The following is a 115,343-nucleotide window of genomic DNA, read 5'->3' as shown; positions in this document are numbered from 1 at the left end:
GCCGCTTGATCCGGCTTGCTTCATAGGCTTTCAGTTCAGTCTTCTTAATCTGGCCCTGCCTAGTTGTCGTCACGACGGAAATCTCCTCACTATAGCCTTCAATGACAAAAGCCGCTACAGGTATTTCCTTCGCTCCCAGTCTGAAGCGGTTTGAAAGATGCTGGCCATTATCCTTCCAGCGTATATCCGGCAATTCATGAACGGGAATAATCATGTAGTTACCCTGGTTTGTAAAGACAAGCATATGCTCAAGTGTATGTGCTCGGCTGGCGAGCAGTACCTGATCGTCCTCTTTCATCCCGATTTCTTCGGGTGTACTGGCATTATAGCTTCTCTGGCTCGTCCGTTTCACATAGCCTTCTCGAGTTAATGAAACGACTACTTCTTCTTTTGCAATTAACACTTCTTTTTCAAGTTCGATATTCTGTATTTCTTCCTCTACACTGCTTTTGCGTGATGTGGCATACTTTTTCCGTATATCCCTGAGTTCCTTCTTAATTACTTTAAGCAGCTGTTTCTCGTTGGATAGGATCTCACGCAACTGATTAATAGTGTAATCAAGCTCGTTATGCTCAGTTTCAAGTTCAACAATATCCGTGTTCGTCAGACGATACAGCTGGAGCATGACGATGGCTTCAGCTTGGGCTTCTGTAAAACTGAATGATTCAACTAAGTTCTCCTTGGCGTTGCGCTTATTATCAGACTCTCTGATGACACGAATGACTTCATCCAGAATGGATAGAGCCTTCATCAGCCCTTCGATGATGTGCATCCGGCGCTCCGCTTCCGATAGCTCATGATTGGAACGGTTGAGGATGACGGTTTTCTGGTGGTCAATATAGCTTGCCAGTATCTCTTTTAGTCCCAGCTGCTTGGGTGCACGATCACTGATGGCTACCATATTGAAATTGTATGAAACCTGCAGGTCGGTCTTCTTATAGAAGTAGTTGATGATACCATCGACATTTACTTCCTTCTTCACTTCGACGACGATGCGAAGTCCTTCGCGATCGGTCTCATCTCGGACTTCCAGTATGCCATCGACGTTACGATCGGCGCGGATTTCATCCATCTTTTTGACAAGGTTCGCCTTATTCACTTCAAACGGCAACTCTTCAATAACGATCAGAGTTTTGCCACCCCGCGTATCTTCAGTTCGCACCCTACTGCGCACGATGATCTTACCGCGACCGGTCTCATAGGCTTTTTTGATTTGATCGACACCCTGGATAATACCGCCAGTCGGAAAGTCAGGACCTTTTACAACTGACATCAGCTCTTCGACAGTCGTACTCGGTTTATCAATCACCTTCAGTGTGGCATCGATGACCTCACCGAGATTGTGCGGCGGAATATCTGTAGCGTAACCTGCAGAAATACCCGTCGAGCCATTGACCAGCAAGTTCGGGAATTTCGACGGCAGTACTGTCGGCTCCATTTCAGTATCATCGAAGTTGTTAATGAACTGAACTGTACCTTTATTGATATCTCTGAGCATCTCATTTGAGATTTCAGACAATCTCGCTTCTGTGTAACGCATTGCAGCAGGTGGATCCCCATCGACACTACCTTTGTTGCCGTGAATATCAATGAGTCCTTCACGCATCTTCCACTCTTGGGATAGACGCACCATTGCTTCATATACACTGGAATCCCCGTGCGGGTGGTAGTTACCGATAACATTCCCGACTGTTTTGGCACTTTTTCTGAAGCTCTTCTCGTATGTGTTGCCTTCTTTGTACATCGCGTATAGTATACGTCGTTGCACTGGCTTCAAACCATCTCTGACGTCGGGAATAGCCCGATCTTGGATGACATATTTACTATAGCGGCCGAAACGGTCGCCGATGACGTCTTCAAGCTGCATCAGCTGTACTTGTTCAGTCATTCATTTCACCACTTTCTCCTGATTTTGTGACATCGTCCTTACCGAGTATGCTATCGGCTTCCTCGAGTGTGAAGCTGACGTTGGATTCGATCCATTTTCTGCGCATCTGCACATTATCGCCCATCAGTGTTGTCACACGTTTTAGTGACAGTGCCTCGTCTTCCACCTGCACCCGAATCAGTGTCCGTGTTTCAGGATCCATCGTCGTTTCCCACAACTGGTCCGGCATCATCTCACCCAATCCCTTGTAACGCTGCAGATCGATATTTTTACCCATTTCATTTTGTGCCTGTATCAATTCGTCTTCTGTCCACACATATCTCACATCGGCCTTCTTTTTGCCGCGTGACTTCAACTGGAAAAGTGGTGGCATTGCAATATAGATCTTGCCAGCATCAAACAGTGGACGCATATAATTGAAAAAGAATGTCAGGAGTAGCACTTGAATATGTGCACCATCCGTATCAGCATCAGTCATAATGACAATCTTATCGTAGTTTGAATCTTCTACATTGAATTCATTACCGACCCCGGCACCGATGGTATGAATGATGGTATTGATTTCTTCATTTTTGAAAATATCCTCAAACCTTGCCTTCTCCGTGTTGATTACCTTACCGCGCAGTGGCAAAATCGCCTGAAATCTTCTGTCACGCCCTTGCTTCGCCGACCCCCCTGCTGAGTCGCCCTCGACCAGGTACAATTCATTCTTTTTGGAATTGCGGCTCTGAGCAGGTGTCAGTTTGCCGGATAGCAGTGTATCTTTACGACGTTTTTTGCCGTTTCTCGCTTCTTCACGCGCTTTCCTTGCTGTCTCTCTGACGTTCCTTGCTTTGAGTGCTTTTTTGACGAGTTGAGTACTGAGCGGACCGTTTTCTTCAAGAAAATACGGAAGATGCTCGCTCATCAGCGACTCCATAACATTACGCGCTTCACTGGTACCCAGTTTACTCTTTGTCTGCCCCTCGAACTGCAGCAGATTCTCAGGGATCTTTACTGAAATGACTGCCGTCAGACCTTCACGAATATCATTACCTTCAAGATTCTTGTCCTTTTCTTTCAATTCGTTGATCTTACGTGCATACTCGTTGAAAACTCGAGTGAAACCAGTCTTGAAGCCGACTTCATGGGTACCACCGTCCCTCGTACGCACATTATTGACAAAGGAAATCAGTGTCTCAGTATACTGATCGTTATACTGGAAGCTTACTTCCGCCTGAATATCATTATATTCACCGGAGAACATGACAACATCGCCGATCGCATCCTTACCTTCATTGAGGAAATTGATAAAAGCTTTTAGTCCATCGTCATACTTGAAATTTTCTTCAAGTGGTTCTTCCGGACGTTTATCAATAATGGATATTTTTAACCCTTTCTGGAGAAAAGCCGATTCTCGCATACGCTCCATAATAGTCTCGAAGTTGAAGACTGTACCGGATTTGAAAATTTCGCCGTCCGGTCGGAAGGTCACTTCGGTGCCTGTTTCCTTTGTCTTACCCGTCACTTCAAGTGGACGATCAAGTTTACCGCCTTCTTTGAAAGACATTTCATGTATTTTTCCGTCCCGGAAAATCCGGATCTTCACCCATTCACTCAGAGCGTTGACTACGGATGCACCTACACCGTGCAGTCCACCGGAAGTTTTATATCCACCAGCACCGAATTTACCCCCTGCATGCAGCACAGTAAATATCACTTCGGGTGTCGGTTTTCCAGAAGTATGCATACCAACTGGCATGCCCCGTCCATTGTCTCGGACTGTGACGCTTTCGTCCGCATTGATTGTGATACTAATCTCATCCCCATAGCCATTGATGACTTCATCCACCGAGTTGTCGGTAATTTCGTATACCAGATGATGGAGCCCCCTATGATCGGTTGAACCGATGTACATCCCTGGTCTCTTCCTTACGGCATCCAGACCTTCCAGTATTTGAATTGAATCATCATTATAAGTATTCTGTCCTGCCAAATCTGACATCCTCCCACAAACATATGTTCGTTATTTTTATCTCATGTTCTATTTTTATACAAAACCTCGCTTATTGCAACCATTAATCGCTCTGCACAATAATTAGTTTACTATAACTTTATTATGTAAACTAATTATTGTTATACCTTATTCGACGTTTATGGTAAACTGTTAGTACCTGATAATAAAGGAGTTTTAAAATGGAAATGATCATAATACTCCTGGTGTTGAGCTATCTTTTAGGATCCGTGCCTTTTAGTCTGCTTATTGGTAAATGGTTTTATAAAATTGATATACGGCAGCATGGCAGCGGCAACATCGGAACTACCAATACTTTCAGGATTCTTGGGAAGAAGGCGGGTATTGTCGTTCTGATTTGTGACATGCTCAAAGGTGCAATTCCAGTAGTTGCTGCAATGTTATTGGATCCGAACATGCATATTTTCATTCCTGGACTAGTCGCCGCTCTTGGTCATGTATATTCGATCTTCCTAAAGTTCAAAGGTGGAAAAGCCGTTGCAACAAGTGGTGGTGCAGTACTCGCCTATAATCCGATTCTCTTCATCTTGCTACTTTCAGCGTTTCTAGTCACATTAAAGTTCAGTAAGTATGTCTCTCTTTCCAGCATAGTCAGTGCGGTTCTTTTTTTCATATTATCGCTGGTCTTCAGAGATCCCCTGCTCATTGCCTTTTCATTCATAATCGCTGTAGTAATAGTTGTTAGACATATATCTAACATTAGACGTATAATGGACGGTACAGAAAGCAAGATTACTTTCATGTAGCAGAAGGGATGATCAAAATGCTGGAAATTACAGATCGTGCACTCGATTGGATGAAAAAAGAACTGGAACCAAATGAAGACCAAGGCGTGAATATCTATGTAAGATATGGTGGAGAAACGCAACTAAAACAAGGATTTTCCCCAGCAATGACCGTAGAACGCATCCCCTCCGACAGTAAAGTCTACGACTTTGAGGGACTTCAGGTTTTCATCAAAGAATCCGATCTTTGGTATTTTGAAGACACCGAGCTAGTGATAGATTCGGAAAAAGACGAGATTATATTCGATAGCAAATAGCAAACAGCCCACCTCCATTAAAATGGAGATGGGCTGTTTTTAAATTTCTATGATTTAAGCTTCTTTCTGAGAACGAGTTGCAGGATACCACCATTACGGTAGTAGTCTACTTCAACTTCCGAATCAAAGCGTGCTTTGACTTTGAATTCTGTCTTTTCTCCAGCATCATTCGTCGCAACAGCATCCAGAATGTGACCTGGCATAACATTTTCATCAACTTTGATATCAAATGTTTCACTGCCATCGAACCCTAGAGCATCTGCGTCTTCACCATCAACGAACTGCAATGGTAATACACCCATCATGACAAGGTTCGAGCGGTGGATACGCTCATAGCTTGCTGCAATAACTGCTTTGACACCAAGAAGGTTTGTACCCTTGGCAGCCCAGTCACGGCTTGATCCCATGCCGTAGTCGTCACCTGCAAGAACAACGAGACCTGTACCATCCTGCTGGTATTTCATAGCAGCATCATAGATACTCATAACTTCACCAGTCGGCCAGTATGTTGTAAATCCGCCTTCTTTGCCATCTGCAATCTTGTTACGAATGCGGATGTTAGCGAATGTGCCGCGCAGCATGACTTCGTGGTTACCACGTCGTGAACCGTAGGAGTTAAAATCTCTCGGTGATACACCTTGTTCAATTAGCCACTTACCAGCGGGCGTATCTTTACCAATTGCACCGGCTGGAGAGATGTGGTCAGTTGTAACTGAGTCGCCAAACTTACCGAGCACACGCAGTCCATTTAATGATTCGACTGTACCTGCTTCAGCAGACAGGTTCTGGAAGAATGATGGGTTCTGGATATACGTGGAATCCGGATCAAAGTCGTAAAGTGGTGCATCTGTTGTTTCGATATTATTCCAGATTTCATTGGCATCGAATACTTGCTCGTACTCTTTTCTAAAGAGTTCCGGATTGACGTTACCCATAACAGCATCTTTGACTTCCTGGGTAGTTGGCCAAATATCTTTCATGAAGACATCATTGCCTTCTTTGTCTTTACCAAGTGGCTCATTGCGCAGATCGATATCCACTGTACCTGCCAACGCATATGCTACAACAAGCGGTGGAGATGCTAGATAGTTTGCTTTGACAAGCGGGTGGATTCTACCTTCAAAGTTACGGTTACCAGAAAGAACAGAACTTACAAGTAGGTCGCTCTCCGTAATTGCCTCCGTGATTTCAGGTAGTAGTGGACCGGAGTTTCCGATACATGTTGTACAGCCGTAACCGACAAGGTTGAAGCCGAGCTGATCAAGATATTCTTGCAGTCCAGATTCATCTAGGTAACCGGTAACGACTTTCGAACCTGGTGCGAGTGAAGTCTTTACATAAGCCGGTACTTCAAGTCCTTTTTCTACTGCTTTCTTAGCGACAAGACCCGCTCCAAGCATAACGTATGGATTGGACGTGTTGGTACATGATGTAATGGCTGCAATGACAAGGTCACCTGTTTTCATCTCGACTTCTTTTCCGTCATTGAAATTGACTGTCGTCGTCTTATCAAATTCGGATGCGTCAAGCCCATGTCCATGATTACCACTTTCAGCTGTAACGGACTTTCTATATTCTTCTTTCATATCTGAGAGCGTGATCAAATCCTGCGGACGCTTTGGTCCAGCCAAGGATGGTTCTACAGTAGAGAGATCAAGATCAACAACTTCACTGTATACCGGTTCATTTTCTGGGTCGAAATACATGTCGTTTTCTTTGAGGTATGTCTTCACAACATCACAATGCTCAGCACTGCGGCCTGTCAGTTTCATGTATTCGAGTGTTTCATCATCAACAGGGAAGAAACCACATGTTGCACCATACTCAGGCGCCATATTGGCAATTGTCGCACGGTCTGCAAGTGGAAGTTCCGTTACACCCTGACCGAAGAATTCAACAAATTTACCGACAACGCCTTGTTTTCTGAGCAGTTCCGTCACACGAAGTGCGAGATCTGTTGCTGTTGCGCCTTCAGGAAGCGCATTGGTCATACGCACACCGACAACCTTAGGAATTGGGAAATAGGAAGGTTGGCCAAGCATTCCGGCTTCGGCTTCAATACCACCTACACCCCACCCAAGTACGCCAAGACCATTGATCATTGTCGTATGGGAATCCGTTCCAACAAGCGTATCAGGGAATGTAACAAGTGCATCGCCATCTTCTTTTACATGGACCACGTTAGCCAGGTACTCGAGGTTGACTTGGTGCACGATACCTGTTGCCGGTGGTACGGCCTTATAATTGTCGAATGCTTTTGTTGCCCAGTGCAGAAACTCGTAACGCTCTTGGTTTCTTTCGAACTCAAGCTCCATATTCTGTCTAAGTGCATCATCACTTCCGTAGGCATCGACCTGAACAGAGTGATCGATGACGAGATCTACAGGTACTTCAGGGTTAATCTTCTGTACATCTCCCCCTACATCGTCCATTGCTTTCCTTAAAGAAGCTAGATCGACAACTGCTGGAACTCCAGTGAAATCCTGAAGAATAACACGTGATGGTTTGAATGGTACTTCTTTTCCATCGTTATTACCCTGATCCCACGTTGCCAAGGACTCAATATGATCATCATTGATGACCTTACCATCGTACTGGCGCAATACGGATTCGAGAAGAACCCTTACAGAGTATGGCAACTTGTGCGTTTCGGACATGCCACGTTCGGTCAAAGTCTTCAAACTATAGTAGTCATAGTCTTTACCATTCAGATTGAACGACTTTCTGGCCGCTTCACTAACATTCTGACTCATTTAATAGCCCCCTATTAATATTCCAGTCAATATGACCGTTCTTATTAATTGTATATCTTTACAATAGGTATGTAAACGAAACGCGCCATAATTCAGTCACATATGCGATACAAAAAAATGACCTATAGCAATAAGTAAAACTTATGCCTACAGGTCATTTTCATAACTATATATTAATCTTTGTTTTCTGCTTCTAACTTTTCTTGCTCTTTCTCGTGCTCTTCCATCAGTTCTTCATACTCTGTACCTTCATAATCTGGTTCGAGTAGTAAGTTCAATGATCGCTGTTCCTTAGCAACATCTTTGTAAGTAGCGAACATCATAAGAATTAGAATGACAGAGAACGGGAAGGCAGAAATAATTGCCGCAGCTTGGAGTGCATCCAAGCCACCACCCATCAGGAGTACAACCGCAATTAGAACTTGCGCGGCACCCCATATCAATTTTACTTTAGTCGTTGGCGTCAGAGAGCCGTTTGTCGTCTGCATAGCAAGAACGAAGGTCGCCGAGTCAGCAGAAGTAATGAAGAAAGTGGCAACCAACAGAACAGCTACGATTGAGATGATTAGACTGAACGGCAGATTATTCAATACTTCAAATAATACTGTTTCCGTAGCAAGATCTCCAAACCCACCAATTGTTCTTTCCATGTTAATTGCTGTTACACCAAATATACTGAACCATACAAAACTTACAGCAGCTGGCGCAATCATAACTGCGAGAACAAATTCACGGATGGTACGACCACGGGAGACGCGGGCGATAAAGATTCCGACGAATGGGCTCCAAGACATCCACCAGCCCCAGTAGTAGATTGTCCAGCTTCCGAGCCAATCGTTTTTGTCCTGGTTAAGTGGTGCTACATCGTAGCTCATCTGTACGAATGTGCCGATCATGCCACCGAATGTATCTGTCCACATATTCAGTATGAGTACAGTTGGTCCAGCGACGAGTGTGAAAATCATTACGAGCCCAGCCAATGCCATATTGGCGTTACTGAGATACTGGATACCTTTTGATAATCCAGTCCATGAGCTGTACATGAATAATACGGTAATGATAGAAATGATGATCAATTGGATATAAATATTGTTAGGTACGTTAAACAGATAGCTCAGTCCACCGTTGATTTGCATAACACCGAGTCCGAGTGATGTAGCGACACCAGCAACAGTAGCAAATACTGCGAGTACATCGATGGCTGTACCGAGCGGTCCTTCGACACGTTTACCGAGAATCGGTTTTAAGGTACTTGAAATAAGACCTGGTTCGTTACGTCTGAACTGTGTAAAGGCAAGTGCCAGTCCTACAACAGCATATATTGCCCAAGCATGGAAGCCCCAGTGGAAGAAAGATCTTCTAAGAGATTCTTTCATTGCTTCGTCAGTACCAGGTTCAGCAGTCGGCGGTGTAAAGAAGTGACTGAGTGGCTCAGCGGCACCCCAGAATACAAGACCGATACCCATACCGGCACTAAATAGCATGGCAAACCATGACAAAGTGCTAAATTCAGGTTTTTCCGTCGGTTTACCTAGACGAATTTGCCCCATTGGTGTAAGTACAAAAATCAAACAGAATGCAATGAACAGGGTTGTGAGTGACACATAGTACCAACTGAAGTTGTTCGTTATGAAATTCTGTAGAAGACCGGTCACCTCTTCAAAATTGCTGGAAAAGAAAACCCCGTACAACACGAGAGCAGATACAAGTGCAAGTGCAATCCAAAAAACAGGTGTTAATTTAGACTTGTTGTTTTCGTTCACAATATTCCTCCTTAATTTTTAATTACTCTACATTTACTTTTTGTAATAGACCCTACAAAACAATTACTCATGTTAGCATATTACACCTGGTCTGGCAAATCCACCAAGAACTCTAGAGGCTTTATAATAAGTCAATTTCACAATTAAATAGTATTATTACAACGAAGATAAGAATTGTATCGTACGAGACGATAGTATGATATTCTGATTGATATCCATTACATAACTATAGGAGGAACGGAAAAATGTGGCAGGAATTCAAAAGCTTTATACTGAGAGGTAATGTAATTGATTTGGCTGTTGCAGTTGTAATTGGCGCAGCATTCAGTAAAATTGTGACGGCACTCGTTGAAAATATCATCATGCCATCTATCGCCCTTATTTTTGGCAATACCGACTTTACTTCACAATGGGCTTATAGAGGCATTACATATGGTGTATTCATCCAAGCAGTCATCGACTTCATCATTATCGGCGCTGCTGTGTTCGTATTCGTCAAAGTAATCAATGTGCTGACCCGAAACAGGTTAGTCAAAGAAGAAGAGGAAGTCGTAGATGAACAAGTTGTTCTTCTACGGGAAATCAGAGACGCTTTAAAAGAAAATAAAAACGATGTCTCGTATAAATAGAAAGTCGGACCTTACATGGTCCGACTTTTTTTATGAAATACCAATGACTGTCGCAACAACTAGTGCAACTGCGGCAATCAACAGCCACAAGAGTGTTACTTTCCAGACAAACTGGACCCACTTAATATAAGGAATGCCGGATACAGCCAGTACACCCATCAGTGAGGCAGATGTTGGAATGATTGTATTGGTGATACCATCTCCATACTGGTAAGCGAGTACCGCAACCTGCCTCGGTATATTCTGAAGGTCTGCAATCGGTGTCATGATCGGCATGGTTGTCATGGCCTGTCCTGACCCGGATGGGACGAAGAAATTAATGACAACCTGGATGACCAGCATGCCAAGAGCTGTTATGGAAGCTGGAAGAAAATCCAGTACACTACTCATTCCATTGATAACCGAATCTATAATAAGGCCAGATTCCAGCACAACAACGATAGCGCGAGCAAAACCAACGATGATGGCACCGTAGACGACAAGCTTCATGCCATCGATGAATGCATCAAATATATCATTAATCTTCATTCTCCCTATCAACCCTGCAACGAGACCAACCAGGAAGAAATTGGCCGACAGTTCTGTAAGATACCACTCATATCTGAAAATGCCATAAACGTTAACGATGATACCGATGGCGAATGTCACAAGAATCAGTACATGACGCTTCTTAAGCTTTTCAAAATCCATGACGTCTTCGGTAAAGTTGATCATTCCTTTTTTAGATTCTTCGTATACAAGACTCGATTTCGGATCTTTCTGTACCTTTTTAGCATAGCGCATAACATAAACAATGCCCGTCCCAAGCACAACCAGATACACTATACTTCTAAATCCCCAACCGGAAAATAACCTCAGTTCTGCAATTTGTTGAGCAATACCTACTGTGAAAGGATTAAGCATGCCTCCAATGAAACCAGCAGCTGCACCTAAGGTCACCATTGCTGTCCCTACAATTGCATCGTAACCCAGTGCTGTTGCCAATACGATGCCTATCGGAACGAATATGATTGCTTCTTCAGACATTCCTGTAGTGAAGCCAAGAATTGAGAAAACGAGCATAATAACCGGAATCATCAACTTTTCTCTGCCCTTGACCGATATCATCACCTGCTGAATTACAGCTTCAATAGCACCCGTTGCTCTAATGATACCGAACGCGCCCCCTACTAAGAAGATGTAAAAAATAATATTCGCACCAGCTATCAGCCCTGTTGGAATTGACTTGAAGAGCTCAAAGAATGACACAGGATTCTGCTCGACATTTGTATAGCTGCCTGGTACAACCTCAGTCCTATTTTCAATCTCCACTCTCTCAAATTCTCCAGCCGGAATGACATAACTCAGCGCTGCAGCGATAATGACAACCGCCAATAGAATTGCATAAGTATGTGGGAATCTGAAACGTGATTCAGTTTCTTCGTTCGTTTCTCCTCTATCCATTTATATCTCTCCTAAAGATTTGATATTTTTATTATACAGATATTTCGGAACATGAAAAGACTATATTATTTTAAGTTTTCCAATTATTTGGTTAATCGCGGTTGTTATCAACGATGACTGAAGTATAATTGAATAGACATATCATGAAAGGAGATTTGAAATGAAGTACATAAAAATACCTCATGCATTTGTACTGATATATGCCATCGTCATCCTGGCGATGATTATGAGCTATATCATTCCTGCGGGAGAATATGAAAGGTACGAGAATGAAAACGGCACCCTTGTTGTTGATGAAACTTCATTCCAGTACACGGAACAAACGCCTGTCCATTGGACTGAAATTTTCCGCAGTGTTCCTGAAGGTATGACGGATGCCGCGGGCATCATCTTCCTCATTTTCATCATCGGTGGTGCATTCGGCATGATCAACGGCACAGGTGCCATCGAGGCCGGTATCAACAAGGTCGTCTCTCTTCTAAGAAACCGAGAAATCATATTGATTCCCCTCACCATGTTAATTTTTTCATTTGGCGGCGCCACTTTCGGCATGGCCGAATCGACACTTATCTTCATTCCGATGGGTATCATGCTCGCACGCTCCCTCGGCATGGATGCCATGACTGGCATGGCTATGGTGGCCCTAGGTGCAGCTGCCGGCTTTGCAGGTGGTTTCATGAACATCTTCACTGTCGGTGTAGCACAAGAAATTGCCGGGTTGCCACTATTCTCCGGTATGTTTTATAGAATCATCGTACAGCTAGTATTCGTCGCCATTGCATCATTCTTTGTTTACCGGTACGGGCGACGGGTTCAACAAGATATCAATAACAGCTATGTCTATGCACTTGAGAAAAATGCACAAGATGAAAAGTACGAATTCAAAAAGCTGACCAAAAAACACATACTTGTCCTGCTGATTATCTTCAGCGGATTCGGCCTGATTATTTATGGTGTCGTCCAAGGATGGTCAACAGGAACCGATCTTGCAGCAATCTTTTTGGCCATGGGTATCGCCTCCGGCCTCATCGGTGGCAATACACCAAACGGAATTGCCGAAGATTTTATCAAAGGTGCAAAAGAAGTAACATTCGGTGCCCTGATCGTCGGACTTGCGCGATGCATCTTGCTCATCCTTGAAGACGGCAGCATCATCGATACAATTATCTTCTCGATCAGCGTAGTACTCGAAGGAATGCCTGCTTCAGTTGCCGCAATCGGAATGTTCATTACGCAGTTTATCATCAATTTCTTTATCCCTTCTGGTTCTGGTCAGGCTGCAACCACAATACCACTACTTGCACCGATCGGTGATATTGTTGGTGTGCCCCGTCAATCAGTCGTACTGGCTTTCCAGATGGGAGACGGACTTGCAAACTATCTGTTCCCAACATCCGCCATCCTTATGGCTGGACTAAGTATCGCGAATATACCTTACGAGAAATGGCTACGTTTCGTGTGGCCGGTCATGCTCGTGTGGATGGTTGCAGGCGGTGCGTTTATGGTGATCAGCCTATGGATTGGATACGGTCCCTTCTAAAACAAAAAAGATACTGAGTCCTGAAAATCAGGATTCAGTATCTTTTTTGTTGTAGTATTGCTTTATTTCGCTAATAAAATAGAGGCTGCCAGTCACAAGTAACAGATCTCCTTCGAACGCCTCAATGAATGAAAGGTAGTCGGTCACCATAGATTTCTCAGGATGATCGACCTTGTCGAATATTTCCGCTTTCGGCAATGCTTTAGGGAATTCAAAATCAGTCACATTAAATGACACAGCAATTTCACCGAGTATTTGCATCATATCCGAAAGCGGCTTGCCTTCGATTGCTGAAAAGAGTACTGTTATCTCCTTATCGCCGTACTGCCTTTTCATTGTATCTACAAGCGCCGCCATAGACTCTCTATTATGCGCTCCGTCAAGGATGACAAGCGGATCAGTGCTTACAGTCTCGATCCGCCCAGGCCAAGACGTTTCTTCTATACCATGGATCACCTTATTACAGTCAAGTACAGCCTTCCCCTGCTCATGCAGTTCGAGGAGCGCAGCGATGGCTAGAGCTGCATTCTCCTTTTGATGTCTGCCGACCATGCTGAGCTTGATATCTTGGAAGTCATATTGATCATATTGGAACTGAAACTCTCCATTGCGCGGTATGAGAATAATATCTCGATCAAGCTCTATTCCTTTTGCTTGCTGATCCTCAAGTACTTTGTAGATATACTCACGCGATGTCTGGTCCTTGACGCTGAAGACGAGAGGCACACCCGGTTTGATGACTCCGCTCTTATCCCTCGTAATATCAAGTAGTGTATCCCCGAGAATGCTCGTGTGGTCAAGTCCAATACTTGTCAAAACCGTCATAGCCGGCATGAATACATTGGTCGAGTCATATCTGGCACCAAGACCCGCCTCAACAATGACATAGTCTACAGGCTTCAACGCCCCAAAGTAAACGAACATCATCATGGTGATGATTTCAAATTCTGTTGCGGTGCCAAGGTCCGTTTCGAGTTCCATTGCTTCACTTGTCGGTTTGACGATTTCAATCAGTTCAATCAGCGTATTATCCGATATTGGCTTACCGTCCACTGAAATCCGTTCATTGAATGTCTCAATATACGGAGAAGTGAAGGTACCGACCGTATAATCGTTGCGGTTCAATGCATTTCTCATGTAGGACACTGTAGAACCTTTGCCATTCGTCCCAACGACATGGATACCGTTAATGTTGCGCTCAGGATTACCAAGGCGTTCAAGCATCCATTCCATCCGTTTGACACCGGGCTTGATGCCGAACTTGATTCTTTCGTGAATCCAATTCAATCCTTCTTGGTAGTTCATACTTATCCCTTTCTTTTCAGACTATCAAGTCGTTCCTTGACTTCATTGTACTGAGCCTGATAGCCAAGCTGCTTCTCTTTTTCCTTTGCCACTACATCAGCCGGTGCATTTGCAACAAAACGCTCATTACCAAGCTTTCCAGCAACACGCTTCAATTCACCATCCAGACGTTTTTGTTCATTTTCAAGACGGGCAATCTCTTCTTGCATGTCAATCAGCCCAGATAATGGCAGAATAACAGTTGCACCGTTTACTACGTCTGCCTTAACATCCTCTTCGGTCGAGATTTCAGAAGCGATTTCAAGTGTACTCGGGTTACAGAAACGATCGATATAGTGACGATTTTTTTCTATAATTTCACGCCGCGTTGCATCTTTTACCTCGATGAATATATCTATCGGTTTCGATAGTGGTGCATTTACTTCATTTCTTGTCTGACGGACAGATTTGATGATGTCAACGAGCAGTGCCATACCATCTTTAGAAGTCGGATTGCTAAGATGTGTATGCGCTTTTGCCCACTCACTTGTAACGATTGAACGATCCGCTTCAATTGATTGATAAATTTCTTCAGTGACAAATGGCATGAATGGATGCAACATCTTTAGAATATTATCCAGTGTATGCAAGAGCACAGAACGTGTCATCGCCTTCTCCGCTTCAGTACCTTCAGTCATCGGTACTTTAGCCATTTCAATATACCAGTCACAGAAATCATCCCATATGAAATTGTAGAGCAGACGACCCACTTCACCAAACTCGTAGTGCTCAGATAACTGTGTCACATTACCGATTGTTTCGTTCAAGCGCGTCAGGATCCACTCGTCGGCGAGTGATTTCTCACCTTCAAGGTCAATGTCCGACATGTGGAAGTTCTCTCCAATGTTCATCATGCTGAACCTTGATGCATTCCAGATCTTATTGATGAAGTTCCAGATGGATTCCACTTTTTCATCTGAGTATCTGAGGTCTTGCCCAGGTGTTGAGCCTGTGGCGAGGAAATACCTCAGTGCATCTGCACCATATTTCTCGATGACCTCCATTGGATCGACGCCATTACCAAGAGATTTAGACATCTTACGGTTCTGCTCATCCCTGACCAGACCGTGGAGCAGCACATCATCGAATGGTTTCTCACCCGTATGCTCAAGAGATGAGAAAATCATTCTGGCAACCCAGAAGAAGATGATATCGTACCCTGTGACCAGAACGTTTGTCGGGAAGAACTTTTTCAAGTCTTCTGTTTCGTCCGGCCAGCCCATTGTAGAGAACGGCCACAGTGCACTCGAGAACCATGTATCAAGAACATCTTCGTCCTGGACCCAATCCGAAGCATCGCTCGGCGCTTCCATCCCAACGTAGATTTCACCGGATTCCTTATGATACCATGCTGGAATCTGGTGTCCCCACCAGAGCTGGCGAGAGATGACCCAGTCGCGGATATCTCCCATCCAGCGACGGAAAGTCGAATCAAACCGTTCCGGTACGAAATTGACTGCATTGTCTGAGTCCTGATTATCAAGACTCTTCTTCGCTAATTCATCCATCTTTACAAACCACTGTGTCGATAGGTAAGGTTCGACCACTGCACCACTACGTTCGGAGTGTCCGACTGAGTGGACGTGTGGCTCCACTTTAATCAGATATCCGCCTGACTCAAGATCTTTGACCAGTGCCTTACGACACTCAAAACGATCCATACCAGCATACTTGCCAGCCAAGTCGTTCATCGAACCATCTTCATTCATTACATTGATACGCTCAAGGTCATGGCGTTCACCGAGAACAAAGTCATTCGGGTCGTGTGCTGGTGTGACTTTCATAACACCTGTACCAAATGTCATATCAACGTACGGATCGGAAATGATCGGTAACTCACGCTCCATAATCGGGAGTGTAACGGTTTTACCGATGTACTGCTTGTAGCGTTCATCATCAGGATGAACAACAATCGCAGTATCTCCGAGCATCGTCTCAGGGCGTGTTGTCGCGACTTCCAGATGATTGCCGTCTGCCAATGGGTATCTGACATGATAAAAATTGCCCTCAATCTCTTTATGGATAACTTCTATATCGCTCAAAGCAGTCCGCGTTTCAGGATCCCAGTTGATGATATACTCACCGCGGTATATCAGGTCTTTGTTGTACATGTCGACAAAGACTTTTCTCACCGCTTTCGATAGACCTTCATCGAGTGTAAAGCGTTCCTTATCGTAATCCAGACCGAGACCAATCTGCTTCCACTGGCTACGGATGAAATCAGCATACTCCTCTTTCCAATCCCATGCCTGCTCAAGAAACTTTTCGCGTCCAATGTCATGACGGGAGAGACCTTCTTTGCGCATACGCGCTTCTACTTTAGCCTGCGTGGCAATGCCTGCATGATCCATACCCGGCAGATAAAGTACTTCGTATCCTTGCATACGTTTCATACGCGTGATGATATCTTGTAATGTTGTATCCCATGCATGACCGAGGTGTAGTTTACCGGTCACATTCGGTGGTGGAATGACAACGGAGAATGGCGGCTTTTCCGACGATGCATCGGATTTGAAATAACCTGCACTCACCCATTCTTCATATTTACCTTTTTCTACCGATTTTGGATCGTACTTTTTGGACATCTCCATGATATCTTCTCCTTTTTAAACAAAATAAAAAGCTTCAGTCCTTAAAAACATAGGACGGAAGCTCCGCGGTACCACCTAAATTCAGCACGAATGCTGCACTTGGAATGATTAACGCTCATCAAACGTCGGTTCCTACTCAAGTGTTCAGAACCGATTTCTGCAGACTACGTTCATAATATGCTTCGGCATGTTCACACCACCCACATGCTCTCTGTCTCCCGCATAAAACTACTCTTCTGCCATTCATCTATAACCTTGCTTTCATATTATTCCAACACCCGCATACTGTCAAGACCCATCCTATGCATGGCGGCGCTTCCTATTTCTTTTAAGCAAAAGATTGATAAGCGGCGCTACAACCAACAGAATGAAAAAGATGCGAAATATATGATAGCTCGAAATCATAGCGATATTAGCACCCGTTTCAACAGCCACAATGATAATCTGTCCAATGCCGCCTGGTGCGGCGCTCAAGAACAGATTGGTAAAATTATGCTCTGATATTAGCAGAAACGCCATGACAAGCCCAAGAGTACCAATGATAAGCAGCATGTTCTGAATCATCATCGAGAGGATGAGACGGCCATTCAGCTGATTGACGAGGGTTGAGATCTGGATGCCGATCCGAATACCGAATAGCAGCTGGGCGGCATACATGAACGAAATATTGACCGAAAATGTATAGTCAGTCACCACATTCCAGATGAGCACGACAAGCATTGGTCCAATCATATAGGGAACCGGAAACTTCATTCGCATCATGATATAGATAACCAGTAAAACAGTCGGAAGCATCCAGAGCATACTTGGCGTTGCAGCAGAGGTAAGTGACGGTACCATTTCATTAGTACTTATCCCATCACTGTTTGCTGTGAAACTCGCAATGAATGGAACGAAGATAACAACAAGTACAATTCTCGACATTTGTGTCAAAGTTACAAGAAGCAAATCTGCACGCTCTTCCTCTTCAGCCATGACAATCATTTGCGAAAGAGCACCGGGGATTGAGGCAAGTACCGCGGTTTCCAGTGTGCATCCTGTCATTTTCATGAAAAGTCTCGCAAGAAGCAGACTCAGACCGATGATGAGAAGCGACAGCATGATGATTGTGATATAGTCTTCAGCCATATCTGCGAGCGTTTCGAGTGTAAATGTCGATCCGATTTCAGCACCGATAATGACGAGCCCAAGGTTACCAAACCATTTGGGATAATGAAAATCAGTCGTCACCACCCTGTAGAATATGACTGTTGCAATCATGGCACCAAACAGCCATGGCATGACCATACCCGTCCACTGAAGGAAAATAGACAAAGCGATTGCTGAGAGGAAGAGTAGCATCAGATTAATATATTTCATTATTGGGCTCCTTTCATCGTACTTATTTCGATATCCTAAATAATTTTGCAGCATAGAAGAACCCCGCTGAGCAGTTGACTGCAGCGGGGTTGTAGGAGGTACTAGTTATCGCTTTCTTCTTCAGTGGATTCTTCCTCATTATCGGAGTCAGACCCTTCTTCTGAGCCTTCCTCTTCAGTCTCTTCGCCATCCGGTCCATCCGGTTGAGCATCGTCACTACCTGAGTTTATATCCGCTTCTTCTTGATCCACTTCATTCTCGTCAGTCGATTCTTCTTCAGATGATTCGCTTTCGTCTTCTTCGACCAGCTCACCATCTGTTGGCTCTGTTTCTTCTTCGGATCCATCAGTGGAGGTTGTATTTCCCTCTTCATCGTGGCCATCACTAATCTGTTGGAAGATGAGTGGGAAGATCAACAAAACGATGATGATAGGCATAATCCAGACAAGCGGATTTTTCTTGCTTACCTTCTTCTGCTGAATCATTTCCCTGTTCTGACCTTCGATGTAGACTTTATCTTCTTCTCTTTTACCTTTGATGTTACTGTCGTTGTGTGTCAATCGCTTATCTTTATCATTGGCCATCCAAACTACCTCCAATTATCTATTCTCTTTAATTATACACTTTATTTTCTACAGGTAAACTGTATTTAGCAAGCTACTTTTGAATGACACGATCGAGTGCTTTCTCAAAAGCATCCAGCGTCTTTTGTATATCTGATTCAGTGTGGCTGGTCGACAGGAACATACCTTCGAACTGGGAAGGAGGTAGATAGACGCCTTCTTTCAACAGTTCTTGATATAGATATTTGAAGCGCTCTAGATCGCTCGTATTCGCGCTGTCGAAGTCGACGACAGGACCTTCTGTCAGGAAGAACCCGATCATTGAACCGGCTCGGTTCACAGTAATTGGCTGGCCCCTTTTGCTGAAGATATCCTTCAGCCCAACTTCGAGCATATCGCCAAGCTTATTGAAATGATCATAGCTTTCAGGCGTCAGTTGTTTGAGCGTCTCAAGACCTGCCGTCATTGCCAATGGATTACCGGATAGTGTCCCTGCCTGATAGATGTCTCCAACTGGTGCGATGTATTCCATGATGTCTCGTCTGCCACCGTAGGCACCGACAGGCAGACCACCGCCAATCACTTTGCCGAGACATGTAAGGTCTGGTGTGACACCATAATACCCTTGAGCACTGTTGTAGCCGACACGGAAGCCAGTCATGACCTCATCAAATATGAGCAATGTACCGCTTTTCTCGGTAATGTCACGGACAAATTCAAGGTATTCTTCACGCGGCGGTACGACACCCATGTTACCAGCGACAGGTTCCATGATTACCGCTGCGATATCATCTCCAAACTTATCAAAGGCTTCAGTCAGACTCTCTTCATCATTGTAAGGCACTGTAATAGTATTTGCTGCCGTACCTTCTGGTACCCCTGGGGAATCTGGCAGACCGAGTGTAGCGACACCACTGCCCGCTTTGATGAGCAGCGAATCGCTATGACCATGGTAGCATCCTTCAAACTTGAGGATTTTGTTGCGTCCGGTAAAACCGCGAGCCAGTCGCAATGCAGCCAATGTTGCCTCTGTTCCGGAAGAGACCATGCGAATCATTTCGACAGATGGTACACGGTCTATAACGAGTTCAGCGAGTTCATTCTCAAGTTCTGTTGGCGCGCCAAAACTTGTACCTTTCTGTGCTGCTGCAGTCAGTGCATTGACCACTCTGTCATCGCTGTGGCCGAGAATCAAAGGGCCGAAGCTGAGTACGTAGTCGATATAAGAATTGCCATCCACATCATAGGTCTTCGAGCCTTTGGCACGATCGATGAACACCGGATCCATACCTACAGAGTTGAATGCTCTAACCGGGCTGTTTACACCACCCGGCATAAGATCCTTTGCTTTTTTGTAAAGTGCTTCTGATTTTTTAAACATCTCATTACATCCCTTCATCAAGCATTCTGCATATATCTTTTGCAAAATAGGTGATTATCATATTTGCGCCCGCACGTTTCATAGAAATCATTTGCTCCATGATGACTGCTTCATCGAGCAGTCCCATATCAATTGCCGTCCGTGTCATCGCATATTCCCCACTGACATTGTATGCCACAACAGGAATATCGGTCTTGTTTCTTACGTCGCGGATAATATCTAGGTAGGATAGTGCCGGCTTGACAATCATCATATCACAGCCCTCTTCAAGGTCGCTTGCCAGTTCACGTTGTGCTTCTAGACGGTTTGCCGGATCCATTTGATACGTCCTACGGTCTCCGAAAGATGGCGTCGAATCCGCGGCATCACGGAATGGTCCATAGAACTTCGAAGCATACTTGATGCCGTAACTCATGATCGGAATATGGCTATAACCATTATCGTCGAGCCCTTTTCTGATTTCCGTCACGAAGCCATCCATCATATTACTCGGTGCAATGATATCCGCACCCGCTCTAGCTTGAGAAACTGCCGTTTTGACAAGCAGTGGTAATGAGCTGTCGTTGTCAACGTCCTGTGTTTCTGGATCAATGAGGCCACAATGGCCATGGTCTGTATACTCACACAGACACGTATCCAGTATCACTAATATTTCAGGATATAGTTTCTTCGATATCCGGCACGCCTCCTGAACGACACCGTGGTCGTGGTACGCACCATGGCCTTCTGGATCTTTCTCGTCCGGTATGCCAAAGAAAATGACTGATTTAATACCTCTGGCCTTTACCTCTTCCAGTTCTTCATGCAGACGATTCAAAGAGATCTGAAATACACCTTTCATCGATGGTACTTCTTTTTTTATATCGTCGGACTCAACGACAAAGATTGGGTAGATGAGATCATCCTTCGAAATTTTTGTCTCCCTGACCATATCCCTCATAAACTCTGTTCTTCTAAGACGCCGATGTCTATCGAAATTCATATTAAATGCCTCCATCTATTCTGCTTTCAAGTTGTTTCACCATGTCCTCAACGGTTTCTTTATCAGGCTGTATGGCGTGGACGCCATGCGCCTTTAATGCATCCGCAGTCACTTGTCCGATTGCTGACACAGTAATATTCCCAAGATCTTCTGGACTGAACCATTTCATGAAGGCCCTCACCCCGGAAGGACTTGAGAATGTAATTGCATCAGGTGATTGACTAAGCAGCTTACTGATTTTCTCTTTCGACTCCCTATTGGCGACAGGCTGATACAAAGCAAACTTCTCTACATCGCATCCTTTTGCCACAAGGTGATCATACAGCAACGGTCGGGCTTGTGCACTTGCAGGGTAAAGAATCCGCATACCTTCTTCTACAGGGAAATCTGAAAGAAAACCCTCCTGTGAGTAGTCCCGAGGTTCAAAGTGGATCTGGAGCCCCTCTTGCTCAAGCCGTTCACTTGTCTTTCTGCCGATGGTCGCCAATTTGTTGAACTGTACTGTTTCTATATAAGGCAGGAAATGTTCCACTGCATTGCGACTTGTAAGAATGAGCCAGTCATAACGGTATCCGAGCACCTCCCTGTCAAAGGGGAGCTTCTCCGTAGCAATCAGTGGTGCATGGACAAGCGACAGCACATCAGAATCGCTTTCAATCGGCCTACTCTGGGTCATGATAACGACAGGTTTAGAGTGTCTCATTGATGCGATCGATGATTTCTTTGGCGCCAATACGCTCCATCTCATCTGCGACCAAATTACCGAGCGTTTTGGGATCCTGATGGGATTTCTTCACAACATACTGTTCGCTACCATCTTCAGGCATGATCAGGCCGGTGAGGTAGAGTTCGCCATCTTCATAGGTTGCATACCCTCCGATTGGTACTTGGCAACTGCCGTCCATGCGTCTCAGGAAAGTACGCTCGGCAGTCGTGCAGGCAGCATCGTCATCCGAATGAACGGCGCCGAGCATTTCGATTAGTTCTCTGTCATCAGAGCGGCATTCTATACCAAGCGCACCTTGTGCAATAGCAGGTATGAAAGATTCAGGATCGAAATATTCTGCAACGATATCATCAGACCAACCCATACGTTTAAGTCCTGCTGCAGCCAGTACGATCGCGTCATATTCCTCGGACTCCATCTTCTTGATACGCGTATCTATATTACCGCGCACCCATTTCACTTCCACATCGTCACGCATCGCAAGTAGCTGGGCACTACGCCTCAAGCTACTGGTTCCGATAACGCTACCAGCAGGCAAATCCTTGAAAGCTACGTTGCCATTTGAAAGAAAAGCATCTCGCTTGTCTTCGCGTTCGGGGACGCATGCAATGGTGAATTCCGGCTCCAATACGCTTGGCACATCCTTGAGACTGTGGATGGCCATGTCAATTTCCTTATTAGCTAGTGCCTGTTCAATTTCCTTTACAAACAGTCCTTTACCACCGACTTTGGAAAGCTGTACATCGACGATTCGATCCCCTTTAGTGACAATCTCCTTAATATCAATTTCCATGTCTGGAAACTGCGCTTTCAGACTGTTGATGAACTGCTTGGATTGGGTCATCGCTAGATCACTGCGTCTGGAACCCACAATAAATTTTCTCATAATACTTCTCCTTTAGTAGCTCCAGAAATGAAAACTGGAAAGTTGTGTAATAAATAGATAGTTCAACATGCAGATAATGAAAATTATGATGTTGAACCAAGCAAAACGGTAAGTGCTACGTTTTGTTTTCAAATAGACGAATAGTCCGGCATAAAGTAGTATGACGAACAACGTACCGAGCACCTTGAAGTCTTTGAATATCTCGACTCCATATATATAAAGTCCCCATTGGATACCGAGGAAAATGCTGATCAGCATAGATAATACACCAAGGATTAAGGTACGAACCATCGTCTTATTGGCAGTTTCAATGCTGAATAGTGAAAAGAAAAGACGATTGAAACGCTTCTTTTTCAGATTATCATACTGGATGATATATATCACGGCATGGAGTACTGAAATAAAATATAGTACGTATGCAATCAGGGCAAGCGCAATATGAATGATTAATAACTCGTTCATAATTGCGGAAACTTCAGTCACCCTGTTGTAGGATACCGGGCCAAATGTATAGATTGAAAAAAGTACGAATGCGCAAAATACATAGAGCGCAAAAGCAATCTCAGAGTCACTCCAGCGGTAATGAATGAGCCCGGTAATGATGATCAGGGTTGAAAACACATAGATACCTTCAAAAGTTGTTTGTATCGGTATCCGCCCCAGTGCCACCCCAATATACACTAGCGTGACGACCTGAAGTACGGCTGCGGTGACGACAAGATAAAAGGAAACCTTTCTGGCAAGCCGATTCCTGAAAAACAGATCGTAGCTTAGCACAGAAAGGCCCAAAAAGTATAATAATAGAATAAATTCATGACTGCGGAACATCATATCCATATGGTTTCCACCTTATTCGATTGCCAGCTCCTGCTTTCGTGCCGACAGTTTTTCCTGTTGTTTTGCTTTCTCCTGCTGTATGACTGCCTCAACTTCTTCCTCTATGCCAAAGAGCTGCTTGATTTCATCGAGTTTTTCACCGGCTTTTCTGTCTCCGGAAATTTCCTTCGTATAGATGATCGGATCTTTAAGCATTTGGTTAATAATGCTCTTCATATGCTTAGAGATGATTGTACGTTCGCGCTCAGTCATCTCCGGCATCTTTCTTTCAACGCTCTGGAAAGTCTCTTCATGAATCGACAGCGCCTTAGAACGTAGCGCCTGAATAACAGGAACGACCCCAAGCATGTTAACCCATTCTGCAAAGTTATCCATACTTTCAGCGATCATGCCTTCGATTTTGGCTGCTTCTTCTTGGCGTGTAGATAGATTGGCATCGACTAGTCCTTGAAGGTCATCAACATTGTACATATATACATTATCCAACCCACCGATTGATGGGTCAATGTCACGTGGTAGAGCGATATCCATCATGATGAGTGGCTTGCTATTGCGTTTAGACATGGCTTTGTCCATCACGTCTTCTGTAATGACATAGTTACGTGAAGACGTACTAGATATAACGATATCCGACTTCGCAATTTCTGCTTCCAGCTGGTCAATCGATGCACTTTTTCCACTAAACTGATTGGCCAGTCGTGCTGCATTCTCTTCAGAGCGGTTGACGACCGTCACGTTTTTGATACCATTTGATGTCAAATTCAAAAGCGACTGCTCCGCCATTTCACCGGCACCGATGACCAATACTTTACGATTATCGACACGTGAAAATATCTTCTTTGCCAGTTCCACTGCAGCATAGGAAATAGATATCGCGTTTTTCGAGATATCTGTCTCACTATGACCACGTTTGGCCACAGTAATAACTTCCTTGAAAAGTTTATTGAAGATTGTTCCTGTCGTATGTTCAGTCTGCGCGGTAAAGAATGCTTCTCTGATTTGACCAAGAATCTGTGTCTCTCCGAGAACCATCGATTCTAGTCCGGAAGCGACGCGGTAGAGATGCTCCACTGCTTCATCGGCAACCTTGATATCCGTAATCCTCTTCACGGATGACAACTCTAGGCCAAACCACTCTGCTAGAAACATCTGAGAGTAGTATTTTCCTGTATGAACCTGGTCACTGACTACATAGACCTCTGTTCTGTTGCAAGTAGACAAAAGTACAGCTTCAAGTATGCTCTTTTGCTCTCTCAGCCTGTGTAGCGCCGGAATAATTTCATCATCTCGGAACGCTACTTTCTCTCTTTCTTCCACACTTGCCTTTCTATAATTCAGACTTAATGCAATGACATGCATCCGAATTGCCCCCCACTATCCTATTATGCCTCGTCTCTGGACACTTTCAATACTCTTATTTTAACAGATTATAAAGTCATAATCCATGTTACACCCTTATTTATAGTAATTATTATTAAGAACTTTTTGTGAACAAAATTACACAAACTTGGAGATGGCGTCCATCACTTTGGCCATGTTGTTCTTATCTAGGGAAGAGAAAGGAATCATGACGTCGTCTTGCTCGAAATCAATTGCCTCACGTACAATCTTGAGGTGCTTCTCGATTTTACTCCTTGGTATCTTGTCCATCTTTGTACATATAATGATGACCGGTATTTCAAAATGCTTCAAGTAATTATACATAAGAACATCATCTTCTGTCGGCTTATGTCTTAGATCAATGAGCTGTATGACGGCAGAGAGCGCTTCTCTTTCGGCTAGATAGCTCTCAATCATCTTACCCCACTGCTCTCGTGATTTCTTCGACTGTTTCGCGTATCCGTACCCTGGTACATCTACAAAGATGAACTGGTCGTCCATATTATAGAAATTCAGAGTCTGTGTTTTACCGGGTTTTGAAGATGTACGGGCCATATTCTTGCGACTTGCCACAGCGTTGATGAACGAGGACTTACCCACATTGGAGCGACCACTCAGAGCAATTTCAGACATTCCCGTGTTGGGATATTGATCGCTACCGACTGCTGAAATGATAATATCTATATTGTTTGGATTTATTTTCATCGCTATCTTCCTTTCAGTAAAAAGAGCTGTCCAAAAATCAGACAGCTCTCTCGTATATTATGCACTTTTGCGGTTGAGGTGTATCTCTTCGCCATCTTCGTTGAAGAGCAATGGATCTGCTTCTTCTTCGATTGTTGCTCTTGTGATTTCAACTTTGCGGATTTCATCGTTCGATGGCACGTTGAACATAATGTCCACCATACGTTCTTCAATGATGGAGCGTAAACCACGCGCTCCAGTCTTTCTTTCGATCGCGAGTTCACTGATAGCGTTCAGTGCATCTGGATCGAATTCAAGTTCCACATTGTCGATTTCAAGCATTTTCTGATACTGTTTGACGAGCGCATTCTTCGGCTCTGTCAGAATGGAGTTGAGCGCTGTTACGTCAAGCTCCTCAAGATAGCTGATGATTGGCACACGACCAATGAACTCAGGAATGAGACCATAGCTTTGGAGATCATCCGGGCGCACTTTAGCCATCAGTTCATCTTTGTCGTTCGCACCTGAAGCACCACCGAAACCAATGACTTTTTCGCCAATACGTCGCTTGATGATTTCGTCCATACCGTCAAATGCGCCCCCAAGAACGAAAAGGATGTTCTTCGTGTCGATTTGGATAGATTCCTGGTTTGGATGCTTTCTGCCGCCTTGCGGTGGCACACTTGCTGTTGTACCTTCAAGTATTTTCAGGAGTGCCTGCTGAACACCTTCACCGGAAACGTCTCTTGTGATGGAAGTATTTTCACTTTTTCTGGCAATCTTGTCGATTTCATCGACATATATGATGCCTTGCTCTGCACGCTCTACATCGAAATCTGCTGCCTGAATCAGACGGAGCAGAATGTTCTCGACATCATCACCAACGTAGCCTGCTTCGGTCAGACTTGTTGCGTCCGCAATCGCGAAAGGTACGTTGAGTGTTCTTGCCAATGTCTGCGCAAGAAGTGTTTTACCACTACCTGTTGGACCAATCAAAGCAATGTTACTTTTAGAGATTTCCACGCCATCCTCTTGGTTCTGGTTGATACGCTTGTAGTGGTTGTAAACTGCCACACTAAGCGCACGCTTGGCATTTTCTTGACCGATGACATAGTCATCCAGCGCACTCAGAATCTCCTGCGGTTTTGGTATCTCAGTAAAGACCTGTGTCTTCTCAGTTTTCAGTTCTTCTTCGATGATTTCATGACAGAGTTCAATACACTCATTACAAATGTATACCCCACTACCAGCGATCAATTTCTTCACTTGTTCCTGATCCTTACCACAGAAGGAACAAGTTAGATTTGTGTCGTCTTCATTAAATTTAAACATATTCAACACCTCTTTTTTCAGTCCAATAAAATATACTAGATATTTTAATTAAAATCAAATATCTAGTTTGTAATTGTTATAAACGAGGAGCCCTGTAGCATATCGCTACAGAGCTCCTCGATATTGGAGTCCAAACTATTTCTGTTTTCTGTTGTCTACAAGTACATCGATTGCCTTTTGTACTTTAAGATCTTCTTGCAGCATGGAAAGGTCTCCGAGTGTAGATTTGATATCTTCCACACTGATGCCGAATTGTCCACTCATCTTTTCAAGTTCCTTGTCGACATCTTCGTCTGCTACTTCAATGTTTTCGTCGATTGCAATCTGCTTAAGAACAAGGTTTGTACGTACGCGCTTAGACGCATCGTCTTTCATCTGTTCACGTAGTGCATTTTCATCTTGACCAGACAGTTGCTGGTACATTTCCATGTTGATGCCCTGCTGAGATAGACGCTGCTCGAATTCTTGGAGCATTCTGTCTGTTTCAGTTTTGATCATTGCATCGGGAACGTCGATTTCCGCATTTTCTGAAGCTTGCTCAATGAGCTGCTCCTTCATCGTAGTATCTGCTTCGTTCTCTTTTGATTCTTTGAGATCTTTTTCAAGTTTTTCTTTCAGTGCATCTACAGAATCAACATCTTGGTCAAGTTCTTTTACGAGATCTTCATCAAGCTCAGGGACCTCTTTAGATTTGATGCTGTTGATTTTGACTTTGAAAGTCGCTTCTTTACCAGCGAGTTCTTCAGCATGATATTCCTCTGGGAAAGTGACATTGATGTCTTTTTCCTCTTCGATGTTCATGCCGACAAGCTGCTCTTCAAAGCCTGGAATGAAGTTGCCAGAGCCGATTTCGAGCTCATAACCTTCAGCCTGGCCGCCTTCGAACTGCTCATCACCAAGATAACCATCGAAATCGAGGTTAACGAGATCGCCTTCTTCAACGCTGCCTTCTTCCTTCACTACCATATCAGCGTGGGATTCAAGTAGGCTGTCGATTTCCTTTTGAACATCTTCTTCAGTAACTTCTGTTTCAAGCTCTTCTACTTCAAGACCTTTGTATTCGCCGAGTTTAACTTCAGGCTCTACAGTTACTTTTGCAGTGAAGATAAGGTCTTTGCCTTTTTCCATCTGCTCAATGTCAACTTCCGGTTGATCAACTGGGTTGATGTCAGCTTCTGTCACTGCTTCTGTGTATGCTTTAGGAAGCAAGATATCGAGTGCATCCTGATAAAGTGATTCTACACCGAAACGCTTTTCAAACATTTGGCGCGGTACTTTACCTTTTCTGAATCCAGGAATGCTGACTTCTTTAGATACTTTCTTGAATGCTTCGTTTAGGGCACCGTCAACTTCCTTAGCAGGTACTGTTATTGTCAGTACGCCTTCGTTGCCCTCTTGTTTTTCCCACTTTTGAGACATAATCTAATTCCTCCGTAAATACGTAATTTCAATTAACCAATATAGTATAACATATCACTTTTTTATATCCAACATTTGATTTCGCACGTGGTTTCAAGCCATCGATTGTTCAACTTGCCGGATCCAATCAATTACTGCCTCATCTGTTTCTAAATCATGGTCCAGATTAAGCATGTCGTACAGCTCACTCATATATCCACGGTAGAGTGCTTCATCGTCGAATGACGGGAATACTGGATAGCAGTGAACCGCATGGGACATCAGCATGCCTTCTGCCGCGTCTCTGAACTCAGGTATGCGGTTCTCCACTTCTTCCATTACAAGTTGGCGCACGTTGTTGAAAAGTGGACTCTCTTCAAGTTCCGGTAATTCCGCTGGCACAACTTCAATTTCCTGCCCTATCTTCAACACATTAATCGGCTCTTGATCTTCTATTGCCCTCAGATAAAGCAACATGAAGGTCAGACATGTATAGTTGTGCTCAGCCGGTACTGCCTTCCGTATCATATCCTTATTGTAGACATCTAGGCTTTCAATGAGCCCTCTTAAAAATTCCATCTTTTCAAAGTCAGGCATCTGCTCGAATTCTGAAATGGATACAACACGTGCCTCAGTCTCAGGTTCATTGACCTGCGCCATTTTTTTATCCATTGCTCGCTTCGCCTCATGTCTGAATGCCGCAACATCAATACGGAAGCGCTGAGGAATATCTTCTTCCATAAGATGATCGGAGAACTCAATCACTTCGAAATAGCGCTCTTGCTTCAGTAATGATTTCAAGAGGTGATGCATATGGACGTCATAATTGCCAACACCTTCATTCATCTGCAGCAGTGCATATTCCATCACTTCATCGTGCCGATCTTCATTTGATAGCGATTCATAGAATTTTTCCATAAAAGAAATATCCGGTACCTGTTGCTCGGCATACATCTTGAATTTGGAAATGAAGGTGGAGTACTCACCGTTGCTGAAGTCGTGATCCAGATCCCGCTCCATCTTTTGGAGAAACCTGCGGTGGGAGACGATCTTATCTTTCATAGGCATCTCTGATGATCAGTTCACTCCACGATTCATAAGGTGACCTTTCAGACAGTTTAGCATCGTGCTCCCATATCAGTTCGAGTGTGTCTTCTTCATGCGAAGCGACATCCGCTTCTTCCACTGTCACCTTGAATACTACCCCGATATGCACACGACCGACCGCGTTGTCATCGTCGTTGATCAGACCGACGATTTCAATATCCTCAAGCTGCTCTTGGGACAGTCCAACTTCCTCAGAGAGTTCCCTTGCTGCATTGATGTAGAGCTTCTCTTCAATTCCTGACGCATCCGGTACATCGTTCATATGCCCGCCGACACCAATCGACAGCATTCCATGTAAGCGTGCTTCGCCACCACCGGATAAACGCTTGTATACAAGTGTTTTGCCATTATCGGAAGATATGATAACATAGCCGACCAGCTGCTTATACGCTGGATCTTCTTCCATGTCCCCACGGCGCTTAATCTCGAACTTAGGGAAAGTTGAAAGTATATTATTGTACCTTCTATCATTCATGCCGATAAAACCATTGAAGGCATTCGCCTCATTATTAAAAAGAACATCCCTCGGTACTACGAGAATAGGTTCGTCAAATTTGCTCATGCGTATTCTCCTTTTCATAAATTCATTACAAGTTTATAGAAGGGAGCGGGGTTTGTAAAATGAAAGATGAAGGATTTAAGCCATCTAAGAAGTGTCTTCCTCGATTTTTTGATAAAAAGAAAGTTTTAATAGGTTGATGGATTGCAAACTCAATATTATTAAATTCAGTGATTATGGCTAAACGTTGTATGCACTCGATTGCAGACAACGCTAATCTTTATAAAAAATCCCCCCTATTTAACTAGAGAGGATCACTACTAATGTATTCTATTCACATGCCCAACCATCTTTATCTCTATCCATTTTAGGTTGATAAGCAGGATGACCTTGTGGAACACCATCCGGATAGGTTCCTTTCAGGTGTGTGCAATTATCGAATATTTCAGGTGTTTGAGCTGGTTCACTTGTTGCCGGCTCAGATGTCGCTGGTTCACTCGTAGCCGGTTCGCTTGTTGGTTCTGCTTCGGGCTCCTCACTATTGAAGCCTTCTCCGCCAACGTTTACATAACCTGGTATGGACCATACACCAATCTGCTGATCTTTCGCTTTCTGCTCCGCCGCGCGGAATTCAGATAAATACCTTTGTTGCTCGTAGATGTATCCGACGCGTGCTAGCCCTTCTTCGAGAAGTACTTCATGTACACTGACATCGTCAGCATATAGATATACAAGTTGTCTGTCATAGCGATCCGTTTTCGCTCCATCATCATATTCGATATATAGCTGATCTGCAGCATTCAATAGATCCGTTAATCGTGCAGAAGCATCTTTGCCGAATGGCTCGACTGGTTTATTCGGATGTACCGTTTCAGGTGTATCAATCAGAAGTAGTCTGAGTTTCATTTCATTACCCTCATCGTCAAGTACGTTGACTGTATCTCCGTCAACAACCCTGTATAGATTGACAGGAATCAATCCTTCTTTAGGTGCTACTTCTTTTTTGGCCGCTTTCTCAGCTTTCGCTTCCGCCGCCTTTTCTTCTTCGATTGACTTCTCTTCTTCAGCTTTTGCTTTTTCTACCGATTCTTCCTTGGCTTTATCAGCCTCGATGGACTCTTCTTTCTCTTTTTTCTCCTTAGCTGCCTCTTTTTCTTGCTCTTCTGCTTCTTTAGCGGCTCTTTCTTCTTCAGCTTCTTTCTCTGCAGCAACCTTCTCTTCCTCTGTTTTCGTTTCTTCAGTTGACTCTTCTGTGACTTTTTCAGTCGCTTCCTCTGTCAGTTCTTCACTTTCTTCGTCCGCTGACGCAGTCTGGTCTACAGGATCCGTTACTTCATTTGCTACCATAAAAGCCATGAAGAATAGTGCAAAACCGGTTACAAATGTAATTCCAACTCTCTTGAAGTGTCTCTGGGAGTTTTCGTTTCTATACTTGGCTCTCAATCCGAGAGCAATAAACACAAACATTGCGACAGAGACAAAAACCCATAGCAGCGCAGCAACGTTTGCCAAGCTAAAACCACTGCTCACGACCCCGAGAATGATGACGAGAAAACACGTTGTTATGAAAGAATAAAGCGATGCTTTCCACATACCATAATGCGACCCACCTTTATTTTCCCGTATTAAACCAAGCACGAACAGAGCGACGGTTGTGACCACACCTAAAAATATCAAGAATCCTACAAAGGTTCCCATTGCTTCCCCTCCAGTATATGCGATTTACATCATTTTATACTATTTAGAGAGGATTTTGTGTATTATTTCAGAATTATTCCAGATCTATACAAAAATCTAGTATAAGGATTGAAGTTGGGGGATGACATTTCTTTATATTGGTGTTTAATGATCTATTTCCATATTTTAATTACGGAAAAAAATTAACGAGCATCAATGAATAGACTATTTAAATATTTTACTAGACCGATATAAAAGAAGTAGATTTCGTCAAACGTCTAGAAACGATAAGTATAATACATACTATTTTTCCTTTTATTTCTATATAATAGTAAGATAGACTGCATATTTAGATGCAGGTAGAAAATCCATTAGTATTAGCTGGATCTGTAAGGAGGTTAATTATGTCCAAAAATTGGCTGATAATAGTGCTTTTTTTCTGCATCCTAATTTCGGTTGGTGTAGGTACTATCTTAATGAAATTAGACCGATCAGCGGATACGACCAGCAAAACACTTAATGACCAGATAGAAGAAATAGTTGCTGAACATGGACTAGATTATTCCATTATAGCCACTAGCAACAGTATTAACACTAGCAACAGTATTAATCTAAATGAAACAGATCACCCAAGTGAAAAGAAAGATTTAAAGGCACTCGAGGAACTCGTGGAAAAAGCAAATCTTCTAGGAAGTTTGGATACAACAGAAGATATGCAACCCTTTGAAGAAACTGTGCCTAAAAATAAAAGGTTTGAAGAGGCGGATATAAAAGGGACTACTTCACACAGCTATCCAATCGATACTTCAGAATATGAGCAAGAATGGGTTGATGAGGACGGGTCGTTTACTTTAGAAAAAAGTATCACTTTCGCTTATTCTGCTCAATCAAGCGACATCAGAGAAGCGCTACCGACATTCGTCTCGATTTCACAGATTAATTCGGTTGTCACAGGAACGACACGAGGCGTTGGCTTTGAGCAGCGTGCGGCCAACTATAGTTTGACTCAGAATGGCACATTGATAAAGTTTTCATTTACTGGACAATGGCATGCAACGATAGAATTTAAGGAATTTGACGTTAAACTCTCGAAGCCCGATATTTGGTTGTTTGAGTACAGTTCCAGAAACTTAATAGATTAAAATACTAATTTGAAAGCTTCTTTGCACATTGACCTCAATACTTTCGGATTCTATTTTTCAACCATTTCTTACTAAGGTTTGCTCTCGGCTAAACAGAAATAAAGAAAAATACTTATATGAGAGGTGTGATAGAAGAATGCAGAATTTGTTTACGGTAATTTGGTTATTGATTGGGCTGACCTCTGTAGCTATGCTTTTAAGTTTTATCTATAGGAGGGAAAGTTTGAATTCTAAGCTTTCGGTGCTTTTTGTTTCACTATGTTTATTATATATAACTATGTATTTTGTGCTAAGATAATTGTCTAGGACTTTAAGTATTAAAGATTTGGCCTTCGATCTTCTAGATACCTTAAATATTAAATGACTTCTACTTTTATTCAATAGACACCTAGAGTTCTTTAATAATAACGTAACCAAATACTACAAAATAAAACTCTACAACAATAAAGTTGCAGAGTTTCAAAGTCATGCCATTTAACGTCCCAGGAGGGAGTCGAACCCCCGACCTACAGCTTAGGAGGCTGTCGCTCTATCCTGCTGAGCTACTGGGACACGGATATCATTATGATGATAAAAAAATGAACCCCATATATGGGGTTCTTTATGAACGTCCTGGGAGGGATTCGAACCCCCGACCGATAGCTTAGAAGGCTATTGCTCTATCCAGCTGAGCTACCAGGACCAATCGAACAAATACAATTATAATCAATTTCCGGGTCAAAAGTCAAACGTCTATGAGAAATTAATAATGTTTTATTACACCTAAAGGGCTTGGAATTCTAAAACCTTGCTTCTTCGTATTCTTTTTTGAGTTGCCGGTACATGATGCAGTCATGAAAGTGATCATATAGGAACTCATAATCCGCGAGCACACCTTCTTCAACAAATCCCATTGCTTCTGGTAATGCTCGACTTCTATAGTTGTGGACACCACATATAATTTCAATACGGTTCAGTTTGAGTGTATCGAAACCGTAGGATACAAGGCGGCTAATGGAACGACTGGCAATGCCCCTACCCTGAGCATTCTTAGTGAGCCAGTACCCGATCTGGCCCCGGCTACTCAGTGAAACGATTTCGTTGTAGCCGCACATGCCCATGAACTCACCTCTATAAAATATGCCAAGTTGCAAGCCTGTACCGTTATCGATGATCTCCTGCCATGCTTCGATGATTTCAATATAATCATCTGCACGCTTCATATAGTCGACCCACGGAAGCCATCTTCTAAGATGACTTCGGTTCTGATCGACTGTATCATATACCATTTTATAATCTTTCTGTTGTACTGCTCTGAGTTCTATTTCTTCGTCGACTTTGATGATCATCATAACACATTCCTTCTATAATGATTATTGTTGGATTCGGATACTCATGATGGACTGTCGGAACTGATGATTTTCTTTCTGACTTCATGGTCAATGGTGCATTCCATTTTCGTATTAAGCCGATAGCGGTTATTGGCAATGAAACGGTACAGTGCATTGCGCCAGCATACCGGTATAATCTTTAACCCACGTATGGCTCCAATTCGTGTCGTATCAGCAAACACTTCGATTATGGCATCGGAATGAAGATACAGATCATCTGAATAGTAAACCACGGAATCAATATGCTTCGGGATAATACCATCCAGTGCTTTTATCGATGCGAAGCGCAAGATATCCTTGCGGTCGAGTCGAGTAATGATTTTGGCGAATCGATTGCAGATAATGCAATCGTCATCGAAATAAAGTATATTCACAATAGACCCTCCTGGATTAAGGATTAAGAGAAAGGAAAAGTATACATATGAAAAACACTGTCAGACTGTCTTTGGCAACCTATTTTATTATTCTCTCCATCCTATATTTGAGTGTACAATATACGAACTTCGAAATGCGATCTGCTATATTTATCATTGCGTCTCTAGTACTGATCATCATGACGTCTTTCACCATTAAATTCCGTAAAGACAGCGATACGATGGAATGGATCATTCTGCTTCTTACGATCATCATGATGGTATCATTTCTACTAAAATAGACCAGGTGGCCCTGGTCTACAGCGTGTCCAAATCGACTTCACGCAACATCTGATGCACCCTATTCAGGAAAGTGACGATGTTGCTCGTAGTATCGAGTACTGCGTATGATTCTTCCAATTCGCCCTTTGAGTTCGAAATGCTACCCGGATTGATACAGTAGATGTCTCCGACTTTCTCAGCTTTGGCCACATGAGAATGACCATAAAATGCGTACTTGGCATCGTACTCACGTGCACGGTCCGCAAGTATTTCGCGGTTCTCTTTGATATCGTAGAAATGTCCATGTGTATAAAAAGCTTGCGCCTCTTCATTATAGCCTTCGACTGGATAACGACTGTCGTTATCGACATTGCCCGCTACACGTTCAAAATGTGCCATTTCCGTATCGTCATAGCTGAACTCGCTGTCTCCAAGATGAATGTTCAACTCTCCCGCATTTCTGCCAAATGCTTCATATCCTATACCGTGCTCACCATGGTTGTCACTTACAATCAGTATCTTCATTTCCGTCACCCCTCATTGAATCGTATGAGTAAATTAAAGACCTGCTTATCCTCCATCAGACGATTGAGTGCATTTCTTCTATGACTTATTTCCCCTTTTTCTTCAGTACTAATCATGCCCAAGAACCTGCCGTCTGCTGTTTTGAACAGAGGGTCGTAACCAAAACCATGCACCCCTTGCGGCGATTTCAATACTTCTCCGTGCAACTCACCTGTATATGTTCTGGTCTCCATGCCCGGAATCGCTAAAGCGATCGCACTTGTGAAATGGGCCTTGCGGTCCACCTGGCCTTCAAGTGCTGATAGAAGTTTTCGATTATTCTCTTCATCGGTCGCTTCTGGTCCTGCATATCGTGCTGAGTAGACACCTGGTGCGCCATTCAGTATATCAACCGACAACCCAGAATCGTCACTGATTACGGGCATACCCAATGCCTCTGCAGCCGCTTCAGCCTTCAGTACAGCATTACCGATAAATGTGTCTTCTGTCTCTTCAACTGAAAAATCAGGCAGAATTTCCTTAATGCCCACAATGTTATGATTCGGAAAAATTGCCTTAAAATCATTGATTTTCCCTTTGTTGCCACTAGCCACTACTATCTTCACCATAGCGTTCCTCCTCCAACTCCACTTGTTCAAGCCTGTATTCTATAAAAGGCATCCAGTCTTTCAATATATATTCAAAGCGTTCAGTTTTGCCATTGACGATCATCAAATGTTCGGGATTTGATCTTGGGGAGGCGTGCCCTTTCAACAATGTAAGCATTGCACTGACTTCACGTGCTGTCTCATAGCCAGAATCAATCACTTTTTTTCTGCCATAGAAATAATCTCTGATTTCATCAGCCAACAAAGGATAGTGTGTACAGCCGAGAATGACAGTATCCGCCCGTGTATCCGCAAGGTGCTTTAACGTTTGATGAAGTACGATGCGCACGACCACCTTATCCTTGTACCTCAGTTCTTCAACAAGTGGAACAAATTTCGGACAGGCGGTACTCTGTATCTTAAAACGATGATTGATCTGATGGATTGCTTTCGGATAAGCTTCTGAGGTGACAGTACCTTCCGTAGCCAACACGATGACATCTTGGTTCGCGCTACTTTGTATCGCACTCCGTGCACCTGGATTAATCACACCGATGACAGGGATATCGTACCGTTTCTCTAAAATGTGCAGTGCCGCTGCGGTTGCGGTATTACAAGCCACAACTAGCATTTTGATACCCCGGCTCACGAGATGATCGGCTACCTGCAGTGTAAAACGTCTAACTTCCGCCATGGAGCGGCTACCGTAGGGACATCGGTCGAGATCTCCGAAATAAACGATTGATTCGTCCGGCAGCTGTCTCATAATCTCCTTGGCGACGGTCAGTCCGCCAACACCTGAGTCCATCACGCCGATTGGATTATTCATCGCTCTTCTTTTCACTTTCATGCAGTATCGACTCCAGAATGCCAGGTAGCATATCACGTTCTTTTGCAGAAAGATGATCCGTTATTTCAGATATGTATGACACACGCTTCGCAATGACTGCCTTGATAATTTCAAGACCTTTATCCTTCATAAGAACCAGTACAATGCGTTTGTCCTTCTCATATTTCTGTCTTTCTACAAATCCGCCATTTTCTAGCTTATCGACGATATCGGTCGTTGTTGAATGTGCAAGATCCAGCCTGCTCGATAGTTCACCGATTGTGATTCCGACCTTATCGTCCACCCATTGCAATGCTACAAACTGCAATGGAGACAGTTCGTACTCCTTAAGGATTTCCCGGCCATGACTCTTTACATGCGCCGATATATATCGTATTGATTTTTCTATCGATATTATGGATTCTCTATCGCTCATTGTCCCCAGTCCTTCTTGATTATTTCTTTTATTATAACGTAATTGAAAATAAAAAAATAGGAAGAGCAGCGCTCTTCCTATTACAGCTTATTCGACTTCGTGGTCGCTTCCGAAGAAGGACTTGAACATGTGGAAACTTGTTTCTCTTTGCATCGCAGCAATTGAAGTCGTCAAAGGAATACCTTTCGGACATGCTTTGACACAGTTCTGAGCCATACCACATTCCGCAACGCCGCCTTCACCCATCAATGCATCAAGGCGTTCGTTTTTGTTCATGCTCCCCGTCGGGTGCAAATTGAACAGTCTGACCTGACTGATTGGTGCGGCACCAATGAACTTGGAGCTATCGTTGACGTTCGGACATACTTCAAGACAAACACCACACGTCATGCATTTTGACAACTCGTAGGCTGTCTGGCGCTTCTTCTCAGGCATTCTTGGTCCAGGACCAAGATCGTACGTACCATCGATCGGCACCCATGCTTTGACACGTTTTAGGCTATCGAACATGAATGTACGATCTACCTGAAGGTCTTTAACAATCGGGAAAGTAGACATTGGTTCGAGCTTTACTGGTTGCTCCAGTTGATCAATCAGTGCAGTACATGATTGTCTCGCGCTACCGTTGATCACCATGGAGCAGGCGCCACAGACTTCCTCGAGACAGTTCATATCCCATGTGACAGGGGTCGTTCTCTCACCTTTTGTATTCACTGGATTCCTCTGAATCTCCATCAATGCACTGATAACGTTCATGTTCTCACGATAAGGCACTTCAAATTCTTCCCAGTAAGGTTTTGAATCTGTATTTTCCTGACGCTTTATATTAAATCTGATCATTTTCTCACTCATTTATTTCTTAGCGCTCCCTTCAGCCTTTTTCGAGTAATCTCTTTTACGAGGCGGGATGAGGCTTGTATCGACATCTTCGTATTCGAAACGGGGTGCTTCAAGTGGCCCTTCGAAGTATGCTTTTGTTGTTTTGAGCCATTCTTCATCATTCCGTTCAGGGAAATCAGGTTTGAAGTGCGCGCCTCGCGATTCGTTCCTGTTATAGGCACCAATCGTGATGACACGTGCAAGCACAAGCATATTCCACAACTGGCGCGTAAAGAATGCAGCCTGGTTGCTCCACTTTTTAGTATCATTGATGTTTATCCGCTTGTAGCGGTCCATCAGTTCGACAATACGCTTATCTGCTTCAAGTAGCTTGTCGTTGTGGCGGACAACAGTCACATTATCCGTCATTAATTCGCCAAGCTCCTTGTGGATGACGTAAGCGTTCTCATCTCCATCCATATTCATTATACCATCAAACTTCTCTTGTTCAGCCTTGACATGCTTATCAAAGATGGAATCGTCAAGATCGTCGTAGCTGGAATCGAGCCCTCTGACGTACTTTATCGCGTTCGGCCCAGCGACCATGCCGCCGTAGATGGCTGAAAGCAACGAGTTTGCTCCGAGTCTATTACCACCGTGTTGGGAATAATCGCACTCCCCTGCTGCGAACAAGCCAGGAATGTTAGTCATCTGGTCAAAGTCTACGTATAGTCCACCCATTGAATAGTGAACGGCCGGGAAGATTTTCATCGGTACTTTGCGTGGGTCATCACCAGTGAACTTCTCATATATTTCGATGATGCCGCCAAGTTTTACATCAAGCTCGTGCGGGTCTTTATGAGAAAGGTCCAGATACACCATGTTCTCGCCGTTGATACCGAGCTTCTGATTGACACAGACATCAAAGATCTCCCGTGTAGCGATGTCACGCGGTACAAGGTTTCCGTAGTCCGGATACTTCTCTTCAAGGAAGTACCACGGTTTACCATCCTTGTAAGTCCAAATGCGACCGCCTTCTCCACGTGCTGATTCACTCATTAATCTCAGCTTGTCGTCACCTGGAATCGCCGTTGGGTGAATTTGGATGAATTCGCCATTAGCGTAGATTGCACCCTGCTGATATACAACAGATGCTGCAGATCCAGTATTGATCATAGAGTTCGTCGATTTTCCGAAGATAATGCCCGGGCCACCTGTGGCCATAATGACTGCATCCGACTTGAATGTCTGGATCTCGGCACTCGTCACCTGCTGAGCGGTGATTCCGCGCGCACGTCCTTCGTCATCAAGCACTACACCAAGAAATTCCCAACCTTCGAACTTTCTTACAAGACCATCGACTTCATAGCTTCTGACCTGCTCGTCCAATGCATATAGAAGTTGTTGCCCTGTCGTTGCGCCGGCAAATGCCGTTCTGTGGTGCAACGTACCACCAAACCTTCTGAAGTCGAGAAGACCTTCAGCCGTACGGTTAAACATGACGCCCATGCGGTCGAGCAGGTGGATGATTTCTGGTGCCGCATCGGTCATTGCTTTGACCGGCGGCTGGTTCGCCAAAAAGTCTCCGCCGTATACTGTGTCATCAAAATGGATCGCCGGCGAGTCGCCTTCACCTTTGGTGTTGACCGCTCCATTGATTCCACCTTGCGCACATACGGAGTGAGACCGTTTTACCGGCACAATCGAGAACAGGTCTACTTCAGCACCTGCCTCAGCTGCTTTTATCGTTGCCATCAGTCCGGCAAGTCCGCCACCGACAACGATGATTTTATCATTAGCCATTCTGTCCACTCCTTATTAGATAAATGCCAAAATTGCCTGTATACCGATGAAGCTGACCACTACGAAAATGACAGCAGATACATACGTCATTACACGCTGTGATCTATCCGACTGGGTAAAGCCCCAAGTCACCATGAACGACCATAGTCCGTTAGCAAAGTGATATACTGTCGCGACTACACCGATAATGTAGAATACTAACCACGCCGGATTTGAGACGATCTGGTGAACCATATCATAGTCCACTTCCGCGCCTAGGAGCACCTGGAATCTCGTCTGATAGACGTGTATAGCGATGAATATGAAGGCGATTACACCACTGACCCTCTGGAATAAAAACATCCAGTTTCTGAATGTGCTATATGTACCCACATTGTATTTCGCAGTGAATGCAATATAAATTCCATAAATACCGTGAAACAGAATCGGAATATATATTACAAAAACCTCAAGAAACAGTACAAAAGGTAGGCTGCCCATGAATTCCGAAGCTGTATTGAACGCCTCTTCACTGCGTGTCGCAGTATGGTTGACCAATAGGTGTTGAATCAGAAAGACACCCAGTGGCAGAACTCCCAACAAAGAATGAAGACGTCTGATCGCAAAGCTTGAATCTTGTTTCGACACTCGAATTCCCCCCTAACTCTCCAATGAAATAAGTTTACACAAGAACCATTTTACTCCCAAGGTATACATAAATCAAGGCGACCTGGACGGTTACTAGAAAAATATTAAGAAAATTCAAGACGCCTGAAATCAGGCGTTAAGCGCTTCCAGTATTCGCTCGGCAATTGGGGCAGGAATACCTATTTCAGTAAAATCAGCAACTTGCTTCTCACTCATTCTTTTTATCGAACCGAAATGGCTCAGCAGCTTCTGTTTGCGTTTTGGTCCCACACCTTCTATATTGTCGAGTTTAGAAGTAACAGATGTCTTCCGTCGTGTGTTCCTATGGAAACTGATGGCGAACCGGTGGACTTCATCCTGTATACGCTGCAAAAGATAGAATTCCTGGGAGTTCTTCTTAAGTGGTACGATTGCCGGCGGGTCGCCATAGAGCAGTTCAGCTGTCTTGTGTTTATCGTTTTTCGCGAGCCCTGCCACGGGGATATCGAGTGACAATTCATCCATCAGAACGGATTTGACCGTATTCATATGGCCAACCCCGCCATCCACAATAATCATATCGGGCAGAGGCAATCCCTCTTTCCGTACCCGTGCATATCTGCGCCGGACGGCTTCCGCCATTGAAGCATAGTCATCTGGCTGGGTAACAGTTCTGATTTTATACTTCCGGTAGTCCTTCTTGCTTGGCTTGCCATCTACAAAGGACACCATGACGCTGACCGGGTCAACGCCCTGAATATTCGAGTTATCGAATGCCTCTATGCGGATTGGTGTTTCGATGCTGAGCGCTTCCCCAAGGCGTTCTATGGCGCCGATGGTTCGAGCCTCGTCCTTCTCGATCATTTCGAACTTGTTTCCTATTGCGATCTCAGCATTTTTTGTCGCTAGGTCAACCATCTCCCGCTTCTGGCCTCTTTTTGGCTGGAGGACGGTAACGGGCAGGTACTGGTCGATGATTTCCTGATCAAGTCCATTGGCAATGTGCACTTCTTTAGGCAGTAGATTCGACTTCAGATCATAGAACTGAGCAATGTATCTGAAGAACTCTTCCTGCACATCATCATTGATTGGGAACATGTCCGCCTTCTTCTCGATTAGATTACCATTTCTAATCAGTAGCACGGAAACAGCCATCCAGCCTTTGGACACACTGAACCCGAAACAATCCCTTGCGGTGACGTCCTTTGTCATCATCTTTTGCTTATTCATCGTTGCTTCAATGTGACCGAGCAAGTCCCTGTATTCCTTAGCCTTTTCAAACTCTAGGTTTTCCGATGCCACTGCCATCTTATCCTTAAGTTCATCGACGATCTGCTTTGTTTCTCCATTCAAGAACCGAGTGATGCCATCGATCATCTCTTTGTACTGTTGTTGTTGCACATCGTAGACACATGGGCCAAGACACTGGCCGATGTGATAGTACAGGCACAGCTTGTCCGGCATCGTATTGCATTTGCGGAGCGGATAGATGCGATCGAGCAGTTTTTTTGTCTCATGGGCACTGTAAGCATTCGGGTAAGGTCCGAAGTATGTACCAGTCGACGGTTTGACCGTTCTCGTAACGATCAGTTTCGGATGCTTCTCTTTCGTAATCTTGATGAAAGGATAGCTTTTATCATCCTTTAACAAAATGTTGTATCTTGGGTAGTGCTTCTTGATCAGATTCAGCTCAAGCAGCAGTGATTCGACCTCGGAATTGGTCACTATGAAATCGAAATCGACAATCTCTTTTACGAGCCGCATCGTCTTTTCATCGTGTGCACCCGTAAAATATGATCTGACACGGTTTCTTAAGTTTTTGGCCTTGCCGACGTAGATGACGATGCCGTGCCGGTCCTTCATGAGATAGCAGCCCGGTTCAGTCGGTAGCACCGATAGTTTAAGTTTAAGTTCTTCCATAATAATCCCTCTGCATATATATTATAAAAAAGCCGCCCGAAGGCGGCTATCTTTAAATTATGAGTGCTTTTCAATCAGTGAAACAAGCTGTTCTTTTGGCTGGAAGCCAACAACTTTGTCAACAGGCTCGCCATCTTTGAAGAGGATCAGTGTAGGAATACTCATTACTTCGTATTCACTCGCTGTTGCCTGGTTATCATCGACATTCAGTTTAGCAATGTCAGCTTTACCTTCAACATCCTGTGCAACTTCTTCAAGTACAGGAGCGATCATCTTACAAGGCCCACACCATGGTGCCCAGAAGTCCACCAATTTAAGTCCGCTTTCCACTTCTTGTTTGAAATTTTGATCATTCACTTCTATAATTGCCATTTGAAATTACCTCCATTATGTTGATTATGCATCAATTATAGCATGTAGATGCATGTATTCTCAATCTAACTGCCTATGCGAAAAACATCAGATAGATCACGCCGCTTACAAACATCAGGATTGCGACCGCAATCAGTACTTTCGCAAGCTTATACATATCAAAGTTATCCATAGAACCCCCTACTTCATTTCGACGACTGTCACCCCGAAGCCACCTTCACTCGGCATGCCGCCCCTGAAAGATTTCACTTTAGGATGCGTCCTCAAAAACTGTTGGACGCCCTTTTGAAGGGCACCGGTACCCTTACCGTGTATGATTTCCACTTCACTGTAATTGGAGAGCATCACTTGGTCGAGATACTGGTCGAGTCTGCGGAGCGCCTCCTCGTAGCGCTCCCCCCGGAGGTCGAGTTCTCTTTTGATGGAGGTCTTGTTGATCCTTCTCGAAACAGTCCGTTTCGGCTGCTCTTTCTTGCGCTTTTTTACTTCATCCATGCCGACCTTCATCTTTATAATACCCATTTGAACCGTTACCGAATCGTCCTTTACTTCCAGCACTTCGCCCTTTTGACCGTACGATAGAACATCCACTTCGTCCCCTTGGGAGATCTTCTCTTTCTTCGTGGCCCGTTCCTTTTTCCTAATGTCTTCTTGGTGATAGCTATCTGTCAGAGCTTTCTTCTGATCGATGAGTTCATGTTCTTGGATATCTGCACCGAGCTTCTTCATATCTTCAAGAGTACGGATAACCTCATCCGCCCGTGCTTCCGCCTCTTTAATGATACGGTTGGCATCCGCCCGTGCTTCCTTACGCAGCTTCTCCTTGTAGGCTTCGTAATCGGCCACTTGACTGTCGAGGCTCGTGTGAAGCTTTTCTGCATCTTTCAACAGCTTTTGCGTTTCCGCTTCATTATCTTGTGCTTTCCTTGTATGACGCTCGAGCGCTGTGATCATTTCATTGACATCTTCGTTATCCCTACCAGAAAGGTTGCGTGCCCGTTCAATAACGTCCCGATTCAGCCCGAGCTTGTTCGAGATTTCAAATGCATTGGACTTACCCGGAATACCCATGAGCAAGCGATATGTTGGAGATAAGGTTTCCACGTCGAACTCAACACTCGCATTCAATGTATCTTCCCGTGTGTAGCTGAATGATTTCAATTGCGGGTAATGGGTCGTCGCAACGATGGTTGAACGTTTGGCAAGCAAGTATTCCAAAATGCTGATGGCAAGTGCGGCACCCTCTTCAGGATCAGTGCCGGCCCCTAGCTCATCGAGAAGTACCAAGCTGTTTTCATCTACTTCATCCAAGATACCTGTAATATTTGTCATATGGCTTGAGAAGGTAGAAAGGGATTGTTCAATCGACTGTTCATCCCCAATATCGCTATAGACCCGTTCAAAAAGACGCAGGCGGCTACCGTCACGCGCCGGCACAGGGATTCCGGACTGTGCCATCAGTACGCTGAGGCCGATTGTCTTGATGGTGACCGTCTTTCCGCCGGTGTTCGGACCAGTGATGATGACAGCACGCGTCTCCTCATCCATTGCGATATCGTTCTTGACTACCTCATCACCCGGTATGAGTGGATGGAATGCAGCCGGAAGGTGGATTCCCCCGGATGCTGACATTTCAGGCTTCGATCCACTGATTTTTGCACCGTATTTGGCTTTTGAGAAGACCATATCCAAATGGTGCAAAGCATCATCCGTCATCGACAGCTCAGCACCGACTTCCGCCACTTCTGCTGAAAGCTGGTAGAGGATGCGTTCTACTTCAGTCTGTTCCTCATCCCGCAGTCTTTGTATCTGGTTGGTCATTTGAACGACTGCCATTGGTTCCATGTAGACCGTTTGTCCACTTGAAGATATATCGTGCACAATACCACTGAACTCCCCTTGGTGCTCCACTTTGACAGGGACAACATAGCGATTGTTGCGCATTGTGATAATGCTGTCTGACAACTTCTTCTGGTTCGACCCACGAATAATTTCGTTCAATCGATCCCGTATCTTGCCCTCTTCAGAACGGATCTTCCTTCTGATTCTTAGCAGCGCTTCCGATGCATGGTCGAGTACTTGGCTATCGTCGACAGTTTCCGTGATCCTTCTATATAGAAAATGGATATCCGGCAGACCATTGATATAGATTGGCAGATTGTCGAGTACGATTTCATCATCTTCGAAGTCGTTGAAGACCCCTTGCAACATATGCTTTCGGTTCAATACGGATCTGATTTCATTCAGTTCCTGTACGCCAAGCATGCTGCCAATTTCCGCACGTCTGGCATGTCGCTTAATATCAGTGATACCGCCAAGCTCGACTGCTTTGTACCGAAGCATGGTAGAGGCATCATCGACTTCATTGATCATCTGCAATATTTCATCTAAATCGGTAGACACAATATCGCTGTCAATCATCTTTCGCGTCTTTTCGCTTTCAGCAAAAGCGGAAAGTTGTGCGAGTATCTTATCGAATTCCAATGTATTGATTGTTCTCTGATTCATTTTCAACCCTCTATTTCCCTTTTTTGACCCACTCTCTGAAGTCTTCTCTCGAGAATGTATTGATCACTTGATGCTTTTCGATTAGACCCTTTTGCAATGTTGCCGTACCATACTCCATGAACTCAAGATGTTGCGTATGGTGGGCGTCGGTATTGACTGTCAGCATCAGTCCCGAATTCCTTATGACAGAAGACGACAAGTCGAGACGTCTTGGATTGGCATTCACTTCCATTACAGTACGCGTATCTTTGGACATCTGGATCAACTTTTCGAAGTCTACCGCATAGCCTGCCCTTCCGCCAATCAATCTGCCTGTAGGATGGGCAATATGACGGACATATGGATTTTCACATGCCGATCTAAGCCGGTGCATAATCTCGTCCTCCGTCTGCTGGAAACTCGAGTGGATGGCTGCGATAACATAGTCCAGTTCCTTGAGCATATCTTCCGAAAAATCCAGACTACCATCTTTTAGTATATCCATTTCTGTTCCTGTATAGATATCTATCCCAGGGTATTCCGGTCTTATTTTTTTGATTTCCTCAATCTGTTGCCACAGTCGATCTTCATCGAGTCCGTTTGCGACACGTAGGCTCTTTGAGTGGTCCGTGATAATCATATAGTCGTATCCTTTATCGATGCAGGCTTCTACCATTTCGCGTACTGAATGCGCACCGTCACTATATACTGTATGCATATGGAGATCCCCCCTGATATCATCCAGTGTAACGATGTCGGAGACTTCGATATCCGTTTCTTCACCAGTTTCACGCATGGTAGGAGCGATATAGGGCAAGTCGAAGTGAGAAAAGAAATCGGATTCCGACTCGAATGTCAAAAGCTCGCCTTCTTTCTCTACACCATACTCACTAACTTTCTCCCCTCTCGATTTCGCAATCTGGCGCATCTTTACATTATGTTCTTTCGAGCCTGTAAAATGGTGCAGCGTCGTGTGATAGGCTTCAGCTGTAACAAAACGTATATCAACACCGATCTGATCTAGGTCATGCGCAATCACTACGGACAGCTTACGCTCCCCGCGTGCAACGACATCCTTTACAAACGGTAGATTGACTAATGCTTCTGCGACACTATGGGCATCAGTCGTCTGCACAATGAAATCGAGGTCTTTACTCATCTCTTTATAGCGCCTTGCGCTGCCAGCAATGTCGTACCTGTCGATGCCTGTGATTTCATCAAGTGAGGCTTCGATGATTTTCCTGAAAGTCTGGATCTTCTCGATCGGGTATGTTTCTGGGCGCGTAAGAAGTTCATCGATCGCTTTACTGATATTATCCTCAGTCTTCTTACCAAATCCACTCAGTTCACTCACATTACCCGCAACGCATTCTGCCTTCAATCCTTCAAGTGTCACGACCCCAAGTTCCTTATGCAGCTTCGCAATTTTCTTCGGACCAAGTGTCGGTAACTTGAGCATCTGGACCAGTGACACAGGGACCGTTTCCTTCAGGTCATCAAGTATTGAAGAGCGCCCTGTTTCCACATATTCTGTAATGACATCGTTGACACCTTTGCCGATTCCCTTCATTTCTGAAAAATCTTCGATTTCTGAGAGTGCCCTTGGATCTCTTTCAATGGCCGCGGCCGCCTTACGGTATGCCGAAACCTTGAATGGATTCTCAAGAGATAATTCCATGTATGTTGCGATTGTCTCAAGTAGATTGATAATATCTTTTTTTGTCATATTGACCTCCAAAAAAAGAGCCATATTTCTATGACTCAGTCTGTAACCATTCTATGAACTTGTCGGAAATAATGAAAGTATTGTCCATCAGGAATCGTGCAAGCCCTGAGTTCCCTATTGTTTCCTGTAAAAAATCGAGTGGGACCAGACTTGCCATGACGAGGATGACTACCAACAAGTAGACCATTTCAATCAAGCCGAGTACTGTTCCGATTACGTCGCCCGTACGTCCGAATGCATTGACTTGCTGAAGGTAGTCAAAAGCACTAACGATGAGCTGTATCACAATTTTGGCAACCACGAATATCATGAAGAATGCACCCATTCTGTAGAAGCCGAACTCTGCATCTGCTATTTCAGGCAGAAGCGAGCTTGAGACCGTTTGGGACATCGACGGATAAGGCAGGATCATGTCCAGGCGCTCAGCGAGCCTTTCATAGTTCATGGCAGAGATGATGATGGCGGAAATCGTACCGATTAGATGAAGGAGTTGCAGTATAATACCCCTGCGGTATCCGATGACCATTCCTATGATGAGCAGAATCAATATGAGCAGTGTCATGATATCACTTTCCTTGTTGTTCCATTTCTTCCAGCAGCGCCTCGTGCTTCTCAGTCAGTTTTACGTATTCATCCATGACGTTTACCGCTGTAAGCACTGCCTTCCTGGTGGTATCAAGTCCTGCATTCTTCATACCGATTTCTCTAATTTTATTATCTACCAGTCCTGCAACATACCGTATATGTTCAGGGTTGTCTTCTCCGACCAGTGTATACTGCTGGTCATTTATTACGACAGCAATGCGGTTTTTATATTCTGCCATCTGACATTGCCTCCCTATCCAAAGTTTCAGCTCTTATATGTTATCATTAATTTATTATACTTATCCACTACAGGTTACACAAGTATATGCACGCGAAAAAACACAAAGGACAGAATAATTATGAACTATGATATGTTGAATACAATTGGTAGCGATGAGGCCGGTGTTGGTGACTATTTCGGACCGATGACGGTATGTGCTGTACACGTACCAAAAGAAAAAGTCGCTTTGTTGCGCGAACTCGGTGTAAAGGATTCTAAGAACTTGTCGAATGGCACAGTCCACAAGCTCGCCGCTGATATTATCCACATCGTCCACTACTCCCTTGTTATACTGGACAACCCCTCTTACAACAAAAAGATCGATGAAGGCTGGAACATCGTCAAATTGAAAGCTGTACTGCATGACCACTGCATCAGAAATGTTCACGGTAAGCTTGAGTCTAGTGCACAGGATGCGCTCGAAGCGATCGTCATCGACCAGTTCACGACGGAGAATGCCTATAAAAAATATGTGCCGGAACCTTTCCAGCTCAATCTCATTCACCAGGAGACGAAAGCTGAGTCGAAATCTATAGCAGTGGCGTGCGCCAGTATACTCGCCCGTAGCAAGTATCTAGAACAGATGGACAACCTGAACCAGCACTTGAAAAAGGATGTGCCGAGAGGTGCCAGCCAGAAGACGGATCAGTTCGCGGCCCAACTTGCCAGCAAACATGGCATGGATTATGTCGACAACCTGACGAAGAAGCATTTCAAATCGAGGCAGAAGGTTCTGGATTTACTTGAGCAGAAAAAGCGCAATAAATGAAACCATCATTGAGATGCCAATGATTTTCATTTATTATTACATTAATCATTGATTAAAAGGAGAATAGATATGCCAAAAATGAATGTTGAAAGTTTTAACCTGGATCACACGAAAGTAGACGCTCCCTATATACGCCTTGCCGGAAAAAGTGAAGGTGAGCACGGAGATGTCATCTACAAATACGATATCCGCTTCTGCCAACCAAACAAAGAACACATGGAAATGCCGGGTCTGCACTCTCTCGAACACCTAATGGCTGAAAATATCAGAAACCATCATGAAAAGGTCGTGGACTTGAGTCCGATGGGTTGTCAGACAGGATTTTATCTTTCAGTTCTAAACGACGATAACTTCGACCATATCAGTGCCGTCATCGAGCGTACACTGAATGATGTGCTTGAGGCCTCCGAAGTGCCTGCCTGTAATGAAGTCCAGTGCGGCTGGGCAGCGAGTCACAGTCTCGAAGGTGCCAAGGAAATTGCTAAAGGCATGCTTGACAAAAAAGATGGCTGGGATGTTGTTTTTGCAAAATAGATAAAAAAAGGCGATCACATTGTGATCGCCTTTTTTTATCTGATTTGTGCACCATTTGACTCCAGCGCTTCCAAGACTGGTGTATGCTGCTTTTCTATTTCTTCATCCGTTAGTGTATCTTCCTTGTTCAAGTAAGTGAGTCTAAGCCCGATGGATTTCTTCCCTGCTTCCATGTTATCGCCCTCGTAGACATCAAAGACAAATACATCAACTAGGTACTTTTTAGCTGCTGCCTCAACTGTGCGTACCAGTGTATCGGCGGCCATCGTGTCATCAACCACAAGCGCAATATCTCGTGTGATAGAAGGGTATTTCGAGAGCTGGTCATAGATGATGTTCCCCTGCTTGACCGACAGCAGTCGATTCAGATCGACTTCGAACACTGCTGTTCTATCAAGGTCATTTTGTTGGGCGAACTTAGGATGCAATTCCCCGATGAACCCGATGCGTTCATTGTTGAGCAGAACATCTGCAGATCTGCCAGGATGCAGTGCATCAAATCTCGCAGATCGTTCGTAGCGCACGTTACCCGTAAGGCCGAGCTTTTCAAGTACGCTTTCAACGACGCCTTTAGCTGCAAAGAAATCTGCCGGTACTTTCGTTCCGAGCCAATCGGTACGGTTCATCTCACCAGTAAGAATACCAGCAAGCATTTCCCGCTCCTCAGGCAGTGCACCGTGTCCGTTAGACTTGAATATCCTGCCGATTTCATAGAATTGGATATCCTTCTGCTGACGGTTTTTGTTATAGACGACGTTGTCGATCAGGTGTGGGATCATGCTTTTTCTGAGCACTGCATGATCTTCACTCATCGGCATCAACAGTTCGACAGTGCCTTCCAGCTCGTTGAACTGCTCCGCTTGCACGCGGCTGGTCAGAGCATAGTTGATTGTCTGGGAAAGACCGAGAGATTCGAGCTGGTGGCGAACGATGCGCGTCTTCTTCTGTTCGTCCGTCAGTTTGCCTGAAGTTGTGCTTGCTGCAGGCATAGATGAAGGAAGTGCGTCATATCCATATATTCTTGCCACTTCTTCGGTGATGTCTTGTTTAATTTTCAAATCATCGCGGCGCGATGGAATGGAGACGAGGAGTGTCTCATCAGAAACTTCCACTTCAAGCCCAAGTTTAAAGAGTGTATCTTGAATTTCCTCCGTCGTCAGTGTCATGCCAAGGTGGGCATTGATGAATGCCTCCGTTATGCTGATTTCCGTATCTTCGACACTAAGTGTCCCGTCAGATATGATTGACGACGCAACAGTGCCGCCAGCATACTGTTCCAGCAACAATGCAGCACGATCCAGTGCCTGCACGACGAATTCATGTGAGACACCTTTTTCAAATCTCGCCGAGGCCTCACTTCTCAAGTTTAACCGGCCGCTTGTCTTACGGATAGAGACTGGATTAAAGACCGCAGACTCTATGACGACATTTGTCGTCTGGTCCGTTACCTCGGAAAATTCGCCACCCATTACACCTGCCAGCGCAATCGGTTCCTTGCCGTTAGTGATTACGATATCTTCACTCTGAAGGGTTCTCTCCTTGCCATCCAGTGTCGTCATCTTCTCCGCATCATGCGCGTAACGTGTAACAATTTCATCCGAGCCGATCTGATCGCGGTCGAACATATGGAGCGGTTGGCCAAATTCAAGCAGTACATAGTTGGATATATCAACAACATTGTTGATCGGACGAATGCCCGCTTTGATTAGCCGCATCTGCATCCATGTTGGTGCAGGGGCTATTTTTACATTTTCTACAACACGTGCACCATAGTACGGCACAGCGTCAACGTCCGCATTCCTTACTTCAAGAGAAGTTGTTTCGGATCCTTCAGTCACTTCATGGGTTGGCACTTTAACTTCTCCACCGAAAAGTGCGCGGGCCTCATATGCTGCACCCGCCATGCTGAGTGCATCCTTGCGGTTTGGCGTGAGATCAAATTCCATTACTTGGTCGTCTAGTAGTAATGCACTCAGTGCATCTTCACCAGGTTTCCGCGCCTCTTGGAAAATGAAGATGCCGTTCTGATATTCAGTCGGGACATGATCTTCTTTGATTCCAAGCTCTTCGAGTGAACAGATCATGCCTTCTGATACTTCACCACGCAGCTTGGCGCGTTTAATCTTGATACCGCCCGGCAGTCTACCACCAACTTTGCAGACAACTACGTAGGCACCAGCTTCGACATTCGGTGCCCCACAGATGATCTGATGTGTTTCGTCACCTGTATCTACCTGGCATATTCTCAAGCGATCCGCTTCTGGATGCTGCGATACCGTCTTCACGTAGCCGACCACAAGATTTTTCACTTCGGAGGCGTAATCGATGATTTCATCGACCTCAATGCCACCACGTGTAATTTTTTCTGCCAACGTACCCACCGGCACTTCATTTGGAATCCATTCATTGAGCCATTCTCTAGATACTTTCATTAGTCGCACCACCATCTTCTGTTGCTTTGAATTGATTGATGAATCTTACGTCGTTCGTATAGAAGTGTCTAATGTCCTCGATACCGTATTTCAGCATCGCAATCCTATCAGGTCCCATGCCAAAAGCGAATCCTGAGTAGACTTCTGGATCGAAACCAGCCATTTCCAATACATTTGGATGCACCATACCCGCACCAAGTATTTCTATCCAGCCGGTACCTTTGCATACATTACACCCTGCACCTTTACATTTGAAGCATGATATATCTACTTCGACACTTGGTTCTGTGAACGGGAAGTAGCTTGGACGCAGACGAATTTCCCGCTCTGCCCCGAAGATCTCTCTCGCGAAAAGCTCAAGTGTCCCTTTAAGGTCGCTCATACGGATGTGCTTATCGACTACAAGCCCTTCGATTTGGGTGAATTGGTGGCTGTGTGTCGCATCATCGCTGTCTCTTCTGTAAACTTTACCCGGGCAAATTATTTTTACTGGTCCTTGCCCTTTCTTCGACTCCATAGTTCGGGCCTGTACAGGTGATGTATGAGTTCTCATCAGTGTTTCCTCTGAGATGTAGAAAGTATCCTGCATGTCGCGGGCCGGGTGAGACTTCGGCAGATTGAGTGCTTCAAAGTTATAGTAGTCCGTTTCGACCTCATATCCTTCTACAATCTCGTAACCAAGTCCTAAGAAAAAGTCTTCGATATCTTCGACAGTGCGACTCAAAGGATGTGGACTGCCAAGGTTGAAGGTTCTACCTGGCAGTGTTACGTCAATAGCATCTTCTTGCAATTTTGCTTCAAGCGCGGCGGCTTCCATAATTTCGCTTCTGCTTTCAATTGCTTCTGTGATATATGTGCGTACCTCATTCACCTTCGCACCATATTCAGGTCGCTCTTCCTTTGAGAGAGCCTTCATGCCTTTCATTAGCTCGGTCACTTTGCCCTTTTTGCCTAGAAAAGCCACTTTAAGCTGCTGGAGTTCCTCTATGTTGCTGACTTTCGATATATCATCATCGAATGATTTTCTAACATCCGTAATTCCTGCTGTATCCATTGTCTCACTCCTTCAATATAAATAAAAACTCCGTCCTTATATACAAGGACGGAGTTTCCGCGGTACCACCTGGTTTTCTGCATAGTAAAATACAGACACTTCTAAAAAGATAAGGGATCATCCCATTGCTCCATCTGCCAGGTGAACCCTGATTCTATCCGTGCGCAGCATTCCAGTCTATGTACTGCGCTCCCTGTGTCGGATTCCTGAATCATTTATGTCCGGCTTCTTTTGAAGCTTTGTATTCATCTATAGAATTATTATAAATCAAAGTTTGTAAAAATCAAGCTTTGAAATGGTGCATGATGATACCACCAGCGATTGCCACATTTAAGCTTTCACTTGCGCCCGGCATTTCTATCTTTATTTTCCGCTCCACCTGGGCGAGCACCATTTCAGACACACCTCTACCCTCGTTGCCGAGGATGACCATCAGAGGGGCTTGTGCTTCAACTGCGTCAAGTGGGGTGGCACCTTCGAGATCCGTTGCGAAGACAGCGCCATCGAACTGCTGCACCGCCTCGGCTGCATCCATCGTCGTAATATCGATATGGAATGTACTGCCCTGGGCACTACGGAGCACCTTATCACTAAAAGCATCGACTGTATCCCGAGATAAAATGACACGATCGAATCCAAAAGCATCCGCCGTGCGCAGCAGTGTACCTAAGTTACCGGGATCCTGAATGCCATCGAGCAGCAAGACACGGCGACCGGCCGTTTCTGGTGGCACATAAGAAACGACCGCCATGATACCCGGTGGGGTCTCAAGTGAGGACAGGGTTTTCATTACCCCTTCATTCACTATAAATGTTTCAATTCCATGTGCATCATACTCCCCATGGTCATAATCTTCCAAAAATACGAGCGACTGGACCTTCTGACCATGCGCAATCGCCTCTTCGATAAGATGTGCCCCTTCGATTAGAAACTGATCCAGTTTCCTACGATATTTTTTTGACTGGAGCTTTTTCATCTCCTTGACGCGTGGATTGTCTTTTGACGTGATGTATTTCGGTTCTACCAAATGATCTCTTCCACCTTACTGTCGTCAAGTGACCGGACAATTTCAGTCACGAGGCGGACAGCATTGTTGTAGTCTTCTTTATTTAGGATGGATACATTGGAGTGCATGTATCTGAGCGGTACACCGATAGAGATTGATGGTACCCCTTCATTGGATACATGGAATGCACCGGAGTCTGTTCCCCCACCTGTAATCGCAGACCATTGTACAGGGATATCTTTTTCTTTAGCGAGCTTCTCCACATGTCTTCTGAAGCCGACGTGTCCAATATTTGATCCATCAAGCAGCAGAACGAGTGGTCCGTCGCCCATCTTGCCGGTACCGTCCTTCTCACTCATACCCGGTGTATCCCAGGAGATGCCGACATCTACAGCGATTGCCAAATCCGGCTTCACTTTATTGGCTGCAACCTTAGCGCCTCGTAAGCCAACCTCTTCTTGAACAGTCGCTCCACTAACCAGATTGATGTTGATGTCCTCATCTTTAACAGATTCCAAGACTTCAATCGCCAGTGCACAGCCAAACCTGTTATCCCAAGCTTTGGCCAGGAGGTAGTCTTTGTTGGTCATTTCTGTAAAGTCACAATGCGGCGTAATCATATCTCCGACCTTAACACCGGCATTCTCTGCTTCCTCTTTCGAAGAAACACCAATATCGATAAACATATCTTTCATATCAACCGGCTTTTTACGCGCTTCAGGTGATAGGACATGCGGTGGTTTGGAACCGATGACACCGGTCAGAACACCTGAGTCTGTTACCACATTCATACGCTGTGACAGCATGACCTGGTTCCACCATCCACCGATTGGGGTAAAACGAATGAATCCATTGTCGTCGATTCTTGTAATCATAAAACCGATCTCATCAAGGTGTCCGCCGATAAGCAATGTGCGTGAACCGTTCTTCGCACTACGCTTGCCGAAGATGCCCCCAAGATTGTCTTGTACGAGCTCATCGCTAACGGGCTCTAGGTATGATTGCATCACCTTTTTTACATCGTATTCGAAGCCTGAAATACCATGTGCATCTGTCAGGCTTTTCATCATTTCCAGTTGTCTATCCATAATCAGTCTCCTTGTCTCACTAAGATACTTCTATTCTATCATAAACTATTTCAGTTTTCGTAATATGGACCATATTGATACACATATCCAAGATAAGTTGATATCATCGTTATAGATGGAGACAGAAATACCCTAGGAGGCGTTACCTTTATGAATATAAAAATATCTAAAGTTGAAGAGTCCGGCCAAGAAGTACTTGTGAAAAGCACCACTTATAAAGAAGAGAACGAAGCGGTAGCATTATACAGCAGATTGACAGATGAATATGCAGATCAAACATTACCTTTCTTCGACGAAGGCGAGAAACTTATCAGGCTTGACATTGTGCCCGATGATGATGCATCCGACGAAAATAATGAGCAGAAGGAATGCTACTTCGAATATTCCGATGCACTACTTGATGAAATATCTGCCCACATCCAATAAAAAAACCACTCATTCTGAGGAATGAGTGGTTTTTAAGTAGGATTACTTATTTAGTGCATTTTTAGCTTGGTTAACAATCTCAGTGAATGCTTTTTCGTCTGAAATCGCGATTTCAGAAAGCATTTTTCTGTTGATGTCGATACCAGCAGTTTTCAGTCCGTTCATAAGACGGCTGTAGCTGATGCCATTCTGACGAGCGCCTGCATTGATACGCGCGATCCAAAGCTTGCGGAATTCGCGTTTTGTCTGACGGCGGTCACGATATGCATACTGACCGGATTTGATGACTTGCTGTTTAGCTGTTCTATAGAGTGTGCGTTTTGCACCAAAATATCCTTTTGCTTGCTTCAATACTTTTTTACGTCTTTTACGGGACGTCAAACCATTCTTAACACGTGCCATTTTTGCTCCTCCTTAATCGATCGATTATTTTACGTATGATAGTAGTTTTTGGATACGTTTGTGGTCGCCTTTGGAAACCAGTTTTGATTTTCTCAAGTGACGCTTCTGTTTAGTGGATTTGTTTGCAAACAGGTGGGAAGTGAACGCACTGTTGCGTTTGAATTTACCTGTTCCAGTACGCTTGACGCGTTTAGCATAACCTTTGTGAGTTTTCATTTTTGGCATGGGATCTTAACCTCCGGATTATTGGTTTTTGTCGACGATGGGTGCAACCACCAGAAACATTGAACGACCTTCCATCTTAGGTCTTTGTTCAACTGTTGCAACTTCAGACAATTCGCTAGCAAATCGTTCTAAAACTTTGCGGCCGATATCCTTGTGGGTGATTGCACGTCCACGGAATCGGATTGAAACTTTTACCTTGTCTTCTTTCGCAAGGAATTTCTTTGCGTTTTTCAACTTGGTATTGAAGTCGTGATCTTCGATTGTCGGAGAAAGTCTGATCTCCTTGACATTGATCACTTTCTGCTTTTTACGCGCTTCTTTCTCTTTACGCTGCTGCTCGTACTTATACTTGCCATAGTCCATGATGCGGGCAACCGGTGGTTTCGCGTTCGGAGCCACAAGTACAAGGTCCAATTCCACACGCTCTGCCATTTCTTGGGCTTCGCGTTTAGGTTTGATGCCGAGTTGGGAACCGTCCTGACCGATCAGGCGTACTTCTTTGGCGCGGATTCTGTCATTGATTAATGTTTGGTCCTTAGCTATCTTTGACACCTCCATATAGTTTGAAGACGAACAAAAAGGGCGGGCACAATATGCGCCCGCCAACCAGCATCAAGATGCATGGAACAGAATGTTCTGATCCATGTCATTCTTACTGTACTAACCCGGTCGCTACCGTTGGTGCTTGCGGGTGAGAAGCGGGAGCTTCTTCTTGTCCGTTCTTATCAACTCTTAATATACTACACGCTCAAAGCGCAGATGTCAAGCAGCTATTTCTTCAATCTGATCTCATCAACAATCTGCCAGATGAATTCCTCACGGTCAAAAGTATTCTGATCTTTCTCGCCGTACTTTCTGACATTGACTTGAGATTCTTCGATTTCCCTGTCGCCGATGACGACTTGGTAAGGGACTTTTCGCATCTGTGCTTCCCGGATCTTATAACCCATTTTTTCATTCCTATCGTCGATATTCACACGGATACCATGACTTTTCATCTCGTCCTTTAGTGCTCTAGCATAATCATAATGCAAGTCCAGATTGACCGGTATGATTTCTACTTGCTGTGGTGCAAGCCATAACGGGAAGGCCCCTTTATATTCTTCTGTAAGGAATGCTACAAAACGTTCCATTGTTGATACGACACCACGATGAATGACAACCGGACGATGAAGTTCGCCGTCGCTACCCGTATATGTCAGATCGAATCTTTCGGGAAGAAGGAAGTCAAGTTGCACTGTAGATAATGTCTCTTCTTTTCCAAGTGCCGTCTGCACCTGGACATCGAGCTTCGGACCGTAGAATGCCGCCTCGCCTTCAGCTTCAATATAATCAAGGGCCATTTCATCGACCGCTTCCTTCAGCATGGACTCCGCTTTGTTCCACATTTCATCGTCATTAAAGTATTTTTCAGTATCTGCAGGATCACGATAGCTCAGGCGGAACGAATAGTTTTCGAAACCGAAGTCCGCATATACATCGATGATCAACTGGACAACCCGTTTGAACTCTTCTTTAATCTGGTCCGGTCTGACGAATACGTGCGCATCATTCAATGTCATACCACGGACACGCTGAAGGCCACTGACTGCCCCACTCGCTTCGTAGCGGTGCATCGTGCCAAGTTCTGCAATACGGATTGGCAATTCACGATAGGAATGCTTACTGGATTTATAAATCATCATATGGTGCGGACAGTTCATCGGACGGAGGACAAGTTCCTCACCATTCATATCCATTGTCGGAAACATATCATCTTGATAATGTTCCCAGTGGCCACTTGTCTTGTAGAGGTCGACATTCGCCATGACTGGTGTATAGACATGGTCATAGCCAAGCGCGATCTCTTTGTCGACGATATAACGCTCGATTTCACGTCTGATTGTGGCACCGTTCGGCAACCACAGCGGCAGACCCGCACCGATTAGTTGGTTGTTCTGGAACAGCGCCATATCCTTGCCGATCTTTCTATGGTCACGCTCTTTTCTTTCTTCAAGTAGGTTCAAATATGACTTCAGCTCTTTCTTATCGAAGAAAGCTGTACCATATATACGTTGCAGCATTTTATTGTCGCTGTCACCGCGCCAGTATGCCCCTGCTGTCGATAGCAGTTTGAACGTCTTTATCTTCGAAGTGGATGGCACATGGACACCGCGGCAGAGATCGGTGAATTCTCCTTGTGAATAGACTGTCACTGTTTCATCTTCAGGAATCGCTTCAATCAATTCAAGTTTATATGGATCATCATTGAAGAGCGCTTTTGCTTCATCACGCGAGAGCACTTTGCGTTCTACTTCGATGTTCTCCTCGACGATTTGCTTCATTTCTTTCTCTATCTTCTCAAAATCATCCGATGAGATTTTCTCATCCATATCGAAGTCATAGTAGAACCCTTCCTCAATGACCGGTCCGACCCCGAAATTGACATCGCCATAGAGACGTTTAAGTGCTTGCGCCATAAGATGTGCTGTAGAGTGGCGCAGTACTTCTAGCCCCTCATCGTCCTTATTTGTGACGAGCGCAATTTCTGAATCTGATTCAATCGGTCTTCTGAGATCGTACATCTCCCCGTCAACCTTAGCCGCAAGCGCCGCCTTCTTCAGTCCAGGACTGATGGACTGAGCAATCTCTTCTGCAGTTACTCCAGACTCAAAACCTTTAACATTTCCATCTGGAAATGTAATCTTTACTTCACTCATATTCTTCACCCTTCCATACGTATTGGTCATATTTCAAAAAAATCGTCCCTCTATAAAATATAGAGGGACGATTTTCACCGTGGTACCACCCTGATTCGCATGACAAATGCCTGCCTTCAGTCGGAAATAACGGTCCGTGCCGGCTGGGGATTAGCCAGCATATATCAAGGGAGTCACTCAGACGGTTCATTATGCATGTTTCAGCAGTTCATGCACTCTCTTTGAATGAACACAGAAGAAGTGGTGTCCTTGGAATTCATTTAATGAAATTATACATAAGATTATACTCAACCAACTTTCATTTATCAAGCATCAGTTGCCGCGGTAGTTGTTTCCTTCAAGCTGCACTTCCTCACAGAGTGCCCTCAGGCGTTCCATCATCCGACGTGCTTTCGTCTCCTCTACACCATTTTCTTTAGTACGTGCGTAACGATACTCAAGGTCTGCCATTGAGTAGTTGGAACTAACAAATGTTGGCAGTCCTTCGACCATGCGGTAATGCAGGATGCCAGTCATGACCTCATCACGCACCCAAGGTGTGACATCCTCTGCACCAAGATCATCAAGCATGAGGACCTGGGCATTTTTTATTGTATTGAACTTGCTGTCCGTTGTACCATCCTTAAATCCGGCCTTCAGATCCCTTATGATCTCCGGGACGTAGACGATGATTGAAGACACCGACTGCTCTTTGAGTTCGTTGGCAATGCATCCGAGTAGATAGGATTTACCAATGCCGAAACTACCGTGAATATAGAGCCCTTTCGTATCGCTGCCTTCAATAATCTTCTTACTGGCTGCAATAGACTTCATGATGATCTGTTGACGATTCGAATCAGGATCAAGAAATACTGTTTCGAATGTTGCATCTTTGACATCTTTCGGTACGTGGTAGGATTCGATCATTTTCTCCTTCTCACGGAAAGCATCATTTTTCTTCTTGTTCGGGCAAGGCGTATGGATAATATGAATCCTCCCCCCTCTGACGTCTATCGATGGCACATACCCTTGAGGATGATTAATGCATTGTCCGAGCGACGGGCAGTTTTCACATGCAAGGGATTGCTCGGTGTAACGTTTCAACTGCAACAAGTCGTTTTTAATCATAGAACGCGTGATTTCAAACTCACTGTTTTCAATCAGTTCAACAATTCTTGGATGACGAATCAAAGATTCGTATAGCTTGTCGTTGTTGTCCTGTATTTTTTTATTGTTTTTTAAAAATTGGTTTATAGGTTCCATCTAAATCACCTGGATTTTCTAAAGTCATCTATCATTTTTTGAAGTTCCGGATCGTCTTTCGCCGTCTTCTGCACACCGTTATTTTCAGGCACAGTACTTTTTTCTACATTTTCACTTGGTGCCGCCTGCTTCGAACCATCCATCCAGGATGGCCTACGTTCACCTTGGCGCTCCCGGCCACTGCGCTTTGTGTTGCGTTGCTTTCTGAACTCCATGATCGACTGGTATGCTTCCTTAGCTGAGCGAATACCCTTCTCTTCCCAGTCCCGCGCAATCTTCATTGTATATGGGTAGTTCAAATTGCCTTCCTTCTGCTGGTATACATATTCAAGCAACAAATTGATGACACCGTTCGGCAAGCTAGTCTTGGCAATGATGTCCGTCACGAGCTTCAGATCATTATCGCTCGGCTGATGCTTCCGAATATCGTTCAGACGATCCAGTGGACTGATCAGTTCAAGACGCTCCATGTATGATTCCGTGGAATTTTCCGTCTTTTGTTGCTCGGGCTGGGCACTTGGTTCCGTTACAGGAGATTTAAACTCCGGTAGTTTGCCCTTGTGCTCTTTTTGATAATATTTCCTAGCTTCATATCTCAATTGCTCCTTATCAATACCCGCATACTGCGTCGTCGCGGATAGAAGAATCTGCTTCATATCATAAGCATTGAGATCGAAGAGTACGCTCAGCTTCACAATGAGCATCCGGACTTCTTTGGTGAAGAACGCACGATCAATCTTCGTCCCTTTTAGATGGGTGAAAAGTACGTCGAAATCGAAATCATCCAAATCGACATTCGGACCTGTCGATATGTTATCTTTCCGCAGGGAATCCTCTGGGATACTGAAGCCTGAACCGTCACCTGCTTGGAATACTTCCGTGAATTTGCGTGTAACTTCCGTGAAGTTTGCAGGTTTAGAAGGATAGCATAGACGCTCCTTCTTCGCTTTATAAGCATTCGATCCGATGTGGTTATAGAGGTACAAGCTCAGCATCGGGTCCTTGAAGAAGGATTCCGGAGTGAGCGGCTGTAACAGTTCATATATGAAAAGATCATCATGCGCTTCATCAGATACAAAAGATCTGACAAGGCCAATGCCTTCCAGTTTCTCCAGCACTTTTGAAAAGCTTGATAATGAAGTATTTAGTGCATCCATTATCTCCTTATGGAATCTTATCTCGAGTGCCTCATGGTAAGCTGAGGATTCCTGGAGGTATATATATACCATTGCTGCATCCTGATGAATCAGAGGCAGGTACAGCTCGTTTAGTATGCTGAGATGGGATTTTTCAAATGCAGCAGGGTTATAGACTATGAATTCTGTGTTCGGTTTCAGCCGTTCATTGAAGTTCATCGTCATCCCTGCCTTTAGTGAGATGATTCAACGTATCCATCAGTTGATCGATGTCCTTGAATTCCTTATATACAGAAGCGAACCTGACGTAGGCCACTTGGTCTAGTGTAATCAATTCTTTCATTACGTACTCACCGATTTCATTGCTTGTGATTTCCGGCTTATTTAAATTTCTGAGCGCCGATTCTATGCGGGCAGTCGTCTTCTCCAGTGCTTCATATGGTATCGGGCGCTTCTCGCACGCTCTCAATAATCCATCCATGAGCTTCTCTCGGTTGAAGACTTCCCTGTTGCCATCCTTTTTGACCACGACAAGCGGAGAGAGTTCCATGCGTTCAAAAGTGGTAAACCTAAAACCGCAGTTCTCACATTCCCTTCTTCTGCGTATGGCTGACACCTCATCGGTATGTCTGGAATCGACGACCCTGGAACTCGTCTGATGGCAGTTTGGACATTTCATATGACCACCTCACTTCTCAAGGATTAGTATACCATTATAATATATTAAGAATAAAAAAAGAAGAAACATCAGTTTCTTCTTTTTAAAACTATTATAGCTCCTGTACAATTTTCTCAGCAAGTTCCACAACCCGTGTCGAGTATCCCCATTCGTTATCATACCAAGCGAGCACTTTTACCTTATTGTCATCCATAACCATAGTCAGTGAAGCATCGACGATAGAGCTTCTGCTGTCGGTATTGAAATCACTTGATACGAGTGGTGCCTCGTTGACACCGAGAATACCTGAAAGTTCGCCCTCTGCCTGATCTTCAAATGCCTTGTTCAATGTATCTTTTGTCACCGGTGTATCGAGATCAACGACAAGGTCGACCAGTGACACATTTGATACCGGCACACGCAGTGCTAGACCATGCAGTTTGCCTTTTAATTGCGGGAGCACGACACCCAGTGCCTTAGCAGCTCCGGTAGATGTCGGAATAATGTTATCCCCACATGAACGTGCCCTACGCAAATCTTTATGCGGATTGTCGATATTTTTCTGGTCATTTGTATATGCATGCACTGTTGTCATGAGACCATTTTTAATACCGAACGCATCATCCAGTACTTTTACGACGGGTGCCAGACAGTTGGTCGTGCAAGAAGCATTCGAAAACACATCATATGTTCCGAGATCGAGCGCCTCGTCATTTACACCCAGTACAATCGTCTGGACATCGCCTCCCTTGGATGGTGCAGTCAGAAGAACTTTCTTTGCACCGGCATTAACATGGGCACTGGCTTTATCGCCATGGTTGAATGCACCGGTGGCTTCTATGACTAGATCAATGCCGAGGGACTCCCACGGCAGATTCTCAGGATTCCTTTCATTTGTAAGCAGTATCTCTCTGCCACCAATCGAGAGACTTTCATCTTTCACCTCGACATGCTTACCCCATACCCCGTGCGTTGTATCATAGTTGAGAAGGTGTGCAATTGTTTCTGCAGGATAGCTTGCATTCACTGCAACAAGTTCGATGTCTTCTGAAGCAGCGGCAATGCGGAAAACCATCCTGCCGATTCTTCCAAGACCATTAATAGCTACTTTTTTCATCACCATTACCCCTTTGTGTTATACTTTTCATTAATTAGTATAACACAATAGAGGTTGTTTTGAAGAATAGTTCTGTATAAAATGTCACTTTTCGATGCTAGATATAAATTCATCTATCTGCTCGAAAAGGTCCGCTTTCGATCCACTGTTATCAAGTACTTTCGTGCTTTTCTCTTTTTTCTCTGAGAGCGGCATCTGACTGTTGATTCGGGCCAGTGCTTCCGACCGGTCGAAGTTGTTGCGTGCCATTAACCGTTCGATTTGTGTTTCCTGGTCGACATATACGGTCAATGTTATGTCACATTGACGATCCAATCCGTTTTCGAATAACAGCGGGATATCAAGAAAGACGTGACTTTCCGATAAAGCAGCCTCTTTGTCACTGTCCATCAGTTTCCGAACTTCAGGATGAACCAGTTTGTTTAATACTTCTCGTTCCTTAGTATCATTAAAAATGACAGCGCCAAGCTTTCTTCGGTCAATCTCACCGTCTTCTTGGAGGATGTCATTACCGAAGTGCTCGATAATACCGGGGTACGCTGGTCCATCTTTAGCCGTCGACTTTTTTGCGTAGATATCGGCATCGAGTACTGGATAGCCTTTTTGTTTTATATAGTCCGAGGCGGTGGATTTGCCGCTAGCAATACCGCCTGTCAGTCCGATCACCTGGTTCATTATTTCACCTCTGACATGTTGTACAGTAGAATGTATTTCTTGTCGCAATTATCTTCGTCCTGACCGGTCCACCACATGTCCTGCAGTGCTTCTTCTGGTAGATGTTGAAGCGGTCTTGCATACTTCCCTTCTCACCAGATACACCTCTATAGTCAGAAATTGTCGACCCCCCGCTTTTAATAGAGAGGTTAAAAACGTCAGTAATAGCTTCGTGCAGTGCTATCAGCCTAGTAACAGAGACATTACCGGCTTTCCGTGTTGGCAATATGCCCGAAGTATACAGTGCTTCTGAGGCATATATATTGCCGACCCCTGGTATGACAGAACTGTCCATTATTACAGCTTTGATCGCTTTGTTCAAGTTGCCCGGTGCTTTTACTCGCTCTAAAAATTCAGGCAGACTACCCGAATCTGTATATTCAACAGCCATACGGGTGAATGGCGGGAATGTACTTAATCTATCCACTGTCGCCATTTCCCCAAACCGCCTGATGTCACAATAGATCAGTGCGCGTCCATCCTCGAGTCTGAAGACAACCTGCCAATGCTTGCGATAGTTGATGTCTGTGATAGCATCGATAGAATCTCTTACAAAATAAGCTCCGGACATTCCGAGGTGAGATATCATATGGAACAGACCATCCGATTTTTCCATTATGAAATACAAATATTTACCGCGTCTACCAATCTTTTTGATTGTCGCATCATGGACCTTCGAACTAAAACCTTCAAGATCTTCCTTGATGATTGTTCTGCGCCCCGTTTGGTGCCCTTTAATCACATAATCGGAAAACGCCACGGCTTCGATTCTAGCGCCTTCCACTTCTCTGGTCAAAGCACGCCTGACCAATTCTACTTCCGGTAATTCCGGCATATTTCCACCTACTTTACTTCATACCAATCACTGCCGTATCCATAGTCCACTTTGAGTGGCACCGAGAGCGCAATTGCATTTTCCATAATATCTTGGATGACTGGAATGAATGCTTCTACTTCTTCCTTCGGAATATCAAAGATCAGCTCATCGTGGATTTGCAGCAGCAATTGAGCATTAAATTTCTGTGCTTCTTCTGATTGTTCATATTTTACCATTGCGAGTTTTATTATGTCCGCTGCACTTCCCTGGATTGGTGAATTCATTGCTGTCCGTTCAGCAAAGCTCTTTGCATTGAAATTACGGCTTTGAATATCCGGAATGTATCTCCTACGGTTGAGCAGCGTTTTTACATAGCCATCGCGTCTGGCATCCTGGATGATGGACTTCATGAACATCTTGACCTCTGGGAATGAGTCGAGGTAATTATCGATGAAGGTCTTTGCTTCTTTTCGAGTAATACCGAGGTTCTGGCTCAGCCCATAATCACTGATGCCATAGACGATTCCAAAGTTGACTGCCTTTGCATTTCGCCTCATATCGCTGGTGACATCTTCACGTTCGACACCGAAGACTTCCATAGCGGTCTTAGTATGGATATCGGTGTCGCTTGTAAATGCACTCGTCATGGTTTCGTCACCAGTGATATGCGCAAGTACTCTGAGCTCAATCTGAGAATAGTCGAGCGCCAGTAGCACATGGGAATCATCTTTTGGCACAAAGGCTTTTCTAATCTTGCGACCTTCGTCAATGCGTATCGGTATATTTTGCAGATTCGGTTCAACCGATGAAAGACGCCCGGTCTGTGCCAGTGTCTGATTGAAACGTGTGTGGATTCTAGAGTCTTCCTTAATTTCACCTTGCAGCCCGATGACGTAGGTCGACTGCAGTTTTGAGAGCGATCGATAATCGAGAAGATAGCTGACGATTTCATGCTTACTCTGGAGCTCTTCTAGTACATCGACTGCAGTGGAGTAACCTGTCTTGGTCTTCTTCACAACAGGCAGTCCGAGCTTCTCGAATAAAATCACGCCGAGTTGCTTTGGAGAATTGATGTTGAACTCCTCCCCTGCAAGCGTATATATTTTTTCTTCAATCTCGTCAAGGCGTCCCTTTATCTCACCTTCCATATCTTTAAGTCGCGTTGCATCAACTGTAATGCCGCGATACTCCATACCGGAGAGCACTTTTGCGAGTGGGATCTCTAAGTCTTTCCAAAGATCATACATGCCGTCCTTTTCGAGCGATTCCGCCATCAGAGGGCCCACATAGTGGACTGCCATGACTTTATCACTTAAAAACTTGTCATGTTCCTCACCGGTAGGTTGCTTAGCATTTCGACCTTTGCCGTAGTGGAAGTCATCACTATCGATGTTGATATTAAATTGTCCGACGGTCTCTGCTACATCGATGATCTTCTTCGATGGATCCAACAGGAAACTACCAAGCATGATATCCGTGTCGAAAGCTTCAAAATGAATATCGAGATGTTTGAGAAGGCCCATTTGACGTTTGATGTCGTAGACATTGATAGTGTCTCTTGATTTCAAGAACTGCTCAAGCGCCTTATGATCTACATCTTCCACTTCGCTGATAAAAGTGTTTTCTCCATCAGTAATGACAATCTCTTTTGGACCATGGATCAGATAATTGTCTGCACGGACTTCCAAGTGTAGGGAAACTGCTGAACCGAGCGCGTCCAGAGTGTCGACACGATTGGAAGTAAATTCTTTCTTATCTTCAGCCTCAGAAGCTTCCATGTTCTTAAGCAGTGATTCGAATTCCAATTCTTTGAAAATTGCATACTTCTCTTCTTGATTTTCATTAGTAAAGGCGAGAGTGTCCATATCGAATTCGAGCGGAACTTCGCGATAGATGGTTGCGAGCGATTTACTCATTAAGGCATCCTCTTTGTGTTCCGTCAAATTCTCTTTCAGTTTCTTTCCTTTGATACTCTCTAGATTTTCAAGCACTGCTTCGACCGATCCATGTTCGCTGAGTAGTTTAAGCGCCGTTTTTTCTCCTACACCCGGGACACCCGGGATATTATCCGACTTGTCCCCCATAAGTCCTTTCAGATCAATAATTTGTTCTGGTTTTAGACCATAGGTCTCATCGACGAATGCCGGTGTGTATCGGTCTATATCGGAGATGCCTTTTTTTGTATAGTAAATGACCGTATTGTCACTTGCCAATTGTGTCAAATCCTTATCACCGGTAATAATGATGGTCTGGAATCCTTCTTGATCCGCTTTTTTGCTCAGTGTACCAATGATATCATCCGCTTCATACTCCTCCACTTCGTAGCGTTTGATACCATATGCATCAATCAGCCTTCGTATCGGTGCGAACTGTTCTCCGAGTTCAGGTGGCGTCTTCTGTCTGCCCCCTTTATATTCTTCGTACTGTTTGTGTCTGAAAGTTGATTTGCCTGCATCGAAAGCGACGAGGAAGTGCGTGGGTGCTTCTTCCTCAATCAATTTCTCAAGTAGTCTGGCATAACCGAATATTGCGTTCGTGTGGAGTCCGCTCTGGTTGCTCAGGAGCGGCAGCCCATAAAATGCGCGAAACGCCATACTGTTGCCGTCTATCAGTATCAGTTTGTTCATTTCCTTATCTCCTCTCTATCGAAATGATCCGACCGTCTGTTGCCAGTCTCTTCATAATCAGATTATACATTTCCACACCAGTTTAATCCATAAATAAAGGCACAGCGAATGCTGTGCCTTTAACATCAACCTGTATATTCAATTGGTGCGTTCGGTCCGAGCGGAATGCCAAACAGCATCCAGACAATCAGCATGATCATCCAAGCGATGAAGAAGAAGATAGAGTATGGTAGCATGACGGAAATCAACGTACCAATTCCAATTTTTCTATCATACTGCTGGGCGAACGCAATAATAATCGCAAAGTAAGTCATAAGCGGTGTAATGATATTGGTCGAAGAATCCGCAACACGATATGCCATGGTTGTCAGTTCAGGAGAATAGCCGAGTTGCATTAATATTGGGACGAAGATCGGTGCCATCATTGCCCATTTGGCACTTGCACTTCCGATGAAAAGATTGACCACAGCTGTAACGAACATGAAACCAATAATCAGTGGAATACCCGTCAGATTCAACGTTTCAAGTAGTTCAGCACCGTACACGCCGATAACTAGTCCAATATTGGACTCGGCGAAATATGCAACAAATTGTCCGGCAGTAAACGCCAAAACAATGAACATTCCCATTGCCGCCATCGTTTTCGTCATCTGATCCGCAACGTCTTTGTCGTTTCTGATCGATTTTGTTATCAACCCATAGACAAGTCCTGGGATGAAGAATAGGATCGCTATAATCGGTACTAGACCATCACTCATGAATGGTGACTGGATAATCGAATCCATGTAATTCCCTATTGCATCATCACCGCGCATTGGCGAGTTCGGTAGAATTACTAGAAGCGAAGCCAGTAGAGAGCCTACAATAACTGAAACGATCGCCCAGATGAGACCTTTCTTTTCAACCGGTTCCAATGGATTCATTTCATCAGTGTTATTTATAGCTTCCTCGTCTGCGTTTTTCGAATCAAAACTGCCAAGCCTCGGCTCTACAATCTTGTCCGATACAAACCAACCGACAAGTGTCAGCAAGAAGACACTAACGAAAATGAAGTAGTAGTTCATCGCAACAGTTATTCCTTCAGCGTATTGTGGATCGAGTACTGAAGCTGCAGCAATTGAAAGTTCTGAAAGTAGGGCATCTGTTCCGCTTAGCAGCAGGTTGGCTGAAAAGCCGGCTGAGACACCAGCGAATGCAGCTGCAAGACCCGCAAGCGGATGTCTACCGAGTGCCAGATAAAGTACAGCACCAAGTGGCGGTAGTACAACATATCCCGCGTCGGACGCAAGTGAAGACATGATACCTGCAAACACCAGTCCTGCAGTAATTAATTGCTTAGGAATCGCTAGAACAAATCCGCGTAGTGCTGCACTAATGAGGCCTGAACGTTCGGCAACCCCAATCCCAAGCATTGTTACAAGAACGACACCAAGCGGTGCAAAATTAATGAAGTTATCTGTCATGCTGGAGAATATGTAGCTTATCCCCTCACCATTCAGTAGATTATTAACAGAAACCGTACCTTGATCTTCTGCCGGGTGTTCAACAGTAACCTGAAGCATCGACAATATAGCAGAAGCAACCAGTGTCAGTGCTGCAAGTAATGCAAAAAGTGTTACTGGATGCGGTAGTTTATTACCAAGCCATTCGACAAAATTAAGGAATTTTTGAAAGATACCATTTTTCTTTCTACCATTTTCCATTCCCAAAATTTCCTCCCATTTATAGATTTTAGAAAATTCAAAAAGGCCGCCCTAAAGGCAGCCTTTTCAGTATAATATCCGTACTTAAATTTTACAAATACTATTTCAACACATCCATCACATTACTCACAGAATCTCTGGACTTATCCAATTGGGATTTTTCTTCATCAGATAATTCAAGCTCGATGATTTTCTCAATCCCATCCGCGCCGAGCACTGTCGGTACACCAAGATAGAGGTTGTCATAACCATACTCGCCCTCAAGATATGCAATTGCGGGAAGTACGCGTTTTTGATCAAACAGAATTGCTTCAGCCATCTCAACAAGTGCCGCAGCAGGCGCATAGTAGGCCGAACCGTTTCCAAGCAGATTGACAATTTCAGCGCCACCTTTTCTGGTGCGCTCGATTATGGCATCAATCCGTTCCTGATCTAGAAGGCTCGTCAATGGCACCCCACCTACACTTGAATAGCGGATGAGTGGCACCATGTCATCACCATGTCCACCGAGTACGAATCCTTGAACATCTTTCGCGGAAAGATTCAATTCTTTAGCAACAAAAGTTCTAAACCTTGCCGTATCGAGAACACCGGATTGGCCAATGACCCGGTTTTTAGGGAATCCGGACTCTTTGAACACTGTATAAGTCATTGCGTCCACCGGGTTGGTCAAGACGATGATTGAGCAGTCCGGTGAATATTTAACGATTTCACGCGTAACCGCAGACATCACTTTTTGGTTGGTTTTTACCAAATCATCACGACTCATGCCCGGCTTTCTGGCAATCCCTGCTGTGATGATTACAATATCTGAGTCTTTAGTGTCTTCGTAACTACTTGTTCCAGTTATATCAACATCTGTACCGAGAACTGGTGTAGCCTCCATCATATCAAGCGCCTTGCCTTTGGTTGGATCTTCAGACTGAGGAATATCTACAAGTACAATGTCACCTAAAGCTTTAGAAGCTGCAATAAATGCTGTTGTTGCTCCAGTAAAGCCGGCACCGATAACGGAAATCTTTTTTCTATTCATGCTATCCACCCTTCCTAATCAGCAGACTTATCTACATGTTTTTAACTAGTTCATCTCCAAATTCAGAGCACTTCACTTCTCTTGCGCCGTCCATCAGACGAGCAAAGTCATAAGTCACTACTTTGGAAGCAATAGTTTTCTCCATCGCCTTTGTGACCAAATCAGCTGCTTCTTGCCATCCGAGGTGCTCAAGCATAAGTACGCCTGATAGGATAACTGAAGAAGGATTGACTTTATCCAAACCAGCGTATTTTGGTGCAGTACCATGCGTTGCTTCGAAGATGGCATGACCAGTTTCATAGTTGATATTAGCGCCTGGCGCAATACCGATACCGCCCACTTGCGCTGCAAGTGCGTCGGAGATGTAGTCGCCATTCAGGTTCATTGTTGCAACGACTCCAAAGTCCTTCGGACGTGTCAGGATCTGCTGTAAGAAGATGTCTGCAATTGCGTCCTTGATGATGATCTTTCCAGCTGCTTCAGCTTCTGACTGTGCTTTGTCAGCAGCCTCACGGCCTTCATCTTCAACAATCTTATCGTACACTTTCCAAGTGAATACTTTGTCGCCAAATTCGCGCTCTGCAAGATCGTAACCCCATGCTTTAAATGCACCTTCGGTGAACTTCATAATGTTGCCTTTGTGAACAAGAGTCACGGATGGACGGTTGTTTTCAATTGCATAGTTGATTGCTGAACGCACCAGTCTTTCTGTACCTTCTTTTGAGACTGGCTTGATACCGATACCTGAAGTTTCAGGGAAACGGATATTCTTGGCACCCATTTCATTCTGAAGGAAATCGATGATCTTCTTGACGTCATCCGTACCTTCTTGAAACTCGATACCTGCATAAATATCTTCAGTGTTCTCACGGAAGATGACCATATCTGTATCTTCCGGACGTTTTAGAGGAGAAGGTACACCTTCAAAATATCTTACCGGACGTAGACAAGTGAACAGATCAAGCTCCTGCCTCAATGCAACGTTTAGAGAACGGATACCGCCTCCGATTGGTGTCGTCAGAGGACCTTTGATAGCGAGAAGGTACTCTTCGATTGTGTCGAGAGTCTCCTGTGGCAACCATTCGCCTGTCTTATCATAGGCTTTTTGCCCAGCCAGTACTTCTTTCCATTCGATTTTCTTCTTGCCATCGTATGCTTTCTCTACTGCACCATCTAAAACTTTGCTGGCTGCACTCCAGATATCTGGTCCAATTCCATCACCTTCGATATATGGAATGATCGGCTGGTCGGGTACGTTCAGTACACCATCTTTTGTAGTAATCTTTTGACTAGACATAAATATATTCCTCCAGTTTTTAGTCTCGGTACCTTACCTGTTTTCAATTGCTTCGTATTTTTTGCCTGTCTGACCAATATATTCTGCTCTCGGTCTGATCAGTCTATTGTCTTGGTACTGTTCCAAAATATGTGCAAGCCATCCAGAGACTCGACTGACAGCAAAGATTGGTGTAAACAGATCGTGATCGATACCTAGTGAGTGATATACAGTCGCACTGAAGAAGTCTACATTAGGAAGCAAGCCTTTCTCTCTTTCCACAACTTCGGCGATTTTGACAGATTTTTCGTAGAACTCAGGTTGCCCGGCCTCATCTGTCAACTTCTTCGACATATCTTTGAGGTACTTGGCACGTGGGTCGCCCTCCTTATAAACGCGGTGGCCCATACCCATGATTTTTTCCTTATTCGCAAACTTTTCTTCCAGATAACCTTCAACTGCATCAACAGACTCTATTTCAGAAAGCATCTGCATTACGCGCTCATTGGCACCACCGTGCAATGGTCCTTTAAGGGCACCAGCTGCTGCGGTTACACCTGAATAGACATCGGATAGCGTAGCAACACAAACACGTGCTGTAAATGTGGATGCATTCAGCTCATGGTCGGCATGCAAAACAAGTGCCTTGTTCATCGCTTCCACCTGTGTTTCATTTGGTTCCTCGCCATACATCATGTAGAGGAAGTTAGCCGCATAAGTAAGACCCTGCTTTGGTTTGACGACTTCCTGTCCTTGTCTGATCCTGGAAAAGGCTGCAACGACCGATGCAATCTTGGCCTGGATTCGAATCGATTTCTCCTGGTTCGCTTCATCGCTCATGTCCTCAGCATTCGGATCAAAGTGAGCTAGATATGATAGAGCAGTCCGGACAGCAGTCATCGGATGGACTTTATCTGCAGCGTACTCCTCAAAATGACCATAAATGCGTGGATTGAGTGTCATGTACTCAAACAGTTTACCTTGGAAAGTTTCTAATTCGTCCTGGTTTGGGAGTCTATCGTTCCAAAGCAGAAAAACGACTTCTTCGAACAATGCGTTTTCAGCGAGGTCATCAATTTCATAACCACAGTAAGTAAGTTGTGAACCAATGATGGAGCTGATGCGGGACTCAGCCGCTACAACGCCTTCTAAACCTTTCTTGTCAGACATATCGATTCTCCTTCTCGTTAAACATTAAATAGCCACCTGGCTTTAAAACCATTATATCAAATTCAAAAGCTTTGTGAACAATACAAGAATCTTCTTTAGATTGTGAAAATTATCTCGTTATCCTTCTCGAAAGCCCTTACATAAAGGAAAAGACGATAATTTCATAGAATTATCGTCTAAATAAGAAATGATTAATTAACTTATTGATTCTTATAACATAAACTTATATTTAGTGATTTACTTCAGCTGTAGAGATACCCGTTACAGATTTAACTTTAACTTCCCTATACTTATCATAAGACTCTGGCTTTCCTAGAAATGTACCTAAGAACGCCCCGATGAACCCGGCAGGTACTGAAATCAATGCAGGATTACTAAGTGGGAATATCGGATCCATAGCAATGAAGCCTGTCCCTGCAGCATTCATGACATTTGGTCCCAATATAACCAGAATAAGAGAAACGGCAAGTCCGGTCAAAATGCCGGTGATGGCACCTTGGGTATTAAATCGTTTCCAAAATATAGTATAGACGATGACTGGCAAATTGGCACTGGCGGCGACACAGAATGCAAGGGATACAAGGAACGCAACATTCTGATCTTGGGCGAATATAGCGAGAATAATAGAGAGTGCACTAACACTGAATGCTGCAATTTTTGCAGCAAGCATTTGTTGGCTTTCTGTAACTTGACCTTTTTTGATGACTTGACCGTATATATCGTGTGCAAAGGCACTTGCTCCAGATAATACCAGACCGGCTACTACAGCAAGAATTGTTGCAAAAGCAACGGCTGCAACGAACGACATGAGTAAGTCTCCTCCAAGCCTTTCAGCAAGTAGAGGCGCCGCCATATTACCTGCAGGATTGGCAGCGATGATTTCTTCTCGAGTCAGAAGTGCAGCAGCACCGAAACCAAGGAAAATTGTAAGAATATAAAATATGCCAATAATCCATGTTGCCCACATGACGGAACTTCTCGCAGTCTTTGCATCCTTAACTGTAAAGAACCTCATGAGAATGTGCGGCAGCCCTGCTGTACCGAAAAGAAGTGCAACAATCAGCGAGATATTATTGAGCGGAGATTGTCCTTGGGCACCCGGATTCAGGAAAGACCCTTCTAGCTCAGGTGCTGTAACGTTCTTCATTTCTCCGAACATCGTAAATATGTTGAAGTTGAACTGGATTAGTACGAGTATCGAAATCAGTATTGTACCTATCATCAACAACACAGCCTTAATCATCTGTACCCAGCTCGTAGCTGTCATACCTCCGAAAAGAACATAGATAGTCATCATGATGCCGACGATGATGACGGAGACACTGTACGGTATGCCGAACAGAAGCTGAATGAGCGCCCCAGCACCGACGAGCTGCGCAAGCATATAGAAAATAACAATTGTAATGGAAGACAAGGCTGCGAACGCTCTTACCTTCTTTAATTCAAATCGCGCGGCAATCATATCCGCCACTGTGTACTTACCTAAGTTTCTAAGTGGTTCGGCGACGACGTACAAGACAACAAGATATGCAGTCAGATAACCTACGCTATAGAAGAACCCATCAAATCCCCATAGCGCTATGGCACCTGCAATTCCTAGAAACGAAGCTGCGGACAGGTAATCCCCAGAAATGGCGAGTCCGTTCTGCCAACCTGTAAGCCCTCCACCTGCTGTATAGAAGTCGCTTGCGGAGTTCGTCCGTTTGGAAGCAAAATATGTAATGACCAAGGTTGCTCCGACGAACGCCAGAAACATGATGATGACTGTCCAATTCATTTATATTCCCCTTCCTTGTACTTCCTGATGATCTCATCTGCTTCTCTGTCAAATGTCTTTGCACGACTCATGTAAACGGTTACAAGAGTCCATACCATAATAAACAACATGAGCGCGTATATCCATGCCCACGAAATGTTTCCAAATGCTTCGTTGTTTAGGATAGTAGTATAGCCGGTAAGTACTGGGAAAATTAGCGTAGCGATGATGAAAAATATAGTGAGCGGTAAAATGAACTTATTGCGCTTCTTCAAAAGTGACTCGAACTCCGGTTGTGACGAAATCTTCTTGTAATCAATATCTGACATTAAAACTCCCCCTTCTAAACTACATTTTATTTCCAGTGTATAATAATGTCAATTTTTAGAATAATTAAATAATGTAAAATTTCATTATTTAATTTAATAAGTTTTGAAAAGTTACAAAAAAACGTCCGTTCACTGTGAACGGACGACACTCCTACATTTCTTTAGGTTTTTCTATAAGATCAATTTCTCCTATGCGATCCATGGAGATGTTCGAAGTAATATTAATTTCCTCTTGGTCGCTACCGACAGTCAATGTTAGCTCCGCACCGACATACTGATACTCTTCGTTGAATTGGACAGTGACTAGACCATTAAACACACCAACATCTTGAATAGCACTCTCGACTTCGTCATCGAAGAAAGGGATTGTGTCTTCTCGACTGCTTATCTCGTATCTGATTTCATAGCCTTCATCTTGCTCTGAAACTGCACCTTCAGAAAGTGGTTCCAGCTGAGTAAGCAAATCTCCGTAAGTGCTGCCTTCCAGACCAAGCGACTGATCTTGTGCTTCTATGTTACCTTCTTGATATATAAAATGTTCACCATCGACAATATAATGAGTTTGGATTTGACGACCATCATCCACTTCGACCTTGATTTCGTTCTGCTCACCCCGAGTAGTGATTGTCCTCACAGCATATTGTCCCTCGCTAGAAGAAATCGTAGAGGTCTGTCTCGCTTCGTAGCTTACAGTATCGCCCCATGCTGCTTCTGCCTCTTCTACTATTTCAGATGCCTCTGTAGCACCGCCCTCGTCAGAAGCCATTTCCGACGACTCCTCGGTTGGTTCTTGCGTTTCATCATCTGGTGTATCACTACCGTTCCCATCATTTCCACACGCTGTAAGCAATAGAATCATTGCTAGCAATAATAACTTTTTCATCTTTGCCACCTCATCATCATTATACCGACCCATCTGCTGTGTCACAACAAAAAAAGGGTACTTTGACAGTACCCTTTACCTAGTATTTCACTATAATACGTTCGCGTGTCCGCTGAATATGCAATTCTGCTCAGAGTCCACTGTGATAATCATACCATCTTCAAGCACATCGAGTGCATCATCTGCACCTACAATCGTAGGTAGTTCAAGATTTAGGCCGACGATTGCACCGTGGGATGTTAGTCCGCCTTCAACAGTGACGAGACCACTCGCTTTCTCAAGATAGGATGTCATTTCAGAATCAACCGATTGGACGACGACAATTTTTCCAGCAAGATCACGATCCGCGATTTCACTTGCAGATCTAATTAGAGCAACTTCTCCCACTGCACTTTTTCGTCCAATACCCTGGGCTTTAATAAGCTGGTCTCCAACGATATGAAGTTTCATCAGGTTGGTAGTACCAGCTTCGCCTGTTGGTACGCCGGCAGTAATAATTAGTAGATCGCCCTGGGCAGCAAATCCGTTTTCCATTGCCGCAGATACGGAAACATTAAGAAGATTATCCGTGTCACGCTTACCTTTTTTAACGACAGGATGTACACCCCATACGAGTTGCAACTGCCTTGCGACATAGGCATGTGGTGTAACTGCAACAATTTCAGAGTGCGGACGATATTTCGAAATCATACGTGCTGTATGACCGGATTCAGTCGCTGCGACAATTGCCTTACAATTCAGGTTCAGTGCTGTGTGTGCTACTGAAACCCCAATAGCTGTCACGAGTGTCGTCTGTAGAGATTTTGTTCGCTCAGACAATAGTTTTTTATAATCCTGTGCTGCTTCAGCAGACACTGCGATACTCGCCATTGTTTGTACAGCCTCGAGTGGATAACTGCCTGCTGCTGTCTCACCACTAAGCATAACTGCGTCGGTACCATCGTAAATGGCATTGGCAACGTCACTTGCTTCAGCACGCGTACAACGTGGGTTATTCTGCATTGAATCGAGCATCTGGGTAGCTGTAATGACTGGTTTGCCGAGCAGATTACATTTTTTAATGAGATCTTTTTGTACCATTGGTACGGATTCAGGTGGAATCTCAACACCCATATCTCCCCTAGCGACCATGAGCCCGTCAGATACTTCTAGTATTTCCGTTATATTATCAATGCCTTCTTGGTTCTCGATCTTAGGGATAATATTGATGTGTGCAGCAGCTTGGTCTTCAAGCAATTCACGAATTTCAAGAACATCCTTGTTCGTCCGGATGAAACTTGCTGCGATAAAATCGATACCTTCTCCGATTCCGAAGATGATATCCGCTTTATCTTTTTCGGTGATGCCTGGCAACTTTACAGAGACACCTGGTACGTTTACACCTTTTTTATTTTTTAGTAGGCCGTTGTTTAGGACTTTACAGATGATTTGTCCATTGTCCCGGTCTAGCTTTTCGACTTCCAATTCAATTAGTCCGTCATCGAGCAAGATGACGCCCCCCGGTTCAACATCATCAATGAGACCTTCATAGGTAACAGAAAATTTGTCTGTAGTACCGACGACTTCTTCCATAGATACACTGATTGATTGACCCTTTGAAAGCTCAATACCGCCATTTTCCATCGTATGCGTACGAATTTCAGGACCTTTCGTATCAAGCATGATGGCTACTGTACGACCTGCCTTTTCAGCAGCTTCCCTTATATTCTTAATTCTCGCGCGGTGTTCATCGTGATCACCGTGTGAGAAGTTTAGACGGGCAACATTCATTCCTGCATCAATCAGCTTGCTCAGCATTTCAGGTGCTTCGGAAGCCGGTCCGATTGTACATACTATTTTAGTGTTACGCATTTGTATATTCCTCCTATATGGATAACTCTTTTGAAAGTTTGAACAGTCCTTCGTCGATTCTGTGGCTCTCCTCGAATACTCGGTCAAAGCTTGTTTTAGTCAGACGGTTGTTCTCTATGCCCACTGCATGCCCACGAACATCTCCAAGTAGAAGTTCGACAGCATAGGCGCCAAGTCTAGAAGCAAGCACGCGATCACTACCGGTCGGTTTGCCACCACGCTGCATATGACCGAGGACGCTTTCACGTGTATCTATATTAATATATTTGCGCAGTTCCTCAGCACACTGTGCAGCAGTCATAACACCTTCTGCGACAATGATGATGGAATGCTTCTTGCCACGCTTCATCCCTGTTTCGATCCTCTCGGCAACTTCCTTGATGTCGGAATGTGATTCCGGGATAAGAATAGTCTCGGCCCCGCCAGCAACGCCGGCCCACAGTGCCAAATCTCCTGCATCGCGTCCCATGACTTCAACAATGAACGTCCGCTCATGACTTGTAGCTGTATCCCTAATACGGTCAACAGCATCAATAATCGTATTAAGCGCAGTATCAAAGCCGATAGTGTAGTCGGTACCGTTGATATCATTGTCTATTGTACCAGGAACTCCTACCGTTTTGATCCCTTCTTCGTTCAGTCTTTGTGCACCTCTATAGGATCCATCTCCACCAATAACCACAAGGGAGTCAATACCGCGTTTTTGAAGGTTCTCAATTGCCTTTTTTCTCACTTCAGGTTCGATGAATTCAGGACAGCGTGCTGAGTACAGTTTTGTACCGCCCCGTTGGATGATATCACCCACATCACCCAGTTCCAATTTTTTTATATTATCGTTAACCAGTCCCTGGTAGCCCTGATAGACGCCATGAACCTCCACACCTTCATAGATGCCTTTCCTTACGACAGCTCTTACTGCGGCATTCATTCCAGGTGAATCGCCGCCGCTTGTCAGTACTGCTATTTTCTTCATGTGTTCCCTCCGTTGAAACAATATCTTACCATTAAAATATCATACCTAGATGTCCTTATCCATCATTTGAACGGTTGAAACCGTTTTTACTCTCAAAAAAGAACAGTCATTGTTACGACTGTTCGTTAAATACTCCAATGTTCATATACTTATTGTATCGGTCATCCACCAGATGCTGTCCATCCATTTCGGAAAGTTCATTTAGATGTTTTTGAATCGAGCGATCAAGTGCACCAAATACAGCCTCACGGTCATTATGGGCACCACCCTGAGGCTCTACAATCACTTCGTCAGCGATTCCAAAGTTTTCAAGATCACGCGCAGTAATCTTGAGAGATTCAGCTGCGATTTCCTTGAGAGAAGCATCTTTGAAAAGGATACTTGCCGCACCTTCTGGTGAAATAACTGAATATGTGGCGTTCTCGAGCATCAACAGACGATTACATACACCAAGTGCAAGTGCACCACCGGACCCGCCTTCACCGATAACCACACTGATGACGGGTACTTTGAGACCAGCCATCTCAACTAGATTGCGTGCAATGGATTCACTTTGCCCACGCTCTTCAGCTGCTTTACCGGGATATGCGCCTTTTGTATCGATGAAGCAGATGATAGGACGATTAAACTTATCGGCCTGCTTCATCAGACGTAGCGCTTTACGGTAGCCATCCGGATGTGCCATTCCAAAGTTCCTGTGGATGTTGTCCTTCGTATCACGTCCACGCTGATGGCCGATGACAGTAACAGCAGTGCCGTGGTAAGAGGCAATACCGCCAACGATGGCAGCATCATCACTATAGGCACGATCTCCAAAGAATTCGACGAAATCATCGAAGATACTCTCTATATATTCGAGCGTTGTCGGACGTTTTATATATCTGGCAATTTCGACACGCTGCCATGGTGTCAGATTGCTATAAATTTCTGTTTTCTTATCTTCGACCTTCTTCTCCAGAAAGCTAATTTCCTTCGTCAGATCCAGCTTATTCTTTGAAGCGTACTTTTCTAGTTCACCAATCTTTTCTTCGAGTTCAAATATCGGCTGTTCAAAATCAAACGCCATGGTCACACCTCACTATGCAATTTCAATATTCTTCCGAGATAATTTTTCATATCCCGGCGGTTAACGACCTCATCCAGCTGTCCATGCTTCAATAAGAACTCGGCTGTTTGGAAATCTTCCGGTAGTTTTTCCTTGATAGTCTCCTCAATAACACGCCTGCCGGCAAAACCAATCATCGCCCCTTTTTCAGCGAGGTTGATATCGCCAACGGAGGCAAAACTTGCAGATACCCCGCCAGTCGTCGGATTCGTCATGTAAGCGACATAGAGTAGACCTGCTTGACTGTGACGTTCTATGGCCACGCTTACTTTTGCCATCTGCATCAAGGAAATGATCCCCTCTTGCATGCGGGCACCACCGCTTGCTGTGAAGACGATAACGGGCAGGTGCCGTTTAGTCGCATATTCAAAAGTTCTAGCGAGCTTTTCTCCTACGGCAGAACCCATGCTGCCCATTCTAAAACGCGAGTCCATAATCGCAACCACGGCGCTCGTGCCTTCTATTTCTCCTTCAGCACAGACCACCGCCTCATTGAGTCCCGTCTTTTCCCTATCCTTGACGAGTTTAGATTCGTAGTTTGGGAAATCCAGAGGGTTGGCCGATGTAATCTCTTCAAGAATCGGTTTGATTGTTCCTTCGTCCATCAGTGCTTCCATCCGATCCGGCGCGATAATTGGTAGATGATGCTCGCAGTTCGTACAAACATTCAGACGCTTATATAATTCTTTCGAATACAGTATCTTCTTACAGTTGGGACACTTCGTCATGATTGTTTCACTGTTTTCAAACGTACCGTCATTACGGTCAGTTTCGTTGACTTTCTTATTCAGCTTGGAGAACAAGTCTTTTAGCATAATTTACTCCCTGTTTCTTTACGATTTGAAGGCCTGTGAATATTTATCGAGCAGAACATAGATCTTCTTCATAATTTGATTGTCGTCAGACTCCACATCCATACTGTCGTTTTGATGTTTCGACTTCACATGGGCTTCGATTATCTGTTTTATTTCAATGATTTCGTCTTGCTGTCTTTCTGTTCTGATAAGATATTTACCGATAAGTTGAAAAAGCTGGTGACTGTCTATATCAGCTAAAAAAGTGCCCTCTCCACGTCGTACATATATGATGCCAAGCAGTTCGAGTGCTCTCAGTGCTTCTCTGACGCTCTGCCTGCTGACATTCAGTTTTTCCTTGAGGTACCTTTCACTCGGCAGCTTGTCACCGACCTGGATATTCTCTGATTCTATCAAATTGTGAATTTCTTCAACAATGTTTTCCAAACCTTTTCTTTCCGTCATTTCATCCATTATTAAAGAGTCAGCGTGCGCGCTTTCTGGTAGACTTCTTCCGGGTCCACCTTGATGCGGTTGACACCTGTCTGCATGGCCGCTTCAGCTACTGCTCTAGCGACACGCGGCGCAACTTCCTTATTGAAAGGATCCGGAATGACATAATCACTTGTCAGCTCGTCCTCGTCGATGAGGTCTGCAATGGCCAAGACGGCTGCTTTTTTCATCTCATCATTGATATGTGTCGCTCTAACGTCAAGCGCACCTCTAAAGATGCCGGGGAAGGCAAGTACATTATTGATCTGATTTGGAAAATCACTACGTCCGGTGCCGATAACCAGTGCGCCTGCTGCTTTGGCATCTGCAGGCATGATTTCAGGATTTGGATTCGCCATTGCGAAAATAATCGGATTCTCAGCCATTGTCCCAACCATCTCTTCTGTTAAGGCGCCGGCTACAGACACACCGATGAATACATCCGCATCCTTTATGACATCCTTAAGCTCACCCTGCTTATGTGCATGGTTGGTGAAACGACTGACTTCCTTTTTGACATCATTCATGCCATTCGGCCTATCTTCATAAATGGCCCCTCTTGAATCACACATAATCATTTCCTTAACGCCGAAACTATGTAGCAGTTTAACGATTGCCACTCCTGCAGCACCAGCACCATTCAAAACAACTTTAATCTGGTTCAGTGATTTGCCTGTAAGCTTCAATGCATTCATCAGACCACTTAATGTAACGATGGCAGTACCGTGCTGATCATCATGGAAGACGGGAATGTCCGTTTCACGTCCGAGACGCTCTTCAATCTCGAAGCATCTCGGTGCGGAGATATCCTCGAGGTTGATGCCGCCAAATACAGGTGTCAACAGTTTGACCGTTCTAACAATTTCATCGACGTCGTTCGTATCCAGTGCGAGTGGAAACGAATCAACACCTGCAAAATTTTTGAACAACGCGCTCTTTCCCTCCATTACCGGCAGGCTTGCCATCGCTCCGATATTACCGAGTCCAAGTACTGCAGAGCCATCTGTAATGACACCTACAGTATTACTTTTGATTGTATAGTCGAAGACGGTACGCTCATCCTCATAAATTTCTTTGCATGGTTCAGCGACCCCAGGGGAATATGCGAGGCTCAGTGCCTCCTTGTCTTTTATCTCTACTTTGGAATTTACGGAAAGTTTACCTTGTTTTTCTCTGTGCAGTTCTAGTGCATCATCTCTTAGGGACACTATTGATCTTCCTTTCTTGAGTGGTCATACCACTAATAATATTAACATTATCCGAATTACGTGACAACAGATTCAGGTAAGTAGACGAATATCCGACAATTCGATTGTCTCTAGTAGTCTGTCGATACTGGATGCTTCAATATTACCAAGCTTCTGCTGGTTGTCAAAGTCAAATACCGTGATGCCCTCTGCTCCCAAGATACCGTCCAGTGCGTAACTTTCAGAGTTACGGATAACGATTTTTTTCGTCGATTGGATGTGGCTATGTTTGAAGGCATCCAGATCCTGTACATCTTCGATGATGAGTTGCGGGTCGGAGTTGCGGGTCTCCATTCGTCCCGATACCGCAGAAATTTTTCCTGTCAGCTTACTGTGGACATTGAAATAGACTTTTGGAAATATAACACCTTCCATTTCCTGGTGTCCATCAGAGATTCTAACAAACGCCATGTTTTGGCCTTTTTTTGTACGTATCACTTTTATATTTTCGAAGAAGACTAGATAGGTTCCCTGGCTTTTCTGATGGAGAAGTGAAAAAGGGATATACTGTAGCGACTTTTGTACTGTAATAACCGGGTGATCCGACAGATGAAATCCGAATACTTCTTTTTCCCCTTCCACTTTTTCTATTTCGTCCATCTCTTCAGAGTAACTGTACTCTTTTTTGATACTGAATCCGAGCGTGCTTAGGAACGAATCGTGTGCGTACTCCTCAGTATTCAGATCATCCAACATGGGTAGAGTCTGAAGCATGGTTTTCCGGTTCTCTTCAAAACTGTCGAGCGCACCGGAAAGTATGAGCTGGGTCAGCGTCTTCCGGTTCAATGGCACTTTACTAACGCGTGTTTTCAAATCATAGAGGTCTGTGAATGGGCCATCACTGCGTGCTTCAATAATGGCTTCTGCCATACGGCGCGTCACCCCGCGAATCATAGAAAATCCAATTTGGACACCATCCGCCGGTTGGTTGCTCCACCATGAACGGTTGATATCCGGTGGATGCATTCGGATGCGCCTAAGTTTCATTTCACTGATGACCTGCTTTACTTTCGTATCGTTACCAAAGTGGTGAAAAAGTATCACAGCGTAGAAAATTTCAGGATATATCGCTTTAATATAGGCAAGCATATAAGAAATTCTACTATAGGCAACAGCGTGGCTTTTCGGAAAACCGTAGTCCGCAAATTCGAGTATCAGATTGAATATATGACGTCCGACATTGCTGCTGTATCCATTATCGACTGCTCCTTTTTCGAACTTCCCGCGCTCCTGCTCAAGCGTCTCTCTATCCTTTTTACTCATCGCACGTCTCAGTATGTCTGCTTCCGCATAGGAGTATCCGGCAATCTTGGCAGCAATTTGCATAATCTGCTCTTGGTAGACGATGACCCCATAAGTTTCTTTAAGTATATCTTTTATGTCAACGTGTGGGTATTTCACTGACGAAGGATTACTTTTCCCTTCGATATAATTAGTTATCTCCTTCATCGGACCCGGACGATACAATGCATTGACAGCAACAATATCCAAAAACTGTTCCGGCTTCATATCTCGAATGACCTTCCGGATCCCGTCTGACTCCAGCTGGAAGATACCAAGCGTCATACCGCGGCCGAGCAGCCGGTATACTTTCGGATCATCATCCGGGATGTTGTCCAAGGTGAAGTTTGCCTCCGTCCGTCTGATCTGGTTGACCATATATTTTAGAAGCGAGAGGTTCCTAAGACCAAGAATATCAATCTTGAGCAACCCAGAGCCTTCGACTTCATTCATCGGCCATTGACTGAGTGTATACCCTTCACTGAAAATTACAGGCACACTGCCAGTCAAGCGTTCTTCACTCAGTAACACACCCGCTGCGTGCGTTGATGTGTGACGGGGCAACCCTTCTATTTTGCGGCATAGCGTTGCATAAATACCGTACTTTTGATCCGCCTCCATGAGCGATTGAAACTCTTTTGTTGAAAAAGCATCTTCGAGTGTCGTACCCGGTGCATCAGGGATGATATTTGAAATCATCTTTAGTTCATCGTCACCAAAACCGAGTACCCGCCCGACATCTCGGGCAGCCATTTTGGCGCTCAATGTGCCATAGGTCACAATATGGGCAACATTCATCTCACCGTACTTATCAATCAAATATGCCACAACCTCATCCCTTCTCGTATCCTCAAAGTCGATATCGATATCAGGCATTGTCACACGTTCTGGGTTAAGGAAGCGTTCGAACAATAGATGATACTTCAGCGGATCGATTTCTGTAATATTTAAGAGGAATGACACCAGGCTGGCACTGGATGACCCCCTACCAGGACCGACGTAGATGCCTGATCTTTTGGCGTGATTAACAGCATCTTGAACGATTAGAAAGTAGTCCTCGTAGCCCATCTCCACGATGATCTCATATTCATACTTCATGCGTTCCATATATTTATCGCTACCGTCGGTTTTTTGTTTGAACTGGTCCATCAGCATCTGCCATAAGAAATCTTTTGAATCTGAGTTGTCCTTATGTGGAAAATGCGGCAATGTACGCCGCGTCTTTGGCAAAGTGACGTTACATTTCTCAACCAGCGTCAAGTTGCCTTGAAGAAAATGTCTTTCTTCTTCAGTTACATCTTCTCTAGTTCTAATGTAATGGTCCCCACTACCCGAACCAAGGGCCTCCGGTGCCATCCTTTTATTATCACGAATGGCATTGAGCACCGTCTGTGCTGAAAGGTCTTCCGGTTCAATGTAGTTTGCCTGCTTCATATAGACACGTTGGTAGCCGTGATCGGATATTTCATGGGACGTGTAGCGGTCCGCTTCATTGATTGGAATAGAGTCAAGCAAAGTTGCCCCTTGATTTGTTTTGGCAACCGCAACGCAGTCATGAATATTTTTAAATAGATAGTTCTCCGGCGTGTACTCGAGATCCTTATAAGAAAGCATGGCCGACAGGCGCACCAGTTCTAGGTAACCTGCAGTGTTCTTCGCAATCAGTACAAGCGGAATGCCATCCAGCTGATCGTCGATCTTTATCTCCATACCGATTAGTGGCTTTACACCGAAGTGCTCCGCCCTCTTAACAAAATGATAGATGCCATGCAGGCGGTTCAGATCGGTCAATGCAACAGCTAGCTGATCGTCGCCTGACACCTTCCTGAGCAACGGATCGATTCTAATATTGCTGTTTAGGAATTCGTAACAGCTGTGAACATTCAAATTGATCATAGGGCGTGCCCCCTTTAAAGTTTGCTATCCAACGCCTCAATCAGCAACTGTAACTCTTCATATGAAGCAATACTGACACCACTTGCCAACGGATGGCCACCGCCACCGAATGATTCTGCAACATCGTTGATGACCGTCTCTTTGGAGCGTACTCTGACACGGATATTATCTGCCTCTTCCACTGCCATAAACCATATTTTAGCCTCATCTATTTCTCTATAGATGTTAACGTGCATGCTCGCTTCATTGCTTGTAAGCTCATAGTCAGAGAGTACTGAGCGCGGTACCCATACATGAAGGACCCCTTTATCCGTCATTTCGAAGTTATTGATCAGGTAACCTTTGAATTTAAACTGGTCCAAAGACTGCTTGTTCATTTCCGTCATATCCTGAGCAGCGTCAAAATCAAACTTCCTTAACTCGGAAGCCACTTTAAGTGTCAATGTGCTCGTGTTATTGAACAGGAACCTGCCGGTATCTCCAACGATACCCGAGAACAAGAGTCGCGCTGAAACATCGTTTATATAGTCATTATCGAATCCCCATGCACTCGCAAGCAAGAAGATGAGCTCAGAAGTGGATGAAACACCGGTCTCGACAATATTGATATCTCCATATGGCTCATGGTTCGGGTGATGATCGATTTTGACGACCTTATCTCCAACGGATATATCTCCGTCAATCCGCCCAACCCCTGCTGTGTCCACCACAATGAGAAGCGGTTGTTCAACAGACGTCGCTGTATCCATCTTCCCGAGAAATTCCAAGGAGGCTTCACTTTCACCGAGTGCTGTCACCTTCTTATTAGGAAAGACGCATTTCAAAATTTCTTTTAATGCAAGTTGAGATCCAATGGCATCTGGATCCGGTCTCAGATGACGCATTATGATAATCTCATCGTAACTGTTGATCATATTGAGCAACTTCTTATAGTTTTCTCTAAGAGATGTATAGTGATTTATATATTCTGTGAACAATTGAAAATCTCCTTCTGTTTGGATTTACTTGGCTAATATAATAAATTATACTACATTAAGGAATGGAGTTGTATCCGATGGAAATGTCTTATCAGATTGCTGTATCCTTTCTCGTCACCCTACTGCTTCTCAGCCTCTTCATGTTCATCGTCTATAAGATCAGGAAGATTAGAAGCGAACGTGATGTAAGAAAAGCATATTATAACAGCATATCAAGAATCTGGCTTGGTACATTGATACTGTCCTTTGGTCTAAATACGATCATCCAGTTTCCTACGGCTGTGTCCTATATTATCGGTGCACTGTTCATCGTTTTCGGTGCGTATAATATATGGCATTTCAATGCTGCAAGGAAATATTTCAAAGGTAACATACCTATTGAAGATAAAGCGTGGGCAGATTTCAATCGCAAGAACAAAAAATAGACAAGTGAGTGCTCACTTGTCTATTTTTCTTTATAGTGCTGGATAAGTAGCGTCGCCTTCGAATAGATACCATCGTTAGAGCGCGCTTCTACTTCGAGTCTTAGAAACTGGTCACCGAGATCTAGTATGTTGCCTTCGATAACGAGCTCCTGATATAGCTGGACCAATTTGATGTTCATGAAATTGAGGGTGTCGATATGATAACTATAAATATCATGACTTCGAAGCACCACCTCGGTTAACCGCTCGATTAGCCGCATCAGTTCGGACTGTGCGATGCTGCCGTACTCATCCGTCATAAACGGCATAACCCTAAGATGGATCCGGTTGTCCTCGATCCGAATTTCCCTGTCAATCAAATTTTCGGCATTGATGCCACCACCAAGCTTTCTTGGCTCCCGCTGCCTGAATACATCGCGTCTGTGCACGATACCGATCAATGTGCGCTCCTCGTCCATGACCGGAAGAATGTTAAGCTGGTGCCAACTCATCAGCTGCCTCAGACTTTGCAACGTACTCGAAGTGCTGGCGACAATGTCCGATATGCGCGTGTGTGCATCCTTTTGTCCGAGCTTATGAAGTTCTGATGATTGGATGATGCCACGAAACTTACCCGCTTCGGTCAGTATCGTCATCTGGTCTGCGGGGAAGTACTCCTTATTCCGATCGGTAAAAACATCATATACATACTCATCCTGCCTGATGACCAGGTCGCTTGCCGTAATGACATTGGTCATCATGAGTACACTGTAGAGTTCTCTTTGGATAAGAGATGCAACTGAAAAAGTATCGGCAGTTGTCGAGATGACTGGCAGTGACAATGCTTCAGCCCGCTTCAGTATTTCAGCGTCAGCGCCGAACCCACCGGTGATGAGGATGCCGGAATGGCTCTCAAGAGCGCGCCACTGGGCATCCTCACGATTTCCTACAATTAAAAGCGCGCCTTCCTCGAGATAACTCTCAAGCGCGTCTGTGCGCATGGCACCAATAATAAATTTGCTGATCTCCCGTTCCAGCCCCCGCGTACCTGCGAGCACTTTCCCCTCAATCACCCGGTTCACCTGTTCAAAACTCAGGTTACCTTCTATGTACTGCTCTTTCGGTGCGACTCTGATTGTGCCCACCCGTTCGATGGTCTTAACCAGCCCTTCCTTCTCGGCATCTTTTATCGCGCGATAGCTCGTACCATCTGAGACTTCGAGATGTGCTGATATTTGACGAACCGATATTTTCGCACCTTCCGGAAGACTATAGATATATTCCAGTATTTCATCATGCTTTGACATACAATCACCTGGCAATCATGTATAAAAATAAGGAACACCACTCCGGGTGCTCCCCTTGATTCCATTATATTCTCATCAACTAGTTAAAATCCACCGTTTCACCTGGATTGAGTACTTGGCATGTCGTTGACAACCTACTCTTAAATGTTTCTCCGTCCTGTTTAATCGGTGGGAAAGTATTGTAATGTACAGGAACAACAATTTTCGGTTTTATTAATTCATCTGTTGCATAAACAGCATCATCTATTCCCATAGTGAAGTGGTCGCCAATCGGTACGAAAGCCACATCAAAGGGGCCATTGAGTTCTGAAATCAGCTTCATATCTCCGAATATGCCCGTATCCCCGGCATGATAAATCTTCTTGTCGCCAGCTTCTAAGATGATGCCTGTCGGCATTCCTGTGTACTGGATACTGCCATCATCCTCTGTAAAGCTTGAGCTGTGGAATGCATGAACGAATTTGATGGTGCCGAATTCGAAACTCTTGCTGCCACCGATATTCATACCTATGGTTTCGAGACCTTTGCCTTCGAGATGTCCAGCCAGCTCGACCGGCGCTACAACTGTTGCGTTGTTCTTTTTTGCAATCTCGACGGTATCGCCAACATGATCGTTGTGACCGTGTGTCAGCAAAATGTAATCTACTTCTACGTCCCCGGCAACGAGATCCGTCAATTCATTACCGTTAATAAACGGATCTACAATTGCTTTGGACCCATTACTTTCGAGCATTACGATCGAATGGCCATGATAACTCAGTTTCATAAAATCCTTCCTTTCCATTTGTTACTGCATGGTATTTCTTTACCCCAAGCAACACAGAATCATTCATTGTTATGATACAATTTTGGAGAGGTGACATACATGAAAACAATTATTCGCAGCCATGTTTTATCAGAAAACCATACATCCGAAATATTGGCGCGCCAAGACTTCAGTGCGCCCAATCTCGCGCTACCTGCCATGAAGAAGATGTTACATCCGAATAGTGAGCTGTTTGTTGCACTGAACCACTGGGAAGAGACAGACCCATTTCTTCTCGGTAATATCATTATAGAAACCATGCGCATGCTTGAGGGTGTGGATGGCTTCATCACAGACCAGATTTTTGAGGATGGGTACCACCATATTAACTTGCGTTTTGTTAGTGAGCTGTCGAAACTGGTCGGTATGCGACACCTCATCGTAGGACCAAGTTTCAGTAAGGTTCCTGCTTTTTTGCAAAGCCGATTGCTTGACGAACTGATCAGCCATGATGTGTCAGGAGTAATGTACGACCTCCGTGAACACGACCTCAACGACTACAAGCAGCTCCAACCTTTGGCTAAGCTAAAAATTCATGCCAAGAAGCGGATTACAATCATACCGGTTGTTTCCACGGAAGAGCAAAAGACGGCATTAATTGGTAGCATTCCGTTTGACGTTGTGTGCATTTCTGCCTAGCAAATGTTTACCCACTTCATCCTAGGGAATAGTGTATGCAATACTCATTTAAAAGGATGTGTCAATAAATGCAAGCTGTTACTGTTCAAGGAAGCGAGAAAATCAAAGTCAAGAATATGAAAGCCCCTGAACTTCAGGAAGGGACAGATATGATAATCCGTGTCACTTCCACAGCCATCTGCGGATCCGATTTACACCTTTACAGAAAAAACATGCCAATTTCAGACGACTACATTATCGGACATGAACCTATGGGGATTGTCGAAGAAGTCGGGCCAGGAGTTAAAAAAATCAAAAAAGGCGACCGCGTTGTTATTCCTTTCAATATCAGTTGTGGGGAATGTCATTTCTGCAAGCATGAAATGGAAAGTCAATGTGATAATTCCAATCCACACGCAGATACTGGTGCTTACTTCGGATTTTCAGAAGCATTTGGCAACTATCCTGGCGGACAGGCCGAATACTTGAGAGTACCTTATGCTGATTTCACATCGTTCGTAGTACCCAAAGAAAGTGAGCTCGAAGATGAAAGCGTACTTTTCCTCTCCGACGTAATGCCAACAGCATATTGGAGTGTGGAACACAGTGGTGTTAAAAAGGGAGATACCGTAATTGTACTCGGTTCTGGTCCTATCGGTCTTATGACGCAAAAGTTCGCATGGATGAAAGGTGCATCACGTGTTATTGCCGTTGACCATAATGAAGTAAGACTTGAGCATGCGAAGCGCACTAACAACGTTGAAACCTTCAACTACAAATCGTATGATGATATTGGTAAGCATCTCCATGAATCCACTAAAGGCGGTGCAGAAGTCGTCATTGACTGTGTCGGTATGGATGGTGAAATCACAGTCAAGGATCGTATTAAGTCCCTCGGCGGTCAAGTCGGCACCATCGATCCAATAATCACTGCTGCAGACTGTGTACAGAAGTTTGGCACGATCCAACTGACAGGTGTGTACGGAGCCCCAGCCAATGGGTTCCCACTCCCACAAATCTTCTCGAGAAATGTCATTGTAAAATCCGGTCAAGCACCGGTCATCCACTTCATGCCTAAGTTATACGATATGGTTGAGAAGGGAGAAATCGATCCAACTGACATCATTACTCACAATGTACCACTGAAGGAAGCTGAGAAGATGTACAAAATATTTAATGGTCACGAAGATGATTGCATCAAAGTCGTCATGAAGCCATAAAACAAAACTCCGGAGCATTTGCTCCGGAGTTTTATTTATTTCTATAAGAATTCACTGATTTCTCGATAATCAAGATCTTGGGCTTCCGCAACAGCCTTGTACGTTACGTGACCTTGGATTGTATTGAAGCCACCGAGTAAGGAAGGGTTCTGCTTCGCGGCTTCTTTATAGCCTTTATTAGCAATTTGAAGTCCATACGCCATAGTGGCATTTGTCAGTGCAATGGTAGATGTACGCGGTACAGCACCTGGCATATTCGCTACAGCATAATGAACGACGTCATGCTTGAAATAGATTGGATCATCATGTGTTGTGACTTTATCCGTCGTCTCAAAAATACCGCCTTGATCGATGGCAATATCCACAATCACAGATCCCGCATTCATCGAACGGATCATTTCTTCTGTGACGAGACGCGGGGCGCGTGCTCCTGGTATGAGTACGGCACCAATTACGAGATCGCTCTCTTTGACCGCCTGAGCAATGTTGAGTGGTGAAGACATGAGCGTCTGGACATTCGTCCCGAACAGATCGTCAAGCTCTCTCAAACGTTTCGGATTGAGATCAAGCACTGTAACGTCGGCACCGAGACCGATGGCCATCTTGGCTGCATTTGTCCCCGCAATACCTCCGCCGATGATGGCGACTTTCCCTCTGGATACGCCCGGTACGCCGCTGAGCAGGATACCTTTGCCGCCCTTGATCTTCTGCAAGTACTCCGCACCGACTTGTGCCGCCATACGACCTGCCACTTCGCTCATTGGTGATAGTAGAGGCAGTGAACCATCCGGCAACTGGATTGTTTCATAGGCAATCGATGTCACCTTATTTTCAAGCAAGGCCTGGGTTAGTTCCCTCTCAGGTGCCAGATGCAGATATGTAAACAGGATCATATTCTCTCTGAAATAACCGAACTCCTCCGGCAGTGGTTCCTTGACCTTTACTACCATTTCCACATCCCAGACTTCATTTGCAGTGTTCACAATTTTAGCGCCTGCAGCTGTGTAGTCTGCATCTTCAAAATAAGATCCTGACCCTGCATTTTTCTCAACCAGTACGGTGTGGCCCGCTTCAACGAAAGCGTGCACCCCACCCGGTGTCAGCCCAACTCGGCTTTCATTATTCTTGATCTCTCTTGGTACCCCTATAATCATTTCTTGAAACCCCTTTCAGTGATGGAACTATGAACGCCACAATTATATCACAGAGTTCACAAAATAGTCATTCTGTCCCAGTATAAAAGTTATAACTATCCTAAAATGTGGTATAGTATGATTGAAAGCGCTACATTAATGGAGGGGGTATTAATATGCTCAAGTATGATAACATTCTTATCGCAGTCGATGGTTCAAGAGAAGCGGAATGGGCATTTCACAAAGCGATTGATATTGCCAAACGTAATGATTCCAAGCTCTCCATCATCAATGTCATCGATACACGTTCCTTCGCATCCGTAGAAGCATACGATCGTACAATTTCCCAGCGCGCGAATGATTTTGCACAGAAATTGCTCGATGGTTATGAAGAACTCGCGCGTGACCGTGGTGTCCAGAAGGTGGATAAAATCATCGACTACGGCTCACCGAAGTCCATCATTCCGAAAAAGGCAGTTAAGAAGACAGGTGCAGACCTTATTGCCTGCGGTGCCACCGGCCTGAATGCAGTCGAACGCTTCATCATCGGTTCCGTTTCAGAAGCAATCGTAAGACATGCACCTTGTGATGTATTGGTTGTTAGAACGGAAACATTGCCAGACGACTTCGAACCTGTGGTTGCGACTGAAGAGTTTATGAATGAAAACAAATAGCCGTATAAAAGCACCCCCGGAATGAAATATCCCGGAGGTGCTTTTATACGGTTATAGAAGTTCCATGAACTCCCCTTCACTTATGATTCGTATGTTATGACCATTTGAGATCATCTCTAGTGCTTGTTTTGTCTTGTTACTTTGCTTTGTACCCCGCTGTGTTTTGTCACCGACTACTAGATAATCTGTATGCCTCGATATAGACTTCTCGTAGACTGCGCCGATATCCGTCACAGACTGGGCTGCAGCAGCTCTCTTGATCTGAGACAATGCACCTGTGAAACATACGTACTTGCCATAAAGTCGATGATCCGGCTTGAACTTTGTCTTATCTACTGAAACTTCATCCGTTTTCGAACGTCTGCTTCTTGAATCCTTTTTACGGAACCCTCTACCACCGAGCGTTCCTATATCATAGTTGTGCTTTTCATTGAAAGCATCGAGATCCATGCCATGCTGTTCAAATATATGATGGGCGATTAGCCCGCTCATCCTGGCATCAGCTAGTGCATTGTGGTGGTTGGAATTGTCAATACCAAAGTATGCAGACATTGCTGGCAACCTATATGAAGACATTTTATAGAGCTGCTTTGACAATCTAAAAGAGCAGAAATACTTAAAAGGTGGAATTTCCATACCGTATTTTTTGTAGGCATCCTCGAGTGCATGCATATCAAACTGTGAGAAATGAGCAACGAGCGGATAGTTTTCGATAAAGTCTTCAACCTCTTTCATCACCTGGGGAAAATTTGGTTGGTCTACTACATCCGCTTCCATGATACCGTGAATGTTGATATTCATACGTGCAAAATACTCCACTTCTGGATTTACCAGAGAGTAGTATTCATCTATAATTTCACCATCTTTGAACTTAACCAGTCCAATTGAGCAAATCGAACTACGACTACCATTGGCTGTCTCTAAATCTACTGCTACATAGTTCATTATATATTTCACCTTCGTCTTATAGAATTCTTATATTATGCTGGATACATCAGGGCACTAATACTTATCAACAATAGGATTAGTGAAAGAATGATGGCACCCATGCCCAGATACTTATAATATTTCTTTTCATTATTTTTTTGCTTGCCACCATTATATTCAAAAAGAAGTATGACACCGTTCAGCCCTACCACCACAGGGAGAAAGAAATATCTAATGGTTGATTCCGGGCCGATCCAGCCGGAAAAGTACGCAATCACGTAAAGCAAACAGAAAACAACCAAGGTCCAAATTGTAAGTCTTTTGATCCTACCTTCTCCCTTCTTGATATAGATTGTTATAGTTTAAATTATCACATACTCGATATACTTATTGCACGTATCGACACCTGGTATGTAATTGAATACCATAAAGGACCAACTTTTATCAGATATACTTGATAAAAGTTGGTCCTTTTGAATATTTGCACTCTACTGTACCCTTAAATTTCTAGTAGCATCAATTAGCCAGCATCTTAGTCGTATTTAGAGTATTTTTTTGATCTATCCAAAAATCGGCCACGCAAAGATCAGTCTAGATTTTCTATTGCATATGCCGCTTCTTCTTCTGTAAATTTCTCTCCATACTCCGAAACAAGCTGATCATAAATGCTAGCATGAGACATATCCATAAGTTCTTGATAGCTTCTTGCTGATTCCAGAGCATTATTTTCCCAATCATATTCAATATTATCTATCGCATATTGTGCAGCTTCCTCAGGGAAGTTTTCTCCGTACTCGGAAGTAAGCTGTTCATAAATTCCGGCTTTAGACATATGCATCAGCTCAGCGTAAGTATAGGCACTATTCAATGCCGATTGCCACTCTCTAGGTACTTCGCTATCTCCAGCCTCTTTTTGTTCTGTTTCTGCAGATTCTTCTTCACTCGTTACTTCTAATTCTTGAGGTTCATTTGCGCCTTCTAATTCAGCCAACTCCACTTTCAGTTCTGAAACTTCGCCCTGTAACGAATCATTCTCATCTAGAACTGCCTCGTATTTATCCTCTGCTTCTTTTGTGGATGCTAGTTCTTCCTCAAGCTCTGAGACCTGACTTTTGAGAGCTTCATTCTCCTTTGTTAAATCGGATTCCCCGCTCTCATCTGTTTCTTTCTCTGATGACATTTCTTCTTTAAGCTGTGATATTTGATCTCTTAAATCTTTGTTCTCTTTTTCTAGGCTTGCTACCGATTCCTCGTTTGCCACCGTATCGGCCCCGATTTCTTCGCTATCACAACTAGCCAGTAAAAAAGTAGCGATTACGCTTCCTGATAATATACAACGTTTCAAGTCAATCCCCTCCATTTGACTATATTTACATATATTATATAGTTTTCATAAAAAGACTTCCACAATATATTAATCACTCTGAATAGTATATAAATAACCCCTTATCAAAGTATGATAAGAGGTTATTTATATACTATATTTATTGGAGTCCTGCTATTCTCATGACGTCTCTAGCAATCATAACTTCCTCGTCAGTCGGAATGATAATGATCTTGACTGGAGAATACGGATGGTTGATGAATTTTTCCTCACCACGGACTTTATTCATTGTTGGATCGAAGTACACGCCCATGAATTCGAGTCCCTGAACTACTTTTTCACGAACGATATCGGAGTTCTCACCCACACCGGCTGTGAATATAATGGCATCAAGTCCGCCCATACGTGTCGCATAAGAACCCATGTATTTGTGGATTCTTTCGCCGAATACTTCCAATGCAAGGATAGCTCTTTCGTTGCCCTCTTGCGCTTCGCTTTCTATATCGCGAAGATCACTTGAGAATCCGCTGACACCGAGTAAACCGGATTCCTTATTCAATACATTCAGTACTTCAACTGCTGATTTTCCAGTCTTCTCCATGATGTAGGGTATGAGCGCCGGGTCGATGTTACCTGAACGTGTTCCCATTGTGACACCTGCAAGTGGCGTGAAGCCCATGGAAGTATCTACTGACTTACCGCCTTTGACTGCAGCGATACTCGCACCATTTCCGAGGTGACAGCTAATAATCCTCAGTTCTTCAAGTGGTCTGCCCATCAGTTCACTGGCACGTTCTGTGACGTATTTATGGCTTGTACCATGGAAACCATATTTTCTGATGCCATAGTCTTCGTAATAGTTGTATGGCAGACTGTAGAGATATGAACTCTCAGGCATTGTCTGGTGGAACGAAGTGTCGAATACAGCAACGTGCGGTACATCAGGCAGTAACTCGCGGAATGCATTGATTCCCATCAGGTTGGCTGGGTTGTGGAGCGGTGCGAGTTCACTGAGTTCTTGGATATGGCGAATTGTTTCGTCGTCGATCAGCGCTGAGTCATCGAAAATTTCTCCACCGTGAACAACCCTATGGCCACTGGCTTCTATTTCATTGATGTCCTTGATGACATTGAAGTCGACAAGTTCCTTAAGCATGATATTGACCGCTTCTTCGTGGTCTTTGAAATTTTGTTCAATCTTGTGCTTTTCTCCATCCACAGTAATAGAAAAAATACCGTTTTCTAGTCCAATACGTTCTACAAGTCCTTTTGCGATTTCTTTTTCCTCAGGCATCTCAAAAAGTTGGAACTTAAAAGATGAGCTACCTGCATTTATAGCGATTATCTTAGACATGTTTTCCTCCCGAATTTTTAATTTCTAGTGTAGTTATCATACCATGATTCTGTCTGTTCCAAGAAGTGTTTGAACTGTGACGCATTCTTGAAATCGGGCACATCTCCAATTAACACTTCATTGTTTTTAAGTGGAGAAAAATTCTTCTTCAACACTATAATCGATTTGCGCTGATTCTCAGTCTTGAAAATGCTTTTCGGCAGGTTTAGGAACATTAGAAGCGTTGCACTTTCAGACAAGTACTGCTTGATGGTCTCATTGTCCTTCTCAAGCATGTTTGAAGGCACCACGAATACACCGATTCCGTCATCTTTGACGTAAGTCATTGCACTTTCAAGCATTAATAGATGTGCATAGCTCTTGCCTTCTTTGAATGCGGTAGTGAAACCATCGACTTCAATCGGATAATAACCGACTGGAAGATCACCGATGGCTGCATCGACTGTATTGATTCTGGCCGGCTCGATGATATCTTGAGGATAAATATCCATCGGCACCTCAAGGAACTCACAAAGATTTGCGCTAAGGCGTGCAAGCACGGGGTCCACTTCGACTCCTGCCAACTTTGCGTTTTCAGCCTGCTCTCTCACCGTCATCGCCAGATGTCCGGTACCACTGCCGGCATCAAGCATTGTTGGTGATTTGCCAGCAAAAAGCTGGACTAGATGGGCGACCATATATCCGATTGTATCAGGTGTTAGTTGATGATTCGGCTGAACTTGTTCCTTTTGAACTTGGTAGAGATAAGCAAACTGGAATGCTTTTCTGCGCTCGGCAAAGGAACCTTCTGCTTCAACATAAAGAAGTGCTTCTCCCAGTGCTTCGAGTCTTGAGGCACCCGGGTTCTCCTCTAAAAGATGATCCGTTTCCTCTAAAAGTTTCTGATATGTTTTCTCCATATTCGTCTGTTCCATAAACTCTCCTCATTGCCATAAAATATGGACTGCCAATGGCTGGCAGTCCAGAATCCTTGTATATTATATTACATTGATTGCAATGCTTCAATTGCTTTGTCGTAATTCGGATGATCCGTACCTTCTGGGACGTATTCGACATATACAACTTCGTTATTCTCATCGAGAATAAATACGCTACGTGCCAGTAGTCTCAGTTCTTCCATTACAACACCATAGTTCTCACCGAAAGATAGGTCTCTGTGGTCACTTAAGGTCACTGCGCTATCAAGCCCCTTATCTGCAGACCATCTTTTCTGAGCAAAAGGCAAGTCGTTGGATATAGTGAGAACCACTGTATTGTCCACATCTACGACCTTTTCGTTAAACGTTTTGGTTTGGATGCTGCATACCCCTGTATCGATGGATGGGATGACACTGATTAATTTTTTCTTTCCTTCGTAATCACTGAGGCTGACTGGCTCAAGATCTGTATCCAGCACTGTGAAATCCGGTGCCTGATCTCCTTTTTTCAGTTCTTCACCTCTTAAAGTCATTGGGTTTCCCTTAAAAGTTACATCGGCCATTTAAAATCATCCTCCTGATATAGTTACTGTCCGTCATATGTTTCCCTCATATAGCGGGATTTAATCATGTTTTTATAACTTTGGTAATTATTTTTAACTACATAAGTGTCCGCAAAGAAATCGTGAAGTCCAATTCTATTCTCAGTAAAGATGACCGTTAGATAAGGTAAGTAGAATAGACTGTTGTTAATGAAACGTCCGATCAGTTCACGAAAGACCACTTGAACAAAGGTCAGCTTGCCACCATTTTGCGAAATCACACTTGTACCCGTAATCATCTTCCCGAGAGTAGCCTGGAAGAAATGGGTCATCAGTATGAAATAGGTGAAATATATGACAGCTACCATAATATTATCAGCACTGAAGAATGGTATCCACAGATATGCTTCCTTGATACCTAGTACATTCAGTATTGGATAAACAACAATCTGCGAAATCGACCACAATATGACAATGTCGATGATGTAACTGACAAGTCTCGTAAAGAAATGTGCATTTGCCATATAGTCGAGCTTGTCGGACAGGGAATCATTGGTTTCCGGTCTATATCTTTCACTTTGTTCCATAAAGTTCCCCCCTACTGCTCGTACAGGTACATTGGTGCAGCACCTTGTCTATTTCTAAGCAGTGATTCAATCTGTGCGATCTCAGTATTGCCAAAAAGGCCACTGATAAAACTTTTCGCCTTGTAGTTGAAGGAGATACGGTTGTTCCCATCATAGCCATATTCAATAACTTCAGGGTTGCCGCCGATAGTCTCTTTTAGGTCGGCCAATGCATCTTCGACGTAGCCAATCTGATCCACAAGACCATTGTCAACAGCATCACCACCGAGATATATCCGTCCGTCTGCAAGATCTCTGACTTCCGCCTCATCCATGCCACGCCCTTCGGATACAACAGAAACAAAGTCGTCATACATGCTATCGACCATGCTCTGAACATACTCCGTCTCTTCTTCTGTCGGATCTTTGTGGCCTCCGAGCATCTCCTTCATATCACCGCTTGTGTAGGTCTCAAACTCAATACCAAAGTCTTCAGCAAGCTGGCTGTAGTTGATACTTTGCATGATCACACCGATGGAACCCGTCAGAGTTTCTTCAGAAGCGAAGATTTGATCGGCAGGTGCTGATACATAGTACCCCCCTGAAGCAGCCATGCCACCCATTGAACTGTAGATTGTCTTACCGGCTTCCTTAGCTTCCACCAGATATTTATGTACTTCTGCGCTCTCGTAGACGCCGCCTCCCGGGGAATCAACATTCAGTAGTATTCCTTCTATACTGTCGTCAGAAATAATTTCCTTCAAAGCCTCGATCGTCAACCTGTGATTGTAGCCTTGCGCGGCAAACATGCCAGAATCACCGGAATCCATAATTGTCCCTTCCACATTCAGCATGGCGATTCTACTGTTTGCATCTCCCGCCTCAACGATAAAAGAAGGTGGAAACTCTGTGCTTGCGAAATCGTCGAATAAGCTTTCCCAATCGCTTGCCCATAGCGTATTGTAAACTGATGCAGCTACGCCAAAGAAAAACAGACACAATGCAACGACAACTGCGATAATTCTCTTCACACCAACATCCCTTTCTACTTATATTGTATACTGTTTTTATGATAACATATACTTATCATCTACAGTGAACAGGAGTGAACGGATTGACAAATTATAAAACAATCTACTTCTTTGCACCACACGGAGAAGAGACAGAGACTATACGGGAAGATTTATCAAAATTATTCGAAAGACTTGGTATCAGTACGGTGGAATCCGATAAAGAAGCAGATATCATCGCATCCATTGGAGGAGATGGTGCTTTTCTACAAGCGGTAAGGCGCAGTGATTTCAGAGACGACTGCGTTTATCTCGGCATCGCTATAGACAGCGGCAAGTACTTCTATGTTGATTTCCATTACCAGGATCTCCAAAGCCTTGAGGAATCATTCCAAAAAGACGACATCGATGTCAGAAACTATCCGGCACTTGAAGTAAGAGTGAACGACAACGAACCGAGCTACTGTCTAAACGAATTCACATTGCGTTCAAGTATTGTCAGAACGATAAAGATGGATGTATATATTAGCGGCTTTCTTTTTGAACAGTTCAATGGAGATGGCATATTAGTTTCTACACCAACCGGTTCAACCGGCTACAATAAATCACTTGGTGGCGCAGTTGTCGACCCACTTGTTCATGCCATACAAGTCACGGAAATGGCAAGTGTCAATAACAATACGCACCGTACACTCGGTACAAGCTTTCTTCTCAGCAAAGAGCGTCCATTGACACTTCTCATCGACAAGAACGTTGACTATTATCCAGTCATGTCCCTCGATAACGAGGCGATGAGCATGAGAAACACTGAAAAAGTGGAACTTGGCATGAGCGACAAACTTATTAAAACTTTGAAACTTAAGAACAACACGTTCTGGCATAAAGCACAAAGAAACTTCCTCTAAGGTAGAGGAAGTTTCAGATTGTAGGCAAACGCATTTTGAAATGCGTTTGCTTTTTTATTATCACGACAGGAAAAAATCGTAAATATTTTTAATAATAAGTACTGAGGTCACAATTATGAACAATGCCTTAACATAGCCGACCCCTCTCGAGATTGCTAGATGCGCACCTACGTATGAACCAAGAACCATACTTCCTGCCATTGCAAATCCATACGTATAGCTGACTTCTCCCATGATGATGAAAAGAAGTAGTCCTCCGATGTTGCTGGCAAAATTTAATACTTTGGCATTTCCTGCAGACTTTAAGAAGTCGAAGCCAGTAAATAGCATCAGAAACATCAAGAACGAGCCTGTGCCCCCACCCATGAAACCATCATAGAACCCGATGAGCAGAACAAAAAATACAAGGATGACAACCTTCTTTGGGGTGAATACCATTTTTTTCTCCATACCCCCCCAATCCTTCTTCACCAATGTATAAATGAGCACAAAGATCAGCATGACAAGCACAAGAGGTTTCAGTATTTCCCCAGGCATCCGCACTGCTAAAAGCGCACCACCAATCGATAATATGAAACTAAGCGGAAACAGTTTCATAACTAAGCGGAAGTCTACATGCCTCGCACGTAGAAATTTCAAGGAGCTCGTCAGAGAGCCAAAAGATGACGCAAGCTTATTTGTACCAAGTGCTGTTGCAGGCGACATGCCTGTGGCAAGCAGTGCCGGAATGGACACGAGTCCACCACCCCCTACAACAGAGTCAATAAAGGCTGCGAGAAAACCGAATGCAATAACAAGTAGTAGCGTGGAAATTTCAATATCCGGCATCGTTACTATAGCAAGGAGCCGAATGCATCATTTTTTTCTGCATCTTCTGCAGAGTAGCATTCGATGCCTGACAGTGCCTTTTCAATCATTGGTTCAAAGTCCACCTTTGATTCGAACCGCTCCACCTTTTTAACTTCAGGTCTTGTCTTTGGTGCTTTGGGTTTAAATATCGTACAACAATCTTCATAAGGCAGTACAGAAGTATCATAGGTACCATAGTTGCGTGCCATTTCGACAATCTCATTCTTCTCAAGCGTCAGTAACGGACGGAGCACTGGCAGATTGGTCACTGCATTGATGGCATGCATGCTCGTTAATGTCTGAGAAGCAACCTGTCCAAGGTTTTCGCCATTTACAATGGCTTTCGCATTGGTTTTCTCGGCGAGGCGTGACGCAATTGTTAGCATGAGTCTGCGTGTCGTTGTCATCGACATATTATCTGGTATCCAGTCATGGACCGTCGTCTGCAGTTCAGTGAACGGCACGATGTAAAGTTTTATATCAGTCCCTGTGCGCTGTGATAGTATATCGATAAGCTGTTTGACCTTCTCTGTCGCCTGAGGACTTGTATAGGGCGGAGAATGAAAGTGGACCGCTTCTAGCTCTACACCTTTTTTCATCACTTCTAGTCCCGCAACAGGTGAATCGATACCTCCTGAAATCATTAGGAGTGCCTTCCCGCCTGTACCAATTGGCAGCCCCCCGATGCACTGGATGACTTCATGATACATATAGATCGCTTCTGCCCGCACTTCTACCATAATCTGGTGGTCGGGGTGTTTAACATTTACACCGAGATAAGCAAAATGCTCAAGCACATATCCACCGAGCAACCTCTGTATATCAAACGTATTCAAAGGATAGCTCTTGTCGGAACGTCTTACTTCGATCTTGAACGTCTCTTCTGTGCCGAAGGTCTTGGCAAAATCGACAGCTGTCTCTTTCATTGCCGCCTCAGTCCGCTCGATTTTGGCTATTGGCGAAATGCTCAGTATACCGTTTATATTTTTCAATGCAGACATGACAGCACCGGGATCCTCGTTTTGTAGAGTGACATAGGCGCGGTCCCATTGCGTGTGAATCTGAACATCGAAACTTGAAAGCGCACGCTTCATGTTCTCTCTCAGTGCTCGTATAAACATCTTTCTATTTTTGGTTTTAAGTGTGATCTCGCCATATCTCACAAGAATGTGATCATATATCATTTTAATACCTCTCCTATTTCCTCATGTACCGCTTCCAAGGCGGTGATCAGTGTATCTACTTCTTCCTCCTGCGTTAAGCTGCTGAAGGATATTCTTATGCTACCCTCTATAACAGCCCGTTTGTTCCCCATCGCAAGCAGTGTTTCGTTCAGTTTCTTTAATTTTGAAGCACACGCACTGGTCGTGGATACCATGATATTGTGGTTGCCAAGCGCGTTGACCACCACTTCGCCTTTGGCGCCTCTAAATGAAACGTTCAGTATATGTGGCACACCTGAAGGTTGGATATGAATGCCATGGAGACCTTCCAAGGCACTCCGAACCTTACGGTTGTAGTTTAAAATCCTATTCACAGATTCTTTCTGTTGTTCAATAGCCAGCCGTAGTGCCCGTGCCATCGCTGTTGCACCAGGCAGGTTGACTGTTCCACTTCTCAAATTTCTTTCATGCCCCCCGCCATGGATGATTGCGGAAAGTGTCCTCGGTTCTTTTACAATCAGTGCCCCACTTCCCTTCATGCCGTGGAACTTATGACTGCTAAGAGAAAGGGAGTCAATATCTCTATAGTCTATGTTGATTTTGCCGATTGCTTGTGTTGCGTCGGTATGAAAATGAGCTTTCGGATATTGCTTAAGCATTTCTGCAATTTCGACTATCGGCTGGATGCCGCCAGTAATGTTGTTGACTGCCATGACTGTGACAAAAATGACATCCTCACTCAATACCTCCCTCAAGTGCTCGGTATCCACTGTGCCATCCTCTAGCGTTCTAATATACTTAATCTCAAAACCATCAGATTTCATTGCTTCTAACACATTGGTGACACTCGGGTGCTCAAGTTCACTGACAAGCACTGTACGGCCGTAGGTTTGTTTACGCCTTAGAACACTTTGGATTACCAAATTGTTACTTTCCGTCGCCCCGGAAGTAAAGATGCAGGCATAATCTGGCACACCAAGCAGGTCTAAAACCTGCTCCCTTGACGCTTCCAGCAGTTGCGCTGCCTTTCGCCCTGACTGATGGATGCTTGCGGTATTGAAATAATAGGATTCGTTCACATTCAGGAATGTTTCCACCACTTCATCGTATGGACGTGTTGTTGCTGCATTGTCCATGTATATCAAAATATCTCTCCTCACATAAAAGGGACTCGGGATCAAAATCCCAAGTCGCCTATGTTACTGCTTATCAAATTCTTTTTCAACACGTGATGCCGCTCCGGGTTCGACTTTCTCTAGCGCCTTTCTAGCGATTTGTAGCGCCCTCTTGTAGCGGTTCTCTCTGAAAAGGCGTTCTGCTTCAGTAAGCATCTGGTTGAAGTCCGCATCATCTCTTCTATAGCGGTTCCCATACTGTACCATGACTTCAGTCAGTCTGGCTTCCTGCAGAACTTCGTAAGCTTCTTGCTCATACTTATTCATTAGGATGACGGCACGATTTACCTTTTCCTTAATGTACTGGACATTCAGTGGACGTCTTTGGAAATATTTATTAATCTCTTTGATATCAATATCCAGTTCATTCTTCATAACTAGAAACTTCTCCGGTACGCTCGAGAGATTCGACCCCAGCAGTTCCCTGTAGATCTCCTCTTTGCGGTCCTGAATGAGGAGCGAGTTTTCACGTGCTTCTGCTTCATCTTCGCGCAAATTGACAAGATATTGTTGAATCTGCTGCTGTGCTCCGTTGATTTCACCGATATTATCCTTGATGTAGTCAAGATTGTCCAGCACTTCGCTATACCTTGCGGTTGTCTTGCCTATCTCCGTGATGACCTCGTCGTAGACTTCTATCATATTTTCGATTTCATGCTCGAATTTTTGAACTCTGTGAATATCTGTTTCATTAATGTGATACTGATCTTTTACGTAATCAATCTCAGTTCGCAAGGTATAATTCATGTTTTTCGCCATGAACAAATCGTCTGTAACGATATCCTTCTCGTGATCTACTTTTGTTTTCGCTTTAACTTCGTGCTCAATGAGTTCTAGCATGTCATCCAGTTGTTTATTGATGTCGTCGAGAATTTCCCGTGCCTCATCCAGCTCGAGGCGTGTAATCAACGGTTCGACCAGATTGAGTTTGCCTTTCAGAGTGGAGAGTTTGCCTTCAACTTTGACGTGTTCCAAGTCGTACCCCTCTGCCTTCAAATCGCGGCAGCCAAAGCGTACTTCTTGGAATTGTTGGGGCAAGTCCTTTTGGACCTCTTTGATCAAAAGCGGAATTTCATCCATATTCTCCTTCAAAATCGAAAGCTCTTCGTGGACTCCATCGATTTCTTTGTTCGCTGTTACATAATTCCCCTCATTGACCTGCTTCTCGTAGGTTTTCAACTCTGGCTCATATGTTTCAATTAGCTTTTCAAGTGATGGTTGTGCCTCACCAAACTGGTGACCATTGGCCAATACATCGCGTTTCGCTTCCCGATAAAGTCTTTCAGCTTCATGGTACTTTCTTTCGCCCTCTTCATTCGAGGTAATCAGCTGGTGGATTTCACCCGAGAGTTCCTGGTATTTGTGCTCGACACCTTCAAGTTTAGCATTCGCGCTTTCAGTCTTTTCCCGACTGTCCTTGAAACGGAATTTCTCTACATCATCGGCAGCATGATCCAGGTCACTTTGGGCTTCTGTCAGGGAATGCTTAAGTACACTCTGCCAGTCGGACTGCCACTGGCTGTACAGTGATTGTGCCTCACCATGAAGATTGTAGTTCTTAACCTTCACAAGTTCGTCCTGAAATGGCAGATTTTGTATTCCCTCGAGTTTTACATATTGTGTCTTTATGTCATCTTTTCTGATGTTGCGTATATATAATAGCATACCGATCGCAATGACGACGGCAAGTATGACAACGATTAAAACATAGACCCACATACAGCTACCTCCTAAGTACTATAATTAGATTATAGCTTAAAAAATTGAAAGAAAAAACATATAAATGTATAATTCAAGAATATTTATATAGACAGGGTGATAGATAATGTTTACAGAGACACAGATTAAAGACTATGCACAATTAAACCAGATGCTAAAAGGGCTACTCGAAGACGAAACGGACCGCATCGCCAATCTGTCCAACGCTTCAAGCCTTCTGAATGTATTCTTGCAGGATATCAACTGGGTCGGTTTCTACCTCTACGATGAAACTGCAGACGAGCTTGTACTTGGGCCATTCCAAGGACTACCTGCATGTGTTAGGATCCAAAATGGTAAAGGTGTCTGCGGTATTGCCTTCAGAGGCAACGACGTGTTCATTGTTGATGACGTGACCGAGTTTCCTGGACACATCGCATGCGATGCCAATAGTCGCTCTGAAATCGTCGTGCCGATATATAAAGAAGGGACACCTATCGGTGTGCTCGATATTGACTCCCCTTCATTTGACCGTTTCACAGATGAAGACCGCCAAGGACTCATCGAGTTTGTAGAAGTATTGAAACAGCACATCTAGACAAACTGGCATTGACAAGCAACCAGTATTTGTGTATAATCATTTATTGTGTAAATGAACGGATTAAGTAGCGGATGACCATTACATGTCAGCATGCGGTTCCCACACAGGGATGTGCTGTGTAACTGATGCTATAAGGCGAAGGCACTTTAAATCGCATGCCCATGTAAGTGGTTATCAACCTTATGATGTTTTTTGCATAAACAAAAACAATAAGGAGGAGTCAAAATGGCTCGTTTTACAGGTTCAGTTTGGAAAAAGTCCCGCCGTCTTGGAATTTCCCTGACTGGTACAGGCAAAGAATTGGAACGCCGTCCATATCCACCTGGTGATCATGGACCAACACAAAGAATCAAACTCTCCGAGTACGGAGTACAACTACAGGAGAAACAAAAACTCCGTTACATGTACGGAATCAACGAACGTCAATTCCGCACAACTTTCGACCGTTCTGCAAAAATGAAAGGTGTTCATGGTGAGAACTTCATGATCCTTCTCGCTTCCCGTCTGGATGCAGTTGTATACCAGCTTGGACTTGCAAGAACACGCCGTCAGGCGCGTCAGCTTGTCAACCACGGTCACGTGACTGTAGATGGCAAACGTGTGGATATCCCATCCTACACACTTAAAGCTGGACAGACTATCGGCCTGCGTGAGAAATCCCGCAACCTTGATATCGTTAAAGAAGCAATCGAGTACAATAACTTCGTTCCAGAATATCTATCATTTGACGAAGAAAAAATGGAAGGTTCCTTCACACGCAGCCCAGAGCGTTCAGAGCTCTCCGCTGACATCAATGAGCAGCTTATCGTCGAGTTCTACTCTAGATAAGAAGTGGGAACAACATTTAAAAGACCTGAATCCTTATTTTATAAGGGCTCAGGTCTTTTTTTAATGACTTTTATGTGCTATTTTTAACGATAATTATAAAGCGCTCCTATATCCTCCTCTCAATAAATTATGATATGAAAATTGCTCAAGATAACTACGCTTTTAGTACTAAGTTGTTCTGAAAGATAACGATTCAACTATTTGCAATGTTAACGCTCTTGATTTATTGAGATATGCATAATTGGAATTCGACGCAAAAACTAACTGTATCATAAATTTTCCAATATAATAAGGTTTAAAGATTACCCCTATTAAATACTTCTGGTGAGATGATTATTATGAAATTGAGAGTAGCTAGAATGATTAATGTAACAGGCTTAATATTAGCTTTGCTTCTGGGTATCTTACATCTTTTTTACTATGATAAGACAGATTTCCTTTTTCAGGGCTGACTGGTTTTTTCATTATACTAGCACTTTCACTCATGTTGTTGTACCGACCTAGACTCAAAGAGAAAGCTCATGAAGAAAATAAATAATTTGAAAATGCAAGATAGATTATTACAGTTCCCCCTATCCGTGGCTCTTAACTATGAGTGCAATATTGTCTCTATAGATTCTATATTTATAAGGTCCCTGCTGCTTTTACACTACAAGTGCCTTAAATTATAGAATAAATTAAATTATAACTATGTATCCTCCCTCAACTGAGGGAGGTATTTTTACTTCTATAAACTGAAAGTACCCCAAGCAGGTCCTACTTCACCTGTTTTGCTATCCCAGGTTCTCACTGGGCAATAACGAAGTCCACCTTGACCAGTATAGTAGCCAACCCATACATGACCATCTTGCAAGCACACTTCATGATATTTAATTGACGCCCCTGGATTTGCTTTTCCAGGCGATGGTGCAGAAAGAAACGGGCTGCCGTTCCTTAGTGTGATTGCTTGGGTGCCAACGGTAAATGTACCATTCTCTGGCTTATAGTAAGTGCCGTAGACGTTCTGGCTAAAATCACCCGTCGATGGATCTGCTGGTAGAGTTTTCTTCTTCAAGCCAAGATACTGCGCGACACCTGTGGCAACCGCAACACCTTGTGCTTTCAACTTGCTATCACTTCTCAGCGCAAGAATATCCTGATTGGAATCCATGAAGCCCCCTTCGATGAGAATGGCAAGCTGGTGCGGTTCACGTGTTTCGTGGAGGTTAGTCACTTTCACGCCACGATCGTTAAGTCCCATTGCGCGAGCAACCAGCGGTGCAACGGTAGATGCTAGACTATAGGCTTGAGATGCATTCGGGCGTACGTGCACTTCCGAACCACCACCATTAAACCAAATCCCCTGGTATGCATTGTGGTGGAAAGCGACATACAATGGACATCTCTCTGCATTGGCTGTATTTGTACGAGTCAGTAGCGGTGTATCCACTTCACCCGATGGATCAGAAACCTCTACAATGCTTACATCTTCATACTGTTCGATTTCAGCAATAAATGCACGTGCGACTTTATCGTTGAAATACCACTCACGTTCTCCGGCTGGTGAACGCTTTCCTGCTGTATATTTACCATGTCCTCTAGAAACTGCGATTTTTATCATTTAAAACACTCCTTAAATTTTTGTATTAAAAAAGACACCCAGTCTACTGGATGCCTTTGTCTTTCTTTAACTGACGCGTAACTGCGGTGCCGATCCTGCCTTCCTTGCTGGTCGGCATATTTTTATACCATACGATGAGACCAACTGTGATGTTGTATCCTGTAACGAGTAGTGTCTCAAGCTCCCCTTCAGAAAACGGTAATGGGCTGTACCCTAGAAGGATAAGTGCCTGATTTAAAAAACCGATAATTAAAAGTGCCAACATCATCCAAGCTGGTCTGCTGGAAACCTCCATGAACTTCTCTTCCGACATCACCTTCCTTCTTCAAAATAAAAATGCTAACAAAAGTGCATACTCCAGATTCAGATGCTTCATTTACACAAGTGAGCGCATTCTACTTTCAATCGTTCTACTTCATCCCACTAGTAGTCGTGTCTGCAACTGAGGTATATTAATCGAGCCTATCCTACATAAAATCACCTCCTTTCGTGAAATCTCCTCATAGTACGAATGCATTGATGAAGGCACCTGCAATAATAGTGAGCACCATGAGAACGAGTGCCCAGGATTGTCCTTGTGCACGGTCGACCTGCCTACCTGCACGCTCTTCTGATTTCTGTGCGTTATAAACGACCGTATCCAGCTTGGTATGAAGACTGTTATTGGACATTTTCAACTCATAGAACTTATCACCCAACTTATCGTCGAGCCCATCGACCTCGTCTTTTAATTTGTCGATTCGATTGTGCAGGTAATCCATATCTTCTTTGTATTGCTTGGAATTGACATTGCTGTCTTCGATCCTCACCACCTCCCCAATATAAAAAGCCCACCAATAGGTGAGCTTATTTAGACACAATTAAAATCTAGAGAGACACTCATGAATGCCATCAGCCTCATTAATGATGTTGATTCTGAGTAATGATGTGTGTTTCTCGCGATTCATATGCAAGTGCCTTTGCAGCAGTATTTTTTATTGATTGCTACATTACCATCATAACCCGATGAATTTTAAAATGTGTTCGTTTCTCGTACATAAATAGTTCAAGAAAAATTCGTGAAAAGTTTTGGTAACTTGCATAAAGCTATTTAGGAATTGATGACTCTTGATGCATATTTACTGATTACTTATTGCTGACGTAGTAATTCGCTAATAAGCTACTCTTTATCGCAATATATAATGTGACACTTCTCGTCGAGTAAGAATTGCTCCAGCAAATCAGCCCTCTGTATCTGATTTATATATCTCAATACCGAGATAGAAGGCCAGACGCACAATAGCCTCGTTTTTTAGTTCATAGTATTTTGTGCGATTGAGATTGAGATCCGTGTACACATCCACATCAGCTGCACGTTCTTCTTTTAGAAATTTATTGACGATGATGTAACGCTCGTGTGGTTTCATACATTCCACAGCTTCATGCATCTGTTCTAAGATATGATCACGCTTGCTCATGAGTTCCTGGCGTTTTATATTTCTGCTTGCTGCATGCTCGATATTATTGAGGTTTCGGTTGGTAGTGGGTGGAATAAAACTGAAAGTCTGTGTGACGCTCGGCTCCTCCCTTACTGGAGAGAGGTGGAGCAGTTGGTGATATTCTCTTATACGATTATGGACAGCCTCCTTCGTGGCTTCAAAGTTCAATCCATCAATCTTTAAAAATGACATCAAGAATTCCTCCTTTTATATTAAAAAAGCGCACAGCAAGAAGGAATGATATTCCTCTTACGTGCGCTCGCTGGTAGACCAGTAGAGCCTAAAGTCTATGGTTTTTTGTTACAGTAACTTGCTTTATTTTATTATCATGACTGGTGATCTCCACCTTGCCATACGGAGGGATTTCTTGGACAAGCCACTCTCCATTGTTCGAGATTAATACCTGGTTGTCTTGAGATGATAGGAGTATACTTTTTATCTCTTCAATCGCTTTCTCTGTCATTTCATCCCTCCAGGCACCTGTCCCAAGTTGTGATGGTGTAAATACGTCGACGCTACACTAGATAATGCTATGTGGCTCATTACGTTTCATCCTCCATTCGTGCATAGTGATTTCTTTTCGGTGAAAACATTCCTGAGCGTAACTCAGTGGCAACTGTCCAGAGTGTTTTCTCTGGTGGTTAGCCACTCTAAACAGGGCTGAAGGTGTATAGTTGTGCACATATTCCCAGAAATATTGCTTATCCTCATCCATGCTGAGCTTGTCGTTTTGCACCAAATATAACAATGTGTGTTTGTAAACTGTAGAGAGGCATACTGCCATTTCACCACCGGATCTTTTTGCCGAGTCTTCAATGGTATATTCCAAGGTTTCCAAAAGATCTGTAATATCCATTCGTATCACCTGCCAATAATTCTCTGGGTTTCTTTATAGAATGTCGCAACTGCTGTACCTGTCGGACCATCTTTATTCTTCGCAATAATGATTTCAAGATCTACCGCACCATTTTCACGCTGTCCACCACCATTTCCAAAGTAGTAATCATCCCGATAACAGAAAGCGACGATGTTGGCATCCTGCTCGAGTTGCCCTGTTTCTCTCAAGTCACTTAATACCGGCCGTTTATCCTGGCGACCATCGCTGGCTCGAGATAATTGAGAAAGCGCGATGATGGTGACATTCATCTCCTTTGCAATAACCTTCAGCTCTCTTGAAACTTCCTCTAAGATATGACGCTTTTCGCGATGCCTGGTGTCTGCGTCCATCAATTGGATATAATCGATGAAAATGACTCCTGTCTTGTCTACTGGAACGTTACTCGCCGCAGCACGGACTGCATTCGGCGTTAGGCGCGCATCATCATATATCTTGATGCTTGATTCGTTATAGAGTTCTATCGCAGAAAGAACCTTATCAATATCTTCCATGGTCATCATTTCTTTAGGTTGTTTAAATTTCATTAGGTTCACGTTGGTCATATTTGAAAGAATACGTTGCGTTACATTCATTTCAGTTGTTTCAAGAGAGAAGAATAAAATTTCTATATTTTTATTCTCTTCTTCCATATTGCGTGCAACCTGAAGTGCTAGTGCTGTCTTACCCATGGATGGACGTGCGGCAATCAGATTAAACTGTCCTTGCTCCATTCCAGTTATAAGATGGTCCAATGGATTAAGGCCCGTCTTTATAACTGCAGTATCCTTTTCTTCATAGAGACTCTTAAATATATGAGAAAGCGTATCGAGCTTACCGATACCCTGCGACAATTCTATTTTCTCCAGTTGGTCGATACGATTACGGAGACGGATTCGATTTTCTGCACTTTGTACTCTTGTATAGTCATCGATGGTTTTGGCCAGCTCTCTTTGCTTATATTGCTCTAGAACTTGAGTTTGATCGAACGTGAATGATTTTTCTGATGGCGGGTTCATGAAACCGATTTGCTTTACGAATTCGTAATCTCCGTATGTTGCGGGAGATTTAACTGATTCACTAATGAGTTGCTTATAATCGAATGAACTATCACTCAACAGGCGACTGGCAATCGCACCATGTCTGTCATCCTCAAAGTGCTCAGGTTCTAACTTGAATTGACTTCTAATCTGCTGATATTTAAATGCCGTCGCCAGAACAGTCTTTTCAAAGTACTCTACTTCTGTAAATCGGGAAATATCATTCATTCACTTCTCCTCCTGCCAAAAGTGTACGAAGCCTATTCAGTTTTTCTTCACGTAATTCTACAAGTCTTGGATCAGCTTTTTCGATTCGAACTCTGTTTATATCTGACTCGAGTGTATCTTTTGGATCTGACAACTGATCGACATGAATGATGCGGGCCAGTTGTGGTGGAAAGGCTTCTGTGGTTGCATAGTGGTCCAACTTGATCATTGTTTTCTGGTAGTTGGCTTCCATCAGCTTCATCATCCATATGCGTGCTTTTTCTCTACCTTCCTCATTATCTTTGATGAAGGTAGGATAAAAGGCTCTTATTGTTCTGATCACTGTCTTTGCTTCTTCCTTGTGCATACCCTCACCTACAATTCGTCCAAGAAATCGGAATAATCCTCTAGTATATACGGCTTGATTTTAGCTTCATAGATATTACTTCTGACATATTCATGATCGTCCAAAAACCGCTCCTCATTAAGGAAAGTAGCCGGGTAAGCTTGAAACTTTTCATCCCCTGCTCTAATGCTTCTGAGGTAGTCGATGGTCCCTTTTTCAATGATCTCCCAGTCGTGGTTGCTGATGGCCTTCCAGAATGCCTTTGATGCTTTTGGCCTTGCTTTCTTTTTGTTGTAAAGATTATAGAATTCTTCAAAACGCTCATGCTCTTTATTTATGGTACTGTTGTTTTTTATACTGTTATTATTAGTGCTATTGTTATTACTTCCCATACTATCTACATGCGGCTTATCCACGCACTGTGTATCTGCATGTGGAGTATCCGCGCGAAGATTTTGTTCGTGTGGGACGACAGTGTTTACTGTGTAGATGTTCTGTTTGAAGGATCCACCAGCATGTCTTTCTTTGGTAAGGGAGAGAAACCCTTTTTCAAGTAAAACTTTACGATGTTTATAGAATCGATTTTCCGATATTCCAAGGTATCCGGTTATTACACTAACGCTCGGAAAAGCCTTATCCCCTCTTCCCGCATAGCTGCATAAAAAGGCATAGATGGCTTTTGCTTCAATACTTAGATCCTTATTTTTCATAACCAACTTTGGTATAATGCCGTAGCCAGCAGTAAAAATGCTACCAGTTTTCAACATGTCTTTTTTCTCCATATGCAATTCCTCCGATAAATACTGTAAGTGTATCGACAACTTCTTTCTCACACAGCCTATCAATCTTCTTGATGGTCATCGTTTTATAGTCGCATAAATGCGACTAATTTTATAAAAAAATAACTTTGGCTTCCTTCCTGGTCAGTGGAATAACTTCCATCATCTTTTCAATCTCACCTATGGTAAACACATCGCTCCCCTTCTCAATCTTTCTGTCAAAATTAGAACGATTCATTCCAATTGACTGCGCTACTGCATCCTGACTGATATTCTTGGCTACTAGTATCTCTTTGAATTTTTTACTGTTAATCAACTTGATCACCTCCAAAAATCGCATTTATGCGACTAATTGATTCAATAATATCATGGTTAAATTCAAAGTCAATTAAAAAGTAGCATAAATGCGACAAATGCAGTTGCGTATATGCTACATGATATATATAATAAATTTATATTGGAAAGCCGAACGGAGGCAAAACTATGCATGTTGGAGATAGAATTAGACAGCGGCGGAAGGAACTTGACATTTCAGCTGATGATTTAGCTAAATTTGTCCATGTTTCAAGAGCAACCATCTTCAGATATGAGAAAGGTGATATCGAAAAGATGCCAGCTGTTACTTTGAAAAAAATAGCTGAGAAGCTAAGAACGACACCCGAATTCTTAATGGGATGGACAGAAGATCAGGAGCAGGAATCTGCTCCATTCAATACTATTGCTGCACACATCGACGATGATGTTACTGATGAAGAGATGGAAGAAATATTAGAATATATCAAGTACAGAAAGCAAAGAAGAAACAAGAAGTGAGCTAGGGGGATAAACGATGCAAGTTAGGGAAAAATTAATGAATCAGTTTCCCAAGCTGGAGTTGCATGTATCAGATGAACTCCCTAAGGGACTAATTGCATTATACGAGCAGGACGCCCTCTCGCCTAATGGCAGTATTACTATAGATGGACGTATTAATTACTATTTACAGAACGGTATTCTCGCTGAAGAGTTAGGACATCATGCAACATCTTATGGGGATATAACAAATTATAAAGGGAAAAATATTAATATAAATGCAGCTAAACAAGAAGTAAGGGCCAGAAGGTTTGGTATCAAGCTCATCCTTCCTTTGGAAAAGCTGGTAGATTGCTTTGAAAACGGCTATTGGGGTGACCTATATGCAATGTGTTTATATTTAGAAATAGACAGAAGTTATTTTGAAGAAGCAATTGAAGACTATAAGAAGCAATTTGGATCTTACGTTAAATATGATGGCTACTACATCGCTTTTGAACCTTTAAAGATTGAAAAACTTTAACATTTCATAGACTTAAGGCACTGAGCTCTATTTAATGGTCCGTGGCCCTGAGGAGTTACGGACCAACTTATCTTACAATTTCGAGTACAGTTGCCTCCGAATAGTACAAATCCTCTTTTCGCAACTGCCCAATCTGTATCCTTCTAATTTTCTTCATTGAACCGTTTTCGTACCCATTGAGTACAAAGGTTATGTTCAAGAATCTCGCTGCATTTTCAGCAAAGTGCGCTACTATATAGTCGTATAAAATTGAAACTGCTTTCTTTTCCTTTCCATTCACCTTCTTACTGTTGGCTTCTGGAAGTTTGTATGCATATGAATCCACTTCATATGTCGCACTCTTTCCAACAGTAGTTGTCTCAAAATAAAAAGATTCCATTGAAGCTTCAGTCCGATACCAGGAAATCTTTGCTACGTGTAACCCCCTATCTCCTATTGCTCCTGTCACCATTGGCTTATCGCTTTTTAAGTACATATACTCTGTCATGGTCTACCTCTCTCACGATATAATTGCAGAATTTAAAATTATTATATCAATATAGAGATTTAAAGTGTAAACATCTTAATACATAAGGCTATATAAAAGGACGTGCTCCCAAAGTTGTAAGAGTACGTCCTTTTGCTAATAATAACGAACTTGGTAAAATTCTTAAGTATTTCCTGGTTTATCTCTTTACAGTTATCTGCCCATTCTCATCTAATAACGGTGTCAAGCCGCCCCCTGCTCCGCCCCAAGCATATAAGTATTGCACGCCCGTCTCTTTGTCAGTGATAACATGACAAGGAATAGCTCCATCTGTTTTCATTTGCTCTGTTACGAACCTTGCTTCCTCAGAATCATCGTTTCTACCAAACATGACATCATCTCCTCTTTAATTTTTCTCTGCTTTTCTAGCACTTCGTTATCCATTTCAAGCAATTACTGTAGGCTTCCAGTGTGTCGATTCTGGTAGCCTGGGCCTGTTTCGACAGAGTGAATACGGATTTTCTAATGTTATGGTAAGCCATAAGTTCTCAATTTTTAGGATTTTTACTGTTGCACTCCCAGGGACATATTCATATTATACCGGCCGACAGTATACACATAATTCAATCTACTTCGCAAACGTTCATTAGCAATCTATACATACTTTTGATACATCATCGCCTCACTTCCCTTTCATAAACCTTCAATCTAGGCGTGTAACTCTCCATGAGTTTGTCTAAAGTATATCTTATAATCCAGGCGTCTGTAGTTCGATGTGAGCGAAAACTACACTTTTTAACTGTATCAATCTCAAGTTGAGTAAGGTACTGTATTGTCGACGATGGCACCTGACACACCCCCTAAGGTGACGAACTTATTGAATTATCGGTAATCACCGAGAGGAGGGACCCTGCTGACGGCGTTTTTTGATAATATTCTTATTTCAAAACAAATATTCATCTTTATATCAATTGAATGAAATATTCCTTTACAACACTCCTGCTTAGCAGTAATATAACTTCGAGCATTAATGCAACTTTATTCGAGTGTCGGGCACATCGTGCAGAGTATTTCATCCTACCATAAAAGAAGGTATCTGTAGTGAAGAAGATCAAGTATCTGACTTTCAACCCATCCCAGTTGCTCGTAGCCGTGTTCTTCCTGTTTATTATTTTCGGTTCGATTCTTTTGATGCTACCATTTTCAACTATCGGAACCATATCGTATATTGATGCATTGTTCACTGCAACTTCCGCCATGACGGTCACTGGCTTGGTGGTCGTCGATACAGGGAGCGATTTTACAATATTCGGCCAGATAGTTATCCTTGCGTTAATCCAAGCTGGTGGCCTTGGAATTATGTCGTTTGCTGTGATGATCTATATGGCACTTGGTAGAAAAGTCGGGTTCAAAAGAAGAATTGAAATCAAACAGGCATTGAACCAATCTTCGCTTGATGGAGTACTTGAATTGGTCAAATCCCTATTCATTTACTCTTTTATTATCGAATTTTTTGCAATGATGATTCTCGCTATAAGATGGGTGCCTGAATTCGGCTGGGTGGA

113 protein-coding genes, 2 tRNA genes and 1 other annotated feature (2 of these 116 only partly in view) are annotated in these 115,343 nt (G+C 43.9%); of the genes, 20 read left to right on the top strand and 95 right to left on the bottom strand.

Features of this window, described 5'->3' with window-relative positions; all coding sequences use genetic code 11:
* Positions 1-1,888 carry the 5' portion of a DNA topoisomerase IV subunit A gene (gene parC / locus ACFOJ8_RS04110; protein WP_380653666.1) on the bottom strand. 539 nt of this gene lie to the left of the window's left edge, so the window shows 1,888 of its 2,427 coding nt (coding positions 1-1,888); it begins with the start codon at positions 1,886-1,888; the stop codon falls past the left edge of the window.
* Complete coding sequence (gene parE, locus ACFOJ8_RS04105; RefSeq protein WP_380653664.1) at positions 1,881-3,863, bottom strand: DNA topoisomerase IV subunit B; 1,983 nt, start codon at positions 3,861-3,863, stop codon at positions 1,881-1,883. The genes parC and parE overlap by 8 nt, the downstream gene beginning before the upstream one ends.
* Positions 3,864-4,063: 200 nt before the next feature.
* On the opposite strand from parE, the gene plsY reads away from it, so the two are divergent.
* Entirely contained in the window at positions 4,064-4,648 is a 585-nt protein-coding gene (gene plsY / locus ACFOJ8_RS04100) for a glycerol-3-phosphate 1-O-acyltransferase PlsY (RefSeq protein ID WP_380653661.1), read from the top strand.
* 17 nt (positions 4,649-4,665) lie between these two features.
* On the top strand, positions 4,666-4,944 hold the full coding sequence (locus tag ACFOJ8_RS04095; RefSeq protein WP_380653659.1) for a HesB/YadR/YfhF family protein: 279 nt from the start codon (positions 4,666-4,668) through the stop codon (positions 4,942-4,944).
* Positions 4,945-4,991: 47 nt separating this feature from the next.
* On the opposite strand, the gene acnA is transcribed toward ACFOJ8_RS04095, so the two are convergent.
* Together acnA and ACFOJ8_RS04085 are read right to left on the bottom strand one after the other, a co-directional pair.
* Entirely contained in the window at positions 4,992-7,697 is a 2,706-nt protein-coding gene (gene acnA / locus ACFOJ8_RS04090) for an aconitate hydratase AcnA (protein WP_380653656.1), read from the bottom strand.
* Positions 7,698-7,870: 173 nt separating this feature from the next.
* Positions 7,871-9,460 (bottom strand): glycine betaine uptake BCCT transporter, encoded by a 1,590-nt coding sequence (locus ACFOJ8_RS04085; RefSeq protein WP_380653653.1) that lies wholly within the window; start codon positions 9,458-9,460, stop codon positions 7,871-7,873.
* A 245-nt stretch (positions 9,461-9,705) separates the two neighbouring features.
* Here ACFOJ8_RS04085 and mscL point away from each other — a divergent pair, with 245 nt between their 5' ends.
* On the top strand, positions 9,706-10,089 hold the full coding sequence (gene mscL / locus ACFOJ8_RS04080; RefSeq protein ID WP_380653650.1) for a large conductance mechanosensitive channel protein MscL: 384 nt from the start codon (positions 9,706-9,708) through the stop codon (positions 10,087-10,089).
* Between the two features lie 30 nt (positions 10,090-10,119).
* Here mscL and ACFOJ8_RS04075 read toward each other — a convergent pair whose 3' ends face one another.
* Entirely contained in the window at positions 10,120-11,532 is a 1,413-nt protein-coding gene (locus tag ACFOJ8_RS04075) for a YfcC family protein (protein WP_380653648.1), read from the bottom strand.
* Between the two features lie 160 nt (positions 11,533-11,692).
* Between ACFOJ8_RS04075 and ACFOJ8_RS04070 the strand changes: the two genes are divergently transcribed.
* On the top strand, positions 11,693-13,072 hold the full coding sequence (locus ACFOJ8_RS04070) for a YfcC family protein (protein WP_380653645.1): 1,380 nt from the start codon (positions 11,693-11,695) through the stop codon (positions 13,070-13,072).
* Between the two features lie 27 nt (positions 13,073-13,099).
* Here the strand turns inward: ACFOJ8_RS04070 and ACFOJ8_RS04065 are convergent, their stop codons facing one another.
* The 16 genes from ACFOJ8_RS04065 to ACFOJ8_RS03990 form a co-directional block, all read right to left on the bottom strand.
* Complete coding sequence (locus ACFOJ8_RS04065) at positions 13,100-14,377, bottom strand: bifunctional folylpolyglutamate synthase/dihydrofolate synthase (protein ID WP_380653642.1); 1,278 nt, start codon at positions 14,375-14,377, stop codon at positions 13,100-13,102.
* 2 nt (positions 14,378-14,379) lie between these two features.
* Positions 14,380-17,007, bottom strand: coding sequence for a valine--tRNA ligase (locus ACFOJ8_RS04060; RefSeq protein WP_380653639.1), 2,628 nt, complete (start codon positions 17,005-17,007; stop codon positions 14,380-14,382).
* A 47-nt stretch (positions 17,008-17,054) separates the two neighbouring features.
* Positions 17,055-17,263, bottom strand: a binding site (T-box leader).
* A 44-nt stretch (positions 17,264-17,307) separates the two neighbouring features.
* Positions 17,308-18,366, bottom strand: a complete 1,059-nt coding sequence (locus tag ACFOJ8_RS04055) for an AbrB family transcriptional regulator (protein ID WP_380653636.1) — start codon at positions 18,364-18,366, stop codon at positions 17,308-17,310.
* A 101-nt stretch (positions 18,367-18,467) separates the two neighbouring features.
* Entirely contained in the window at positions 18,468-18,950 is a 483-nt protein-coding gene (locus ACFOJ8_RS04050; RefSeq protein WP_380653633.1) for a hypothetical protein, read from the bottom strand.
* A 73-nt stretch (positions 18,951-19,023) separates the two neighbouring features.
* A complete protein-coding gene (hemL, locus tag ACFOJ8_RS04045; RefSeq protein WP_380653630.1) occupies positions 19,024-20,310 on the bottom strand; it encodes a glutamate-1-semialdehyde 2,1-aminomutase in 1,287 nt (428 codons plus the stop codon).
* Positions 20,311-20,314: 4 nt separating this feature from the next.
* Complete coding sequence (gene hemB / locus ACFOJ8_RS04040) at positions 20,315-21,292, bottom strand: porphobilinogen synthase (protein WP_380653627.1); 978 nt, start codon at positions 21,290-21,292, stop codon at positions 20,315-20,317.
* 1 nt (position 21,293) lies between these two features.
* Entirely contained in the window at positions 21,294-21,995 is a 702-nt protein-coding gene (locus ACFOJ8_RS04035) for a uroporphyrinogen-III synthase (RefSeq protein WP_380653623.1), read from the bottom strand.
* Positions 21,982-22,905: a hydroxymethylbilane synthase gene (gene hemC / locus ACFOJ8_RS04030; protein ID WP_380653620.1), complete on the bottom strand. Its 924-nt coding sequence runs from the start codon at positions 22,903-22,905 to the stop codon at positions 21,982-21,984. The genes ACFOJ8_RS04035 and hemC overlap by 14 nt, the downstream gene beginning before the upstream one ends.
* A gap of 12 nt (positions 22,906-22,917) precedes the next feature.
* Positions 22,918-23,742 carry a cytochrome c biogenesis protein CcsA gene (gene ccsA, locus ACFOJ8_RS04025; RefSeq protein ID WP_380653618.1) on the bottom strand — a complete coding sequence of 275 codons (825 nt, stop codon included), beginning with the start codon at positions 23,740-23,742 and terminating at the stop codon, positions 22,918-22,920.
* A 12-nt stretch (positions 23,743-23,754) separates the two neighbouring features.
* Complete coding sequence (hemA, locus tag ACFOJ8_RS04020; RefSeq protein WP_380653616.1) at positions 23,755-25,101, bottom strand: glutamyl-tRNA reductase; 1,347 nt, start codon at positions 25,099-25,101, stop codon at positions 23,755-23,757.
* 138 nt (positions 25,102-25,239) lie between these two features.
* On the bottom strand, positions 25,240-25,827 hold the full coding sequence (gene yihA, locus ACFOJ8_RS04015; protein WP_380653613.1) for a ribosome biogenesis GTP-binding protein YihA/YsxC: 588 nt from the start codon (positions 25,825-25,827) through the stop codon (positions 25,240-25,242).
* Positions 25,828-25,884: 57 nt separating this feature from the next.
* Positions 25,885-27,138 (bottom strand): ATP-dependent Clp protease ATP-binding subunit ClpX, encoded by a 1,254-nt coding sequence (clpX, locus tag ACFOJ8_RS04010; protein WP_380653612.1) that lies wholly within the window; start codon positions 27,136-27,138, stop codon positions 25,885-25,887.
* Between the two features lie 135 nt (positions 27,139-27,273).
* Positions 27,274-28,557 carry a trigger factor gene (tig, locus tag ACFOJ8_RS04005; protein ID WP_380653610.1) on the bottom strand — a complete coding sequence of 428 codons (1,284 nt, stop codon included), beginning with the start codon at positions 28,555-28,557 and terminating at the stop codon, positions 27,274-27,276.
* Between the two features lie 93 nt (positions 28,558-28,650).
* On the bottom strand, positions 28,651-29,598 hold the full coding sequence (locus ACFOJ8_RS04000) for a hypothetical protein (RefSeq protein WP_380653608.1): 948 nt from the start codon (positions 29,596-29,598) through the stop codon (positions 28,651-28,653).
* A complete protein-coding gene (locus ACFOJ8_RS03995; protein WP_380653605.1) occupies positions 29,588-30,205 on the bottom strand; it encodes an NUDIX domain-containing protein in 618 nt (205 codons plus the stop codon). The genes ACFOJ8_RS04000 and ACFOJ8_RS03995 overlap by 11 nt, the downstream gene beginning before the upstream one ends.
* Before the next feature lie 267 nt (positions 30,206-30,472).
* Entirely contained in the window at positions 30,473-31,840 is a 1,368-nt protein-coding gene (locus ACFOJ8_RS03990) for a thermonuclease family protein (RefSeq protein WP_380653603.1), read from the bottom strand.
* A gap of 383 nt (positions 31,841-32,223) precedes the next feature.
* On the opposite strand from ACFOJ8_RS03990, the gene ACFOJ8_RS03985 reads away from it, so the two are divergent.
* Positions 32,224-32,961, top strand: coding sequence for a hypothetical protein (locus tag ACFOJ8_RS03985; RefSeq protein WP_380653600.1), 738 nt, complete (start codon positions 32,224-32,226; stop codon positions 32,959-32,961).
* Between the two features lie 478 nt (positions 32,962-33,439).
* Here the strand turns inward: ACFOJ8_RS03985 and ACFOJ8_RS03980 are convergent.
* From ACFOJ8_RS03980 to ACFOJ8_RS03965, 4 genes are all read right to left on the bottom strand, one after another.
* Positions 33,440-33,513: transfer RNA gene (locus ACFOJ8_RS03980), tRNA-Arg, on the bottom strand.
* Positions 33,514-33,569: 56 nt separating this feature from the next.
* Positions 33,570-33,643, bottom strand: a tRNA-Arg gene (locus ACFOJ8_RS03975).
* Positions 33,644-33,740: 97 nt separating this feature from the next.
* Positions 33,741-34,292: a GNAT family N-acetyltransferase gene (locus tag ACFOJ8_RS03970; RefSeq protein WP_380653598.1), complete on the bottom strand. Its 552-nt coding sequence runs from the start codon at positions 34,290-34,292 to the stop codon at positions 33,741-33,743.
* A 41-nt stretch (positions 34,293-34,333) separates the two neighbouring features.
* Positions 34,334-34,705, bottom strand: a complete 372-nt coding sequence (locus ACFOJ8_RS03965; protein WP_380653595.1) for a thiol-disulfide oxidoreductase DCC family protein — start codon at positions 34,703-34,705, stop codon at positions 34,334-34,336.
* A gap of 47 nt (positions 34,706-34,752) precedes the next feature.
* On the opposite strand from ACFOJ8_RS03965, the gene ACFOJ8_RS03960 reads away from it, so the two are divergent.
* Complete coding sequence (locus ACFOJ8_RS03960) at positions 34,753-34,986, top strand: hypothetical protein (protein ID WP_380653592.1); 234 nt, start codon at positions 34,753-34,755, stop codon at positions 34,984-34,986.
* A gap of 16 nt (positions 34,987-35,002) precedes the next feature.
* On the opposite strand, the gene ACFOJ8_RS03955 is transcribed toward ACFOJ8_RS03960, so the two are convergent.
* The 13 genes from ACFOJ8_RS03955 to zapA form a co-directional block, all read right to left on the bottom strand.
* Positions 35,003-35,491: a YfcE family phosphodiesterase gene (locus ACFOJ8_RS03955; RefSeq protein WP_380653590.1), complete on the bottom strand. Its 489-nt coding sequence runs from the start codon at positions 35,489-35,491 to the stop codon at positions 35,003-35,005.
* A 5-nt stretch (positions 35,492-35,496) separates the two neighbouring features.
* Entirely contained in the window at positions 35,497-36,099 is a 603-nt protein-coding gene (rdgB, locus tag ACFOJ8_RS03950) for an RdgB/HAM1 family non-canonical purine NTP pyrophosphatase (protein WP_380653587.1), read from the bottom strand.
* On the bottom strand, positions 36,077-36,907 hold the full coding sequence (gene racE / locus ACFOJ8_RS03945) for a glutamate racemase (protein WP_380657022.1): 831 nt from the start codon (positions 36,905-36,907) through the stop codon (positions 36,077-36,079). Before racE ends, rdgB begins: the two co-directional genes overlap by 23 nt.
* Positions 36,900-37,343, bottom strand: a complete 444-nt coding sequence (locus ACFOJ8_RS03940; RefSeq protein ID WP_380653584.1) for a MarR family winged helix-turn-helix transcriptional regulator — start codon at positions 37,341-37,343, stop codon at positions 36,900-36,902. Before ACFOJ8_RS03940 ends, racE begins: the two co-directional genes overlap by 8 nt.
* 87 nt (positions 37,344-37,430) lie before the next feature.
* A complete protein-coding gene (gene sdhB, locus ACFOJ8_RS03935) occupies positions 37,431-38,195 on the bottom strand; it encodes a succinate dehydrogenase iron-sulfur subunit (protein WP_380653582.1) in 765 nt (254 codons plus the stop codon).
* The gene (gene sdhA / locus ACFOJ8_RS03930; protein ID WP_380653579.1) at positions 38,196-39,965 is read right to left on the bottom strand and encodes a succinate dehydrogenase flavoprotein subunit; all 1,770 of its coding nucleotides are present in this window, start codon (positions 39,963-39,965) and stop codon (positions 38,196-38,198) included.
* 15 nt (positions 39,966-39,980) lie between these two features.
* Positions 39,981-40,592 (bottom strand): succinate dehydrogenase cytochrome b558 subunit, encoded by a 612-nt coding sequence (locus tag ACFOJ8_RS03925; RefSeq protein WP_380653576.1) that lies wholly within the window; start codon positions 40,590-40,592, stop codon positions 39,981-39,983.
* A gap of 129 nt (positions 40,593-40,721) precedes the next feature.
* Positions 40,722-42,491: an excinuclease ABC subunit UvrC gene (gene uvrC / locus ACFOJ8_RS03920; RefSeq protein ID WP_380653573.1), complete on the bottom strand. Its 1,770-nt coding sequence runs from the start codon at positions 42,489-42,491 to the stop codon at positions 40,722-40,724.
* Positions 42,492-42,548: 57 nt separating this feature from the next.
* Positions 42,549-42,863, bottom strand: a complete 315-nt coding sequence (trxA, locus tag ACFOJ8_RS03915) for a thioredoxin (RefSeq protein WP_160652856.1) — start codon at positions 42,861-42,863, stop codon at positions 42,549-42,551.
* A gap of 180 nt (positions 42,864-43,043) precedes the next feature.
* Entirely contained in the window at positions 43,044-45,371 is a 2,328-nt protein-coding gene (locus ACFOJ8_RS03910; RefSeq protein ID WP_380653571.1) for an endonuclease MutS2, read from the bottom strand.
* A 10-nt stretch (positions 45,372-45,381) separates the two neighbouring features.
* The gene (polX, locus tag ACFOJ8_RS03905) at positions 45,382-47,076 is read right to left on the bottom strand and encodes a DNA polymerase/3'-5' exonuclease PolX (RefSeq protein ID WP_380653568.1); all 1,695 of its coding nucleotides are present in this window, start codon (positions 47,074-47,076) and stop codon (positions 45,382-45,384) included.
* Between the two features lie 28 nt (positions 47,077-47,104).
* Positions 47,105-47,638 (bottom strand): CvpA family protein, encoded by a 534-nt coding sequence (locus ACFOJ8_RS03900; RefSeq protein WP_380653565.1) that lies wholly within the window; start codon positions 47,636-47,638, stop codon positions 47,105-47,107.
* 4 nt (positions 47,639-47,642) lie between these two features.
* Positions 47,643-47,900, bottom strand: a complete 258-nt coding sequence (gene zapA, locus ACFOJ8_RS03895) for a cell division protein ZapA (RefSeq protein WP_380653562.1) — start codon at positions 47,898-47,900, stop codon at positions 47,643-47,645.
* Positions 47,901-48,020: 120 nt separating this feature from the next.
* On the opposite strand from zapA, the gene rnhC reads away from it, so the two are divergent.
* Together rnhC and ACFOJ8_RS03885 are read left to right on the top strand one after the other, a co-directional pair.
* A complete protein-coding gene (gene rnhC, locus ACFOJ8_RS03890; protein WP_380653559.1) occupies positions 48,021-48,710 on the top strand; it encodes a ribonuclease HIII in 690 nt (229 codons plus the stop codon).
* A gap of 69 nt (positions 48,711-48,779) precedes the next feature.
* Positions 48,780-49,244 (top strand): S-ribosylhomocysteine lyase, encoded by a 465-nt coding sequence (locus ACFOJ8_RS03885; protein WP_380653556.1) that lies wholly within the window; start codon positions 48,780-48,782, stop codon positions 49,242-49,244.
* Positions 49,245-49,279: 35 nt separating this feature from the next.
* Here ACFOJ8_RS03885 and pheT read toward each other — a convergent pair whose 3' ends face one another.
* From pheT to ACFOJ8_RS03865, 4 genes are all read right to left on the bottom strand, one after another.
* A complete protein-coding gene (gene pheT, locus ACFOJ8_RS03880; protein WP_380653554.1) occupies positions 49,280-51,676 on the bottom strand; it encodes a phenylalanine--tRNA ligase subunit beta in 2,397 nt (798 codons plus the stop codon).
* On the bottom strand, positions 51,663-52,730 hold the full coding sequence (gene pheS, locus ACFOJ8_RS03875) for a phenylalanine--tRNA ligase subunit alpha (protein WP_380653551.1): 1,068 nt from the start codon (positions 52,728-52,730) through the stop codon (positions 51,663-51,665). The genes pheT and pheS overlap by 14 nt, the downstream gene beginning before the upstream one ends.
* 283 nt (positions 52,731-53,013) lie before the next feature.
* A complete protein-coding gene (locus ACFOJ8_RS03870; protein WP_380653548.1) occupies positions 53,014-53,757 on the bottom strand; it encodes a TrmH family RNA methyltransferase in 744 nt (247 codons plus the stop codon).
* On the bottom strand, positions 53,751-54,824 hold the full coding sequence (locus tag ACFOJ8_RS03865) for a M42 family metallopeptidase (protein ID WP_380653545.1): 1,074 nt from the start codon (positions 54,822-54,824) through the stop codon (positions 53,751-53,753). The genes ACFOJ8_RS03870 and ACFOJ8_RS03865 overlap by 7 nt, the downstream gene beginning before the upstream one ends.
* A 150-nt stretch (positions 54,825-54,974) precedes the next feature.
* Here ACFOJ8_RS03865 and ACFOJ8_RS03860 point away from each other — a divergent pair, with 150 nt between their 5' ends.
* On the top strand, positions 54,975-55,250 hold the full coding sequence (locus tag ACFOJ8_RS03860) for a hypothetical protein (protein ID WP_380653542.1): 276 nt from the start codon (positions 54,975-54,977) through the stop codon (positions 55,248-55,250).
* 42 nt (positions 55,251-55,292) lie between these two features.
* On the opposite strand, the gene rplT is transcribed toward ACFOJ8_RS03860, so the two are convergent.
* Genes rplT through infC form a run of 3 tightly spaced genes read right to left on the bottom strand, consistent with a single transcriptional unit; the run spans position 55,293 to position 56,429 of the window.
* Entirely contained in the window at positions 55,293-55,652 is a 360-nt protein-coding gene (gene rplT, locus ACFOJ8_RS03855) for a 50S ribosomal protein L20 (RefSeq protein ID WP_380653540.1), read from the bottom strand.
* Between the two features lie 24 nt (positions 55,653-55,676).
* Positions 55,677-55,877 carry a 50S ribosomal protein L35 gene (rpmI, locus tag ACFOJ8_RS03850; protein ID WP_380653537.1) on the bottom strand — a complete coding sequence of 67 codons (201 nt, stop codon included), beginning with the start codon at positions 55,875-55,877 and terminating at the stop codon, positions 55,677-55,679.
* Positions 55,878-55,895: 18 nt separating this feature from the next.
* The gene (infC, locus tag ACFOJ8_RS03845; protein ID WP_160652897.1) at positions 55,896-56,429 is read right to left on the bottom strand and encodes a translation initiation factor IF-3; all 534 of its coding nucleotides are present in this window, start codon (positions 56,427-56,429) and stop codon (positions 55,896-55,898) included.
* A gap of 69 nt (positions 56,430-56,498) precedes the next feature.
* Between infC and ACFOJ8_RS03840 the strand changes: the two genes are divergently transcribed.
* Positions 56,499-56,714: a hypothetical protein gene (locus ACFOJ8_RS03840; protein WP_380659882.1), complete on the top strand. Its 216-nt coding sequence runs from the start codon at positions 56,499-56,501 to the stop codon at positions 56,712-56,714.
* On the opposite strand, the gene thrS is transcribed toward ACFOJ8_RS03840, so the two are convergent.
* From thrS to ACFOJ8_RS03725, 23 genes are all read right to left on the bottom strand, one after another.
* Positions 56,648-58,576 (bottom strand): threonine--tRNA ligase, encoded by a 1,929-nt coding sequence (thrS, locus tag ACFOJ8_RS03835; protein WP_380653534.1) that lies wholly within the window; start codon positions 58,574-58,576, stop codon positions 56,648-56,650. The genes ACFOJ8_RS03840 and thrS overlap by 67 nt on opposite strands.
* Before the next feature lie 312 nt (positions 58,577-58,888).
* Positions 58,889-59,818: a primosomal protein DnaI gene (gene dnaI, locus ACFOJ8_RS03830; protein WP_380653531.1), complete on the bottom strand. Its 930-nt coding sequence runs from the start codon at positions 59,816-59,818 to the stop codon at positions 58,889-58,891.
* 5 nt (positions 59,819-59,823) lie between these two features.
* Positions 59,824-61,173: a replication initiation and membrane attachment family protein gene (locus ACFOJ8_RS03825; protein ID WP_380653528.1), complete on the bottom strand. Its 1,350-nt coding sequence runs from the start codon at positions 61,171-61,173 to the stop codon at positions 59,824-59,826.
* Positions 61,160-61,633 (bottom strand): transcriptional regulator NrdR, encoded by a 474-nt coding sequence (nrdR, locus tag ACFOJ8_RS03820; protein WP_380653526.1) that lies wholly within the window; start codon positions 61,631-61,633, stop codon positions 61,160-61,162. Before nrdR ends, ACFOJ8_RS03825 begins: the two co-directional genes overlap by 14 nt.
* 91 nt (positions 61,634-61,724) lie before the next feature.
* Complete coding sequence (locus tag ACFOJ8_RS03815; RefSeq protein ID WP_380653523.1) at positions 61,725-62,732, bottom strand: glyceraldehyde-3-phosphate dehydrogenase; 1,008 nt, start codon at positions 62,730-62,732, stop codon at positions 61,725-61,727.
* An 81-nt stretch (positions 62,733-62,813) separates the two neighbouring features.
* Entirely contained in the window at positions 62,814-63,404 is a 591-nt protein-coding gene (gene coaE / locus ACFOJ8_RS03810) for a dephospho-CoA kinase (RefSeq protein ID WP_380653520.1), read from the bottom strand.
* 4 nt (positions 63,405-63,408) lie between these two features.
* Positions 63,409-64,278 carry a bifunctional DNA-formamidopyrimidine glycosylase/DNA-(apurinic or apyrimidinic site) lyase gene (mutM, locus tag ACFOJ8_RS03805; protein ID WP_380653517.1) on the bottom strand — a complete coding sequence of 290 codons (870 nt, stop codon included), beginning with the start codon at positions 64,276-64,278 and terminating at the stop codon, positions 63,409-63,411.
* A gap of 8 nt (positions 64,279-64,286) precedes the next feature.
* On the bottom strand, positions 64,287-66,887 hold the full coding sequence (gene polA / locus ACFOJ8_RS03800; protein WP_380653514.1) for a DNA polymerase I: 2,601 nt from the start codon (positions 66,885-66,887) through the stop codon (positions 64,287-64,289).
* Positions 66,888-67,012: 125 nt separating this feature from the next.
* On the bottom strand, positions 67,013-68,590 hold the full coding sequence (locus ACFOJ8_RS03795; protein WP_380653512.1) for an AbgT family transporter: 1,578 nt from the start codon (positions 68,588-68,590) through the stop codon (positions 67,013-67,015).
* A gap of 100 nt (positions 68,591-68,690) precedes the next feature.
* Positions 68,691-69,623, bottom strand: a complete 933-nt coding sequence (mdh, locus tag ACFOJ8_RS03790) for a malate dehydrogenase (RefSeq protein ID WP_380653509.1) — start codon at positions 69,621-69,623, stop codon at positions 68,691-68,693.
* Between the two features lie 31 nt (positions 69,624-69,654).
* Positions 69,655-70,920: an NADP-dependent isocitrate dehydrogenase gene (gene icd, locus ACFOJ8_RS03785; RefSeq protein ID WP_380653506.1), complete on the bottom strand. Its 1,266-nt coding sequence runs from the start codon at positions 70,918-70,920 to the stop codon at positions 69,655-69,657.
* A gap of 33 nt (positions 70,921-70,953) precedes the next feature.
* Complete coding sequence (locus ACFOJ8_RS03780) at positions 70,954-72,069, bottom strand: citrate synthase (protein WP_380653503.1); 1,116 nt, start codon at positions 72,067-72,069, stop codon at positions 70,954-70,956.
* Positions 72,070-72,298: 229 nt separating this feature from the next.
* Positions 72,299-73,846 carry a solute symporter family protein gene (locus ACFOJ8_RS03775; protein ID WP_380653500.1) on the bottom strand — a complete coding sequence of 516 codons (1,548 nt, stop codon included), beginning with the start codon at positions 73,844-73,846 and terminating at the stop codon, positions 72,299-72,301.
* On the bottom strand, positions 73,843-74,154 hold the full coding sequence (locus tag ACFOJ8_RS03770) for a DUF485 domain-containing protein (protein WP_380653498.1): 312 nt from the start codon (positions 74,152-74,154) through the stop codon (positions 73,843-73,845). The genes ACFOJ8_RS03775 and ACFOJ8_RS03770 overlap by 4 nt, the downstream gene beginning before the upstream one ends.
* A 151-nt stretch (positions 74,155-74,305) precedes the next feature.
* The gene (locus ACFOJ8_RS03765) at positions 74,306-75,037 is read right to left on the bottom strand and encodes a hypothetical protein (RefSeq protein WP_380653495.1); all 732 of its coding nucleotides are present in this window, start codon (positions 75,035-75,037) and stop codon (positions 74,306-74,308) included.
* A 90-nt stretch (positions 75,038-75,127) separates the two neighbouring features.
* The gene (gene pyk / locus ACFOJ8_RS03760; RefSeq protein ID WP_380653493.1) at positions 75,128-76,888 is read right to left on the bottom strand and encodes a pyruvate kinase; all 1,761 of its coding nucleotides are present in this window, start codon (positions 76,886-76,888) and stop codon (positions 75,128-75,130) included.
* A gap of 13 nt (positions 76,889-76,901) precedes the next feature.
* The gene (gene pfkA, locus ACFOJ8_RS03755) at positions 76,902-77,861 is read right to left on the bottom strand and encodes a 6-phosphofructokinase (protein WP_380653490.1); all 960 of its coding nucleotides are present in this window, start codon (positions 77,859-77,861) and stop codon (positions 76,902-76,904) included.
* 112 nt (positions 77,862-77,973) lie between these two features.
* Complete coding sequence (locus ACFOJ8_RS03750) at positions 77,974-78,927, bottom strand: acetyl-CoA carboxylase carboxyltransferase subunit alpha (protein WP_380653487.1); 954 nt, start codon at positions 78,925-78,927, stop codon at positions 77,974-77,976.
* A 2-nt stretch (positions 78,928-78,929) separates the two neighbouring features.
* The gene (gene accD, locus ACFOJ8_RS03745) at positions 78,930-79,781 is read right to left on the bottom strand and encodes an acetyl-CoA carboxylase, carboxyltransferase subunit beta (protein ID WP_380653484.1); all 852 of its coding nucleotides are present in this window, start codon (positions 79,779-79,781) and stop codon (positions 78,930-78,932) included.
* Positions 79,782-79,799: 18 nt separating this feature from the next.
* A complete protein-coding gene (locus ACFOJ8_RS03740; protein WP_380653482.1) occupies positions 79,800-80,225 on the bottom strand; it encodes a FadR/GntR family transcriptional regulator in 426 nt (141 codons plus the stop codon).
* An 11-nt stretch (positions 80,226-80,236) separates the two neighbouring features.
* Positions 80,237-81,460, bottom strand: coding sequence for an NAD(P)-dependent malic enzyme (locus ACFOJ8_RS03735; protein WP_380653479.1), 1,224 nt, complete (start codon positions 81,458-81,460; stop codon positions 80,237-80,239).
* Between the two features lie 72 nt (positions 81,461-81,532).
* Positions 81,533-84,676, bottom strand: a complete 3,144-nt coding sequence (locus ACFOJ8_RS03730) for a DNA polymerase III subunit alpha (protein WP_380653476.1) — start codon at positions 84,674-84,676, stop codon at positions 81,533-81,535.
* 14 nt (positions 84,677-84,690) lie between these two features.
* Complete coding sequence (locus ACFOJ8_RS03725) at positions 84,691-85,653, bottom strand: DHH family phosphoesterase (protein ID WP_380653473.1); 963 nt, start codon at positions 85,651-85,653, stop codon at positions 84,691-84,693.
* A gap of 77 nt (positions 85,654-85,730) precedes the next feature.
* Between ACFOJ8_RS03725 and ACFOJ8_RS03720 the strand changes: the two genes are divergently transcribed.
* Positions 85,731-86,078: a YtpI family protein gene (locus ACFOJ8_RS03720; protein ID WP_380653470.1), complete on the top strand. Its 348-nt coding sequence runs from the start codon at positions 85,731-85,733 to the stop codon at positions 86,076-86,078.
* A gap of 20 nt (positions 86,079-86,098) precedes the next feature.
* Here the strand turns inward: ACFOJ8_RS03720 and ACFOJ8_RS03715 are convergent, their stop codons facing one another.
* On the bottom strand, positions 86,099-87,364 hold the full coding sequence (locus tag ACFOJ8_RS03715; protein WP_380653467.1) for a DRTGG domain-containing protein: 1,266 nt from the start codon (positions 87,362-87,364) through the stop codon (positions 86,099-86,101).
* A gap of 79 nt (positions 87,365-87,443) precedes the next feature.
* The gene (locus ACFOJ8_RS03710) at positions 87,444-88,130 is read right to left on the bottom strand and encodes a metal-dependent hydrolase (protein WP_380653464.1); all 687 of its coding nucleotides are present in this window, start codon (positions 88,128-88,130) and stop codon (positions 87,444-87,446) included.
* Between the two features lie 99 nt (positions 88,131-88,229).
* Between ACFOJ8_RS03710 and ACFOJ8_RS03705 the strand changes: the two genes are divergently transcribed.
* Both ACFOJ8_RS03705 and ACFOJ8_RS03700 read left to right on the top strand, forming a co-directional pair.
* Entirely contained in the window at positions 88,230-88,808 is a 579-nt protein-coding gene (locus ACFOJ8_RS03705; RefSeq protein WP_380653461.1) for a hypothetical protein, read from the top strand.
* Positions 88,809-88,876: 68 nt separating this feature from the next.
* Positions 88,877-90,007 carry an alcohol dehydrogenase catalytic domain-containing protein gene (locus ACFOJ8_RS03700; protein ID WP_380653458.1) on the top strand — a complete coding sequence of 377 codons (1,131 nt, stop codon included), beginning with the start codon at positions 88,877-88,879 and terminating at the stop codon, positions 90,005-90,007.
* 41 nt (positions 90,008-90,048) lie between these two features.
* Here the strand turns inward: ACFOJ8_RS03700 and ald are convergent, their stop codons facing one another.
* Entirely contained in the window at positions 90,049-91,161 is a 1,113-nt protein-coding gene (gene ald, locus ACFOJ8_RS03695; RefSeq protein WP_380653455.1) for an alanine dehydrogenase, read from the bottom strand.
* Positions 91,162-91,316: 155 nt separating this feature from the next.
* On the opposite strand from ald, the gene ACFOJ8_RS03690 reads away from it, so the two are divergent.
* Positions 91,317-91,814, top strand: coding sequence for a universal stress protein (locus tag ACFOJ8_RS03690; protein WP_380653453.1), 498 nt, complete (start codon positions 91,317-91,319; stop codon positions 91,812-91,814).
* A 51-nt stretch (positions 91,815-91,865) separates the two neighbouring features.
* Here the strand turns inward: ACFOJ8_RS03690 and ACFOJ8_RS03685 are convergent, their stop codons facing one another.
* The 8 genes from ACFOJ8_RS03685 to sppA form a co-directional block, all read right to left on the bottom strand.
* Positions 91,866-92,759: an exonuclease domain-containing protein gene (locus ACFOJ8_RS03685; protein WP_380653450.1), complete on the bottom strand. Its 894-nt coding sequence runs from the start codon at positions 92,757-92,759 to the stop codon at positions 91,866-91,868.
* Between the two features lie 35 nt (positions 92,760-92,794).
* Positions 92,795-93,019, bottom strand: coding sequence for a hypothetical protein (locus ACFOJ8_RS03680; RefSeq protein ID WP_380659881.1), 225 nt, complete (start codon positions 93,017-93,019; stop codon positions 92,795-92,797).
* A gap of 308 nt (positions 93,020-93,327) precedes the next feature.
* On the bottom strand, positions 93,328-94,086 hold the full coding sequence (locus ACFOJ8_RS03675; RefSeq protein ID WP_380653447.1) for an Ltp family lipoprotein: 759 nt from the start codon (positions 94,084-94,086) through the stop codon (positions 93,328-93,330).
* A gap of 139 nt (positions 94,087-94,225) precedes the next feature.
* On the bottom strand, positions 94,226-95,419 hold the full coding sequence (locus tag ACFOJ8_RS03670) for an acetate kinase (RefSeq protein ID WP_380653444.1): 1,194 nt from the start codon (positions 95,417-95,419) through the stop codon (positions 94,226-94,228).
* Positions 95,420-95,436: 17 nt separating this feature from the next.
* On the bottom strand, positions 95,437-96,333 hold the full coding sequence (locus ACFOJ8_RS03665) for a class I SAM-dependent methyltransferase (protein WP_380653441.1): 897 nt from the start codon (positions 96,331-96,333) through the stop codon (positions 95,437-95,439).
* A 68-nt stretch (positions 96,334-96,401) separates the two neighbouring features.
* Positions 96,402-96,899, bottom strand: a complete 498-nt coding sequence (gene tpx, locus ACFOJ8_RS03660) for a thiol peroxidase (protein WP_380653439.1) — start codon at positions 96,897-96,899, stop codon at positions 96,402-96,404.
* A gap of 23 nt (positions 96,900-96,922) precedes the next feature.
* A complete protein-coding gene (locus ACFOJ8_RS03655) occupies positions 96,923-97,465 on the bottom strand; it encodes an RDD family protein (protein WP_380653436.1) in 543 nt (180 codons plus the stop codon).
* A gap of 11 nt (positions 97,466-97,476) precedes the next feature.
* Positions 97,477-98,475, bottom strand: a complete 999-nt coding sequence (gene sppA / locus ACFOJ8_RS03650; protein WP_380653433.1) for a signal peptide peptidase SppA — start codon at positions 98,473-98,475, stop codon at positions 97,477-97,479.
* Between the two features lie 83 nt (positions 98,476-98,558).
* On the opposite strand from sppA, the gene ACFOJ8_RS03645 reads away from it, so the two are divergent.
* Positions 98,559-99,359: an NAD kinase gene (locus tag ACFOJ8_RS03645; protein ID WP_380653430.1), complete on the top strand. Its 801-nt coding sequence runs from the start codon at positions 98,559-98,561 to the stop codon at positions 99,357-99,359.
* A gap of 60 nt (positions 99,360-99,419) precedes the next feature.
* On the opposite strand, the gene ACFOJ8_RS03640 is transcribed toward ACFOJ8_RS03645, so the two are convergent.
* The 4 genes from ACFOJ8_RS03640 to ACFOJ8_RS03625 all read right to left on the bottom strand — a co-directional run bounded on the left by ACFOJ8_RS03640 (position 99,420) and on the right by ACFOJ8_RS03625 (position 104,265).
* The gene (locus tag ACFOJ8_RS03640) at positions 99,420-100,187 is read right to left on the bottom strand and encodes a TSUP family transporter (protein WP_380653427.1); all 768 of its coding nucleotides are present in this window, start codon (positions 100,185-100,187) and stop codon (positions 99,420-99,422) included.
* 5 nt (positions 100,188-100,192) lie between these two features.
* Positions 100,193-101,392, bottom strand: coding sequence for a tRNA uracil 4-sulfurtransferase ThiI (gene thiI, locus ACFOJ8_RS03635; RefSeq protein WP_380653424.1), 1,200 nt, complete (start codon positions 101,390-101,392; stop codon positions 100,193-100,195).
* A complete protein-coding gene (locus ACFOJ8_RS03630; protein WP_380657019.1) occupies positions 101,389-102,507 on the bottom strand; it encodes a cysteine desulfurase family protein in 1,119 nt (372 codons plus the stop codon). Before ACFOJ8_RS03630 ends, thiI begins: the two co-directional genes overlap by 4 nt.
* 63 nt (positions 102,508-102,570) lie before the next feature.
* Entirely contained in the window at positions 102,571-104,265 is a 1,695-nt protein-coding gene (locus ACFOJ8_RS03625; protein ID WP_380653422.1) for a septation ring formation regulator EzrA, read from the bottom strand.
* 106 nt (positions 104,266-104,371) lie between these two features.
* On the opposite strand from ACFOJ8_RS03625, the gene ACFOJ8_RS03620 reads away from it, so the two are divergent.
* Positions 104,372-104,842, top strand: a complete 471-nt coding sequence (locus tag ACFOJ8_RS03620; RefSeq protein ID WP_380653419.1) for a GAF domain-containing protein — start codon at positions 104,372-104,374, stop codon at positions 104,840-104,842.
* A 228-nt stretch (positions 104,843-105,070) separates the two neighbouring features.
* A complete protein-coding gene (gene rpsD, locus ACFOJ8_RS03615; RefSeq protein ID WP_380653416.1) occupies positions 105,071-105,673 on the top strand; it encodes a 30S ribosomal protein S4 in 603 nt (200 codons plus the stop codon).
* Positions 105,674-106,400: 727 nt separating this feature from the next.
* Here the strand turns inward: rpsD and ACFOJ8_RS03610 are convergent.
* From ACFOJ8_RS03610 to ACFOJ8_RS03565, 10 genes are all read right to left on the bottom strand, one after another.
* Positions 106,401-107,273, bottom strand: a complete 873-nt coding sequence (locus ACFOJ8_RS03610; protein WP_380653413.1) for an N-acetylmuramoyl-L-alanine amidase — start codon at positions 107,271-107,273, stop codon at positions 106,401-106,403.
* A gap of 43 nt (positions 107,274-107,316) precedes the next feature.
* Positions 107,317-107,586, bottom strand: a complete 270-nt coding sequence (locus tag ACFOJ8_RS03605; RefSeq protein ID WP_380653410.1) for a phage holin — start codon at positions 107,584-107,586, stop codon at positions 107,317-107,319.
* A 187-nt stretch (positions 107,587-107,773) separates the two neighbouring features.
* Positions 107,774-108,082, bottom strand: coding sequence for a hypothetical protein (locus ACFOJ8_RS03600; protein WP_380653407.1), 309 nt, complete (start codon positions 108,080-108,082; stop codon positions 107,774-107,776).
* Between the two features lie 411 nt (positions 108,083-108,493).
* Positions 108,494-108,943 carry an ArpU family phage packaging/lysis transcriptional regulator gene (locus ACFOJ8_RS03595; protein ID WP_380653405.1) on the bottom strand — a complete coding sequence of 150 codons (450 nt, stop codon included), beginning with the start codon at positions 108,941-108,943 and terminating at the stop codon, positions 108,494-108,496.
* A gap of 88 nt (positions 108,944-109,031) precedes the next feature.
* Positions 109,032-109,214 carry a hypothetical protein gene (locus ACFOJ8_RS03590; protein WP_380653403.1) on the bottom strand — a complete coding sequence of 61 codons (183 nt, stop codon included), beginning with the start codon at positions 109,212-109,214 and terminating at the stop codon, positions 109,032-109,034.
* A gap of 57 nt (positions 109,215-109,271) precedes the next feature.
* Positions 109,272-109,607, bottom strand: coding sequence for a hypothetical protein (locus ACFOJ8_RS03585; RefSeq protein WP_380653401.1), 336 nt, complete (start codon positions 109,605-109,607; stop codon positions 109,272-109,274).
* 5 nt (positions 109,608-109,612) lie between these two features.
* A complete protein-coding gene (locus tag ACFOJ8_RS03580; protein WP_380653398.1) occupies positions 109,613-110,893 on the bottom strand; it encodes a DnaB-like helicase C-terminal domain-containing protein in 1,281 nt (426 codons plus the stop codon).
* Positions 110,886-111,239 (bottom strand): hypothetical protein, encoded by a 354-nt coding sequence (locus ACFOJ8_RS03575; RefSeq protein WP_380653395.1) that lies wholly within the window; start codon positions 111,237-111,239, stop codon positions 110,886-110,888. The genes ACFOJ8_RS03580 and ACFOJ8_RS03575 overlap by 8 nt, the downstream gene beginning before the upstream one ends.
* Before the next feature lie 8 nt (positions 111,240-111,247).
* Complete coding sequence (locus ACFOJ8_RS03570) at positions 111,248-112,000, bottom strand: helix-turn-helix domain-containing protein (protein ID WP_380653392.1); 753 nt, start codon at positions 111,998-112,000, stop codon at positions 111,248-111,250.
* A 109-nt stretch (positions 112,001-112,109) separates the two neighbouring features.
* Positions 112,110-112,313 (bottom strand): helix-turn-helix domain-containing protein, encoded by a 204-nt coding sequence (locus ACFOJ8_RS03565; protein ID WP_380653389.1) that lies wholly within the window; start codon positions 112,311-112,313, stop codon positions 112,110-112,112.
* Between the two features lie 167 nt (positions 112,314-112,480).
* Between ACFOJ8_RS03565 and ACFOJ8_RS03560 the strand changes: the two genes are divergently transcribed.
* Both ACFOJ8_RS03560 and ACFOJ8_RS03555 read left to right on the top strand, forming a co-directional pair.
* Positions 112,481-112,810, top strand: a complete 330-nt coding sequence (locus tag ACFOJ8_RS03560) for a helix-turn-helix domain-containing protein (protein WP_380653387.1) — start codon at positions 112,481-112,483, stop codon at positions 112,808-112,810.
* Between the two features lie 16 nt (positions 112,811-112,826).
* Complete coding sequence (locus tag ACFOJ8_RS03555; RefSeq protein WP_380653384.1) at positions 112,827-113,312, top strand: hypothetical protein; 486 nt, start codon at positions 112,827-112,829, stop codon at positions 113,310-113,312.
* Positions 113,313-113,379: 67 nt separating this feature from the next.
* Here the strand turns inward: ACFOJ8_RS03555 and ACFOJ8_RS03550 are convergent, their stop codons facing one another.
* Together ACFOJ8_RS03550 and ACFOJ8_RS03545 are read right to left on the bottom strand one after the other, a co-directional pair.
* Complete coding sequence (locus ACFOJ8_RS03550) at positions 113,380-113,799, bottom strand: hypothetical protein (RefSeq protein WP_380653382.1); 420 nt, start codon at positions 113,797-113,799, stop codon at positions 113,380-113,382.
* Between the two features lie 178 nt (positions 113,800-113,977).
* A complete protein-coding gene (locus ACFOJ8_RS03545) occupies positions 113,978-114,169 on the bottom strand; it encodes a DUF6440 family protein (RefSeq protein ID WP_380653379.1) in 192 nt (63 codons plus the stop codon).
* Positions 114,170-114,879: 710 nt separating this feature from the next.
* Between ACFOJ8_RS03545 and ACFOJ8_RS03540 the strand changes: the two genes are divergently transcribed.
* Positions 114,880-115,343, top strand: the 5' portion of a protein-coding gene (locus ACFOJ8_RS03540) for a TrkH family potassium uptake protein (protein ID WP_380653376.1). The gene runs 862 nt beyond the window's last position; the window shows 464 of its 1,326 coding nt (coding positions 1-464); it begins with the start codon at positions 114,880-114,882; its stop codon lies beyond the right edge, outside the window.

This window comes from Salinicoccus sesuvii, assembly GCF_042648145.1.
GTDB lineage: Bacteria > Bacillota > Bacilli > Staphylococcales > Salinicoccaceae > Salinicoccus > Salinicoccus sesuvii.
This window is presented reverse-complemented; position numbering and strand designations above follow the sequence as displayed.

Coding starts and splice junctions, on each gene's coding strand:
- plsY (WP_380653661.1), top strand. CDS start 4,064: ATGGAAATGATCATAATACTCCTGGTGTTGAGCTATCTTTTAGGATCC.
- ACFOJ8_RS04095 (WP_380653659.1), top strand. CDS start 4,666: ATGCTGGAAATTACAGATCGTGCACTCGATTGGATGAAAAAAGAACTG.
- acnA (WP_380653656.1), bottom strand. CDS start 7,697: ATGAGTCAGAATGTTAGTGAAGCGGCCAGAAAGTCGTTCAATCTGAAT.
- mscL (WP_380653650.1), top strand. CDS start 9,706: ATGTGGCAGGAATTCAAAAGCTTTATACTGAGAGGTAATGTAATTGAT.
- ACFOJ8_RS04075 (WP_380653648.1), bottom strand. CDS start 11,532: ATGGATAGAGGAGAAACGAACGAAGAAACTGAATCACGTTTCAGATTC.
- ACFOJ8_RS04070 (WP_380653645.1), top strand. CDS start 11,693: ATGAAGTACATAAAAATACCTCATGCATTTGTACTGATATATGCCATC.
- ACFOJ8_RS04065 (WP_380653642.1), bottom strand. CDS start 14,377: ATGAACTACCAAGAAGGATTGAATTGGATTCACGAAAGAATCAAGTTC.
- ACFOJ8_RS04060 (WP_380653639.1), bottom strand. CDS start 17,007: ATGGAGATGTCCAAAAAGTACGATCCAAAATCGGTAGAAAAAGGTAAA.
- ACFOJ8_RS04055 (WP_380653636.1), bottom strand. CDS start 18,366: ATGAAATATATTAATCTGATGCTACTCTTCCTCTCAGCAATCGCTTTG.
- ACFOJ8_RS04050 (WP_380653633.1), bottom strand. CDS start 18,950: ATGGCCAATGATAAAGATAAGCGATTGACACACAACGACAGTAACATC.
- hemL (WP_380653630.1), bottom strand. CDS start 20,310: ATGTTTAAAAAATCAGAAGCACTTTACAAAAAAGCAAAGGATCTTATG.
- hemB (WP_380653627.1), bottom strand. CDS start 21,292: ATGAATTTCGATAGACATCGGCGTCTTAGAAGAACAGAGTTTATGAGG.
- ACFOJ8_RS04035 (WP_380653623.1), bottom strand. CDS start 21,995: ATGAGACACTCTAAACCTGTCGTTATCATGACCCAGAGTAGGCCGATT.
- hemC (WP_380653620.1), bottom strand. CDS start 22,905: ATGAGAAAATTTATTGTGGGTTCCAGACGCAGTGATCTAGCGATGACC.
- ccsA (WP_380653618.1), bottom strand. CDS start 23,742: ATGGATATGATGTTCCGCAGTCATGAATTTATTCTATTATTATACTTT.
- hemA (WP_380653616.1), bottom strand. CDS start 25,101: ATGCATGTCATTGCATTAAGTCTGAATTATAGAAAGGCAAGTGTGGAA.
- yihA (WP_380653613.1), bottom strand. CDS start 25,827: ATGAAAATAAATCCAAACAATATAGATATTATCATTTCAGCAGTCGGT.
- clpX (WP_380653612.1), bottom strand. CDS start 27,138: ATGTTTAAATTTAATGAAGACGACACAAATCTAACTTGTTCCTTCTGT.
- tig (WP_380653610.1), bottom strand. CDS start 28,557: ATGTCTCAAAAGTGGGAAAAACAAGAGGGCAACGAAGGCGTACTGACA.
- ACFOJ8_RS04000 (WP_380653608.1), bottom strand. CDS start 29,598: ATGAAAGATAAGATCGTCTCCCACCGCAGGTTTCTCCAAAAGATGGAG.
- ACFOJ8_RS03995 (WP_380653605.1), bottom strand. CDS start 30,205: ATGAGCAAATTTGACGAACCTATTCTCGTAGTACCGAGGGATGTTCTT.
- ACFOJ8_RS03990 (WP_380653603.1), bottom strand. CDS start 31,840: ATGGGAACCTTTGTAGGATTCTTGATATTTTTAGGTGTGGTCACAACC.
- ACFOJ8_RS03985 (WP_380653600.1), top strand. CDS start 32,224: ATGTCCAAAAATTGGCTGATAATAGTGCTTTTTTTCTGCATCCTAATT.
- ACFOJ8_RS03970 (WP_380653598.1), bottom strand. CDS start 34,292: ATGATGATCATCAAAGTCGACGAAGAAATAGAACTCAGAGCAGTACAA.
- ACFOJ8_RS03960 (WP_380653592.1), top strand. CDS start 34,753: ATGAAAAACACTGTCAGACTGTCTTTGGCAACCTATTTTATTATTCTC.
- ACFOJ8_RS03955 (WP_380653590.1), bottom strand. CDS start 35,491: ATGAAGATACTGATTGTAAGTGACAACCATGGTGAGCACGGTATAGGA.
- rdgB (WP_380653587.1), bottom strand. CDS start 36,099: ATGGTGAAGATAGTAGTGGCTAGTGGCAACAAAGGGAAAATCAATGAT.
- racE (WP_380657022.1), bottom strand. CDS start 36,907: ATGAATAATCCAATCGGCGTGATGGACTCAGGTGTTGGCGGACTGACC.
- ACFOJ8_RS03940 (WP_380653584.1), bottom strand. CDS start 37,343: ATGAGCGATAGAGAATCCATAATATCGATAGAAAAATCAATACGATAT.
- sdhB (WP_380653582.1), bottom strand. CDS start 38,195: ATGAGTGAGAAAATGATCAGATTTAATATAAAGCGTCAGGAAAATACA.
- sdhA (WP_380653579.1), bottom strand. CDS start 39,965: ATGGCTAATGATAAAATCATCGTTGTCGGTGGCGGACTTGCCGGACTG.
- uvrC (WP_380653573.1), bottom strand. CDS start 42,491: ATGGAAGAACTTAAACTTAAACTATCGGTGCTACCGACTGAACCGGGC.
- trxA (WP_160652856.1), bottom strand. CDS start 42,863: ATGGCAATTATAGAAGTGAATGATCAAAATTTCAAACAAGAAGTGGAA.
- ACFOJ8_RS03910 (WP_380653571.1), bottom strand. CDS start 45,371: ATGAATCAGAGAACAATCAATACATTGGAATTCGATAAGATACTCGCA.
- polX (WP_380653568.1), bottom strand. CDS start 47,076: ATGACAAAAAAAGATATTATCAATCTACTTGAGACAATCGCAACATAC.
- ACFOJ8_RS03900 (WP_380653565.1), bottom strand. CDS start 47,638: ATGACACTGCTCATATTGATTCTGCTCATCATAGGAATGGTCATCGGA.
- zapA (WP_380653562.1), bottom strand. CDS start 47,900: ATGGCAGAATATAAAAACCGCATTGCTGTCGTAATAAATGACCAGCAG.
- rnhC (WP_380653559.1), top strand. CDS start 48,021: ATGAACTATGATATGTTGAATACAATTGGTAGCGATGAGGCCGGTGTT.
- ACFOJ8_RS03885 (WP_380653556.1), top strand. CDS start 48,780: ATGCCAAAAATGAATGTTGAAAGTTTTAACCTGGATCACACGAAAGTA.
- pheT (WP_380653554.1), bottom strand. CDS start 51,676: ATGAAAGTATCTAGAGAATGGCTCAATGAATGGATTCCAAATGAAGTG.
- pheS (WP_380653551.1), bottom strand. CDS start 52,730: ATGGATACAGCAGGAATTACGGATGTTAGAAAATCATTCGATGATGAT.
- ACFOJ8_RS03865 (WP_380653545.1), bottom strand. CDS start 54,824: ATGGATAGACAACTGGAAATGATGAAAAGCCTGACAGATGCACATGGT.
- ACFOJ8_RS03860 (WP_380653542.1), top strand. CDS start 54,975: ATGAATATAAAAATATCTAAAGTTGAAGAGTCCGGCCAAGAAGTACTT.
- rplT (WP_380653540.1), bottom strand. CDS start 55,652: ATGGCACGTGTTAAGAATGGTTTGACGTCCCGTAAAAGACGTAAAAAA.
- rpmI (WP_380653537.1), bottom strand. CDS start 55,877: ATGCCAAAAATGAAAACTCACAAAGGTTATGCTAAACGCGTCAAGCGT.
- ACFOJ8_RS03840 (WP_380659882.1), top strand. CDS start 56,499: ATGGAACAGAATGTTCTGATCCATGTCATTCTTACTGTACTAACCCGG.
- thrS (WP_380653534.1), bottom strand. CDS start 58,576: ATGAGTGAAGTAAAGATTACATTTCCAGATGGAAATGTTAAAGGTTTT.
- dnaI (WP_380653531.1), bottom strand. CDS start 59,818: ATGGAACCTATAAACCAATTTTTAAAAAACAATAAAAAAATACAGGAC.
- ACFOJ8_RS03825 (WP_380653528.1), bottom strand. CDS start 61,173: ATGAACTTCAATGAACGGCTGAAACCGAACACAGAATTCATAGTCTAT.
- nrdR (WP_380653526.1), bottom strand. CDS start 61,633: ATGAAATGTCCAAACTGCCATCAGACGAGTTCCAGGGTCGTCGATTCC.
- coaE (WP_380653520.1), bottom strand. CDS start 63,404: ATGAACCAGGTGATCGGACTGACAGGCGGTATTGCTAGCGGCAAATCC.
- mutM (WP_380653517.1), bottom strand. CDS start 64,278: ATGCCGGAATTACCGGAAGTAGAATTGGTCAGGCGTGCTTTGACCAGA.
- polA (WP_380653514.1), bottom strand. CDS start 66,887: ATGAACAAACTGATACTGATAGACGGCAACAGTATGGCGTTTCGCGCA.
- ACFOJ8_RS03795 (WP_380653512.1), bottom strand. CDS start 68,590: ATGGAAAATGGTAGAAAGAAAAATGGTATCTTTCAAAAATTCCTTAAT.
- mdh (WP_380653509.1), bottom strand. CDS start 69,623: ATGAATAGAAAAAAGATTTCCGTTATCGGTGCCGGCTTTACTGGAGCA.
- icd (WP_380653506.1), bottom strand. CDS start 70,920: ATGTCTAGTCAAAAGATTACTACAAAAGATGGTGTACTGAACGTACCC.
- ACFOJ8_RS03780 (WP_380653503.1), bottom strand. CDS start 72,069: ATGTCTGACAAGAAAGGTTTAGAAGGCGTTGTAGCGGCTGAGTCCCGC.
- ACFOJ8_RS03775 (WP_380653500.1), bottom strand. CDS start 73,846: ATGAATTGGACAGTCATCATCATGTTTCTGGCGTTCGTCGGAGCAACC.
- ACFOJ8_RS03770 (WP_380653498.1), bottom strand. CDS start 74,154: ATGTCAGATATTGATTACAAGAAGATTTCGTCACAACCGGAGTTCGAG.
- ACFOJ8_RS03765 (WP_380653495.1), bottom strand. CDS start 75,037: ATGAAAAAGTTATTATTGCTAGCAATGATTCTATTGCTTACAGCGTGT.
- pyk (WP_380653493.1), bottom strand. CDS start 76,888: ATGCGTAACACTAAAATAGTATGTACAATCGGACCGGCTTCCGAAGCA.
- pfkA (WP_380653490.1), bottom strand. CDS start 77,861: ATGAAGAAAATAGCAGTACTGACAAGCGGCGGCGATTCACCTGGAATG.
- ACFOJ8_RS03750 (WP_380653487.1), bottom strand. CDS start 78,927: ATGGCGTTTGATTTTGAACAGCCGATATTTGAACTCGAAGAAAAGATT.
- accD (WP_380653484.1), bottom strand. CDS start 79,781: ATGCTAAAAGACTTGTTCTCCAAGCTGAATAAGAAAGTCAACGAAACT.
- ACFOJ8_RS03740 (WP_380653482.1), bottom strand. CDS start 80,225: ATGACGGAAAGAAAAGGTTTGGAAAACATTGTTGAAGAAATTCACAAT.
- ACFOJ8_RS03730 (WP_380653476.1), bottom strand. CDS start 84,676: ATGATCAATTTGAATGTTCACAGCTGTTACGAATTCCTAAACAGCAAT.
- ACFOJ8_RS03720 (WP_380653470.1), top strand. CDS start 85,731: ATGGAAATGTCTTATCAGATTGCTGTATCCTTTCTCGTCACCCTACTG.
- ACFOJ8_RS03715 (WP_380653467.1), bottom strand. CDS start 87,364: ATGTCAAAGCATGATGAAATACTGGAATATATCTATAGTCTTCCGGAA.
- ACFOJ8_RS03710 (WP_380653464.1), bottom strand. CDS start 88,130: ATGAAACTGAGTTATCATGGCCATTCGATCGTAATGCTCGAAAGTAAT.
- ACFOJ8_RS03705 (WP_380653461.1), top strand. CDS start 88,230: ATGAAAACAATTATTCGCAGCCATGTTTTATCAGAAAACCATACATCC.
- ACFOJ8_RS03700 (WP_380653458.1), top strand. CDS start 88,877: ATGCAAGCTGTTACTGTTCAAGGAAGCGAGAAAATCAAAGTCAAGAAT.
- ald (WP_380653455.1), bottom strand. CDS start 91,161: ATGATTATAGGGGTACCAAGAGAGATCAAGAATAATGAAAGCCGAGTT.
- ACFOJ8_RS03690 (WP_380653453.1), top strand. CDS start 91,317: ATGCTCAAGTATGATAACATTCTTATCGCAGTCGATGGTTCAAGAGAA.
- ACFOJ8_RS03685 (WP_380653450.1), bottom strand. CDS start 92,759: ATGAACTATGTAGCAGTAGATTTAGAGACAGCCAATGGTAGTCGTAGT.
- ACFOJ8_RS03670 (WP_380653444.1), bottom strand. CDS start 95,419: ATGTCTAAGATAATCGCTATAAATGCAGGTAGCTCATCTTTTAAGTTC.
- ACFOJ8_RS03665 (WP_380653441.1), bottom strand. CDS start 96,333: ATGGAACAGACGAATATGGAGAAAACATATCAGAAACTTTTAGAGGAA.
- tpx (WP_380653439.1), bottom strand. CDS start 96,899: ATGGCCGATGTAACTTTTAAGGGAAACCCAATGACTTTAAGAGGTGAA.
- ACFOJ8_RS03655 (WP_380653436.1), bottom strand. CDS start 97,465: ATGGAACAAAGTGAAAGATATAGACCGGAAACCAATGATTCCCTGTCC.
- ACFOJ8_RS03640 (WP_380653427.1), bottom strand. CDS start 100,187: ATGCCGGATATTGAAATTTCCACGCTACTACTTGTTATTGCATTCGGT.
- thiI (WP_380653424.1), bottom strand. CDS start 101,392: ATGATATATGATCACATTCTTGTGAGATATGGCGAGATCACACTTAAA.
- ACFOJ8_RS03630 (WP_380657019.1), bottom strand. CDS start 102,507: ATGGACAATGCAGCAACAACACGTCCATACGATGAAGTGGTGGAAACA.
- ACFOJ8_RS03625 (WP_380653422.1), bottom strand. CDS start 104,265: ATGTGGGTCTATGTTTTAATCGTTGTCATACTTGCCGTCGTCATTGCG.
- ACFOJ8_RS03620 (WP_380653419.1), top strand. CDS start 104,372: ATGTTTACAGAGACACAGATTAAAGACTATGCACAATTAAACCAGATG.
- rpsD (WP_380653416.1), top strand. CDS start 105,071: ATGGCTCGTTTTACAGGTTCAGTTTGGAAAAAGTCCCGCCGTCTTGGA.
- ACFOJ8_RS03610 (WP_380653413.1), bottom strand. CDS start 107,273: ATGATAAAAATCGCAGTTTCTAGAGGACATGGTAAATATACAGCAGGA.
- ACFOJ8_RS03605 (WP_380653410.1), bottom strand. CDS start 107,586: ATGTCGGAAGAGAAGTTCATGGAGGTTTCCAGCAGACCAGCTTGGATG.
- ACFOJ8_RS03595 (WP_380653405.1), bottom strand. CDS start 108,943: ATGTCATTTTTAAAGATTGATGGATTGAACTTTGAAGCCACGAAGGAG.
- ACFOJ8_RS03590 (WP_380653403.1), bottom strand. CDS start 109,214: ATGACAGAGAAAGCGATTGAAGAGATAAAAAGTATACTCCTATCATCT.
- ACFOJ8_RS03585 (WP_380653401.1), bottom strand. CDS start 109,607: ATGGATATTACAGATCTTTTGGAAACCTTGGAATATACCATTGAAGAC.
- ACFOJ8_RS03580 (WP_380653398.1), bottom strand. CDS start 110,893: ATGAATGATATTTCCCGATTTACAGAAGTAGAGTACTTTGAAAAGACT.
- ACFOJ8_RS03575 (WP_380653395.1), bottom strand. CDS start 111,239: ATGCACAAGGAAGAAGCAAAGACAGTGATCAGAACAATAAGAGCCTTT.
- ACFOJ8_RS03570 (WP_380653392.1), bottom strand. CDS start 112,000: ATGGAGAAAAAAGACATGTTGAAAACTGGTAGCATTTTTACTGCTGGC.
- ACFOJ8_RS03560 (WP_380653387.1), top strand. CDS start 112,481: ATGCATGTTGGAGATAGAATTAGACAGCGGCGGAAGGAACTTGACATT.
- ACFOJ8_RS03555 (WP_380653384.1), top strand. CDS start 112,827: ATGCAAGTTAGGGAAAAATTAATGAATCAGTTTCCCAAGCTGGAGTTG.
- ACFOJ8_RS03550 (WP_380653382.1), bottom strand. CDS start 113,799: ATGACAGAGTATATGTACTTAAAAAGCGATAAGCCAATGGTGACAGGA.
- ACFOJ8_RS03545 (WP_380653379.1), bottom strand. CDS start 114,169: ATGTTTGGTAGAAACGATGATTCTGAGGAAGCAAGGTTCGTAACAGAG.